Origin of the sequence: Kribbella sp. NPDC058245 (assembly GCF_042882005.1) — a bacterium.
In the GTDB taxonomy this organism is placed as follows: Bacteria; Actinomycetota; Actinomycetes; order Propionibacteriales; family Kribbellaceae; genus Kribbella.
The window spans coordinates 1-113,292 of the sequence record NZ_JBHVWY010000016.1 but is presented as its reverse complement, the minus strand read 5'-3'; the positions used below and the strand labels follow the sequence as shown (position 1 = coordinate 113,292).

107 protein-coding genes and 1 riboswitch (1 of these 108 only partly in view) are annotated in these 113,292 nt (G+C 68.0%); of the genes, 75 read left to right on the top strand and 32 right to left on the bottom strand.

All coding sequences use genetic code 11. From position 1 onward, the window contains the following. The 3 genes in view from folP to ACFVWG_RS31940 are tightly spaced (at most 1 nt apart) and all read left to right on the top strand, a layout consistent with a single transcriptional unit that may run on beyond the window. A protein-coding gene (gene folP, locus ACFVWG_RS31950; protein WP_391547280.1) for a dihydropteroate synthase crosses the window boundary here: on the top strand, positions 1 to 121 show its end. 692 nt of this gene lie to the left of the window's left edge; 121 of the gene's 813 nt are visible here — the last part of the coding sequence; its start codon lies off the left edge, out of view; it ends in the stop codon at positions 119 to 121. Next, positions 121 to 846, top strand: coding sequence for a pyrimidine reductase family protein (locus ACFVWG_RS31945; RefSeq protein WP_391547174.1), 726 nt, complete (start codon positions 121 to 123; stop codon positions 844 to 846). Before folP ends, ACFVWG_RS31945 begins: the two co-directional genes overlap by 1 nt. A gap of 1 nt (position 847) precedes the next feature. Next, complete coding sequence (locus ACFVWG_RS31940) at positions 848 to 1,528, top strand: class III extradiol dioxygenase subunit B-like domain-containing protein (protein ID WP_391547173.1); 681 nt, start codon at positions 848 to 850, stop codon at positions 1,526 to 1,528. Here the strand turns inward: ACFVWG_RS31940 and ACFVWG_RS31935 are convergent. Continuing rightward, positions 1,521 to 2,147, bottom strand: a complete 627-nt coding sequence (locus ACFVWG_RS31935; RefSeq protein ID WP_391547172.1) for a hypothetical protein — start codon at positions 2,145 to 2,147, stop codon at positions 1,521 to 1,523. The genes ACFVWG_RS31940 and ACFVWG_RS31935 overlap by 8 nt on opposite strands. Before the next feature lie 9 nt (positions 2,148 to 2,156). After that, positions 2,157 to 3,134: an ABC transporter substrate-binding protein gene (locus ACFVWG_RS31930; protein WP_391547171.1), complete on the bottom strand. Its 978-nt coding sequence runs from the start codon at positions 3,132 to 3,134 to the stop codon at positions 2,157 to 2,159. 74 nt (positions 3,135 to 3,208) lie between these two features. Here ACFVWG_RS31930 and ACFVWG_RS31925 point away from each other — a divergent pair, with 74 nt between their 5' ends. From ACFVWG_RS31925 to egtD, 9 genes are all read left to right on the top strand, one after another. Then, a complete protein-coding gene (locus ACFVWG_RS31925; RefSeq protein ID WP_391547170.1) occupies positions 3,209 to 4,204 on the top strand; it encodes a FecCD family ABC transporter permease in 996 nt (331 codons plus the stop codon). Beyond that, positions 4,201 to 5,229 carry a FecCD family ABC transporter permease gene (locus tag ACFVWG_RS31920; protein WP_391547169.1) on the top strand — a complete coding sequence of 343 codons (1,029 nt, stop codon included), beginning with the start codon at positions 4,201 to 4,203 and terminating at the stop codon, positions 5,227 to 5,229. Before ACFVWG_RS31925 ends, ACFVWG_RS31920 begins: the two co-directional genes overlap by 4 nt. Positions 5,230 to 5,393: 164 nt before the next feature. Further along, positions 5,394 to 6,170 (top strand): ABC transporter ATP-binding protein, encoded by a 777-nt coding sequence (locus ACFVWG_RS31915; protein ID WP_391547168.1) that lies wholly within the window; start codon positions 5,394 to 5,396, stop codon positions 6,168 to 6,170. Next, positions 6,167 to 6,850, top strand: a complete 684-nt coding sequence (locus tag ACFVWG_RS31910) for a (2Fe-2S)-binding protein (RefSeq protein WP_391547167.1) — start codon at positions 6,167 to 6,169, stop codon at positions 6,848 to 6,850. Before ACFVWG_RS31915 ends, ACFVWG_RS31910 begins: the two co-directional genes overlap by 4 nt. A 40-nt stretch (positions 6,851 to 6,890) precedes the next feature. After that, the gene (locus tag ACFVWG_RS31905) at positions 6,891 to 10,541 is read left to right on the top strand and encodes a glycoside hydrolase domain-containing protein (protein WP_391547166.1); all 3,651 of its coding nucleotides are present in this window, start codon (positions 6,891 to 6,893) and stop codon (positions 10,539 to 10,541) included. A 159-nt stretch (positions 10,542 to 10,700) separates the two neighbouring features. Next, complete coding sequence (locus ACFVWG_RS31900) at positions 10,701 to 11,927, top strand: glutamate-cysteine ligase family protein (protein ID WP_391547165.1); 1,227 nt, start codon at positions 10,701 to 10,703, stop codon at positions 11,925 to 11,927. Then, the gene (egtB, locus tag ACFVWG_RS31895; protein ID WP_391547164.1) at positions 11,924 to 13,261 is read left to right on the top strand and encodes an ergothioneine biosynthesis protein EgtB; all 1,338 of its coding nucleotides are present in this window, start codon (positions 11,924 to 11,926) and stop codon (positions 13,259 to 13,261) included. Before ACFVWG_RS31900 ends, egtB begins: the two co-directional genes overlap by 4 nt. Further along, a complete protein-coding gene (gene egtC, locus ACFVWG_RS31890; protein WP_391547163.1) occupies positions 13,261 to 14,004 on the top strand; it encodes an ergothioneine biosynthesis protein EgtC in 744 nt (247 codons plus the stop codon). Before egtB ends, egtC begins: the two co-directional genes overlap by 1 nt. Beyond that, positions 14,001 to 14,966 carry an L-histidine N(alpha)-methyltransferase gene (gene egtD, locus ACFVWG_RS31885; RefSeq protein WP_391547162.1) on the top strand — a complete coding sequence of 322 codons (966 nt, stop codon included), beginning with the start codon at positions 14,001 to 14,003 and terminating at the stop codon, positions 14,964 to 14,966. Before egtC ends, egtD begins: the two co-directional genes overlap by 4 nt. 166 nt (positions 14,967 to 15,132) lie before the next feature. On the opposite strand, the gene ACFVWG_RS31880 is transcribed toward egtD, so the two are convergent. From ACFVWG_RS31880 to ACFVWG_RS31870, 3 genes are read right to left on the bottom strand one after another with little or no spacing between them, the layout of a single operon-like run. Next, positions 15,133 to 16,425 carry an ABC transporter substrate-binding protein gene (locus ACFVWG_RS31880; protein ID WP_391547161.1) on the bottom strand — a complete coding sequence of 431 codons (1,293 nt, stop codon included), beginning with the start codon at positions 16,423 to 16,425 and terminating at the stop codon, positions 15,133 to 15,135. 10 nt (positions 16,426 to 16,435) lie between these two features. Continuing rightward, positions 16,436 to 17,320, bottom strand: a complete 885-nt coding sequence (locus ACFVWG_RS31875) for a carbohydrate ABC transporter permease (protein ID WP_391547160.1) — start codon at positions 17,318 to 17,320, stop codon at positions 16,436 to 16,438. Continuing rightward, complete coding sequence (locus ACFVWG_RS31870; protein WP_391547159.1) at positions 17,301 to 18,236, bottom strand: carbohydrate ABC transporter permease; 936 nt, start codon at positions 18,234 to 18,236, stop codon at positions 17,301 to 17,303. Before ACFVWG_RS31870 ends, ACFVWG_RS31875 begins: the two co-directional genes overlap by 20 nt. Before the next feature lie 77 nt (positions 18,237 to 18,313). Here ACFVWG_RS31870 and ACFVWG_RS31865 point away from each other — a divergent pair, with 77 nt between their 5' ends. Both ACFVWG_RS31865 and ACFVWG_RS31860 read left to right on the top strand, forming a co-directional pair. After that, positions 18,314 to 19,363 (top strand): LacI family DNA-binding transcriptional regulator, encoded by a 1,050-nt coding sequence (locus ACFVWG_RS31865; RefSeq protein ID WP_391547158.1) that lies wholly within the window; start codon positions 18,314 to 18,316, stop codon positions 19,361 to 19,363. Positions 19,364 to 19,392: 29 nt separating this feature from the next. Continuing rightward, positions 19,393 to 20,124: an alpha/beta fold hydrolase gene (locus ACFVWG_RS31860; protein WP_391547157.1), complete on the top strand. Its 732-nt coding sequence runs from the start codon at positions 19,393 to 19,395 to the stop codon at positions 20,122 to 20,124. Positions 20,125 to 20,209: 85 nt separating this feature from the next. Here the strand turns inward: ACFVWG_RS31860 and ACFVWG_RS31855 are convergent, their stop codons facing one another. Beyond that, entirely contained in the window at positions 20,210 to 20,902 is a 693-nt protein-coding gene (locus ACFVWG_RS31855) for a CHAP domain-containing protein (RefSeq protein WP_391547156.1), read from the bottom strand. Positions 20,903 to 21,021: 119 nt separating this feature from the next. Continuing rightward, entirely contained in the window at positions 21,022 to 21,501 is a 480-nt protein-coding gene (locus tag ACFVWG_RS31850; protein WP_391547155.1) for a CHAP domain-containing protein, read from the bottom strand. 165 nt (positions 21,502 to 21,666) lie between these two features. On the opposite strand from ACFVWG_RS31850, the gene ACFVWG_RS31845 reads away from it, so the two are divergent. Next, positions 21,667 to 22,350, top strand: coding sequence for an NBR1-Ig-like domain-containing protein (locus ACFVWG_RS31845; RefSeq protein ID WP_391547154.1), 684 nt, complete (start codon positions 21,667 to 21,669; stop codon positions 22,348 to 22,350). 99 nt (positions 22,351 to 22,449) lie between these two features. Beyond that, on the top strand, positions 22,450 to 24,318 hold the full coding sequence (locus ACFVWG_RS31840; protein ID WP_391547153.1) for an alpha/beta fold hydrolase: 1,869 nt from the start codon (positions 22,450 to 22,452) through the stop codon (positions 24,316 to 24,318). A gap of 6 nt (positions 24,319 to 24,324) precedes the next feature. Here ACFVWG_RS31840 and ACFVWG_RS31835 read toward each other — a convergent pair whose 3' ends face one another. Next, a complete protein-coding gene (locus ACFVWG_RS31835) occupies positions 24,325 to 25,302 on the bottom strand; it encodes a type IV toxin-antitoxin system AbiEi family antitoxin domain-containing protein (RefSeq protein ID WP_391547152.1) in 978 nt (325 codons plus the stop codon). Between the two features lie 143 nt (positions 25,303 to 25,445). Further along, positions 25,446 to 25,949, bottom strand: coding sequence for a GbsR/MarR family transcriptional regulator (locus ACFVWG_RS31830; protein WP_391547151.1), 504 nt, complete (start codon positions 25,947 to 25,949; stop codon positions 25,446 to 25,448). A gap of 74 nt (positions 25,950 to 26,023) precedes the next feature. Here ACFVWG_RS31830 and ACFVWG_RS31825 point away from each other — a divergent pair, with 74 nt between their 5' ends. The 9 genes from ACFVWG_RS31825 (at position 26,024) to ACFVWG_RS31785 (ending at position 35,114) form a co-directional block, all read left to right on the top strand. Further along, positions 26,024 to 26,923, top strand: a complete 900-nt coding sequence (locus ACFVWG_RS31825; RefSeq protein WP_391547150.1) for an ATP-binding cassette domain-containing protein — start codon at positions 26,024 to 26,026, stop codon at positions 26,921 to 26,923. After that, positions 26,920 to 28,518 (top strand): ABC transporter permease, encoded by a 1,599-nt coding sequence (locus ACFVWG_RS31820; RefSeq protein ID WP_391547149.1) that lies wholly within the window; start codon positions 26,920 to 26,922, stop codon positions 28,516 to 28,518. The genes ACFVWG_RS31825 and ACFVWG_RS31820 overlap by 4 nt, the downstream gene beginning before the upstream one ends. 76 nt (positions 28,519 to 28,594) lie before the next feature. After that, the gene (locus ACFVWG_RS31815) at positions 28,595 to 28,978 is read left to right on the top strand and encodes a TIGR03618 family F420-dependent PPOX class oxidoreductase (RefSeq protein WP_391547148.1); all 384 of its coding nucleotides are present in this window, start codon (positions 28,595 to 28,597) and stop codon (positions 28,976 to 28,978) included. After that, positions 28,968 to 30,158 carry a precorrin-6y C5,15-methyltransferase (decarboxylating) subunit CbiE gene (gene cbiE, locus ACFVWG_RS31810; protein WP_391547147.1) on the top strand — a complete coding sequence of 397 codons (1,191 nt, stop codon included), beginning with the start codon at positions 28,968 to 28,970 and terminating at the stop codon, positions 30,156 to 30,158. The genes ACFVWG_RS31815 and cbiE overlap by 11 nt, the downstream gene beginning before the upstream one ends. After that, positions 30,155 to 30,895, top strand: a complete 741-nt coding sequence (cobM, locus tag ACFVWG_RS31805; RefSeq protein WP_391547146.1) for a precorrin-4 C(11)-methyltransferase — start codon at positions 30,155 to 30,157, stop codon at positions 30,893 to 30,895. Before cbiE ends, cobM begins: the two co-directional genes overlap by 4 nt. Then, entirely contained in the window at positions 30,892 to 31,611 is a 720-nt protein-coding gene (locus tag ACFVWG_RS31800) for a cobalt-precorrin-6A reductase (protein WP_391547145.1), read from the top strand. The genes cobM and ACFVWG_RS31800 overlap by 4 nt, the downstream gene beginning before the upstream one ends. A gap of 9 nt (positions 31,612 to 31,620) precedes the next feature. Next, the gene (gene rpe / locus ACFVWG_RS31795) at positions 31,621 to 32,301 is read left to right on the top strand and encodes a ribulose-phosphate 3-epimerase (protein ID WP_391547144.1); all 681 of its coding nucleotides are present in this window, start codon (positions 31,621 to 31,623) and stop codon (positions 32,299 to 32,301) included. After that, positions 32,298 to 33,089: an HAD-IIA family hydrolase gene (locus ACFVWG_RS31790; RefSeq protein ID WP_391547143.1), complete on the top strand. Its 792-nt coding sequence runs from the start codon at positions 32,298 to 32,300 to the stop codon at positions 33,087 to 33,089. The genes rpe and ACFVWG_RS31790 overlap by 4 nt, the downstream gene beginning before the upstream one ends. A gap of 60 nt (positions 33,090 to 33,149) precedes the next feature. Beyond that, positions 33,150 to 35,114 (top strand): prolyl oligopeptidase family protein, encoded by a 1,965-nt coding sequence (locus ACFVWG_RS31785; RefSeq protein WP_391547142.1) that lies wholly within the window; start codon positions 33,150 to 33,152, stop codon positions 35,112 to 35,114. Positions 35,115 to 35,118: 4 nt separating this feature from the next. Here the strand turns inward: ACFVWG_RS31785 and ACFVWG_RS31780 are convergent, their stop codons facing one another. The 5 genes from ACFVWG_RS31780 to pepN all read right to left on the bottom strand — a co-directional run bounded on the left by ACFVWG_RS31780 (position 35,119) and on the right by pepN (position 40,985). Then, the gene (locus ACFVWG_RS31780) at positions 35,119 to 35,847 is read right to left on the bottom strand and encodes a polysaccharide deacetylase family protein (RefSeq protein ID WP_391547141.1); all 729 of its coding nucleotides are present in this window, start codon (positions 35,845 to 35,847) and stop codon (positions 35,119 to 35,121) included. 227 nt (positions 35,848 to 36,074) lie between these two features. Then, positions 36,075 to 36,812, bottom strand: coding sequence for an amino acid ABC transporter ATP-binding protein (locus ACFVWG_RS31775; protein WP_391547140.1), 738 nt, complete (start codon positions 36,810 to 36,812; stop codon positions 36,075 to 36,077). Next, complete coding sequence (locus tag ACFVWG_RS31770; RefSeq protein WP_391547139.1) at positions 36,802 to 37,548, bottom strand: amino acid ABC transporter permease; 747 nt, start codon at positions 37,546 to 37,548, stop codon at positions 36,802 to 36,804. Before ACFVWG_RS31770 ends, ACFVWG_RS31775 begins: the two co-directional genes overlap by 11 nt. Then, entirely contained in the window at positions 37,548 to 38,402 is an 855-nt protein-coding gene (locus tag ACFVWG_RS31765; protein ID WP_391547138.1) for a substrate-binding periplasmic protein, read from the bottom strand. The genes ACFVWG_RS31770 and ACFVWG_RS31765 overlap by 1 nt, the downstream gene beginning before the upstream one ends. A gap of 153 nt (positions 38,403 to 38,555) precedes the next feature. Next, positions 38,556 to 40,985, bottom strand: coding sequence for an aminopeptidase N (gene pepN / locus ACFVWG_RS31760; RefSeq protein ID WP_391547137.1), 2,430 nt, complete (start codon positions 40,983 to 40,985; stop codon positions 38,556 to 38,558). A gap of 125 nt (positions 40,986 to 41,110) precedes the next feature. Between pepN and ACFVWG_RS31755 the strand changes: the two genes are divergently transcribed. The 7 genes from ACFVWG_RS31755 (at position 41,111) to ribH (ending at position 46,121) form a co-directional block, all read left to right on the top strand. Next, complete coding sequence (locus tag ACFVWG_RS31755; RefSeq protein WP_391547136.1) at positions 41,111 to 41,416, top strand: hypothetical protein; 306 nt, start codon at positions 41,111 to 41,113, stop codon at positions 41,414 to 41,416. After that, entirely contained in the window at positions 41,413 to 41,736 is a 324-nt protein-coding gene (locus ACFVWG_RS31750; protein ID WP_391547135.1) for a type II toxin-antitoxin system PemK/MazF family toxin, read from the top strand. Before ACFVWG_RS31755 ends, ACFVWG_RS31750 begins: the two co-directional genes overlap by 4 nt. Before the next feature lie 84 nt (positions 41,737 to 41,820). Beyond that, a riboswitch (FMN riboswitch) is annotated at positions 41,821 to 41,954 on the top strand. A 165-nt stretch (positions 41,955 to 42,119) separates the two neighbouring features. Continuing rightward, positions 42,120 to 43,130 (top strand): bifunctional diaminohydroxyphosphoribosylaminopyrimidine deaminase/5-amino-6-(5-phosphoribosylamino)uracil reductase RibD, encoded by a 1,011-nt coding sequence (gene ribD / locus ACFVWG_RS31745; protein ID WP_391547279.1) that lies wholly within the window; start codon positions 42,120 to 42,122, stop codon positions 43,128 to 43,130. Then, positions 43,131 to 43,751: a riboflavin synthase gene (locus ACFVWG_RS31740; RefSeq protein ID WP_391547134.1), complete on the top strand. Its 621-nt coding sequence runs from the start codon at positions 43,131 to 43,133 to the stop codon at positions 43,749 to 43,751. Beyond that, positions 43,748 to 44,422 (top strand): nicotinamide riboside transporter PnuC, encoded by a 675-nt coding sequence (pnuC, locus tag ACFVWG_RS31735; protein ID WP_391547133.1) that lies wholly within the window; start codon positions 43,748 to 43,750, stop codon positions 44,420 to 44,422. The genes ACFVWG_RS31740 and pnuC overlap by 4 nt, the downstream gene beginning before the upstream one ends. 2 nt (positions 44,423 to 44,424) lie before the next feature. Then, complete coding sequence (locus tag ACFVWG_RS31730; RefSeq protein WP_391547132.1) at positions 44,425 to 45,651, top strand: bifunctional 3,4-dihydroxy-2-butanone-4-phosphate synthase/GTP cyclohydrolase II; 1,227 nt, start codon at positions 44,425 to 44,427, stop codon at positions 45,649 to 45,651. Then, positions 45,651 to 46,121, top strand: a complete 471-nt coding sequence (gene ribH / locus ACFVWG_RS31725) for a 6,7-dimethyl-8-ribityllumazine synthase (protein WP_391547131.1) — start codon at positions 45,651 to 45,653, stop codon at positions 46,119 to 46,121. Before ACFVWG_RS31730 ends, ribH begins: the two co-directional genes overlap by 1 nt. A gap of 175 nt (positions 46,122 to 46,296) precedes the next feature. Here the strand turns inward: ribH and ACFVWG_RS31720 are convergent, their stop codons facing one another. After that, on the bottom strand, positions 46,297 to 47,259 hold the full coding sequence (locus ACFVWG_RS31720; RefSeq protein WP_391547130.1) for a hypothetical protein: 963 nt from the start codon (positions 47,257 to 47,259) through the stop codon (positions 46,297 to 46,299). 62 nt (positions 47,260 to 47,321) lie between these two features. Here ACFVWG_RS31720 and ACFVWG_RS31715 point away from each other — a divergent pair, with 62 nt between their 5' ends. The 4 genes from ACFVWG_RS31715 to ACFVWG_RS31700 are packed head-to-tail and all read left to right on the top strand — an operon-like array spanning position 47,322 to position 49,987. Then, entirely contained in the window at positions 47,322 to 48,332 is a 1,011-nt protein-coding gene (locus tag ACFVWG_RS31715) for a helix-turn-helix transcriptional regulator (RefSeq protein ID WP_391547129.1), read from the top strand. A 13-nt stretch (positions 48,333 to 48,345) separates the two neighbouring features. Then, positions 48,346 to 48,609: a phosphoribosyl-ATP diphosphatase gene (locus ACFVWG_RS31710; protein ID WP_391547128.1), complete on the top strand. Its 264-nt coding sequence runs from the start codon at positions 48,346 to 48,348 to the stop codon at positions 48,607 to 48,609. A gap of 60 nt (positions 48,610 to 48,669) precedes the next feature. Beyond that, entirely contained in the window at positions 48,670 to 49,518 is an 849-nt protein-coding gene (gene hisG / locus ACFVWG_RS31705) for an ATP phosphoribosyltransferase (protein WP_391547127.1), read from the top strand. Position 49,519: 1 nt separating this feature from the next. Beyond that, on the top strand, positions 49,520 to 49,987 hold the full coding sequence (locus ACFVWG_RS31700) for a PH domain-containing protein (RefSeq protein ID WP_391547126.1): 468 nt from the start codon (positions 49,520 to 49,522) through the stop codon (positions 49,985 to 49,987). Here ACFVWG_RS31700 and ACFVWG_RS31695 read toward each other — a convergent pair. Beyond that, entirely contained in the window at positions 49,962 to 50,849 is an 888-nt protein-coding gene (locus ACFVWG_RS31695) for an aldose 1-epimerase family protein (RefSeq protein ID WP_391547125.1), read from the bottom strand. The two genes, ACFVWG_RS31700 and ACFVWG_RS31695, sit on opposite strands and share 26 nt — an antisense overlap. A 90-nt stretch (positions 50,850 to 50,939) precedes the next feature. Between ACFVWG_RS31695 and ACFVWG_RS31690 the strand changes: the two genes are divergently transcribed. Genes ACFVWG_RS31690 through ACFVWG_RS31680 form a run of 3 tightly spaced genes read left to right on the top strand, consistent with a single transcriptional unit; the run spans position 50,940 to position 52,970 of the window. Continuing rightward, entirely contained in the window at positions 50,940 to 51,284 is a 345-nt protein-coding gene (locus ACFVWG_RS31690; RefSeq protein ID WP_391547124.1) for a YciI family protein, read from the top strand. A gap of 2 nt (positions 51,285 to 51,286) precedes the next feature. Then, complete coding sequence (locus ACFVWG_RS31685) at positions 51,287 to 52,510, top strand: RNA polymerase sigma factor (RefSeq protein ID WP_391547123.1); 1,224 nt, start codon at positions 51,287 to 51,289, stop codon at positions 52,508 to 52,510. A 13-nt stretch (positions 52,511 to 52,523) separates the two neighbouring features. After that, the gene (locus ACFVWG_RS31680; protein WP_391547122.1) at positions 52,524 to 52,970 is read left to right on the top strand and encodes an oxidoreductase; all 447 of its coding nucleotides are present in this window, start codon (positions 52,524 to 52,526) and stop codon (positions 52,968 to 52,970) included. Here the strand turns inward: ACFVWG_RS31680 and ACFVWG_RS31675 are convergent. Both ACFVWG_RS31675 and ACFVWG_RS31670 read right to left on the bottom strand, forming a co-directional pair. Then, positions 52,949 to 53,599 carry a uridine kinase gene (locus ACFVWG_RS31675; RefSeq protein WP_391547121.1) on the bottom strand — a complete coding sequence of 217 codons (651 nt, stop codon included), beginning with the start codon at positions 53,597 to 53,599 and terminating at the stop codon, positions 52,949 to 52,951. The genes ACFVWG_RS31680 and ACFVWG_RS31675 overlap by 22 nt on opposite strands. Next, positions 53,586 to 54,077, bottom strand: a complete 492-nt coding sequence (locus tag ACFVWG_RS31670) for a hypothetical protein (RefSeq protein ID WP_391547120.1) — start codon at positions 54,075 to 54,077, stop codon at positions 53,586 to 53,588. Before ACFVWG_RS31670 ends, ACFVWG_RS31675 begins: the two co-directional genes overlap by 14 nt. Positions 54,078 to 54,165: 88 nt before the next feature. On the opposite strand from ACFVWG_RS31670, the gene ACFVWG_RS31665 reads away from it, so the two are divergent. Continuing rightward, on the top strand, positions 54,166 to 54,666 hold the full coding sequence (locus tag ACFVWG_RS31665; protein WP_391547119.1) for an SseB family protein: 501 nt from the start codon (positions 54,166 to 54,168) through the stop codon (positions 54,664 to 54,666). A 96-nt stretch (positions 54,667 to 54,762) separates the two neighbouring features. Here ACFVWG_RS31665 and ACFVWG_RS31660 read toward each other — a convergent pair whose 3' ends face one another. Genes ACFVWG_RS31660 through ACFVWG_RS31650 form a run of 3 tightly spaced genes read right to left on the bottom strand, consistent with a single transcriptional unit; the run spans position 54,763 to position 58,358 of the window. Next, complete coding sequence (locus ACFVWG_RS31660; RefSeq protein WP_391547118.1) at positions 54,763 to 57,192, bottom strand: FtsX-like permease family protein; 2,430 nt, start codon at positions 57,190 to 57,192, stop codon at positions 54,763 to 54,765. 18 nt (positions 57,193 to 57,210) lie between these two features. After that, positions 57,211 to 57,951 (bottom strand): ABC transporter ATP-binding protein, encoded by a 741-nt coding sequence (locus tag ACFVWG_RS31655; protein ID WP_391547117.1) that lies wholly within the window; start codon positions 57,949 to 57,951, stop codon positions 57,211 to 57,213. After that, complete coding sequence (locus ACFVWG_RS31650) at positions 57,948 to 58,358, bottom strand: DUF1707 domain-containing protein (protein ID WP_391547116.1); 411 nt, start codon at positions 58,356 to 58,358, stop codon at positions 57,948 to 57,950. Before ACFVWG_RS31650 ends, ACFVWG_RS31655 begins: the two co-directional genes overlap by 4 nt. Positions 58,359 to 58,506: 148 nt before the next feature. Between ACFVWG_RS31650 and ACFVWG_RS31645 the strand changes: the two genes are divergently transcribed. Continuing rightward, the gene (locus ACFVWG_RS31645; protein ID WP_391547115.1) at positions 58,507 to 59,208 is read left to right on the top strand and encodes a TetR/AcrR family transcriptional regulator; all 702 of its coding nucleotides are present in this window, start codon (positions 58,507 to 58,509) and stop codon (positions 59,206 to 59,208) included. 110 nt (positions 59,209 to 59,318) lie between these two features. Here ACFVWG_RS31645 and ACFVWG_RS31640 read toward each other — a convergent pair whose 3' ends face one another. Continuing rightward, positions 59,319 to 60,479 (bottom strand): glycosyl hydrolase, encoded by a 1,161-nt coding sequence (locus ACFVWG_RS31640; protein ID WP_391547114.1) that lies wholly within the window; start codon positions 60,477 to 60,479, stop codon positions 59,319 to 59,321. 186 nt (positions 60,480 to 60,665) lie between these two features. After that, complete coding sequence (locus tag ACFVWG_RS31635; protein WP_391547113.1) at positions 60,666 to 61,682, bottom strand: LacI family DNA-binding transcriptional regulator; 1,017 nt, start codon at positions 61,680 to 61,682, stop codon at positions 60,666 to 60,668. Between the two features lie 90 nt (positions 61,683 to 61,772). On the opposite strand from ACFVWG_RS31635, the gene ACFVWG_RS31630 reads away from it, so the two are divergent. Genes ACFVWG_RS31630 through ACFVWG_RS31620 form a run of 3 tightly spaced genes read left to right on the top strand, consistent with a single transcriptional unit; the run spans position 61,773 to position 64,863 of the window. Beyond that, on the top strand, positions 61,773 to 63,068 hold the full coding sequence (locus ACFVWG_RS31630) for an ABC transporter substrate-binding protein (RefSeq protein WP_391547112.1): 1,296 nt from the start codon (positions 61,773 to 61,775) through the stop codon (positions 63,066 to 63,068). Next, positions 63,068 to 63,946 carry a carbohydrate ABC transporter permease gene (locus tag ACFVWG_RS31625; RefSeq protein ID WP_391547111.1) on the top strand — a complete coding sequence of 293 codons (879 nt, stop codon included), beginning with the start codon at positions 63,068 to 63,070 and terminating at the stop codon, positions 63,944 to 63,946. The genes ACFVWG_RS31630 and ACFVWG_RS31625 overlap by 1 nt, the downstream gene beginning before the upstream one ends. Then, entirely contained in the window at positions 63,943 to 64,863 is a 921-nt protein-coding gene (locus tag ACFVWG_RS31620; protein ID WP_391547110.1) for a carbohydrate ABC transporter permease, read from the top strand. Before ACFVWG_RS31625 ends, ACFVWG_RS31620 begins: the two co-directional genes overlap by 4 nt. Positions 64,864 to 65,095: 232 nt before the next feature. Here ACFVWG_RS31620 and ACFVWG_RS31615 read toward each other — a convergent pair whose 3' ends face one another. Next, a complete protein-coding gene (locus ACFVWG_RS31615) occupies positions 65,096 to 65,836 on the bottom strand; it encodes a hypothetical protein (RefSeq protein WP_391547109.1) in 741 nt (246 codons plus the stop codon). Positions 65,837 to 65,918: 82 nt separating this feature from the next. Beyond that, the gene (locus ACFVWG_RS31610; RefSeq protein WP_391547108.1) at positions 65,919 to 66,791 is read right to left on the bottom strand and encodes a LysR family transcriptional regulator; all 873 of its coding nucleotides are present in this window, start codon (positions 66,789 to 66,791) and stop codon (positions 65,919 to 65,921) included. A gap of 74 nt (positions 66,792 to 66,865) precedes the next feature. Between ACFVWG_RS31610 and gabT the strand changes: the two genes are divergently transcribed. From gabT to ACFVWG_RS31580, 6 genes are all read left to right on the top strand, one after another. Beyond that, positions 66,866 to 68,188, top strand: coding sequence for a 4-aminobutyrate--2-oxoglutarate transaminase (gene gabT, locus ACFVWG_RS31605; protein WP_391547107.1), 1,323 nt, complete (start codon positions 66,866 to 66,868; stop codon positions 68,186 to 68,188). Next, complete coding sequence (locus tag ACFVWG_RS31600; protein WP_391547106.1) at positions 68,185 to 69,558, top strand: NAD-dependent succinate-semialdehyde dehydrogenase; 1,374 nt, start codon at positions 68,185 to 68,187, stop codon at positions 69,556 to 69,558. Before gabT ends, ACFVWG_RS31600 begins: the two co-directional genes overlap by 4 nt. A 353-nt stretch (positions 69,559 to 69,911) precedes the next feature. Then, a complete protein-coding gene (lanKC, locus tag ACFVWG_RS31595) occupies positions 69,912 to 72,488 on the top strand; it encodes a class III lanthionine synthetase LanKC (RefSeq protein WP_391547105.1) in 2,577 nt (858 codons plus the stop codon). Continuing rightward, positions 72,478 to 73,029, top strand: coding sequence for a flavoprotein (locus ACFVWG_RS31590; RefSeq protein ID WP_391547104.1), 552 nt, complete (start codon positions 72,478 to 72,480; stop codon positions 73,027 to 73,029). Before lanKC ends, ACFVWG_RS31590 begins: the two co-directional genes overlap by 11 nt. Then, positions 73,026 to 74,258 (top strand): MFS transporter, encoded by a 1,233-nt coding sequence (locus ACFVWG_RS31585; RefSeq protein ID WP_391547103.1) that lies wholly within the window; start codon positions 73,026 to 73,028, stop codon positions 74,256 to 74,258. The genes ACFVWG_RS31590 and ACFVWG_RS31585 overlap by 4 nt, the downstream gene beginning before the upstream one ends. Before the next feature lie 11 nt (positions 74,259 to 74,269). Continuing rightward, on the top strand, positions 74,270 to 75,472 hold the full coding sequence (locus tag ACFVWG_RS31580; RefSeq protein ID WP_391547102.1) for a JmjC domain-containing protein: 1,203 nt from the start codon (positions 74,270 to 74,272) through the stop codon (positions 75,470 to 75,472). A 135-nt stretch (positions 75,473 to 75,607) separates the two neighbouring features. On the opposite strand, the gene ACFVWG_RS31575 is transcribed toward ACFVWG_RS31580, so the two are convergent. Next, on the bottom strand, positions 75,608 to 75,976 hold the full coding sequence (locus ACFVWG_RS31575; protein WP_391547101.1) for a DUF1844 domain-containing protein: 369 nt from the start codon (positions 75,974 to 75,976) through the stop codon (positions 75,608 to 75,610). 358 nt (positions 75,977 to 76,334) lie between these two features. Here ACFVWG_RS31575 and infC point away from each other — a divergent pair, with 358 nt between their 5' ends. The 6 genes from infC to ACFVWG_RS31545 all read left to right on the top strand — a co-directional run bounded on the left by infC (position 76,335) and on the right by ACFVWG_RS31545 (position 80,495). Continuing rightward, positions 76,335 to 76,979, top strand: coding sequence for a translation initiation factor IF-3 (infC, locus tag ACFVWG_RS31570; protein WP_391547100.1), 645 nt, complete (start codon positions 76,335 to 76,337; stop codon positions 76,977 to 76,979). 85 nt (positions 76,980 to 77,064) lie between these two features. Then, the gene (rpmI, locus tag ACFVWG_RS31565; protein WP_132169842.1) at positions 77,065 to 77,259 is read left to right on the top strand and encodes a 50S ribosomal protein L35; all 195 of its coding nucleotides are present in this window, start codon (positions 77,065 to 77,067) and stop codon (positions 77,257 to 77,259) included. A 94-nt stretch (positions 77,260 to 77,353) separates the two neighbouring features. Further along, positions 77,354 to 77,740 carry a 50S ribosomal protein L20 gene (gene rplT, locus ACFVWG_RS31560; protein ID WP_391547099.1) on the top strand — a complete coding sequence of 129 codons (387 nt, stop codon included), beginning with the start codon at positions 77,354 to 77,356 and terminating at the stop codon, positions 77,738 to 77,740. 29 nt (positions 77,741 to 77,769) lie between these two features. Next, positions 77,770 to 78,582, top strand: a complete 813-nt coding sequence (locus ACFVWG_RS31555) for a TrmH family RNA methyltransferase (RefSeq protein WP_391547098.1) — start codon at positions 77,770 to 77,772, stop codon at positions 78,580 to 78,582. Continuing rightward, positions 78,579 to 79,520, top strand: a complete 942-nt coding sequence (locus ACFVWG_RS31550; protein WP_391547097.1) for a CehA/McbA family metallohydrolase — start codon at positions 78,579 to 78,581, stop codon at positions 79,518 to 79,520. Before ACFVWG_RS31555 ends, ACFVWG_RS31550 begins: the two co-directional genes overlap by 4 nt. A gap of 273 nt (positions 79,521 to 79,793) precedes the next feature. Further along, a complete protein-coding gene (locus ACFVWG_RS31545) occupies positions 79,794 to 80,495 on the top strand; it encodes a hypothetical protein (protein WP_391547096.1) in 702 nt (233 codons plus the stop codon). A gap of 42 nt (positions 80,496 to 80,537) precedes the next feature. On the opposite strand, the gene ACFVWG_RS31540 is transcribed toward ACFVWG_RS31545, so the two are convergent. Further along, positions 80,538 to 80,912, bottom strand: a complete 375-nt coding sequence (locus ACFVWG_RS31540) for a hypothetical protein (RefSeq protein ID WP_391547095.1) — start codon at positions 80,910 to 80,912, stop codon at positions 80,538 to 80,540. A 99-nt stretch (positions 80,913 to 81,011) separates the two neighbouring features. After that, positions 81,012 to 81,716 carry a TetR/AcrR family transcriptional regulator gene (locus ACFVWG_RS31535; protein ID WP_391547094.1) on the bottom strand — a complete coding sequence of 235 codons (705 nt, stop codon included), beginning with the start codon at positions 81,714 to 81,716 and terminating at the stop codon, positions 81,012 to 81,014. A 50-nt stretch (positions 81,717 to 81,766) separates the two neighbouring features. Between ACFVWG_RS31535 and ACFVWG_RS31530 the strand changes: the two genes are divergently transcribed. From ACFVWG_RS31530 to ACFVWG_RS31500, 7 genes are all read left to right on the top strand, one after another. Next, the gene (locus tag ACFVWG_RS31530) at positions 81,767 to 83,296 is read left to right on the top strand and encodes an MFS transporter (protein ID WP_391547093.1); all 1,530 of its coding nucleotides are present in this window, start codon (positions 81,767 to 81,769) and stop codon (positions 83,294 to 83,296) included. 939 nt (positions 83,297 to 84,235) lie between these two features. Further along, positions 84,236 to 85,345: a phenylalanine--tRNA ligase subunit alpha gene (gene pheS / locus ACFVWG_RS31525; protein WP_391547092.1), complete on the top strand. Its 1,110-nt coding sequence runs from the start codon at positions 84,236 to 84,238 to the stop codon at positions 85,343 to 85,345. Continuing rightward, positions 85,345 to 87,930, top strand: coding sequence for a phenylalanine--tRNA ligase subunit beta (gene pheT, locus ACFVWG_RS31520; protein ID WP_391547091.1), 2,586 nt, complete (start codon positions 85,345 to 85,347; stop codon positions 87,928 to 87,930). The genes pheS and pheT overlap by 1 nt, the downstream gene beginning before the upstream one ends. Positions 87,931 to 87,963: 33 nt before the next feature. Then, a complete protein-coding gene (locus ACFVWG_RS31515; RefSeq protein WP_391547090.1) occupies positions 87,964 to 89,481 on the top strand; it encodes a gamma-glutamyltransferase in 1,518 nt (505 codons plus the stop codon). 29 nt (positions 89,482 to 89,510) lie between these two features. Further along, the gene (locus ACFVWG_RS31510; protein WP_391547089.1) at positions 89,511 to 90,479 is read left to right on the top strand and encodes a glycosyltransferase family 2 protein; all 969 of its coding nucleotides are present in this window, start codon (positions 89,511 to 89,513) and stop codon (positions 90,477 to 90,479) included. Continuing rightward, positions 90,476 to 92,449 (top strand): hypothetical protein, encoded by a 1,974-nt coding sequence (locus tag ACFVWG_RS31505; RefSeq protein ID WP_391547088.1) that lies wholly within the window; start codon positions 90,476 to 90,478, stop codon positions 92,447 to 92,449. The genes ACFVWG_RS31510 and ACFVWG_RS31505 overlap by 4 nt, the downstream gene beginning before the upstream one ends. A 100-nt stretch (positions 92,450 to 92,549) precedes the next feature. Then, positions 92,550 to 98,330, top strand: coding sequence for an Ig-like domain-containing protein (locus ACFVWG_RS31500; protein ID WP_391547087.1), 5,781 nt, complete (start codon positions 92,550 to 92,552; stop codon positions 98,328 to 98,330). A 118-nt stretch (positions 98,331 to 98,448) separates the two neighbouring features. On the opposite strand, the gene ACFVWG_RS31495 is transcribed toward ACFVWG_RS31500, so the two are convergent. The 3 genes from ACFVWG_RS31495 to ACFVWG_RS31485 all read right to left on the bottom strand — a co-directional run bounded on the left by ACFVWG_RS31495 (position 98,449) and on the right by ACFVWG_RS31485 (position 100,241). After that, a complete protein-coding gene (locus ACFVWG_RS31495) occupies positions 98,449 to 98,967 on the bottom strand; it encodes a GNAT family N-acetyltransferase (protein ID WP_391547086.1) in 519 nt (172 codons plus the stop codon). A 28-nt stretch (positions 98,968 to 98,995) separates the two neighbouring features. Then, positions 98,996 to 99,880: an RNA polymerase sigma-70 factor gene (locus tag ACFVWG_RS31490; protein WP_391547085.1), complete on the bottom strand. Its 885-nt coding sequence runs from the start codon at positions 99,878 to 99,880 to the stop codon at positions 98,996 to 98,998. Between the two features lie 70 nt (positions 99,881 to 99,950). Next, a complete protein-coding gene (locus ACFVWG_RS31485; protein ID WP_391547084.1) occupies positions 99,951 to 100,241 on the bottom strand; it encodes a hypothetical protein in 291 nt (96 codons plus the stop codon). A 105-nt stretch (positions 100,242 to 100,346) separates the two neighbouring features. On the opposite strand from ACFVWG_RS31485, the gene argC reads away from it, so the two are divergent. From argC to ACFVWG_RS31435, 10 genes are all read left to right on the top strand, one after another. Next, the gene (gene argC, locus ACFVWG_RS31480; protein WP_391547083.1) at positions 100,347 to 101,378 is read left to right on the top strand and encodes an N-acetyl-gamma-glutamyl-phosphate reductase; all 1,032 of its coding nucleotides are present in this window, start codon (positions 100,347 to 100,349) and stop codon (positions 101,376 to 101,378) included. Further along, a complete protein-coding gene (gene argJ, locus ACFVWG_RS31475; RefSeq protein ID WP_391547082.1) occupies positions 101,375 to 102,577 on the top strand; it encodes a bifunctional glutamate N-acetyltransferase/amino-acid acetyltransferase ArgJ in 1,203 nt (400 codons plus the stop codon). Before argC ends, argJ begins: the two co-directional genes overlap by 4 nt. Next, a complete protein-coding gene (gene argB / locus ACFVWG_RS31470) occupies positions 102,574 to 103,455 on the top strand; it encodes an acetylglutamate kinase (RefSeq protein WP_391547081.1) in 882 nt (293 codons plus the stop codon). Before argJ ends, argB begins: the two co-directional genes overlap by 4 nt. Next, positions 103,452 to 104,654, top strand: a complete 1,203-nt coding sequence (locus ACFVWG_RS31465) for an acetylornithine transaminase (RefSeq protein ID WP_391547080.1) — start codon at positions 103,452 to 103,454, stop codon at positions 104,652 to 104,654. The genes argB and ACFVWG_RS31465 overlap by 4 nt, the downstream gene beginning before the upstream one ends. Further along, the gene (gene argF, locus ACFVWG_RS31460; protein WP_391547079.1) at positions 104,654 to 105,586 is read left to right on the top strand and encodes an ornithine carbamoyltransferase; all 933 of its coding nucleotides are present in this window, start codon (positions 104,654 to 104,656) and stop codon (positions 105,584 to 105,586) included. Before ACFVWG_RS31465 ends, argF begins: the two co-directional genes overlap by 1 nt. Then, positions 105,583 to 106,092: an arginine repressor gene (locus ACFVWG_RS31455; protein WP_391547078.1), complete on the top strand. Its 510-nt coding sequence runs from the start codon at positions 105,583 to 105,585 to the stop codon at positions 106,090 to 106,092. Before argF ends, ACFVWG_RS31455 begins: the two co-directional genes overlap by 4 nt. 66 nt (positions 106,093 to 106,158) lie before the next feature. Next, positions 106,159 to 106,698 carry an RNA polymerase sigma factor gene (locus ACFVWG_RS31450; RefSeq protein ID WP_391547077.1) on the top strand — a complete coding sequence of 180 codons (540 nt, stop codon included), beginning with the start codon at positions 106,159 to 106,161 and terminating at the stop codon, positions 106,696 to 106,698. Next, entirely contained in the window at positions 106,695 to 107,402 is a 708-nt protein-coding gene (locus ACFVWG_RS31445; RefSeq protein WP_391547076.1) for a hypothetical protein, read from the top strand. Before ACFVWG_RS31450 ends, ACFVWG_RS31445 begins: the two co-directional genes overlap by 4 nt. Positions 107,403 to 107,418: 16 nt before the next feature. After that, entirely contained in the window at positions 107,419 to 108,834 is a 1,416-nt protein-coding gene (argH, locus tag ACFVWG_RS31440) for an argininosuccinate lyase (RefSeq protein ID WP_391547075.1), read from the top strand. Next, positions 108,834 to 109,439, top strand: coding sequence for a DNA-3-methyladenine glycosylase (locus ACFVWG_RS31435; RefSeq protein ID WP_391547074.1), 606 nt, complete (start codon positions 108,834 to 108,836; stop codon positions 109,437 to 109,439). The genes argH and ACFVWG_RS31435 overlap by 1 nt, the downstream gene beginning before the upstream one ends. Here ACFVWG_RS31435 and ACFVWG_RS31430 read toward each other — a convergent pair. Next, the gene (locus tag ACFVWG_RS31430; RefSeq protein ID WP_391547073.1) at positions 109,429 to 110,388 is read right to left on the bottom strand and encodes an LLM class flavin-dependent oxidoreductase; all 960 of its coding nucleotides are present in this window, start codon (positions 110,386 to 110,388) and stop codon (positions 109,429 to 109,431) included. The genes ACFVWG_RS31435 and ACFVWG_RS31430 overlap by 11 nt on opposite strands. Before the next feature lie 99 nt (positions 110,389 to 110,487). Here ACFVWG_RS31430 and ACFVWG_RS31425 point away from each other — a divergent pair, with 99 nt between their 5' ends. Then, positions 110,488 to 111,525 carry an App1 family protein gene (locus ACFVWG_RS31425; protein WP_391547072.1) on the top strand — a complete coding sequence of 346 codons (1,038 nt, stop codon included), beginning with the start codon at positions 110,488 to 110,490 and terminating at the stop codon, positions 111,523 to 111,525. Positions 111,526 to 111,583: 58 nt separating this feature from the next. After that, complete coding sequence (gene tyrS / locus ACFVWG_RS31420) at positions 111,584 to 112,915, top strand: tyrosine--tRNA ligase (RefSeq protein WP_391547071.1); 1,332 nt, start codon at positions 111,584 to 111,586, stop codon at positions 112,913 to 112,915. Positions 112,916 to 113,292 lie beyond the last annotated feature (377 nt).

Below are 113,292 nucleotides of genomic sequence, written 5' to 3'. Positions count from 1 at the left end.
CTGGCTTGGTGCCCGCGTGTTCCGGGTACACGACGTACCGGCGGCGCGCCAAGCGCTCGACCTGATCGCCGTACTGCGGGGAACTGCCCAGCCCGCCGGAACCCGAAGGAGCCTGGCCTGATGCGCCAACTCGACGAACTGTCCGACGACGAACTGATCGAGGTCTACCGCGTCGAGGACCGCACGGTCCCGCACCTGCGGGCCAACTTCGTCAGCAGCCTGGACGGCGCGGTCGAGATCGACGGCCAGTCCAAGGCGTTGTCGAGCGACTCCGACAGCCGGATTTTCAGCATGATCCGCCGGCTGGCCGACGTCGTACTGGTCGGTGCCGGCACCATCCGCGACGAGGGCTACACGCCGCTGCGATTGTCGGCGGCGAGCCGCAAGTGGCGGAAGGCCAACGGCCTGGCGGAGAACCCGACTCTCGCGGTTGTGTCCTCGCGGCTGGAGCTGAGCCCGGTGAACCCGATCTTCAAGTCGGCCGAGCGGCCGATCGTGATCACCCACGAAGCTTCCCCGCCGGATCGCCGCGAGGCCCTGGCCGAGGTCGCCGACCTGGTCGTGCTCGGTGATTCTGAGGTCGATCTCCAGGCGGTGGTCGAGGAGTTCGCTGCTCGCGGGATGCCGCAGATCCTCTGCGAGGGCGGTCCGCACCTGCTGGGCGCCCTGACGGCCGCTGACCTCGTCGACGAATTCTGCCTGGCGTTGGCGCCCCTTCTGGCCGGCCCCGGCTCGGGCCGCGTCACCGCCGGCCCGCCCACCACGCTCACCCGCCAACTCACGTTGGCCACGAGCCTGGGCGCCTCCGACGACTACCTCTTCTTCCGCTACCTCCGGGAGTCCTGACGTGCCCGTAGTCGCCGCAGCCGTCTGCCCCCACCCACCCCTCCTCGTCCCCGAGGTAGCCTCCGGCGCAGCATCCGAGCTGGACGAGCTACGCGCTGCCTGCCTCACAGCGATCGACGGACTGGCCACCGCCGACCGCGTACTGGTGGTCGGCTCGGCGACGACCGACGCGACGTACGACGGGCGCACCGGCGGTTCCTTCGGCCCGTACGGCGCTCCGACCGTCCGCATCGGCTCTGGAGATCCGGTCCTGCCGCTCTCGTTGGCGATGGGCGGCTGGCTCCTCGATCAGTCCAAGGCTGCCCACGTGTCCCGCGCCTATCGCGCCGTACCGGTTGATGCGCCGCCGGCCGACTGCCTACAGCTCGGCAAGGAGCTTGCTGGAGGCAACGATCGGCTCGCGCTGCTGGTGATGGGGGATGGGGCGCCGCGACGCAGTGAGCACTCGCCGGTCCACCTGCATCCCCGGGCAGAGATCTTCGACAGCACCGTCGCACAAGCCTTCGCGGCCGCGGATGTCGACGTACTGGCTGCGCTCGACCCAGAGCTGGCGACCCAGCTGCAGGCGGCTGGCCGTGCACCCTGGCAGGTGCTTGCGGGTGCGTTGGGTGAGCTGAGAGGTGAGCTCCTGTACGACGCCGCGCCGTACGGGGCCGGCTACTTCGTAGCGTCGTTCAGCTGACCGGGACGTCCGGCCAGCGCGGTGCGGTGTCGGCCAGGTCGCCGCGGCCTGCAGCGCGCAGTTGCTCGACCAGCGCACCACGTGCAGCCTGTACGACGGCTACCGCGGCCGCCTCGGTCTCGTGCGGACCCGACCAGTTGCAGACGGCATCCCCGGCGTACCAGCCAGAGCCTGTACGACGTACGTGGGCCGCAGCGAGTCGCGCAGCGGGCAGTGTGGTGGCGGCGAGCTCGATGACCGCATCGACGGCGACGACTGGTGTTGTCAGGTCCAGCACTGGACGTAGCTCGACAGCGTCGGTGCGGACGAACTCATAGCCCGCAGGAGCTCGCTCTGCCAACCAGGCAAGGGCTTCTGCGGCAGTCTGCTCCAGCAGCTCCGGTTCGGCCAGCGTATGGACGCCGCACTGCCGGGTGTGCGTGGGACGCAGCTCGTTCTGCCACAACCGCACCTGGAGCTCATCCCGACCGGACAGCCGCCGGCCGAGGATGCGGGCCAGCCCGACGACGTCGAAGTTCAACTCGTCCGGAGTGCGTTTCCGCCCTGGCTCGAGTGGCATGCCCGGCAGTGTCCCCCGAGTGGTCCACGGCCCGACATGCCACCGAGTCAGAACAGTCACACCTAGACCCTATGCCTTGGCGGGGGCGTCCACGCCGAAGGTCTTGGCCAGGTCGGTCAGGATCGCCCAGGCGCCCTGCAGACCGACGGCGGTCATCCAGGTCAGGTCGGGGACCTCGTGCACCTTGGGAGCCAGCGGCTTCCACAGCGGGTTGGCCTTGAACTCGGCCGCGGTCTTGGCGCCCAGGCCCTTGTCGTCCGCGAACTGGGTGACGAAGATCGCGTCCGCGTCGGCGTCCTTGATCCGCTCGGCGCTGATCTCCAGGGCGAAGCCCTCGACGTCCTGCGACTTCGGCCGGGCCAGGCCGGCGTCCTTCAGCACGATGCCGGAGTAGGTCGCCTTCTGATAGAGCCGGGTCGGGCCGTCCAGGAACCGGACCACCGAGATGGTCGGGTTCTTCGCCTTCGCGTTGATCGCGTCGCCGACCGACTTGGCCGCCTTCTCGTACGACGTGATCTCCTGCTCGGCGAGGGTCTCCTGCCCGAGCGCCTTCGCCTCGAGCCGGATGTTGTCCTTCCAGGTCGGCCCGGTGGTCTCCGACATGATCGTCGGCGCGATCTTGGACAGCTGGTCGTAGAGCTTCTCGTGCCGGACCTTGGCGGTGATGATCAGGTCCGGGGCGAGGTCGGCGATCTTCTCCAGGTTCGGCTCGGCCAGCGTGCCGACCGGCTGGGCGTCCTTGCCGAGCGTGTCGCGGTCGGCGCCGAGGTACTCCGGCAGCTTGTCCTTGATGCTGCGGTAGTCGGTGTAGCCGACGACCGGGGTGTCCAGGATCAGCGTCGCGTCGACGAAGCTGGCGTCCAGCGCGACGACCCGCTTCGGCTTGGCCGGGATCTCGGTCTTGCCCATCGCGTGCTCGATCGTCCGGGGGAAGCCGGTGCCGGCCGAGCCGGCCGCGTCGGGGGTCTTCCCGTCGTCCGACGAGCCACAGCCGGTGAGGGCCAGTGCGGTGACGGCGAACAGGGCGGTGATGCGGTGCAGACGCACGGGTCTCTCCAGGTAGGGCAAGGGTCGCAGGTAAGGTGTCTGACGACCTCTGACTAGTAAGGTAACCCTAACCTATGTCGCCCCCTGTTCGGCGCACGGTATCGCTGGTGGTGCTGGCCGTCGTTCTCGTGCTGGTCTTCGTGGCCAGCCTGGCTTTCGGCTCCCGCTGGCTCGGCCCTGACGCGCTCTGGCACGCCATGACGGCCAACAACGGTTCGGACGCGGACGTCATCGTGCGTAGCCTCCGGGCGCCGCGCACGATCGTTGCCGTCCTCATCGGTCTCTGTCTCGGTGTAGCCGGCGCTCTGATGCAAGGCCACACCCGCAATGCACTCGCGGAGCCGGGCATCTTCGGAGTGAGCTCCGGCGCTGCGTTCGCCGTAGTGCTCGGGCTGCGGCTCGGAGTGGTCGAGTCAGTCGGGTCCACAGTCTGGGTCGCGCTCGCGGGCGCGTTGATAGCGACGTACGGCGTGCAGTGGCTGGCGTCGCGGGGCAGCGGTGCCACTCCGGTCGGGCTGGCGCTCACAGGTGCCGCGGTCGCCGCGCTGCTCGGTGCGATGACGTCGGCCGTTGTGTTACTGGACAGCACCACCTTGGACAGTTATCGCTTCTGGGCGGTCGGATCGGTCGCCGGGCGCGGTCTGGACGTTGCCGGGCAGGTGCTGCCGTTCGCGGTGCTCGGTCTGGTGCTTGCGGCCGTCAACGCTCGTGATCTCGACCTGTTGGCTCTCGGTGACGACGTGGCGGCGGGGCTCGGGCTGTCGATCCCCAGAGCTCGGCTGATCGGACTGGGTGCGATCGGCTTGCTCACAGCGGCCGGAGTGGCTGCGTGCGGCCCGATCGGCTTCCTGGGCTTGCTGTCCGGGCATGTGGCGCGGCAGCTCTTCGGTTCCCGCAACACCTGGCTGATCCCGGGCGCCGGACTGGTCGGTGCGAGCGCCATGGTGCTGGCAGACCTCGTCGGCCGGTTGATCGGCGGTGCGGGTGAGGTGCAGGCCGGTGTGGTGCTGGGCATCGTCGGTGCGCCGCTGTTCGTGCTGGTCGTTCGTCGCCGGGCGGTGGTGCTGTGAAATCCCGCACCGTCGTGCTGAGCCTCGTCTTTGCTGCACTGGCGATCGCCGTCGCCCTGCTGTCCTTGAGCATCGGTACGTCGAAGGTACCGATCGCCGATGTGATCGACGTCCTCCTCGGTGGTGGACGCCGTGGGCAACGGCTGATCGTGTTGGACCTGCGATTGCCGCGCGTTGCGACCGGACTGCTGGTCGGGATCGCGTTCGCGGTGTCCGGCGCACTCCTGCAAACCCTGTCCCGTAACGCGTTGGCCAGCCCGGACATCGTCGGGGTGAACTCCGGTGCCTCAGCTGGAGCAGTCGCAGTGATCGTGCTGGCTGGAAGCGGTGGTGGAAACATCTCGGGGTTCGCAGGCCGGGTGGGGATCCCACTGGCTGCCGTCCTCGGTGGACTGCTCGCCACTGTGGTTGTGGGCGCACTGTCTGTTCAGCGCGGTCAGGTCGACGGTGGTCGCGTCGTGCTGATCGGTGTGGGCATTGCGGCGGCCGCGAACTCCTTGGTCGCCTGGATGTTGGTGATCGGCGATGTGAACGACGCTGGTCGAGCTGCTGCCTGGCTGGCCGGTTCACTCAACTCACGCGAGTGGAGCGACGCCGTACCGGTGTTGATTGCCGTTGTGGTGCTGTTGCCGGTAGCAATCATGTTCAACCGCGACTTGTCCGCCATGGTGCTCGGTGACGACGTGGCGTCCTCACTGGGTGTGCGGGTGGCTCGCGTCCGGCTGCTCCTGCTGATCGTTGCGACCGTACTGGCCGCCATGGCAACGGCGGGCGCCGGTCCGATTGCCTTTGTCGCGCTGGTGGCTCCGCAGGTCGCACTGCGGCTCACTCGGATGGAGCGGCCGCCGCTGGTGACGTCCGCGATGCTGGGCGCAGTGTTCGTCGTACTGGCTGATCTGCTTGCGCGGAACGGCCTGGGCTGGCTTCACCTCGGACCGTATGAGCTGCCAGTCGGTGTGATCACCGCCGCGGCCGGAGCGCCGTACCTGCTTCATCTGATCGGCCGCCAGCAGAAGGGGCGTTAAGTGGCCGCCATTCGATCTCCGCACGCCGTCTCCGGCGCCCAGGCGGGCGCCTCGCTGCGTTGTCGGAAGCGCACGATGAACCCCGCATCGAGCGCTCCCTCCGCCTTGCGATCCACCCACCTGAACACCGGAGCCGACGCACCGAGATCAAACGGAGGCCACTAGTGCACGTCGAGAACCTCACTCTTGGGTACGGCGCGGATGCGCCCGTGGTGACCGGGCTGACGCTGGAAGTGCCGGCTGGGCAGTTGACGGCGATCGTCGGGCCGAATGGCTCCGGCAAGTCGACGCTGTTGCGCGGCATGAGCCGACTGCTGCCTCCGCAGAGCGGACAGGTGTTGCTGGACGGCGAGGACATCCACAAGCTGCCGGCGCGGGAGCTCGCGCGGCGACTCGGTGTACTGCCGCAGGGACCGGTCACGCCGGAGGGGATTACTGCGGCCGAGCTGGTGTCGCGTGGTCGGCACCCGCACCGTGGGCTGTTCGGGCGGCTGACCTCTGAGGACGATGCGGCGATCGAGCAGGCGCTGGCTGCGGTGGAGTTGACCGAGCTACGCGACCGTCCGGTCGATCAGCTGTCCGGTGGGCAGCGGCAGCGGGTCTGGATCGCCATGGTGCTGGCGCAGGGGACCGCGCACCTGCTGCTCGATGAGCCCACGACATACCTGGACCTGGCGCACGCGGTTGACGTAATGAACGTCGTACATGCTGCTGCGCACCTCTCCGGCCGGACCGTCGTGGTGGTGCTGCACGATCTGACGCTCGCCGCGCAGTACGCCGATCACCTGGTGGTGATGGGAGACGGTGCGATCGCGGCCGAGGGGCGTCCGGTCGACGTACTGACCGCGGAGCTGCTGGACGACGTGTTCGGGCTGCAGGCAACGGTGGTGGAGGTCGGTGGCGCGCCAGTAGTGGTGCCGGATCGTAGGCTTGCTGGGTGACCCACTCCGTTCGTTCCCTCGTGGACACCCTGGCCGACTCGGTCGAGTGGTTGTCCGTGCGGACCGCGGACGCCGTACCGGGGCCTGAGTGGGTGTCGTGCGCACAGGTCATTGCTGAGCAGCAGGGCGGCGGTGATCCGACGGCTGCATGGCGTGCTCGGGTCGCGGCGGACTATGCGCGTGACTACACGATCGATCCGCCTACTCAGGTCGCGGCCATGTTCACGCTCATGTGGTACGTCCAGGTGCCTGCGCTGGTCGCCGGAGTGCTCGGTGCGGCTAAGGGGGTGTCGCCCGAGGTTTCCCCGGAGGCACTGGCCTTTCGGGTGCACCCGACCGCGCACTACCCGGTTGAGGTCGCGCTGCTCTCGGAGCGCGTCGTACCGGTGCAGACAGCAGCTGTGCAGCTCAAGGAGCACACCAAAGCGTTTCTGGACTCGTACCGGCCCGGGGTGAAGCTCAGCTCACTGCAGCGGTTCGGTGCGGTCGACGACGAGGTGCGGTCCGCGCTCCGGCTGCCGGAGAGTGCGCCGTACGCCGATGAAGCGGCTGCCGCGTTCGGAGTCTCACTGGAGCAGAAGCTGCGGACGTCGTGCTGCTACTTCTACGTGTTGCCGAAAGTTAACGCCTGCACCACTTGCCCCAGGTTCCGCCGAATGGTCTATACCAACAGGATCTAAAGGATTGCCCAGTCCCTGATCCGCGTTGAGGCTGTTCCGCATGCGGTGGACACGTGCAGTGGTGGCAGGCGTACTTCTAGTGACCTCGGTAGCCCCGATGCCGATGGCGCACGCACGGGAGGCGGCCGGGGCGATACCGGGAATGTGGACCGAGACGGCGTACAGCTCGGTCTTCAAGGACAGCGGGCGCTCAGCCGACGCCGGCGACAGCATCCGGCTCGACACGGCGAAGAACGACTACGAGGGCGCGCAGATCGTGGTGCGTGGCTCGGCCGCGTTCACCGTGAACAGCGTCGACTTCACGCCGCTGAGCGGACCGTCGGACGCCATCCCGGCCGCCGAGATCACCTACAACCCGGTCGGCTACGAGTACCTGAACCACAACTCGGTCAACGGCTGGGAGCCCGACAACTTCGTCGTACCGACGATCCGTAAGGGCGCTGGTGACTACCCGGACCGGTTGCTGAACGCAAAGACCGTGGCGGTGCCGGCCAACCAGACGCAGTCGATCTGGGTCCGCGTGCACGTGCCCGCCACGGCGGCCGGTGGTGTCTACACCGGGCGCGCCACGGTCAAGACGACGAACGGCGACCTGTCGGTGCCGATCACGGTGAACGCCCGCAACGTCGTGATCCCGCCGGCGAACCAGAGCGAGTTCACCAACGTGATGTGGACGAACTTCCTCGGTCTGACGTCGTGGGACCCGGGTGCTGGTGACACCGTCGAGCTGGTCTACGGGTACAAGCGCTACTCGGCGGACTGGTGGCAGCTGATCGACAACTGGGCCGACTACATGAAGCGGTACCGGCAGAACAGCCTGCAGCTGCCGCTACTCAGTCTGCTCCGGGACGGCGGCAGCACGGTCGATGCCAATGGCAAGTACACGTTCAACTGGAGCCGGTTCGACGAGGTGGCGCAGCGCTTCCTGGACAAGGACGTCGTGCACACGCTCGAGCTCTTCACCGGCTCCGGCCCGAAGGACCCGCCGCACAACCCGCAGTACCCCCGGTACATGACCGAGGTGATTCCGAAGAACCCGAACCAGGCGGTGCCGGACTACCCGTACTGGAACACGCCGGAGGCCGACAACTGGTACGCGCAGTTCTACCCGGCAGTGCGCCAGCACATGATCGACAAGGGCTGGCAGAACAAGTCCTGGATCCACGTCGGTGACGAGCCGAACCCGGGCGTCGAGGGCTGGGACGGCATCTACCAGAAGCTGAAGCAGTACTGGCCGGAGGCGAAGGTCGGCGACGCCGTGGTGAACGCCCAGGCGGCGCACGTCGCGGACGAGACCGACATCGTGATCCCGAACCTGCACACCTACACCGCGACCGTCGACCCGGCGACCGGTCAGACGCCGTTCGACCTCGATCGGCAGGGCGGGAAACCACTCTGGTTCTACAACTGCAACATCCCGGCCGGTAACCACCTGAACAGGTTCATCGACCAGCCGCAGTGGAACCAGCGCCAGACCATGTGGCTGGCCTACAACAAGGGCGCCACCGGCTACCTGCACTGGGCCTACGGCAACTGGCAATTCAACATGAACGACCAAGAGGTCAAGGGCGACGGCTACATCGTGCGGCCCGACAAGGCCAATCACACCATCGAGTCGTCGACGCGCTACGAGTCGCTGCGGGACGGCATGGAGGACTGGGAGGTCCTCAACAAGCTCGGCAAGACCAATCCGGGTCTGGCGCACGACCTGGCGAACAGCGTGGTGCAGGCGAGCGACACCTACACGCCGGACGTCAACTACATGCAGCGGGTACGGCGGATCGCGCTGGACGCCGCAGCGGGTCTACCGGTGACCGCAAAGGACCTGGCGCGGGCCAAGACCGCCACTGCGTCGAGTGGTGATGCCAGCAAGGCTGTCGACGGCGACAGCTCGACCGCCTGGCAGCCCACGTCGGGCAACGGCACCAACTGGACGCAGGTCGACCTCGGCCGGCAGGCGCAGGTGGACGGCGTCCGGCTGAAGTGGGGTGCGACCTGGGCAAGCAAGTACCGGGTGCTGACCTCGTTCGACGGCACCAAGTGGGCCGAGGCGGGCACGCGGGTCGACAACTCGCACGACGTGCTGGCCAAGCCCGGTGGAGACGACTTCGTCGGTCTCAACGTCAAGGCGCGCTACATCCGGGTTGAGGCAACCACGTCCAGTGCGGGTGCGACGCCGTACCAGCTGCTTGACCTCGAGGTGTCCGGCAACCTGCTGCTGCAGCAGAACATCGCAGGTGGCAAGGGATACGAGCGCACCAACCCGTCCGGCCGGTTCACCGACGACTTCAAGACCGAGGCGACCGATGGTGTGCTCAGCAACAACTGGGGCGACAACAGGAGCTTCGGCTACGAGCTGTCGAGTACGGTCCCCAGCGTCTCGCCGTCCGTCACGATCGACCTGGGCTACGCACAGGAGGTCGGCACGGTCCGCTTCCATGCCTACGAGGAGTATCCGGACTACAACCCGGACATGCTCACGGTCTCGAGCAGCAATGACAACGTGAACTTCACCGAGCGTGGGCGGCTCAGTTTCATCAACGGCGCCTCGAACCTCTGGTACGACCTCGGCTTCGCGCCGGCGAAGGCACGCTGGATCCGGGTGACGGTCAACAAGAAGATGAACAACAAGTACCAGACCGGGTTGTTCGTCGACGAGATCGAGGCGTACGGCGCCGGCCAGCCGGGAGACGTGACGCCGGGGTCGACGGCGTACCGGTGGGACGGGTCGGACGGCGGCCACCAGGTGATCTTCGCGCCGACGGCGACCGGGTCGATGGGCCGGTTCGACTGGAATGCGACACCTGGTCTGAAGCGGGACGACCTGGGTGGTGGTCCGATCGCTGGGAAGACCAGCGGCTACGCCTGGTACAACCAGCAGCACGCAGTGGCTCGCAGTACGACGGGCAAGCTGTTGCACTGGTGGTGGATCGAGGGTGAGTCGGCGTCACACACTGCGGACTGGGGCGGTGACGCGGCCAGTGATCCGACTGCAGTGGTGTGGTCCGGGCAGCAGCACATCTTCGCGCGCTCCTCGACCGGTGATCTGACGCACTGGTGGTGGGACCCGGCGGACAGCCAGCTCCGCATCGACAAGTGGGGTGGCGCACCGGGGCCGATCGTTGGCACACCGTCGACCTACGTGTGGGGTAACCAGCTGCACGTGGTGGCACGGGGCGCCGACAACCACCTGTACCACTGGTGGTGGGTGACCGGTGAGTTCGAGCCGCACTTCGCCGACTGGGGCGGTGAGGCGTACTCCGACCCGACCACGTTCGTCTGGAACGGTCAGCAGCACGTGTTCACCCAGGCTGCCGACGGACAGCTCTTCCACTGGTTCTGGGACGCCGGTAGCGGTCTGAACCTGGTCAAGTGGGCCGGGGCGCCCGGCAAGTTCGTGGGCGCACCCTCGTCCTTCAAGACCGCCACCCAGCAGCACGTGGTGGCCCGTGGCCCGAACAACACGCTCTACCACTGGTGGTGGGACCAGGGCCTGGGAGTCGTCCAGTGGGAGGACCGGGGTGGTGAGGTCTACTCCGACCCGGTCGCCTTCGCCTACGACAACCAGCACCAGTACTTCGCGCAGAGCAAGACGAACACCCTGGCGCACTGGTGGTGGGTCCCCGGCGACCCGAACAACGGCTGGCACTACAACGACTGGGGCGGCAGTGTGAAGTACCCGCCGGCATGATGCTCTTTGAAGCGCTTCCACCAGGAAGTTCTTGTCTGTAACGAAAAATGTCGGTGGCTGCCTGCAGGATGCGGGACATGAGAGTCGTGCTGCAGGCGTCATCGATGAGTAATCCGGTCTTGGTTGTCCGGGCCCGGCGCGAGAGCTACGGTCGCTGACGTGACCTCGTCCGGTGGTGCTCCGGCGACGACCCCGATCGGCTCCCGGGCCGATGCGGAGGGCTACGTCGCGATGGTCTGTTTCAAGCATGGTCCTCCACAGCTGCACGGCGTCGAACTGGAGTGGACCGTGCATCACGCGGAGGATCCGCGCCGGCCGCTCGACGCCGACCGGCTGAGGAAGGCACTGGGCGTGCACGCGCCCCCCACCCTGGTCCCCGGCAGCGCGCAGCTGCCCTTGGGCCGGGGTGCTCTGGTCACCGTGGAGCCGGGTGGCCAGGTGGAGATCTCCGGCCCGGCCATGGCGTCGATCCAGCAGCTGGTCGACGACACCGCCTCCGATGCGGCCGAGCTGGCCGCGCTGTTGCAGTCCGAGGGTCTGGTCCTGGGCGAGCACGGGCTGGACGCGTTCCGCGCGCCCCGGCGCATCCTCACCGTCCCGCGCTATGCGGCGATGGAGGGTGCCTTCCGGCGGCTGGGTCCGCACGGCCCGCGGATGATGTGCAGTACGGCGGGACTCCAGGTCTGCCTTGATGCCGGTGAAGTGGACCAGACCGCGTTGCGCTGGCGCGCTCTGCACGACCTGGGGCCGACTCTGGTCGCTCTGTTCGCCAACTCCCGGCGCCGGGCCGACGCTGACACCGGCTGGGCGTCTGCCCGGACAGAGGCGACCTTCGGCACCTGTGTGCCGTTCACCGAGCCACCGCCGCTGGACGGCGACCCGGCTGAGGGGTGGGCGCGGACTGCGATGGAGGCACCGGTGCTGTGCCTGCGGCGCGGTGACAGCTGGGACGCGCCGGTCGGGCTGACGTTCGGTGACTGGGCCGACGGCCGGCTGCCCGGTGACAGACCGACGTACGACGACCTTGAGTACCACCTGTCCACGCTGTTCCCGCCGGTGCGGCCGCGTGGCTATCTGGAGGTTCGCTACCTCGACACGCAGCCGGGAGACGGGTGGATCGCCCCGACCCTGCTGATCACTGCGTTGATGTCCGATCCGGCGCGACTGGACGACGTACTGGCTGCTGCCGAGCCGGGGGCCGGGCGCTGGTTCCCGGCGGCCCGTGACGGGCTCGACGACAAGCCGGTCGCGCAGGCGGCCCGTGAGCTCGTCGATCTGGGCATCGGCCTGCTGGACCGGATCGGCGTCACCCCTGAGCTTCGTGCTGCGGTCGCAACCCGGCTGCAGGACATCGTCGACGACACCCGAAGAAGGCGAGCCTCATGAGTCACCAATTGTCGGATCTGACCGAGGAGGGACTGCGGTCCTTCGTTGCCGAGCAGTTGGACCGGTCCCGGCGGCGGACGGCTCAGCTGGCGGATGCGGTCGACGTCGACGACCTGGTCAAGCAGCACTCGAAGCTGATGTCGCCGCTGATCTGGGACTACGCGCACATCGGTAACCAGGAGGAGCTCTGGCTGGTCCGCGACGTGGGCGGTCGCGAACCGCTGCGGCAGGACATCGACGAGCTGTACGACGCGTTCATGCACCCGCGCGCGGACCGGCCGGCGCTGCCGTTGCTCGGGCCGGTGGAGACGCGGGCGTATGTCGAAGAGGTCCGGGACAAGGTGCTCGACGTCCTCGACCACGTGAAGTTCGACGGTGGCCGGGAGCTGGTCGACAACGGGTTCGCGTTCGGGATGATCGTGCAGCACGAGCAGCAGCACGACGAGACGATGCTGGCGACCCACCAGTTGCGTCGCGGCGTACCGGTGCTGGATGCACCCGCACCTCCGCCCGGTCGGCGGCTGCCGGCGGCTGAGGTGCTGGTGCCCGGCGGGGTCTTCGAGATGGGGACGTCGGTTGAGCCGTGGGCGCTGGACAACGAGCGGCCGGCCCACGCCGTACGGGTGGCGCCTTATGTGATCGACACGGTGCCGGTGAGCAATGGGGACTACCTGCAGTTCGTGACTGGCGGTGGGTATCAGGACCCGCAGTGGTGGTCGGAGGCCGGCTGGGCACACGTCCAGAAGGGCTCACTGACCGGACCGCGGTTCTGGGAGGTCGAGGACGGTTCCTACTGGCAGCTGCGGTTCGGCAAGCGGGAGGCGCTGCCGCTGGACGAGCCGGTGATGCACGTCTGCTTCTACGAGGCCGAGGCCTATGCGAAGTGGGCAGGCAAGCGTCTGCCGACGGAGGAGGAGTGGGAGTTCGCAGCGCGGTTCGACCCGGCGACCGGGCGGACGCGGCGGTTCCCATGGGGTGACGAGAGCCCGGGTCCGCAGCACGCGAACCTCGGCCAGCGCCACCTCGGCCCGGCTCCGGTCGGTGCTTACCCGGCCGGGGCCTCGCCGCTGGGCGTCGAGCAGCTCATCGGTGACCTCTGGGAGTGGACGTCGAGCGACTTGACGCCGTACCCGGGCTTCCGCGCTTTCCCGTACGACGAGTACTCGCTGGTCTTCTTCGGACCGGACTACAAGATCCTTCGCGGCGGTTCGTTCGCCACCGACGAGGTGGTCGCCCGCACCACGTTCCGCAACTGGGACTACCCGATCCGCCGCCAGATCTTCGCCGGCTTCCGTTGCGCCCGCGACCCACGCCCAGAGGAACTGCGCTCCTGATGTGCCGCCACCTCGCCTACCTAGGCCCACCCACCACGCTCGCCACCCTGGTGCTGGAACCGGATCACTCCCTGTTCGAGCAGTCCTGGGCTCCGCACGACATGCGCGGGGGCGGGACGGTCAACGCCGACGGCTTCGGCCTGGGCTGGTACGCCGATGGCCAGCCCGCACGGTACCGGCGGAACGTGCCGATCTGGACGGATGACAACCTGCGGGACCTCTCGCACGTGATCACTTCGGACGCGATCATCGCCGCCGTACGGAACGGGACGGAGCGGATGCCTCATGTGGAGTCGGCGGTCGCGCCGTTCCGCAGTGGGCGTTGGTTGTTCAGCCACAACGGCCGGATCCCGGGCTGGCCGGAGTCGACGGTGAAGCTGGCGGGAGCGTTGCCGGTCGCCGACCTGGTGACGATCGACGCCCCGGTCGATTCCGCTCTGCTGTTCGCGCTGATCTCGCATCGCCTGACCAACGGGTACGACGCCGCTGAGGCGGTCGCATCCGTCGTCCATGAAGTGGAGGAGGCGGCACCAGGTTCGCGACTGAACGTGTTGCTGACCGACGGCGAGCTGCTCGTCGCCACCTCGTGGACGCATTCTCTGCACGTCCGACGGACCGCCGAATCGACCACCGTCAGTTCGGAACCGTTCGGCGCCGGGCACTGGGACGAAGTCCCGGACCGCTCGTTGCTCGTGGCCACCGCCACCACCGTGAGCATCACCCCGATGGAAGGACCGCAGTGACCCAGATCGACGTACACCTCACGCCGGACTATGCCGCTCGAACCCTCCGCGATGACGTCCGCGCCGGACTCACGGCCGACGCGAAATGGCTGCCGCCGAAATGGTTCTACGATGCGCGCGGCAGCGAACTGTTCGAGCAGATCACCCGGCTGCCCGAGTACTACCCGACCCGTGCCGAGCGCGAGATCCTGCAGGCGCGCAGCGGCGAGATCGCCAAGCTGACGAAGGCCCGCACCCTGGTCGAGCTCGGTTCCGGCTCGTCGGAGAAGACCCGCCTGCTGCTCGACGGGCTGCGCGATCACGGCACGCTGACCACGTTCGTCCCGCTCGACGTCTCCGAGTCCGCGCTGCGCGAGGCATCGGACGCGATCAACGCCGACTACCCGACCATCGACGTACATGGTGTTGTCGGTGACTTCACCGCCCACCTCGACAAGCTGCCCGGCGACTCGCCCCGACTGGTCGCCTTCCTCGGCGGCACGATCGGCAACCTGCTGCCCGCCGAACGCGCCACCTTCTACCGCTCGATCCGCGATGTCCTCGAGCCCGGCGAGTGGCTGCTGCTCGGCACCGACCTGGTCAAGGACCCGGCCACCCTGGTCGCGGCGTACGACGATGCCCAGGGCGTGACCGCCGAGTTCAACCGCAACGTCCTCCGCGTGATCAACCGCCAGCTCGGCGCCGACTTCGACGTCGACGCCTTCGAACACGTCGCCCGCTGGGACGCCGACAACGAATGGATCGAGATGCGCCTGCGCGCGACCAGCCCGCAACGCGTCCTGATCCCCGAGGTCCACCTCGAGATCGACTTCGCCGAAGGCGAGGAACTCCACACCGAGATCTCGGCCAAGTTCCGCCCCGAGGGCGTCACCGCCGAACTGGCCACCGGCGGCTTCACCCAAGCGGCCTGGTGGACCGACACCCAAGCCCGCTTCGCCCTCTCCCTCTGGCAAGCCGCCTAACCCCTCGCCACCCCCATTTGATGGGTGGGCCCACCGCGTTGTGGGTGAGCCCACTGCATGCGATGAGCCCACCCACAACCTGATGGGCTGGCCCACCAAAGGGTGCGATGAGCCCGCCCACAACCTGATGGGCTGGCCCACCAAATGGGAGGAGGGCGGGAGGGGATCAGCCGCCGGATTTGATGAGGGCGTTGATCTTTTCGACGTAGGCGGAGAGGTTGGAGACGGGTTTCTTGCCGCTGATGATCGGGGTGTACTCGGCGGTGGTGAGGTCGCCGACCTGCTGGGCCCATTGGGTGGTGAAGCGGACTCCGACCGTCTTCTCGGCGGCCAGGTCGGCCTTGACGGTGTCGACGACGGTGGTCTGCTGGGCCTTGGTCAGGGCGTCGAAGTAGCTGGCCTGCGCGGGGGTGTAGGCCGGGGGAGCGACCGGGGACTCCGGCAGTACGGCGTCCCACACCTTCGTGTTGACGTACTGCAACACCTTGAAGGTCGAGTCCTGGTTCTTCGTGTACTGCGGGGTGCAGATGCCGACCGAGTCGTACAGAGTGGCCGGGGTGGTGACCTGCGGGAACGGTACGAACCCGTATTTCACCTTCGGCTTGTCGACCTGGAACCCCGCGGCCAGCCACTGCCCGCCGAACATCATCGGGATCTTGCCGGCCGCGAACAGCGACTGCGCGTTCGAGGCGTCGTACCCGGGTGGGGCGACCGAGCCGTTCTTGACCGCGTCGGCGAGCTTCTGCACGCCCTCGGTGTACTTGCCGTCCGCCTCGGCCTTGGTCGGGTGGTTCACGTCGTCGGTGAACGGCGCGCCACCCGCGGAGACGGCGTACATGCTCATCGTGAACGGGCCGTCCGGTCCGGTGAGCTGATCGGCGACCAGCCCGTACTTCGCTCCGTTCTTGCCGGTCAGTTTGGCCGCGGCGGAGTACATCTCGTCCCAGGTCCAGCCGCCCTTGGGGATGGTGACACCGGCCGCGGTGAACGCATCGGCGTTGTACCAGACGCCGTACGTGTTCATCAGCGACGGGAGCCCGCCCATCTGGCCGTCGGCGGTGGTCCAGTTGGCGATCGCGGACGGGACGAACTTGTCCGCGCCGAAGTCTCCGTCCTTCAGCTTCGAACTCCAGTCCACCAGCAGGCCTTGCTGGGTGTACTGCTGCTCGGTGTCGTTACCGCACCAGAACAGGTCCGGCAGCTTCTTCGCCTGGGTCAGCGACGACAGCTTGTCGCCGTACTGGCCGCTCGGGGTGTCGAGCAGCTCGACCTTGATGTTGTCGTCCTTGAACTCGGCCAGCGCCTTCTTGATCACGGCGTTGGTCTGGGTCGACTCCCACGTCATCACGGTGACGGTGACCGGGCCGTCGCTGGAGCCGGAGTCCGAACCGCCGCAGGCCGCGGTCGTCAGCAGCCCGGCGCAGGCCAGCGCGGCCACGCCGATGAGCTTGGTCTTCACAGGATGTCCCTCATTTCTGGGTGGTGCTGCCGAGCGAGCCGAGGCCCTGGATGAAGTAGCGCTGCGCGACGAAGAAGAGGATCAGCGGTGGCAGCATGTAGAGCAGGTTGGTGGCCATGTAGTAGCTCCAGTCCGGCGTCTTGCCGGCGAACGGTGAGATGAACGCGGCCATCCCGACCGACAGCGGCCACTTGCCGGAGGAGTAGAGGTAGACCAGCGGGTTCAGGTAGTCGTTCCACGAGGCCTGGAAGGCGAGGATCGCCATCGTGATCCAGGCCGGCCGGGTCAGCGGCAGCATCACCTGGGTGAAGATCCGCAGGTGCCCGGCGCCGTCGATCTTGGCCGCCTCGTCGATCGAGTACGGGATGGCCAGGAAATACTGGCGGGCCAGGAAGATGAAGAGCGGGTTCCCGCCCAGGAACGCCGGGACGATCAGCGGCAGCCAGGTGTCGTACCAGCCGATGGTCTTGTACATCTGGAAGAGCGGGATCAGCCCGACCACGCCGGGCAGCAGCATGCTGCCGACGAACAGGTAGAACCACACCTTCCGGCCGGGGAAGCGCAACCGGGCCAGCGCGTAACCGGCCATCATCGCGGTCATCACCCCGCCGAGCACGCTGAGCGCGGTGATGATGGTCGAGTTCAGTAGCAGCCTCGGGAAGTGGATCGCGTTCGGGCCGTCGATGAAGTTGCGCCAGGTCCATTCGCGCGGTAGCAACCGCGGCGGGATCTCGAAGACCGCCGACCCGCTCTTCAGGCCGATGGTGATCATCCACAACAGCGGCACGATCATCACTGCTGTGACGAACAAGGCGGTCACGTACCAGGCCGTCGTACCGGCGAGCCGGCTCGGCCTCTTGGTCCTGGCGAGGCGGCTAGTCGGGAGTGTTGTCACTGTAGGTCCAAAGGGAGGTGAACTTCGCGGCCAGGGCGATGACGACGATGATGATCACGAACAGCACCCATACCTGGGCCGAGGCGTAGCCGAGCTGGGGGATCCGGCCGAGGTTGGGGAAGCCGTTGTTGTAGATCGACAGCATCAGCACGCTGGTGCTGAAGCCGGGGCCGCCGTTCGTCAGGATCTTGGGCTGGTTGAACGTCTGCAGCGCCGCGGTGGTCTGCAGGATCACCTGCAGCAGGATGATCGGGCTGATCGTCGGCACCGTGATCCGGAAGAACGCTGACCACGGACCGGCGCCGTCCACCTTGGCTGCCTCGTACAGCTCGGTCGGGACGGCCTGGAGCGCGGCCAGGAAGATGATCATCGTGCCGCCGACGCCCCACAACATCATCAGTACGACGGACGGCATCGCCATCGTCGGACTCTGCAACCAGAGACTGGTGGGCAGGCCGAGCCGGTCCAGGACGGTGTTCAGCAGACCGACCTGGGGGTTCAGGATGAACTTCCAGAGCGTGATGGTGGCGACCGCGGGCAGGACCACCGGCAGGTAGGCGAGCGTCCGGACGATCCGGACCCCGCGGAAGCGTTGATTGCAGAACATCGCCAGCGCGAGGCCGAGGATGAGCGAGAGCGGCACATACAGGACCACCAGGTACCCGGTCGCGCGCAGGGCCGGCCAGAAGGCCGGGTCGGCGGTGAAGAGCCGGCGGAAGTTGCCGAGGCCGACGAAGACCGGATCGGACAGGCCGTTGTACTTCGTCAGCGCGAGATAGAACGAGCGGATCAGCGGATATCCGACGAACACCGTGAACCCGATGATCGCCGGGGCGATGAACAGGTACGCCGCCATTGTGTCGGACCCGGCACTGCGGCTGCGGCCGCCCCGGGCGCGACGGCGGGATTCATTCATCCGGCCTCCTGGACGGTAACGTTTCCAAGTTTTACTGTGGTGTGACGATGCCGTGTCGGGAAAAGGAAGTCAACCCTGTGTCCGAAACGTTTCCAACGCATTCCGGGACCGCCCGGCAGCCGACGATGATCGACGTGGCCCGGCGGGCCGGCGTCGGGCTCGGCACGGTCTCCCGGGTGGTGAACGGCGGGCACGGAGTCCGGGACGAGACGGCCGAGCGGGTCCGGACCGCGATCGACGAGCTCGGTTTCCAGCGCAACGAGGTCGCCCGCGCGCTGCGGCCGGGGAAGAAGTCCTCGAGCCTGGCGCTGGTGCTCGGTGACCTGACCAACCCGTTCTACGCGACGATCGCGAAGGCCTCGCTGGAGGTCGCCGGCCAGTCCGGGTTCGCCGTCGTACTGGGCAGTGTGGACGAGGATCCGGAGGGGGAGAAGCGGGCGATCCAGGAGCTGGTCAGCCGCCAGGTCGCCGGGCTGATGATCGTGCCGGACCAGGGCGATCACGCGTTCCTGGCGAGCGCCGGCGTACCGGTCGTGTTCGTGGACCGGCCCGCGACCGGGATCGAGGCCGACATCGTGATGGTCGACAACGAAGGCGGCGGGCGACTGGCCACCGAGCACCTGCTGGCGCAGGGTCATGAGCGGATCGCGATCCTGCTGGCGCCGTCGTACTACACGACCGGGCGGCGGCTTCGTGGTTTCCGGCGCGCGCACCGGGCCGCGGGGCTGGAGGTGGACGAGTCGCTCGTGGTGCAGTTGCCCGAGGGGAACGCCGAGTCCGCCGAGAAGGCGACGCGGGAGCTGATGCTGCGGCCCGATCCGCCGACGGCGATCTTCGCGTCCACCAACTTCCTGACCGAAGGTGTGTTGCGGGCGCTGGGCGAGCTGAGGCTCGAGCCTGCGGTGGTCGGGTTCGACGACTTCCGGCTGGCGGACATGCTGCCGACGCCGGTCACGGTCGTGGCGTCGGACATCGCCGAGCTCGGCCGGAGCGCGGCGCGGTTGTTGCTGGATCGCGCGTCCGGGGCTGATCGCCGGCCGCCGCAACGGATCGTGCTGCCGTGTGCGCTGATCCAGCGCGGATCGGGGGAGCGCCCGCCGTCTGCTCCGAAGAGAAAGCCTCGCTGACTGCGCCGGTTGCTGGTTAGGGTCGGCAGATGTTCTACGAATCCATCGGCGCCGGCCGCCCGATCGTGTTCCTGCCGGGGTGGGGCGGCAACAACGGCGAGACCCAGGCCGCCCACGAACCGGTCTTCGTCGGCCGGTCCGGGTGGCGCCGCATCTACATCGACCCACCCGGCACCAACCACCGCCCAGGCGACCCGTCGATCACCGATCAGGACGGGATGCTGGACGCCATCGCTGACACCATCACGGAAGCTGTTGGCAGTGATCAGTACGCCGTTGCCGGCACCTCCGCCGGCGGTTTGCACGCGCGCGGGTTGATCAAGCGCGACCCGGCGCGAGTGCTGGGCTTGTTGCTCCGAGTCCCCGGCGTCATTGCGGACCGCACCGCCCGGACCCTGCCGACGGACGACTACCTTCGCCGGACGCCGTCGTACTCTGCCGCGTCGCAGACCAAGCAGGACCTGTACTACGACCCGGCCGAGCAGTCCGCCGATCTCGATTTCCTCGCGCGGATCCAAGGCGACCCGAAGACCTATGCGTTGACAGAGGATCCCGCCGTACTGTTCGAGCGGCCGACGCTGATCGTGACCGGCCGCCAGGACACGATGACTGGGTACGCCGATGCGTGGGGGTTGATCGACGACTACCCGACCGCGACGTACGCCGTACTGGATCAGGAAGACCACGACCTGCCAGTGCGGCGACCAGCGCTCTACCACGCACTGGTCGCCGACTGGCTGGATCGGATGGAGGCTAGCTAGCCGGCCCGATGGTCGTCTTGCGCAAGGGAAGGCTCCTGGACGCGCGCGGGGCGGTGCGCGCGTCCAGGAGCCTGGGGTGCGGGGATCAGAAGTTCGGGTAGGCCCAACCGAGGTAGCTGTTGAAGTAGGGGAGCTTGGCCAGGCCGATCTTGCTGTTGACGCTGGTGGCCCAGAAGTAGCCGTCGCCGCGGGCGACGCCGACGTGGCCGTAGGGGGCGGCGAGGTCCCAGAAGACCAGTGCACCCTTCGGCGGGTTCAGGTCGGTGTGGGCGGCGCCGCGGGCGACAGCGTCGTTCCAGTCCGCCTTGGCCGAGGCCCAGATGCCGGTCTTGCCGTAGGAGTTCTCCGCGGCCATCTCGCAGTACCCCTGGAACGCGGTCGAGCCGTTGCGAGCGGCGTACCAGGCTATGGCTTTGTCAGCGCGCGGGTTCTCGGTGCACAGCGGTGCGACCAGGCCAGTGCTGCCGGTGTTGACGTAGGAGTCGGAGATGTAGCCCTTGCCGGGGACGTGGTCCCAGACGAGGCTGCGGCCGAACTTGCCGGTCACCGGCTCGCCGTAGATCTGGCAGTCGATCTCGACCGCGCCGTTCGGCTGGGTGCCGACGGAGCCGAAGGTGGTGGCGTTACCGGACCGGATGGTCACTCCGGAGCCGCTGTCGGTGACGACCGTGCCGGTGGCGGCGTGGGCGGGTAGGACGACGGCGCCGGTGACGGCGAGGCCGCCGAGGAGGGCGCTGGTGGCGATGCGGGAGACGGTACGGATGAGGGCGGTCCGCATGAGGGTGTTCCCTTCTGGGAGAGTGCTTCACTCGCAGGGAATCAGAGCGTGATGCCGTTGTCGCAGTGGGCAACGGGCCGCCCGGCTCGACGGGGATGCCGGACGGCCCGCCGGGAGGCTCAGAAGTTCGGCTGTGCCCAGCCCAGGTAGTTGGAGAAGTACGGCAGGCGTGCCTTGCCGATCCGGCTGTTCACGCTGGTGGCCCAGAAGTTGCCGTCACCGGTCGCCAGGCCGACGTGACCGTAGCTACTGATGTTCCAGAAGACGAGCGCACCCTTCGGCGGGTTCAGGTCGCCGCGGTGTGCCACGCCCCGCCGTACGGCGTCGTTCCAGTTGGCGATCGCCGAAGCGTAGATGCCGGTCCGGCCGTAGGAGTTCTCGACAGCCTTCTCGCAGTAGCCCTGGTAGGCCGTCGAGCCGTTGCGCGACGAGAACCAGTTGATCGCGTCGTCGGCTCGCGCCTGCGGTGCGGCGGAGATGCCGGCCGGTGCGAGCGCGGGAGCGGGTGCCGGTGCGGCGGTGGCCGGCAGGCCGGCGCCGAGCAGGGTGGCGCCACCGAGGAGGGCGGACAGAGTGGCGCGGACAAGGAAAGATCTCATGATGAGTGCCTTTCGCTGCGATGGGAGGGGCAGTGTGGCTGGCGAATTCGCTCCTACCCGAAGAGAATCAGGGCGTGACCGCGTTGTCGCAGTAGGCAACCGTAAAATGAAAACCATCATCTTAGAATGTATGTAGGTTACTAACCTCAAGGGCAGGATGGCGTCGTGAGGCCAGCACAGGCTCGCTTTGTGATCGGCAGCCGGATGCGAGAGCTCCGGGAGGCTGCCGGTGTGCCGTTGACCCGGGCCGCCGTGATGTCCGGCTGGGACAAGGGGCATCTGTCCCGGGTGGAGCGTGGGCACACCAAACCGAGCCGCGAGCTGACCGAGTGGTACGACGCCTCGTTCGGCGCCGGTCAGGCTCTGGTCAACCAGCTGATGGAGCTGGACGCCGCCGTACGGGCTGATCGGGACATGTCGCAACGGGACCTGCGGCGGCACGTGCAGCCGGTCTCACTCGGTGGGTCCGTACCGGCTGACCACCATCCGGAGGACCGGGCCGAGCTGGTGGGGGAGACGGTGCCGGACGGGACTCAGGTGTGCCGGGACGAGTCCTTCGAGAAGACCTGGCAGATCCGCAACAGCGGTGAGCGGCCGTGGCGGGACCGGTGGCTGACCCGGCAGGGCGCTGCCGGCGCTCCGGGCTGGCTGCGGTCCCCGGCGCGCGAGCGGGTGCCAGACGCCGAGCCGGGCGAGGTAGTGGTGGTGAAGATGCAGTTGCAGGCGCCGTCTCAGGTCGGGGCGTCGACGGCGTACTTCAAAATTACTGATGATGCCGGGCGTTTGTACTACCCCGGTCTGGAGTCCCCGCCGGTCTACTGCACGATCTTCACCGTCCACGACGTCTAGGGAATGCCCTTGTACTGCCTTTAGTACCTGGTCACTGGAGGTGTGTCCGGCATACGTTGCTGCTTTCCTGCAACCCCGCCCGGACAACAGGAGCTAGCAGTGATCCGTCCTCGCAAGATCGCAATGGCCTTGGCAGTGGCGCTTGTGGTGCCACAGCTGGCCGTCAGTTCGGCTACGGCGGCGCGGCCGGCCAGAGGTCCCGTGGACCCGCCGGTGCCGTCCATTCCGCAGCGGTACCTCGACCAGCCGATCACCTGGTCGGTCTGCTCGTTCGATGCCAACGTCAAGCGGGTCTACCCGCAGGCGCCGACCACCAACTGCGCCAAGGTGAACGTCCCGATGGACTGGAACCACCCGGACGCGCACCCCGACGTACAGGTCGCCATCGCCTACAGCAAGGCCACCGGTAAGTCGAAGGGCCTGATGACCACCAACCCCGGTGGACCCGGTGGTGCTGGCCTCAGCCTGTCGGCCGCACTGGCCGCGGAGAAGACCCAGCTGTTCACCGACTTCGACCAGCTCGGCTTCGACCCGCGGGGGTTCGGAGCGAGTACGCCCTTGCAGTGCATCACCACGACCGAGAAGCTGGCCGCGCTGCCGACCACTCCGGACTACAAGGAGCGCACCCGGCAGACGCACAAGGTCGAGGTGGCCGAGGCCGCACTGCAGGCTGAGGCGTGTGCAGCAACGGAGTTCGGCCAGTTCGTGAGCAGCCAGCAGACCGTGTACGACATGGACTTCCTGCGTGCGCTGTTCAAGGCCCGCCAGCTGAACTTCATCGGCTACAGCTACGGCACCTGGCTCGGTGGCTGGTACGCCGACACCTACCCGCAGCGTGTCGGCCGGTTCGTGATCGACTCGAACATGGACTGGACCCACACCCAGTGGGACAACGTGAACTTCGACCCGTTCTCCGGCCAGCGCCGCCGCGACACGCAGCTCTTCCCGTGGATCGCCCGGCACGCCGATCAGATCCAGGGGCTCGGATCGACCACCAAGCAGGTCACCGCGTCGTACAACAAGATCCGTGCCGACCTGGTGAAGCTGGTCAAGGCCGGCACGTCGTCCGTGCGTGGTGACGACCTGGACGGCACGATCTACAGCGCCATCTACGGCAACGTCCGCTTCATCCGCGCGACCGTCGACATCCTGGTGCACGACGAGTACACCAAGGACCCGTCTGCCTCCGGTGCGATCGAACTGCGGCACGTGGACAAGGCGTGGGCCCGGCTCTCGCCTGAGCTGCAGGCGTTCGACACCCTCGCCGCCATGCGCGCCCGGTACGGCGTGACTCCGGCAGCCTCGGCCGCCGCAGCCGCAGCGGTCAGCACCGACTCGGTCCACTCCATCCTGGCCGACGCCCGTGCGGCAGCCGTGAAGTCCCCGGCCAGTGACGAGCCCTACAACCTCGGCGCCATCGGTACGACGGTCCGCTGCAACGACACCGCGTGGAACAAGGACCCGAAGTTCTACCTGGCCGAGGCCGACAAGATGGCCAAGAAGTACAACTTCTTCGGCTACATGAACGGCGTACCGATGTGCGCCTTCTGGAAGTACAAGCCGCAGGACCGCAAGCTGGACCTCACCGGCTCTCCGCGGATCCTGATGATTCAGGGCGAGCTCGACCCGGCAACGGCGTACGAGGGCTCCCTGCGCACCCACCAGGACACCGCCAAGACCACCCGCTTCGTCGCCATCGACGACGAAGGCCAGCACGGCCAGTACGTCGGCTCCGCGTCCGCCTGCGCCGAATCCATCGGCGACATCTTCGTCTTCACCGGCGAACTCCCCGCCCGCGACCAGGTCTGCGGCACCACCCCACTCCCGGCCGAACTCTCCGTCTACCCCGTCAAGGGCCCGGTCAACGGCAACGCCGTCCACCTACCCCGCTCCAAGTCCACCCCCCAAAAGGTGAACCCCCTACTCCAGCAAGCCCTAGACACCATCGCCGCCGGCACCCTGCGGTAACTGCGTTCACCAACTGGGGACCTCGGACATCTGATCAGGTGTCCGAGGTCCCCAGTTGGTGTCCCCGGACAGGGCCGCCGCCTTCAGACGTGCAGCAGTCTTCGCCGGCTGGTCAAGGTCGTCCCAGCTGACCCTGGCCACCCGGTAACCGCGGGCCCTAAGACGATCCTCGCGTCGCTTCTCGGCGATGACCGCATCCGCGTTGTCGCCATACTTGAGTGCGCCGTCGAACTCGACGATCAGCACCCCGAACAGCAGGAAGTCGACCCGCCCGATCAGCTGACCGTCTTCGTCGTAGATGTTGACCTGCAGTTCCGGCTCCGGCAGGCCGTGGTTGTCCATCAGACAACGCAGCCGTGATTCGCCGACCGACTCGCTCAGTCCGTTGGCGAACCTGACGGCGGCCCGAGCGGCCGGTGAGCCGGACCAATGACGATGCCGGTCGGCCATCGCCACCAGCCGGCCGGGAGTGGACAGCCCGCAACGCAGCGCCGCATCGGCAAGGACCACGCCCGCTTCGTACGACGTTCCGCAGGTCGTCTCGACGATCGCGCGCTCCACGCACGTGGCCTGCACCCCGTCCACTTCTGTCACGTCTTCCGGCATGGTCAGCGAACGGTGCACGATCAGGGCAGGCCCCGATCGGACGCGTCCGGCCGAGCGAGTCACGTGCACCCTGCGCAGATCCAGACCCCAGATCGGCAATCCGTGCAGCACCGCCGCCGACTGATGACTGATGGCGGCCGCGCCCAGGCGCTCGGTCACGGCGCGGATCGTCAACGTGTGCACACGCCGGGCGCGCTCCCACGGCGGCTCAGCCGGCCACTCACCGGCCTCGACGAACGCGTCCCGTGCCAGTCGCGCCCATTGCCCTCGTCGAAGGCGCGCCCGCAGCTCACTGTCGCTGTAGCCCGCCGCCAGTACGTCACCCCGGCTGAACCAACCCCGCCGCTGCACCGCGGTCGCCCTCAATTTCTCGTTCATACCAACAAGATGCACCGATCCCCCTCCCACCCGACCGCCGTCTTCCCGCCTGTGCATAACGCGCTCAGACCGAGGACAGGAAACGGGGACCTCGGACATCTGATCAGGTGTCCGAGGTCCCCAGTTGGTGTCCGCAGTTCCGTCTACGGCTTGTGCTCGGCGTCTATTTCGGCGTCGAGTTTGGCTTTGTGGGCTACCCAGCGTTCGCTGAGGCCTTTGACCTCGCCGCTGATGAAGTCGATGAAGGCGAGGGAGATCCGCACCCGGTAGTGGGCTGGGGTGCCTTCGCCGGAGGCGTCGAGGACCTTGCGCAGGGAGGCGGACCAGCGGAGCAGGGACTGGTCCTCGGTCATCATGGTCTGGTACCAGGCGTCGTCCTGGACGACGTACACGTCGCGGCGGCTGCCGGGCTCGCGTTCGCGGCTGGCCAGGCGGAGTTGGAGCAGGTAGTTGACCGCTCCGGAGACGGCCGCGGGGCTGGCTTGGAGCTGCTCGGCCAGCTCGGCCGCGGTCAGGCGGCCGCCCTCGCTGGCCAGGATGGCGGAGAAGACCCGGCCGGCCATCCGGGGCCAGCCCGTGTCGGCCAGCAGGTTCCCGAACTGCTCGGCGTACCGCCGGACGGCCTCGTCGTCGCGTTGTGCACTCACCAGCCCATCATCCCTTCCCGGCCCCGCTGTTCGGAAGATTCACAAACTTCTGAATGAAGTGTACGTTATGAATCATGACATCAGCCATCGTGGTCTCCGGACTACACAAGTCGTACGGCGCGACGCACGCCCTCGACGGTCTCGACCTTGAGGTCGCCACCGGCGAGGTGCACGGGTTCCTGGGCCCGAACGGGGCCGGGAAGTCCACCACCATCCGGGTGCTGCTCGGACTGCTCCGCGGTGACGAGGGCGACGTGTCGCTGCTCGGCGGCGACCCGTGGCGCGACGCGGCCCAGCTGCACCGCCGGTTGGCCTATGTCCCCGGTGACGTGAACCTCTGGCCGAACCTGACCGGCGGCGAAGTGATCGACCTGCTCGGCCGGCTCCGGGGCGGACTGGACCCGAAGAAGCGCGACGACCTGCTGCGCCGCTTCGACCTGGACCCGACCAAGAAGGGCCGCACCTACTCGAAGGGCAACCGGCAGAAGGTCGCACTGGTCGCGGCACTCGCCTCCGACGTCGAACTGCTCATCCTGGACGAGCCGACCTCCGGACTGGACCCGCTGATGGAGGAGGTGTTCCGGCAGTGCATCGAGGAGGAGCGGCAGCGCGACCGTACCGTCCTGCTCTCCAGCCACATCCTCTCCGAGGTCGAGGCGCTCTGTGACCGGATCAGCATCATCCGCCGCGGCAAGGTCGTCGAGACCGGCACGCTGGCCGACCTGCGCCACCTGACCCGTACGTCGATCCAGGCGGAGCTGGCTACCTCCCCCAACGGACTGGCATCGCTGCCCGGCGTGCACTCCCTGGACGTCGAGGGCAACCGCGTCCACTGTGAGGTCGACACTGCCCAGCTCGACGCAGTGATGCGGCAGTTGGCCGCCAGCGGCATCAAGAGCCTGGTGGCACAGCCGCCGACGCTGGAAGAGCTGTTCCTGCGCCACTACGAGGATGACTCGGTGGCTGTCTCATGAGGGACTTCGTAGGCACTGGAAGCCTGGTCCGGCTCGCCCTGCGGCGTGACCGGGTTCTGATCCCGACCTGGATCGCAGTGTTCGTGGTGATGGCCGCAGGCTCGGCCAAGGCCACCATGGGCCTCTATACCGACGTCGCATCCCGCGTAGAAGCCGCCCGTACGACGAACGCGTCGCCGGCGCTGGTATCGCTCTACGGTCGCATCTTCGACGAGACCTCGCTCGGGGAGCTCTCGCTGTTCAAGCTGACCGCGTTCGGCGCCGTACTGGTTGGCCTGCTCGCCTCAATCCTCGTAGTCCGCCACACGCGCTCTGAAGAGGAGTCCGGTCGGCTGGAGCTTCTCAGCGCCGGAGTCCTCGGCCGGTACGCCGCTCTGGCCGCAGCACTGATCGTGTCCATCGGAACCGTTGTAGTGCTGGGTTTGCTGACCGCACTGGTCCTCATCGGCGTCGGTCTCCCAGCCGGCGGCTCATTCGCCTTCGGTCTCGTCTGGGTCTCAGCTGGGTTGTCCTTCGCAGGTGTCGGCGCACTGGTTGCTCAACTCACCGAAGGCGCTCGAACCGCCAACGGCTTCACCGCCATCGTTCTGGGCGTCTCCTACGTCCTGCGCGCGATCGGCGACTCCTCTGCCGACGGCAAGTCCGAATGGGTCTCCTGGCTGTCGCCCATCGGCTGGTCCCAGCAGATCCGCGCGTACGCCGGCGACCGGTACGTCGTCGTGCTGCTGCCGCTCATGTTCCTCGCAGCCCTGGTTGCCGGCGCGCTGGCACTGATCCGCCGCCGCGACGTCGGTGCCGGCCTCGTCCGCCTACGCCCCGGCCCCGCAGTCGCTGCACCATCACTCCGCTCTCCGCTGGCCCTGGCCTGGCGGCTGCACCGAGGCTCCTTGTACGGCTGGGGTTTCGCGTTCCTCCTCCTCGGCCTCCTGGTCGGCAACATCGCCAGCAACGTCGACGGCTTCGTCACCAGCGACAGCGCCCGCGAAATGGTCCAGAAGCTCGGCGGCGTCCAGGCGATCACCGACGCCTTCCTCTCCACCGAGATGGGCATGGTCGGCCTCCTGGCCTCGGCGTACGGCATCCAAGCCGCCCTCCGCCTCCGCTCCGAAGAAACAGCCCTCCGCGCCGAACCCCTCCTGGCCACCGGCGTCACCCGAACCCGCTGGCTCGCCAGCCACGTCCTGATGGCCCTCCTAGGCACCGCAGCCCTCATCCTGATTGCCGGCCTCGGCTCCGGCCTCACCAGCGGCGCCTCCCTGGGCAACGTAGGCCGTCAAGTCCCCCGCATGCTCGCCGCCGCCGCAGTCCAGCTCCCCGCCATCTGGCTGGTCACAGCCCTGGTAGTGACCCTTTTCGGCCTGGCTCCCAAACTCATCACCGCAGCGTGGGCCCTCTACGGCCTTTTCCTGCTCCTAGGCCAGTTCGGCGCCCTCTTCAACCTCCCCCAATCCGTCATCAACCTAAGCCCCTACGGCCACACCCCCCGCCTCCCCGGCGGCTCCTTCACCACCACTCCAGTCCTGGCCCTCACAGCCCTAGCCGCCGCCCTCCTAGCCCTAGGCCTAACCACCTTCCGCCGCCGCGACATCGGCTGATCCGTTTGTACGGTCCGAGGACCGCAGGTGAGGCCCGCCCGGTTGTTGGGCGGGCCTTGCTGTTTACGATCGCTGGGTGCTGTGGACTGAGCGGTTGGTGGAGTTCTGGAGTGAGCGGCATCTGGGGGTGCTGAGCACGGTCCGGGGGGATGGGTCGGTCCATGCGACGCCGGTGGGGGTGACGGTGGACGCTGAGGCGGGGGTGGCTCGAGTGATCTGCTCGGGGACTTCCTACAAGGCTAGGGTGATCCGGCGGCTGGGGAGTGCGGCGGTTGCGGTCACTCAGGTGGACGGGCGGCGGTGGAGCACGCTGGAGGGGCGTGCGGTCGTGGTGGACGAGCCGGAGCGGGTGCGGGACGCGGAGCGGCGGTATACGCGGCGGTACAAGGAGCCGCGGGTGAATCCGCAGCGTGTGGTCCTTGAGATCACTGTGACGAAGGTGCTCGGCAATGGTGGCTGAGGTCGTCGTTGTCGGCGTTGGGGCGGACGGATGGGCTGGGCTCTCACCTGCTGCTCAGGAGGCGATCGCCAAAGCTGACGTGCTGATGGGGAGCGCGCGGCAGTTGGGGCTGGTTCCGGACGGTACGGCGGAACGCCGGGCGTGGCCGTCTCCGTTGTCGGAGGCGTTGCCGGGGCTGCTGGCGGAGTACCGCGGCCGGCGGGTGTGTGTGCTGGCCAGTGGGGATCCGACGTTCCACGGGATCGGTACGACGCTCGTGCGGTTGCTGGGGGCAAACGCCGTACGGGTGATTCCGCATCCGTCGAGTGTTTCGCTGGCGTGTGCGCGGCTGGGGTGGGCGCAGGAGCAGGTGCAGGTGGTCAGCCTGGTGGGGCATCCGACTGAGCTGGTGCACCCACAGGTGCAGCCGGGGCGGCGGTTGGTGATTCTGAGCTGGGGTGCGCGGACTCCGGGTGAGGTGGCCGCGCTGCTGGTTGCTCGCGGCTACGGGGCGAGTGAGTTCACAGTGCTGGAGCAGTTGGGCGGTCCGGGAGAGCGAGTGACCGGTACGACGGCTGCCGACTGGGCTGGTGACGTGGACCCGCTCAACGTCATCGGGGTCTTGTGTGCGGACGGACCGGTGTTGTCGACGACCCCCGGGCTGCCGGACTCGGCGTACGAGAGCGACGGGCAGTTGACGAAGCGTGAGGTGCGCGCGGTGACGCTGTCCCGCCTCGCGCCCGTGCCGGGGCAGCTGTTGTGGGACGTGGGTGGGGGAGCGGGGAGCATCGCGATCGAGTGGTCGCGGCATCACCCGACCTGCCGTGCGATCGCCATTGAGCGTGACGAGGAGCGGGTACGGCGGTTGGAGCGGAACGTCGCCGCACTCGGGGCCAAGGCGGCAGTGGTGCACGGTGCCGCGCCGGCAGTGCTCGACGGGCTTGAGCAACCGGATGCGATCTTCATCGGCGGTGGCGCGACGGCCGAGGGGATGGTCGAGGCCTGCTGGGCGGCGCTGCGGCCGGGTGGACGCTTGGTGGTGAACGGCGTGACGCTGGAGACCGAGAGCCTCATAGCCCAGTGGTACAAGGAGTTGGGTGGTGACCTGGTGCGACTTGACGTGCAGCGCGCGTCCAAGGTCGGTGGGATGACCGGGTGGCGCCCAGCGATGCCAGTGACGATCTGGAGCGTGACGAAGTGACTGTGCACTTCATCGGCGCCGGACCCGGCGCAGCGGACCTCATCACCCTCAGAGGGCGCGACCTGATCGCTAAGTCGCCGGTCTGCCTGTACGCCGGTGCGCTGGTACCGGTTGAGCTCCTGGAGCACTGCCCGGTCGGTGCGCGCAAGGTCGACACCGCCAACCTCGATCTCGACCAGATCGTCGCCGAACTCGCCGCCGCGCACGCTGCCGGGCTCGACGTGGCGAGGCTGCACTCCGGGGACCCGTCGGTGTTCAGTGCGATGGCTGAGCAGATGCGTCGGCTCGACGCTCTCAGCATCCCGTACGACGTCACACCCGGCGTACCGGCCTACGCCGCAGCGGCAGCGAGTCTCAACCGGGAGCTGACCGTGCCGGAGGTCGGTCAGACCGTGATCCTCACTCGGATCACTGGACGCGCTTCGAAGATGCCAGCGGGTGAGGACCTCGCGACCCTCGGTGCGAGCCGGGCGACGCTAGTACTGCACCTGGCCGTCCAGCAGATCGACCGCGTCGTCGAGGAGCTCCTGCCGAGCTATGGCGCCGACTGTCCGGTCGCCGTAGTGGCTCGCGCGTCCAGGGACGACGAAGCGGTGCTGCGGGGGACGCTGGCCGACATTGCGGAGCAGGTGCAGGCGGCGGGCATTCGCCGTACGGCGGTCATCGTGGTGGGGAAGGTGCTGGCGGCAACGGAGTTCCGGGACAGCCACCTGTACTCGACCACGCGTGAGCGATGAAAGTCCTGCTGCTCGGCGGTACCGGTGAGGCCCGCGAGCTGGCCGCACAGCTGGTCGACTTCGAGGTGGTGTCGTCGCTGGCCGGTCGGACGAAGGACCTGAGACTACCGGCTGGTGAGGTCCGGGTCGGCGGCTTCGGCGGAGTAGCCGGGCTGACCGAGTGGCTGCGCGACCACCCGGTCGATGCGGTTGTCGATGCGACCCATCCCTTCGCCGCAACCATGACCGAGCACGCGGTCGCGGCCGCGGCACAGGTCGGCGTACCGATGCTTGTACTGCGGCGGCCTGGCTGGTCGGAGTCTTCGGACGACAACTGGCATTGGGTGGAGTCCGCGTCGGCCGCGGCTGACGTGCTGCCGACACTCGGGTCCCGGGTGTTCCTCACGATCGGCCGTCAGGGGCTCGAGGCGTTCGCTCGGACCGGCCTGTGGACGCTGGCGCGCTGTGTGGACCCGCCCGAGCCGCTGCCGACCTGGTGCACCCTCCTTCTCGACCGAGGCCCGTACGACGTGGGCGCTGAACTCGAGCTCCTGCGTGCGCACGCCATCGACGTCCTCGTCACCAAGGACAGTGGTGGCCCCCAGACCGAAGCCAAGCTCACCGCCGCCCGTGAACTCCGACTCCCAGTGGCTCTGATCCAGCGCCCGCCCGCACCCGCCGGGGTGCCAGTGGTGGAGACAGTCCCCGCAGCAATCGGCTGGCTCCGGCGTCTGTAGATTGGCGGTATGGGGATTCAGATCGCGCCGAGCATCCTGTCCGCGGACTTCGCCCGGCTGGCGGACGAGGCGGCGGCCGTGTCGAACGCGGACTGGTTGCACGTCGATGTGATGGACAACCACTTCGTGCCGAACCTGACGCTGGGGTTGCCGATCGTGGAGTCGCTCGCGAAGGCGACCGACACCCCGCTCGACCTGCATCTGATGATCGAGGACCCCGACCGCTGGGCCCCGGGGTACGTCGAGGCGGGCGCGTCGAGCGTGACCTTCCACGTGGAGGCGTGCCGGGCGCCGATCCGGACGGCGCGGGAGATCCGGGCCAAGGGGGCGCGGGCGGCGATGGCGCTGAAGCCGGCGACGCCGATCGAGCCGTACGAGGACATGCTGTCCGAGCTGGACATGATCCTGATCATGACCGTGGAGCCCGGGTTCGGCGGGCAGAAGTTCCTGGACGTGTGCGTGCCGAAGATCCGCCGGACCAAGGAGTTGCTGGTCAAGCACGGCCTGGACCTCTGGATCGAGATCGACGGTGGCGTGTCGGTCGAGACGATCGAGCGGTGCGCCGAGGCCGGTGCCGATGTGTTCGTGGCGGGTTCGGCCGTGTACGCCGCCGACGACCCGAACGCGATGGTCGAGAAACTCCGTGGTCTCGCCGAAGGGGCAGCCGAATCCGAAGGGGCAGCCGAATGAGTGAGCACAAGCCGGTCGAGAGCTGGCTGACCGACATGGACGGCGTGCTGGTGCACGAGGAGCGTGCGATCCCCGGCGCGGCCGAGTTCATCGCGACCTTGCAGAAGTCGGGCAAGAAGTTCCTGGTGCTGACCAACAACTCGATCTTCACCCCGCGCGACCTGCGGGCCCGATTGCTTGCCGCAGGCATCGATATCCCCGAGGACGCGATCTGGACCAGCGCGCTGGCCACGGCACAGTTCCTCGACGACCAGCGCCCCGGCGGTACGGCGTACGTGATCGGCGAGGCGGGGCTGACCACGGCGCTGCACGAGATCGGGTACGTGCTGACCGAGCGTGCGCCGGACTACGTCGTACTGGGGGAGACGCGGACGTATTCGTTCGAGGCGATCACCAGGGCGATCCGGCTGATCGCTGATGGCGCGCGGTTCCTGGCGACCAACCCGGATCCGACCGGTCCGTCGCAGGAGGGTCCGCTGCCGGCCACCGGTTCGGTGGCGGCGCTGATCACCCGCGCGACCGGCGTCGCGCCGTACTTCGTCGGCAAGCCGAACCCGCTGATGATGCGCAGCGCGCTCAACCGGATCGAGGCGCACTCCGAGACGGCGGTGATGATCGGCGACCGGATGGACACCGACATCATCAGCGGTCTCGAGGCCGGGCTGCGCAGTGTGCTCGTGCTGTCCGGATCGACCGGTGAGCACGAGGTCGACCGCTTCCCGTACCGCCCGACCCGGATCGTCGAGTCCATCGCCGACGTCGTACCGCTGATCGGCTCCCTGGGCTGATCGTCTGCTGACAGACAAATCGGCGCCGGTCTGCATCACGAGCGGCTACCGTCGGTCGCCATGAGGGATGTGCCGCAGAGCCGGCGAGACGACGTCGTCGAGGTGCTGCACGGTCAGGCGATCGCCGACCCGTATCGCTGGCTCGAAGACGCATCCGATGACTGGATCGACCAACAGAACACGGCGACCGAGCAGTATCTGTCGGGCCTTCCGGAGCGGGACTACTTCGCGGGTCGGCTGCGCGAGATTCTGGCCCGGCCGTGGACCGGCGTTCCGGTCTTTCGCAGTGGCCGGTACGTCTTCGAGTACAACGACGGTACCCGGCCGCAGAACGTCCTGTGCGTGGCAGTCAGCCTTGACGCCGAACCGCAGGTCCTTGTCGAGTTCGCCGATGACACGACCGCGATCGACAGTTTCAGTGTCAGCCCCGACGGCCGGTACGTCGCTTATGCCACCCGCTCCGAGGGCAATCCGCGACTCGGATTCGGGGTCGTGGATCTCGACACCGGACTGCCGTTGGACGATCTCCTCACCGATGGCAAGTACTGCCGGGCCACCTGGCTGCCCGACTCGCGTTCGTTCGTCTATGTCCATGCCCCGGCGGGCAGCAGCGAGATCGGTGGACAGCTCAAGGTGCACGAGCTCGGTGACGTGCAGTCGTTCGACCACGTGGTGCTCGATCTCCCGCCGGGCAGCGTGACCGAGACCATGGTGTCGTCCGGGTATCTGGCGGTCCAGCTGAACGAGGGGACCGATCAGCGGACCAGGCTCTGGCTGTATCCACTGCCGGGGCTGACCAATCCGATCAAGCTGATCGACGAGCCCGTGGCCGCGACCCGCTTGGTCCGGCTGGCCGGAGAACGGTTTGTGCTCTGGACGGATGTCGACGCGCCCCGCGGGCGGGTGGTGACCTGCACGGTCGCCGACCCCACCTTCGTCGACGTCCTACCCGAGACAGCCGACACCCTGACCGCGGTCCACGCCGCGGGCCGCGGGCTTCTCGCCGTCACGCTGACGGACGCGCAACCACGGTTCCAGCTCGTCGGCCTCGACGGCAGCACAACTCCCGTCGACCTCCAGGGCGGCGCTGTCGTGGGCATCACCGCTCACGAAGGCGACGACGAGGTCTTCATCGGTCTCTCCTCGACCTGGACGCCGAACCAGCTGAGCCACCTCAGCGCCGCGACCGCCCAGGCAACCCTGCTCAAGGGCGGCGACACTCCACCCCATCGGGTACTACGCCGGACCGAATCGGACCGCGGCGTTCCGTACTTCCTGATCAGTCGCGTCGACCTGGATCACTCGCGGCCGAGACCGACCATGCTCTACGGGTACGGCGGTTTCCGGTCGCCGCAACTGGCCGACCACCGCCCGGGCCGGGAAGCCTGGCTGGAGGCGGGTGGAGTGCTGGTGATCGCCAACCTTCGCGGTGGCGGTGAGTTCGGGGCCGAGTGGCACGATGCCGGCAGGTTGAGCCGCAAGCAGAACACCTACGACGACTTCATCGCCGTCGCCGAGCACCTGCAGCTGACCGGCATCACCACTCGCGAGCAGTTGGTGATCCACGGGCACAGCGGTGGCGGCATGCTCGTCGGCGCCGTCCTCACGCAGCGGCCGGACCTGTTCGCCGCGGCGGTACCGACCGCCGGAGTGATGGACATGCTGCGCTTCCATCTCTTCACGATCGGGCGGGCCTGGGCTCCGGAGATCGGTCTGCCCGAGGACCCCGCCCAGTTCGCCGACCTGCTTGCCTGGTCGCCACTGCACAACGTCAAGTCCGGCACGACCTACCCGGCGGTGCTGGTGATGACCAGCGACCACGACGAGGTCGTCGTACCACTGCACAGCTACAAGTTCGCCGCGGCGTTGCAACATGCTCAGGCCGGAGACGAGGCGATCCTCCTGCGGGTCGAGACCAGGACCGGTCACGGGCCTGGGCGGCCCGCCGCGGCGATCGCCGCCGAGTGGACCGATCTTCTCGCCTTCGCTGCCGACCGTACCGGCCTGCGTCCAGCGCGGGGCTGAGCGCTCAGCAGGACAGGGTGCGGAAACCGAAGCCCTGCGCCTTGAGCTTCTCCAAGATGTTGGGCAGCGCCGCCAGCGTCTGACTACGGTTCCCGCCGCCGTCGTGCATCAGGATCACCGACCCGTTCTTCACCCCGCCCAGCACGCGCTTCTCGATCACCGAGACACCCGGCTTCGACCAGTCCCGTGAATCGATCGTCCACAGCACGAGTTCCTTGTCGAGCGCCTTCGCCCGCTGCCGGACGGTCGCACTCACTCCGCCGTACGGCGGCCGCAGACAACTCGGCGTGGTCCCGGACGCGGACCGGATCGCCGCGTCGGTGTCGCCGACCTGCGTCCGGAACCCGGCGGCGGTCTGGTGCCGCAGGTCGGCATGCGCCCACGTGTGGTTCTGCACGCTGTGCCCGGCCGCGTGGATCGCCTTGGTCAGCTCGGGATGTTTCGCGACGTTCTTCCCGACCTCGAAGAATGTCGCCTTCGCGTCGTACTTCGCCAGGATCTCGAGCACCTTCGGCGTATACGCCGGATCAGGCCCGTCATCGAACGTCAGTACGACGTACTTCGCGGGCAGCGGCGGCGTGACCGGCGCAACCGCGGCTGGGGCAGGGGGTGGTGTCGGCTGCGTGTGCGGACGCGCCGCAGCCACCACGATCGTCCCGATCACCGCACTGACCGCAACGATCATCGCCAGCCCGGTCAACCGCTGACCGGTGCGCGTCAGTCGAGTCTCCATGCATCCCCCAGGGCGGGTGGGCCTCACTCCACCCGCCCACCCTCACCCGCCGCGCCCCGAATCCCCGCTCCCACGCCGCTTCCGCGTCAACAACCACGCATATCGGACACCGCGGCCCGGCGGACCGCCACCACCCACCAACTGCCCCGATCGACGGCCGGCGGGCGCAGTCTGAGCGTGCGATGTGCTGGTCGCTCCGAGTTAGACGGTGATGGCGGTCCGGGTAGTCACAGCACTTGCGACAAGAACTGCTGCAGGCGTGGGGATTCTGCGGCGGTGAAGATCTGGTCGGGGGCGCCGGACTCGACCACGACGCCCCGGTCCATGAAGGCGACCTGGTCGGCGACCTCGCGGGCGAAGCCCATCTCGTGGGTGACGACGACCATCGTCATCCCCGACTGGGCGAGGTCGGCCATCAGGCCGAGGACACCCTTGACGAGCTCCGGGTCCAGGGCGGAGGTGGCCTCGTCGAAGAGCATCACCTCGGGCTTCATCGCCAGCGCGCGGGCGATCGCGACCCGCTGCTGCTGTCCGCCGGAGAGGTTGCCAGGGCGAGCCTCGGCCTTCTCCGACAGCCCGACCAGCTCCAGTTGCTCGAGCGCAGCGGCTCGGGCGGCGGTCAGGTCCAGCTTCTGGAGCTTCCGCAGGGGCAGCGTGATGTTGTCGATCACGCTCTTGTGCGGGAACAGGTTGAAGTGCTGGAACACCATCCCGATCCGCCGCCGCAGCACGTCCGGGTTCCCCGGCAGCACGGACTCCCCGCCGAGCAGGACGTCACCCGCGTCGGGCTCGATCAGCCGGTTGATCGTCCGCAGCAGGGTCGACTTGCCGGAGCCCGAGGGTCCGATCACGCAGGCCGTGCGGCCGGCCGGTACGGCGAGGTCGACCCCGCGCAGCACCTTGTTCGTACCGAAGGCGAGCTCGACGCCGCGGACCTCGAGGCTCGCTGCCACCTCAACGGGCATATTCCGGCTCCTCAACGAGAGGCGTGTCGGTCGCTCGGCCCTCACGCAGGCGCTTGTCGATGTAGTTGACCAGGTGGGTGAGCGGGACCGTGATCACCAGGTAGAAGATGCCGGCCAGCAGCAACGGCGACAGGTTGCCGTCGGTGGAGGCCGAGTCCTGACCGATCCGGAACAGCTCCCGCTGACTCGCGAGCAGGCCGAGGAAGTACACCAGGCTGGATTCCTTGATCAGCGCGATGAACTGGTTCACCAGCGCCGGCAGGACCCGCCGTACACCCTGGGGGATGACGATGAGCCGCATCCCGTCGGTGTAGCTGAAGCCGAGCGCTCGCGCGGCCTCCAGTTGGCCCTTCTCGACGCTCTGGATCCCGGACCGGAAGATCTCACCGATGTACGCCGACGCGATCAGCGACAGCGCCAGGATCCCCAGCGGATACGGGTTCGGGCCCCACCAGTGCCGCGTGATCGGGGACAGGCCCTGACCGATCAGCAGGATGGTCAGGATCGCCGGCAGTCCGCGGAAGATGTCGGTGTAGATCTTCGCCGGCCACCGCAGCCAGCGCTTTCGGGACAGGGCGAAGACCGCCACGATCATGCCGAGCACAGTGCCCAGCACGACCGAGGCGGCCGCCAGAATCAGAGTATTGACCAGTCCCACCTTGAGCATCTCGGGCAGGACTGCCTTCATCGACCCCCAGTCGAGGAAGGTTTCGCTCAGAGTGGACCAGATGTCCATCAGGCTTTGGGAGCCGTGAACTTGACCGTGCCGCTACCCGGCTTGAAGGACTCCGGTACGGCGCGGCCCGGGTAGTACTGCTCGACCAGCTTCGTCCAGGTGCCGTCGGCAATGACCTCGTCGAGCGCCTTGTTCACGGCCTCGCGCAGCTTGTCGTTGCTCTTGGCCACCGCGTACGCCGTCGGTGCGGAGCTCAGCTCCTTTGCCGCCAGGATGACGGTGCCGCCGCCCTGCTCCTTCGCCATCTTCTCGCCGATCTCGGCCGGTGAGATCCAGGCATCCGCCGTACCGGCCTTGAGCTGGCCGACGGCGGCGTTGTAGTTCGGCACCCGGACCGGGTCGAGGTTCTTCGAGGTCGCGTAGTCGTCCTGGACGGTGCCCTGGACAACCACCACGCGCTTGCCGGTCAACTGGTCGAACTTCGTGATCCCGGAGGTCTTGGTGGTGTTCAGGCCGAGGTAGCCGAAGTCGTAGCCATTGCTGAAGGCAACCGTCTTCTTACGGGCCTCGGTGATCGTGATCGACGAGCTGCCGAGGTCGAACTGGCCGGTGTTCACCTGCGAGAGCAGGGCGGAGAAGTCGGTCCCGACGAACTCCGGCTTCAGGTTCAGCTTGGCCGCGACCGCGGTGATCAGGTCGTTGTCGAACCCGGTGAACTTGCCGTCCTTGACGTACACGTTCGGCGGCGCGTCGGTGAGCGTCCCGATCCGCAGCGTGCCGGCCTTGATCAGGCCGAGGTCCGGTCCGCTCGCGGCCTTGTCGTCATCGCTGCCGCAGGCAACCATCGACAAAGCCAGTGTGACAACGGCTCCGGCAGCGGCGATACGACGGATAGGAGCGCTGAAGGCGCGCACGGGTGTCTCCTTAGAGCAAAAGTGAACTGGACATGCGGGGGTGACCCACCGGATGACGCTAACGCGGCGACGAGGCAACCAATTCCCCGGCAGCACCGGTGAGACAGCTCCGCAATGTCTACTCGGCCTGTGGTATATCGGTGCCGAAGGTGATCAGCCGCGGGAGCGGAGCATCCGTTTCACCCGATCGGCGCGGTCCAGCACGCTCGTGCGGACGACAGGCGCGGTGCCGGCCGCGGCGGCTTCGGCGTGCTCGATGGTGGGCAGGTCGATCCCGAACAGCGGGAACAGACTCCTGACGAAGGTTGTCGCGACTGCGCCACCACTGTTTAGGAGGGTCGGCAACAGGTCGATGTAGGCCTGCGTGTACGGCGTCAGCAGGTCGTCCTGGCCCGCGGACCAGAACAGCGCCCCGACCGCAGGGACCGAAGCGATCGGCACCGCACGTTCGGTCACCAGTGATTGCCAGACGGCCTTCTTCTCGGCCGCGTCCGGGGTCGCTGCGCGGACCTGTAGCTTGCTGATCCAGGCGTCGGGATCGGGGTCACGATCGAGCAGAGCCTGTACGTCGGCCGTCGTCGGGCTCCCGAGCTGCGCCTTCCGGACGAGCGCCCGCCATTGCAGGTCGAGGTCGTCGCCGCCCGCCTCCTGCAGCCACGCCACTTGGTCGAGGTCGGACGCCGTACGGGCGAAGGTCCGCAGCGCAGCCTTGCGGTAGGCGTCGATGCCGGCGAGTCGGCGGCCCGCCGCCGCAACCGACCGCATCAGCTCGTCCCGCTCTGATTCCGGGCTCCAGAGGACGGCGGCTTCGACCGCCAGATTGAGGTACGGCTCGACCACTGACGCGGACGTCTCCACCTCCAGGACCCCGGTCAGGCAGCGCACGACCTCGGCCGCGGTCGCCTCACCGTTGATCACCATGTCCCAGGCCGTGGCGACGGCGACTGCGCGCGAGATCGCGGTCGGCAGCCGCGCGGCGTTGGCGAAGGAGGAATCCCTGGTCGCGGCGTCCGGTCGTGTCGAAGCGAAGGTGAGGTCCTCGTCGTTCACCAGGTAGAGATCCGCGCCGGCCGGGAGATCGAGCCGGGTCCGATCGCCGGCCACCTCGACCTCGACCAGCGCCGTGCGCTCGAGCCGGCCGGACCCGGCGTACGCGCCGACGGCCAGCACCTGCGGTCGCGGCGGCCCGTTCGGCCCCTTGGCGACCACTACGAACCCGTCCTGATCGTGCTCCAGGGTCAGCCGGTCGGTGCCCGCGGTCTCCAGCCAGCCGGTACGCCACTCGCCCAGGTCACGCCCGCTCGCCTTGGCGACCGCGTCGATCAGGTCCTGCAGCGTGGTGTTGCCCCAGGCATGTTCGGCGAAATAGGTGGTCAACGCAGCGGCGAAGGTCGCCTCCCCGACGTAGGTCATCAGCTGCTGCAGCACCGACGCGCCCTTGGGGTACGTGATCGCGTCGAACGTCGCTTCGGCCGCGGCCACGTCCGGCACCGGCTGCCGGATCGGATGGGTGGTCGGTCCCTGGTCGACGAAGTAGGCCTTGAGCTTCTCGCCGGCCAGGTGAGTCGTCCAGGCATCGGTGTACGACGTCACGCTGACCGCGGCCCAGTTGCTCGCGAATTCGGCGAAGGCCTCGTTCAGCCACAGGTCGTCCCACCAGCGCATCGTGACGATGTTGCCGAACCACATGTGGGCGAGTTCGTGCAACAGGTACCGCGAGAAGATGTCCCACTCCGCGCGGGTCGGCGTGGTTCGGCGCAGGAACCAGTCCATCCAGGTGATGCAGCCGAAGTTCTCCATCGCGCCGGGGTACTCGGGTGTGAAGACCTGGTCGTACTTGTGCTGCGGGAACGGCATGCCGAACTTGCCGGCGAAGAACTCGAGCCCCTGCGTGGTCAGGGTGAAGAGCTCGTCGGCGTCCCGATCCAGGAACCGCGCCAGCGACGGACGGGCGAAAAGACCGAGGTCATGGCCGGCGCCCGGGCGCCGCAGTTCGTAGTACGGGCCTGCGTTGAGCACTGTGTTGTACGTCGACAGTGGTGGGGTCGCTGGGAACGTCCAGCGCCGCGTGGAGCCGAGGTCTTCGACCTTCGGGTCGCCGCTGTGGCTCAGGACCAGCCAGCTGGCCGGCGCTGTCACGGTGAAGGCGTGTGGGGCTTTCAGGTCCGGCTGATCGAAGCAGGCCCAGGCGTAGCGGGCATTGTCCGGGGCGAAGTCGGTGTAGGCGTACACGGTGCCGTCGGCGGGATCGACTGCCCGGTGGAACCCCTGGGCGGTGGTCGAGCACTCCGAGACAGTCGCCACGGTGAGGATGTTGCGCTCGGCAAGGTCGGTCAAAGCGATCCGGCCACCGATCGGTGCCGGTAGCGGAGCACCGTTGAGCGTCGCACTCCGTACCTCCGCCGCACAGTCGACGAATGTCTCGGCTCCCGGCCGGTGACACGTGAAGGTGATCGCCGACTCACTGCGGACCTGGTGCCCGGTCAGCAGATCGGACAGGTCGACGGCAACGTCGTACCGCTCGACTGTCAGCAGGCTTGCCCGCTGTTGTGCTTCGGCCTGGATCAATCGCGGGGAGTCCACCCGCCGAACTTATCCACGACGTGACCTGGGCCGTAACGGGTTTTCGGGCAGAGTTGTCCGCGCTTCGAGGGCGCTGCACTTCGTGCGACTTGAAGTGCTGCAGATTATGAGGCAAAATATGGGGCATGGAAACTGTCGACCGATCGCCGGTGACGCGAAAGTCGCTGCCGCTGTCCGGGCGTGACCTGCGGGATCTGGCCGTGCTGCGTGGCTCTGAGGCCCATCGAGCCGCGCTGGCCGAGTTGACGCACGTGCAGATCAGCGAGACAACCAGTGAGGCGGTTCTGTTGCAGACTGTTCTTGAGGCCGGCCTGAAGGCTGTCGCGGATCTTGTCGAGGCGGACGGATATGCACGGATCGCGCTCGAGATCGTCCCGGAGAATCGGCAGGCCGTGGCGCGCCGGCGACGGCCCTCCTGGGCGGACGAGTGAGCTGGCCCCTGCTGCGGGGCCAGGTGGTCCGGGCCGACCTCGGTCTCGATGAGCCGAAGTTGTTCGTGGTCGTCTCCAACAACCGCCGCAATCAGCATCTCCAGCAGGTGCTGGCAGTCCGTCTGACGACGACGGCCAAGCCGCCGATTCCCAGCATCGTCGAGCTGGTGCACCCGGAGGCTTTCGTCGGCCGTGCGGTCTGTGACGACATCGTGGAGATCTATGCGAACGAGGTCGTCGGCGTCGTCGGTGGCCTGTCGCCGGCAGCGATGCGCGCGATCAACTCCGGCCTGGTCGCAGCGCTGGGGATGGCCGACTGATGGTCGACGACGGAGATCAGCATGTGACCTACGTCGTGGCCGCCTTCGCCGACCGGTGCATACTGGAGTCACGAGTGAACCCACTCGCGTGCTCCGGGGTCGGTGAAATTCCGAGCCGGCGGTGATAGTCCGCGACCCGGCTGCTGAGGTTGGCAGCCGGTTGACCTGGTGGAATTCCGGGACCGACGGTGAAAGTCCGGATGGGAGGCAGCACGCGATCGGCGGGAGAGCTCCGGCGTTCGCGATGGGCGGTGCGTAGGCAGAGGCCTGCGTCACACCCGAGCGGTCGCCCGGAGGTCTGTACGTCGGTCGTCATGGCCCCGGTGTGCGTCCGTGACGACGAGGGACCGTGAGTGAAAAACGCAGGGCCTACTCCCACGCCGATCGACGTCGCCTGGATGCGGCGAGCGATCGAGCTGGCCGCCCGTGGCGTCGGCAGGACGCACCCGAACCCCGTGGTGGGCTGTGTGATCACCGCTGCCGACGGCAACCCGGCCGGTGAAGGCTTCCACGCCGTGGCCGGTGGACCGCATGCCGAGGTCGAGGCGTTGCGGATGGCGGGACGACGAGCCCGCGGCGGTACGGCGTACGTCACGCTGGAGCCGTGTAACCACACCGGCCGGACCGGTCCGTGTGCTGATGCGCTGATCGAGGCCGGAGTCGCCCGCGTGGTGTACGCCGTACCGGATCCGAACCGGCAGGCGTCCGGCGGTGGCGAGAAGCTGCGCGCCAAGGACATCCAGGTCGAGCAGGGTTTGCTGCAGGACGAGGCTGAGGCCGGCAACCACATCTGGCTGCACAGCGTGCGGATGGGGAGACCGTTCGTGACGTGGAAGTTCGCGACCACGTTGGACGGCCGTTCGGCCGCGCCGGATCGCAGCAGCAAGTGGATCACCGGGCCGGCCGCGCGGGCCGACGTACACAGCAAACGTGCCGAGTGTGACGCGATCGCTGTTGGGACGCAGACCGTGCTCTCCGACGATCCTGAGCTCACAGTTCGGGACGCCGACGACGTACCGGCGCCGCGGCAGCCGCTGCGTGTGGTCGTCGGCGACCGGGAGATCCCGGCCACGGCGAAGGTTCGCAACGACCGGGCGCAGACGCTGCTGCTGCCCACCCACGACCCGGCCGAGGTACTGCGGCAGCTGGACGACCGCCAGATCCGGCACCTCTGGCTCGAAGGCGGCCCGACGCTGGCCGCCGCCTTCGTCCGCGCCGGTCTGGTCGATCAGATCGTCGCGTACGTCGCCCCGGCCGTCCTCGGCTCCGGGTTCGCCGCGATCGGTGACCTCGGCGCGGAATCGATCGACCACCTACGGCGGTTCAACCTGACGGACGTGACGCGTATCGGCGACGACGTCCGCCTCACCCTGGCACCTCTGGGAGGGAACTAGATGTTCACCGGAATCATCGAGGAACTCGGCACCGTCGAGGCGCTCGACCTGCTCGACGGCGACGCGGCGCGATTGACCATCCGCGGCCCGAAGGTGACCGAGGACGCCGGCCACGGCGACTCGATCGCGGTCAACGGCTGCTGCCTGACGGTCGTCGAGTACGGCGATGGTCTGTTCACGGCCGACGTGATGAGCGAGACCCTCAAACGGACCAGCCTCGGCGGCGTCGGCAAGGGCTCGAAGGTCAACCTGGAGCGCGCGGTCACGGCGCACGCGCGGCTCGGCGGCCACATCGTGCAGGGGCACGTGGACGGCGTCGGCACGATCGCGAGCCGGACCCCGTCCGAGCATTGGGAAGAGGTCCGGATCGCAGCTGCGCCGGAGATCCTCAAGTACGTCGCTGAGAAGGGTTCGATCGCGGTCGACGGGGTCTCGTTGACCGTCACCGATGTGGACGACGCGACCGGGACGTTCGGGGTCAGCCTGATCCCGACCACGCTCGAGCTGACTGTGCTCGGGTCCAACCAGATCGGCGACACCGTGAACCTCGAGGTCGACGTGATCGCCAAATATGTCGAGCGGCTGTTGGTCGCCGGAGTTGTTGCTGGAGGCACCAAATGAGTCCGGTGGATTGGCTGTTGCACGCGCAGGTGACGATCGCCGGCTCGCCGGTGCTGGTGCGCGAGATCGTCGGCAACGTGTTCGGCCTGGCGAGTGCCCTGTTCGGGATGCGTCGGCTGGTGGCCGCGTGGCCGGTCGGGATCATCGGGAACGTGTTGCTGTTCACGGTGTTCGTGGGTGGCATCTTCGACACGCCGCAGGACAAGGACCTCTGGGGTCAGGCCGGGCGGCAGGTCTTCTTCTTCATCCTCAGCGTCTACGGGTGGTACCAGTGGTATCAGACCCGCCACCGGGGTGCCGCGGTCGCGGTGCGGCCGCGCTGGGCGACTGGGCGGGAGCGGCTCGAGCTGCTCGGCATCGGCGTGGTGCTCTACGCGATCGGCTTCTTCGTCCTGCGTGCACTGGGCTCCTGGGGTCCGCAGTGGGACGCGTGGATCCTCACCGGGTCGATCCTGGCGACGTACGGGATGGCTCGGGGCTTCGTGGAGTTCTGGGTGATCTGGGTGGCGGTCGATGTGGTCGGCGTACCGCTGCTGGTGCAGGCGAAGTTCTATCCGTCGGCGGCGATGTACGTGATCTACGGCCTGTTCTGCGTGATCGGGTTCGCGTCGTGGTGGAAGATTCAGAACAATGAGCGGGTCAGCCCGCCGGAAGCTGTGGTGGTGGGTTAGACATGGGTGACGTGCTGAAGCTCGACACGATCGAGCATGCGCTGGACGAGATCCGGGCCGGGCGCCCGATCGTCGTCGTCGACGACGAGGACCGCGAGAACGAGGGCGACCTGGTCTTCGCCGCGTCCAAGGCGACGCCGGAGCTGCTGGCGTTCCTGATCCGGTACAGCTCGGGCGTGGTCTGCGTGCCGATGGAGGGCGCTGAGCTCGACCGGCTCGGCATCCCGCTGATGACACCGCACAACCGCGAGCGGATGCGGACGGCGTACACGATCTCGGTCGATGCGCGGGACGGAATCTCGACCGGCATCTCGGCCGCGGACCGGGCCCGGACGATTCGCGTGCTGTCCGATTCGGCGTCCGAGTCCTACGACCTGGTCCAGCCGGGGCACATCTTCCCGCTGCGGGCGCGGGAGGGCGGCGTACTGGTTCGGCCCGGGCACACCGAGGCCTCGGTCGATCTGGCGCGGCTCGCGGGGCTGAACTCGACGGCTGTGATCTCCGAGCTGGTGAACGACGACGGCACCATGAAGCGCGGTCAGGACCTGCGTACGTTCGCCGACGAGCACGGGCTGGTGCTGATCTCGATCGAGGACCTGATCCGGTACCGGCGTCGTACCGAGATCCAGATCGAGCGGGTCGCGACCACCACGCTGCCGACCCGGTACGGCGATTTTGTTGCCCACGGCTACCGAAACACGGTCGACGGGTCGGAGCAGCTGGCGTTGGTCCGAGGTGACCTGACCGACGGTCCGGTGCTGGCGCGGCTGCACTCGGAGTGCTTGACGGGTGACGTGTTCGGCTCGCTGCGTTGCGACTGCGGACCGCAACTCGACGAGGCGCTGCGACAGGTCGCGGCCGAGGGTGGTGTGGTGGTCTACCTCCGCGGTCACGAGGGTCGTGGGATCGGCCTGCTGCACAAGCTCCAGGCGTACGAACTGCAGGACGCGGGGCGCGACACGATCGAGGCGAACCTGGATCTCGGATTGCCTGCTGACGCTCGTGATTACGCCGCTGGTGCGCAGATTCTCGCCGACCTGGGCGTGAGCGCCGTCCGGCTGCTGACGAACAACCCGGACAAGGTCGATGGCGTCCAGGGCTACGGCATCGACGTGGTCGAACGGCGGAGCATCTCCATCGACCCCACCGAACACAACCTGCGCTACCTGCGCACCAAACGAGACCGCATGGGTCACCACCTTCCCACCGACGAGCAGGGAGCCGGCTGATGTCAGGCAGTGGAGCACCAACCATCGAAGCCCCCCGCGCCGAAGGCGCCCGCGTAGCCGTCGTCGCCGCGCTCTGGCACCCCAAGGTCACCGACTCCCTCGTCGCCGGCGCACTCCGCGCTCTGGAGGACTCCGGGGTCACGGACTTCAAGGTCGTCCGCGTCCCCGGTTCCTTCGAGCTCCCCGTCGCGGCGCTGCACGCTGCCAAGTCCGGGTACGACGCCGTGATCGCCCTGGGCGTGGTCATTCGCGGCGACACCCCGCACTTCGAGTACGTCTGCCAGGCCACCACCGACGGCTTGATGCAGGTCGGCGTGAGCACCGGCGTACCGATCGGCTTCGGCGTCCTCACCTGCGATAACGACCCCCAGGCGCTGGACCGAGCGGGCCTCCCCGACAGCCGCGAAGACAAAGGCTACGAAGCCACCCAAGCCGCCCTCTCGACCCTGGTAGCGGTGCGGGCGTTGTAGGTCCCCCCGCTCCGGGACACGCGCCTCGGTGTCCTCCTATCGATGGAGTGCGCGACGGTCCGGCTGGTGCTGCGCTAAGTGGTAACTTTTGGGCGCTATGTGACCATTTCTTACCACTTAGCGTGCGGGCGAGAGCGCGCGATGGGGAGCGGGCCTGCCCGGAGCGAGGGGTACTTCAACCGATCCGGGTGTGTTGCATGGACCAGTTGGGGATCCACGTCGTACCGGCGTCTTCGGAGAATTCTTGTTGCCAGGTGGCCTTGTCGGTGCCCGGCGTCCAGGTGAAGCGGACGTCGACGGGGCGGCCTTCCCACTCGTCGGGGCCTTCGAAGTGACCTAGGCCGTCGTCTCCGAAGGATCCGATGACCGGGGTCTCCAGCCGGCCGCGGAGGCTGTTGATCCAATGGATCGACCAGGTCTTCGTGGTGGGGTCGAAAACGCGGAAGGTGGCGCCGCGGAAGCCCTCGGTCGGGTACCAGCCCTCGTCGAAGCTGATGGCGCCGTCGAAGTACGTCGTCACCTTCATCTCGGACTCGACGTCGTACCACTCGTGCGGATCGCCGAGCATGGGGCGCCGGCGGTGGTTGGTGGTGTGCCAGTCGCCGATGAGGAAGTCGAAGTCGCCGGTGACCTTCGGGATGTCCAGGGGCGGGGCGGGCGTCGTACGGCGGGTGAAGTCCATTGTCCAGTTGACTTCCCAGGTCTCGCCGTTGTCGTCGGAGTAGGCCTGTTCCCAGTGGGCGGTCTGGTCGGTGATGTCGCACCACTTGTAGCTGCACAGCACTGTGCGCCCGTCGAAGGCCTCCTCGCCGACCAGGTAGCAACTGGTGCCGTCGGCGGACCAGCCGCCGCGGACCGGTGGGAAGAGCTCCATGGTGGAGCTGCTGATCCAGTAGATGCTCCATTCCTCAGCGGTCGGGTCGAACAGGCGGATGGACATCCCGTACCGGCCTTGGGAGGGGAAGCGCGTCTCGTCGATGCTGATCGCGCCGTCGAAGTAGGTGTGGGCGGTCGTGGTGCCTTCGAACTCGGTCCACTCGTCGCTCCCGGCGAGGATCTGGTTGAGCCTGCGGTGGCGGACGTCGAAGTCGCCCTGGAAGAAGTCGAAGTCCCCGGTCACTTTGGTCCATGTCGTCATGTGAGTCAGCCTGACGGCAAAACCTGACAATCGATGGCAGTCTTTCCGGCTACTCTCGAACCATGCGTTCGAGCCGGCTCTTGTCGATCCTGCTGTTGCTGCAGACCCGCAGGCAGCTGACGGCGCGCGAGCTTGCCGATGAGCTGGAGGTGTCGCTCCGGACCATCTACCGCGACGTCGAGGCGCTCGCCGCCGCGGGGGTTCCGGTGTACGCCGACCAGGGCCGGGCCGGCGGTTATCGGCTCGTCGAGGGCTACCGCACCCGGCTGACCGGTCTGACCGAGCAGGAGGCCGCTGCGCTCTTCCTGGTCGGCATGCCCGGCCCAGCGGCCGCGCTGGGGCTCACAGCGCAGACGAACGCGGCTGAGCTCAAGCTGCTCGCCGCACTGGCACCAGACCAGCGTGACCGGGCTGGGCGGCTCAAGAACCGGTTCCACCTGGACATGCCGGCCTGGTACGCCGATGCCGAGTCCTCACCACACCTGTCGGCTGTGGCTGACGCCGTACTGCACGACCGTCGGATCAAGGTCCGCTACCGCCGCTGGGAAGCCCCACGCGAGGTGGACCGCACCCTGGAGCCGTACGGGCTCGTTCTGAAGAGCGGCAGCTGGTACGTCGTCGCTGCCACCGAGACCGGGCTGCGCACGTACCGCATCTCCAACATCCTCGCCCTCACTCCGACCGACGAGCCGTTCACTCGCGCGAGCGACTTCGACCTGCCGCAGTTCTGGCAGGACCACCTGGAGTACTTCGACCGATCCCGCTTCACCGCTCAGGCGGTAGTCAAAGTCTCAAAGAGCCTGGCCAAGCGCATGTACGACGTCTCGTTCCCACAGCTCGTCGCTGCCGTCGCCCAGACGCCGCCGGACGCAGATGGCTCCGTCACAGTCATCCTGGAGATCGAGTCGATCGGCAACGCAGCCGCCGCGCTCTGCCGCTTCGGAGCCGGTCTGGAGGTACTGGAACCGCCAGAGCTCCGCGCCGAGCTGGCCACCCTCGGCCGCACTCTCACCACCCTGTACGACGTCCGCCCAGCGGACCTGGGGGCGGATGATCCACACGCGGTCCCGTAGTCTGGGGCCCGCCATGAAGAGTTTCGAGGAGCTGTTCGCCGAGCTGGGCGACAAGGCACGCACGCGTCCGGAGGGATCCGGCACGGTGGCGGAGCTGGATGCCGGCGTGCACACGATCGGCAAGAAGCTGGTCGAGGAGGCCGCCGAGTCCTGGATGGCCGCCGAGCACGAAGGCACCGAGCGGGCCGCCGAAGAGCTGTCCCAGCTGCTGTACCACGCGCAGGTCATGATGATCGCGCTCGATCTGAAGCTCGAGGACGTCTACCGACATCTGTAGGAGTCCCCTCCTGAGAGTCCACAGACCCACCGGTTCAGTTTCGACAGATTGGGCAGTGCCATGCTGCGCGTCGCAGTACCGAACAAGGGCTCGCTGAGCGAGTCCGCGATCGAGATCCTCACCGAAGCCGGCTACAAACAGCGCCGGACCACCAAAGACCTGAGCCTGACCGACGTCGCGAACGAGGTCGAGTTCTATTACCTCCGCCCGCGCGACATCGCCGTGTACGTCGGCGAAGGCACCCTGGACGTCGGTATCTCCGGCCGTGACCTGGTGCTCGACTCACACGCCGATGCGGACGTGCTCATGGGGCTCGGCTTCGGCAGCTCCACCTTCCGGTTCGCCGGACCGCCCGGGGTCGCGTCCTCGGTGAAGGACCTGTCCGGCAAGCGGATCGCCACGTCGTACGCGGGAGTCCTGTCCGACCACCTGGCCGAGTACGGCGTCGACGCCTCCGTCGTCCGCCTGGACGGCGCGGTCGAGTCGGCCGTCGCCCTAGGCGTCGCGGATGTGATCGCCGATGTCGTCGAGACCGGTACGACGCTCCGCCAGGCGGGGCTCGAGATCTTCGGCGAACCGATCCTGCAGTCCGAAGCGGTCCTGATCAAGCGCCACGGGGTCGACAACCCGGCCCCCGGCCTGCACCAGCTGGTACGGCGGCTCGAGGGCGTCCTGATCGCGCGGAACTACGTGATGATGGACTACGACATCCCGGCCGAGCAGATCGACGCAGCCACTGAGGTCGCGGCCGGTCTGGAGTCGCCGACGGTCTCTCCGCTGCACCGCGCGGGCTGGGTCGCCGTCCGGGTGATGGTCCAGCGCGCCGAGGCGCAGCGGATCATGGACCAGCTGTGGGAGGTGGGAGCTCGTGCCATCCTCACCACCGACATCCACGCCTGCCGGATCTGAGATGACCGCCGAGGATCGCCTGTTCACGTTCCATCCGCGGAGCGTGGCGATCATGGCGGCGGTGATGGGCTTCTCGCTGATCGCCCTCTTCGGGGTGATCTGGACCCAGTTCGACGCCGGTACCAAGGAGTCGTTCACCTGGTTCCAACGGCTCACGCTGCTGGCGTTCTTCGGCGCGATCCTGTGGATCCTGTACCGGATGGCGACGGTCCGGGTCACGGCGTACGCCGATCGGCTCCGGGTCCGCAACGTGTTCAAGTCCTACACGCTGCCCTGGTCGGACATCAGCGCGCTGCGGTTCCGTTCAGGCGATGCCTGGCTGCAGCTGTTCGATGCCGACGGCAACCGGATTGGGATCCTCGCGGTTCAGGCTGCCGAGGGGCGGCGGGCCAGCACGGCCGCCAAGGAGCTGGCGGCCGTGGCCCGTGCACATGGCGCCGGACCTAGCCAGCTGACACCCGAAAACTAGTCTCGTGTGACTGACCGGGCTCCAGGACCACCAGGTCCTGCCCGCTCACGAACGCGTCCGGCGGACACGTCATCGGTTCCACGGCGAGCGCCGTACGGCCGATGGCGCTGCCGGTGTAGAGCTGCATCCAGGCGGAGTCCCCGCTGAGTGTTGCCCGCGCGCCGGAATCCGGATCCGACAGCGTGACCGACCAGGCGCCGCCCAGGTCGGTGAACGCGTTGTCGATGTCCAGGTCGCCGATCACGCGAGCGGTGCTGAAGTCGTACGGCGATCCGTCGACCGGCGCGAGTCCGATCGGCGACAAGCGGTCCGGCGAGACCTCAAGCCACTGCGCGGCGCTGAACTCCAGCACGCACTCGTCGATCGGCCGGCCGACGCTCAGATACGGATGCGCCCCATACCCGTACGGCGCTGCCGTGGTGCCGACATTGACCGCCGACGCCGTGATGGTCAGCCCGTCGTCGAGTCGATAGGTCAGTCGCAGATCGAGCTGATGCGGGTATCCGGGCTGACCGTGCAGCCGGTAGCCGGCCTCCACGTACGACGGGTCCGAGCCGTCGTCGAGCCGGACCCAGTTCGCCCAGCGGGTCAGCCCGTGGATCGCGTTCTGCCGGGCCGGCTCGGTCAGATACAGCTGCTGGTCGACACCGCCGAAGCTGTACTTCCCGTCGGTAATCCGGTTCGGCCACGGGAACAGGTGCTGCCCGATCCCCGCATGCGCCGCCTCGTCAACGCCGTACCCGAGCAGGACGTCACGGCCCTCATACGTGAGCCCGCGCAGTCCACCGCCCACGCTCACCACAGTCCCGGCGTACCCGCCGCCCGAAATCGTCCACTGGTCACCGCTCGGCAGCACGCTCATGCCTCCATCCTCACAAACTTCTGTGGATCGCTGTCCATTTGGGTCTGACCCGTTCGTGGTGTGCTGTAGACACGCCAACAGGAGGTAACCGTGAAGTATTTGCTGCTGATCAATGCCGGCGAACTCGACCTGTCCGGAGGAGCGGTCGGGTGTGAGCCCGAGGACTGGATGCGGTTCGACAAGGAGATCACCGACTCCGGAGTGGTCGTTGCGTCGGAGTCGCTGGCGGACCTGGTCACCCAGACCCGGGTGCAGGTGGACAACGACGGCAAGCGGACCGTGACCGACGGGCCGTTCGCCGAGACCCGTGAGGTGCTCGGCGGGTTCTACGTGATCGACGTACCGGACCTGGATGTCGCGCTCGACTGGGCGGCCAAGTGCCCGGGTTCCCGCGCCGGAGGCTCGGTTGTCGTTCGTCCGGTAGCGACCTTCTGATGATGGACCAGGTCGAGGCGGTCTTCCGGGAGGAGCGCGGCCGGTTGCTGGCCGCGCTGGCCCGGCGGTTCGGCGACCTCGACCTGGCCGAGGAGGTCACGGCCGAGGCGATCGAGACGGCACTCGTCCGCTGGCCGATCGACGGCGTACCGGCGAACCCCGGCGGCTGGCTGATGACGACGGCCCGGCGCAAGGCGGTCGACCGGCTGCGCCGGGACCAGGTGTACGCCGCCAAACTCGCGATCCTGCAGGTGGACGCGGACCGGGCCGAACCGCCGCGGCCCGGCGGTGAGTTCCCGGATGACCGGCTGGAACTGTTCTTCACCTGCGCGCACCCGGCGCTGGCCCCCGAGGACCGCGGCGCGCTCACCCTGCGCTGCCTGGCCGGGCTGTCAACGCCTGAGGTCGCCAGAGCGTTTCTGGTCCCGGCCGCGACGATGGCGAAACGGATCGTCCGGGCCAAAGCGAAGATCCGGGACGCCCGCATCCCCTTCCGGGTTCCGTCAAATGACGAGCTGCCGGAGCGACTGCCCGCCGTACTGCAGGTGATCTACTCCGTCTTCACCGAGGGCTATGCGGCCAGCTCGGGGCCTTATCTGCAGCGGCTCGACCTCGCTGAGGAAGCGATCCGCCTCGCCCGCATCCTGCACAAACTGCTCCCCGCCCAGCGTGAAGTCGCCGGTCTGCTCGCACTCATGCTCCTCGTGCACGCCCGCCGCGACGCCCGCACCGGACCCGACGGTCAGGTCGTCCTCCTCGAGGACCAGGACCGCACCCGCTGGGACCACGACCAGATCACTGAGGGCCGCGCGCTGGTCGTCTCCGCCCTGACCGGCGGCCCGGCCGGACCGTACGCCGTCCAGGCCGCGATCGCCGCCGTCCACGACGAGGCCACCACCTTCGCCACCACTGACTGGCCGCAGATCGTCGCCCTGTACGACGTCCTGTCCGCCCTCGACCCGTCTCCCGTGATCGCGCTCAACCGGGCCGCCGCGATCGCCTTCCGCGACGGCCCCGAAGCCGCTCTCACCCTGCTCGACTCGCTCGCCGACGAGCCCCGCCTCCGCAACTACCACCCCTACGCGCTGGCGCGAGCCGACCTCCTGCACCGCCTCAACCGCCGTACCGAGGCCAGCGCCGCCTATGAACAAGCCCTGAAATTCGCCGGCTCCGACCCCGAACGCCTCCACATCCGCGCGCGTCTGGCCGACCTCTCGAACCCCTGACATTCTGAGGTTCATGCAGACCTTGTACGACGCGGCGGGTGGAATGGATGGGATGGTTCGGCTCGCGCATGCATGGCATGAGCGGGTGCTGGCGGATGAGGTGGTGAGCCACGCGTTCAGCCACGGCTTCCATCCGGACCACACTCAGCGGCTGGCGGCGTACTGGGCTGAGGCGCTCGGTGGCCCCGCATGGGCGGGTGGGGACGAAACCACCGTCGTCTGGATGCACAGTGGGAACGGTGAGCACCTCGAGATGGACCGGCGCGCGATCGTGTGTTTCGACGAGGCGCTGGACGATGTGGGGCTCACCGGTGAGCTGAAGAGCGTGTTGCACGACTACTTCGCGTGGGCGACGAACGTGTCCATGGCGAAGTACCACGGGGCCAAGGACGAAGTGCCCAAGGGGATGAGCATTCCGCGGTGGTCGTGGGACGGGCTTCAGGAAGCCGCGGAGTCGTGAGGTAGCGCTACCGACTTGGCGACCAGCTCGAGAGCCGGGTCGTGCGGTACGGCGGGGTTGCCGTCGACAACCACCTGGGCACGGTCGCGCGTGCCTTGAACGGCGAAGTGGTCGCGCTCCCAGCGCATCCACTCGAGCCAGTGATCACGGAGCGCTTCGCCGTCGCGGTCGATGCCGCGGTCGAGACGGACCTCGTTGGTGGTCTCGATCCACACGCGCAGGGACTGCCAGCCATCGGCGTCGCGGTCACAAGAGGTGACGCCTTCGACGATCAGGAGGTCGACGGTGACCGGGACGAGGTGCAGTTCGGCGTACGCGCCGGTGTGCCAGTCGTAGCGGCGGTAGCGACCCTCGCGGCCATCCGCGAGACGCTGCAGGACGTGGTCGCGGAGGAGGGCGAAGCCGCGCTCGGCGCCGGCCCAACCGTCGTACAGGTCGTCCATGTGGATGAGGCCGGTGTTCAGGCCGCGGGCCTTGGCGCGGGCCTCGAAGCGTTCGGCGAGGGTGGACTTGCCGGAGCCGGCCGGGCCGTCGATGGAGATCAGCCGGGTCCGGCCCAGCCGCGGGGGCGCGGCCTGGACGTGGTCGAGCAGGGAGTCCAGGGTCAGGGGGTTCTCAGTTGATTCCATGGCGCTTCAGGATGTCCTCGATCTCGTCGAAGTCCGACGAATCCTGCTGCCCACCCTTGGTCTTGGCGTTGGGTTTGGCAGCTTTGGCAGGGGCAGCCGACGCGGGCGCCGGTCCGGTGGTGGTCAGTTCACCGGCGGTCTTCGCGGGCTTCGGCTCCTTGGGTGCCTTCGGGGTCCGGGAGCGCGCCACGCCGGAGACGACGTACAGCACCACCGAGACACCGAAGAGCGCGACACCGGCCCAGACGGTCGGCGAGAAGATCAGGTGCGTGACCCAGCTCACCGCCGACCGGACGACGTCCCAGACCAGCTCGAGCAGCCCGGTCAGGTAGAGGGAGACCGGCAGCAGCGACCAGGCGACTCCGCGCACGCCGGCCGCGGCACCGCGCCGCCGCCAGGCAGCCCAGGAGCCGATCAGGCCGAGCAGCGTGAGGCCCACGCAGAACGGCAGCAGCGTCAAATCGTTGAAGTCAGGCACATACCCAGGCTCGCACAGTCAGCCCGCGATCCAAGGGGGGAACAGCCCTGACGCCACCCTGAAACCCGGCTCCGGGGACAATGGGCCGGTGCAACCAGGAGAGCGGCGTTTGGCATTCACCGGGTTCGACGACGATGACGGTACGGCGGACGCCGGGCTGGCGGCTGCTCTCGCGGCCGGAGACCAGGGAGCGATGCTGGCCGCGTTGACCCGGGCGCGGCTGCTGGTACCGGTGGTCGCGATGCTCGGCGAGGTGGAGTACGACGAGAACGGGCTGGCGCACGACAAGACGTCAGACATGGCGGTCGCGCTCCTGCAGGGCCAGGACGGCCGGAACGCACTGCTGGCGTTCACCGGCACTGAAAGCCTCGCCCGCTGGAGCGCCGACGCACGTCCGATGCCGTCGCTGACCCAACTGGTGGCAACCGCCGCGATCCAGGAGGGGGCGGCCGCGATCGTCCTCGACATCGCTGGACCCGCCGCCGGCGTGATCGAGGAGGACGACGTACGCCGACTGGCCGCCGGCCTCCAGGTGGTTCGCCTGGAAGACGGCGGCTACGGCTGGATCGAACCCGCCCCCACCGACTGACCCTATTTCGCTGGCTAGGCACCCGCGTTGGGGGTTCCGCACCCTGGTTATGGGTACCGAACCCCCCATTTGCCTGGCTAGCCAGGCAAATGGGGTTCAGCTGGCCAGCGCGTCCATCGGCTTGGTGCGCATGGCGATTCGGCCGGTGATTGCGGTGGTGGGGAGGACGAGCAGGAGGACGACGCCAACCCAGGCGAGGAGGATCCAGGCCGGCCCGGAGGGGAGCGGCCAGCCTCGGCTCGCCACCGCGATCGGCAGCACGGTGAACGCCGCCGCGATCAGGCCGATCACGAGCCCGAGCGCCGCGATCACCAGGCTCTCCAGCGTGAGCATCCGAGACACCTGCTTCCGGGTCGCCCCGGTCAGCCGCTGCAGCCCGAACTCCCGCCGCCGATCCAGTACGGCGACCGCGATCGTGTTCACCGACGCAATCGCGGTGTAGGCGACCGCGATCCCGGCCAGCAGGTAGGCGATATACGCATCCACCCCGAGCCCAGCGTCGTACCCCTCACTGAGTAGCTCCCGCCCACCCGCTGAGGTGCCCGGCCACCTGGAGAGGTCGACGTGCTTCTCCGAGGTCTTGAGCAGCAGGAGATTCGGCAGGCCGGTTGTGGTGTGCGCGGCGAGTAGGGCGGCGGGGAGCAGCAGCGGCTCGTAGCCGGACGGGCCCTCGACCAGTGCGACCACCTTCACCTTGACCAGCGAGTTGTCACCCAGTCGCACACCGAGCTCCGAACCCACGTCCACCTTGAGCTTCTTCGCCGTACCGGGCGGCAGCGCGATCGTCGAACCCTGCAGCTGATCCAGCGAACCCTTCGTCACCTTTCCCTCGTACACCGGCCCGCTCAAGCCGAGCAGCGGCCAGGCGTCGCTCGTGTGCGAGGAGTCGTACGGCGCCTCGATCCACCCCTTGCTCCGTACCAGCTCGGACACCGCCGTCACGCCCGGCAGCGAGCGAACGCTCTCGGTCAGGCTGGTCGGGATTCCTCCAGTGGTGCTGGTGATCACGACGTCCGCGGCCAGGTCGCCGGTCGCCGCCTCGAGAGCGCCTTTCTGCTGGGTGCTCTGGGAGTAGATGTTGCCGAGGGCAATCGTCGTGGCGATCGTGATCGGGATCAGGATCGCCGCGAACTGCACCGCCCGCACCCGCAGGTTGATCACCGCGAGCACCCCGCTCGTCCCGCGCTTCTCGACCAGCGCGGTCAGCCGCGGGATCAACGCCCGCTGGATCACAAGAGGCGCTAGGATCGCGACCGCGATCGACCCGGTCAGCCCCGCCGGCCCACCGATCGCCGCTGCGTTCGTCGGGCTCATGAAGAGTGTCGAGCCCGCGATCGCGACGGTCACGCCGGCGAAGATCAGGCCGATCAGAATCCGCACGCGGCCCAGGGCAACAGCCGGTACGGCGGCCTCCGCGAGCGCCTGGATCGGCTGGATCTGCGCGGCCCGATTGGCGGCGATCCCCACGGTCACCCGCAGTACGAGGTATGTCAGCAGCGCGGCTCCGGCGAACGGCAACGGTCCCTGGTCGAACCGCAGTTGCGCCGGAACGATTCCACCGCTGGTCAGCAACCCGAAGATCCAGTTCCCGGCGAAACGTCCGCACAGCAGGCCGAGCACGAGTCCGAGAACCCCGACCACCATTGTCTCGGCGATCACCATCTTCGCTACCTGCCGCGGCGTCGCCCCACTCGCTCGCAGCAACGCGAGCTCCCGCCGCCGCTGCCGTACCGACAATCCGATGGTCGCCGACACCACCAGCGCCATCACCACAGCCACCATCCCACCGAAGACGCCGGACATGATGATCAACGGGAGACTCGTCGCGATCCCGCGGTACTCAGCCACCCCACGCTCGTCGCCGGTGTAAGCCTTCACACCCGCCGGCAGCTCAAGCCCCCGCACCGCCGGCCACACCCCAATCGCATCAGGTGCCGGCGACAGGTGTTCAGCCTCCGAGTCCACGAAGAAGATCGACGGTACGTCGACAGTCCGCGCCGGTACCGCGATCCCGGCCACCGTGTACTGCCGGGGCTCACCGCGAACAGTCACCGTCACGTGGTCACCAGGCTTGGCGCTCCCGGCCAGTCGCGCGTCAAGCACGACCTGTCCGGTCTGAGGCGCGTGGCCCGCTCTCAGCGCGTACGGCGTGAGCGCAGCAGACGCCCACCCATGTCCCAGGAGCACCTCGCTACCCGAGCCGTTGACCACGGCGGGGAACGAGTGGTCCGCGATCACCTTGGTGACTCCCGGCGTACTGGCGAGCTTTGCCACCAGCGACGCGTCGACGCGGTGGCGTTCCGGGAAGGCGGCTGAGCCGGAGCCGTTCGGCGGGTGGTAGGCGGGGTCGCCGGTGACGACCAGGGGTGCTGCGGCCAGGCGTTGTGGCGGAGCGTTCAGACGTAGGCCGGTCTCGAGCAGGCCGCCCGCGGCGGCGAGCAGGGCGCTACCGAGGAAGACGGCAACGAAGATCGCCAGGAACGCGGCGGTCCGGTGGCGCAAGGTGGTGAGCGCAAGGCGAAACATGATCGGTTCTCCGAGGGGTCAGGGCGTAGCGCGGGAGAGGCTGAGGTGGGCGAGTTCGGCGGCGACGGACTCCGCGGTGGGGCGGTCGGACTCGGAGACGATGTGGCCGTCGACCAGGAAGACGACGCGGTCGGCGTACGACGCGGCGACCGGGTCGTGGGTGACCATGACGATGGTTTGGCCGAGTGCTCGTGACTGGTCCCGCAGGAGCGCCAGGACCTCCACTGCGGTCACGGTGTCCAGCGCACCGGTTGGTTCGTCGGCGAAGGTGATGGCCGCACGCCCAGCCAGCGCCCGGGCGATGGCCACCCGCTGCTGCTGACCGCCCGACAGCTCACTCGGGCGGTGGCCGACTCGTTCGGCCAGACCGACGCGGGAGATCACCGAGCTCACCCACGCCTCGTCCGGGGACTTCCCGGCCAGAGTGAGGGGCAGTACGACGTTCTGGCGCACGGTCAGCGCAGGCATCAGGTTGAAGGACTGGAACACGAAGGCGACATGCTCACGTCGCAGCTCGGTTAGCCGGGTCTCATCGAGCCCAGCCAGCGGCCGTCCGGCCAGGTGGACCGAACCGGACGACGGCGAGTCCAGACCGGCCGCACAGTGCAGCAGCGTGCTCTTGCCGGACCCGGACGGCCCCATCACCGCAGTGAAGGAGCCCTCCGCGAATCCGTAGGTGACACCACCCAGCGCGGTCACCGCGCCGGGGCCGGTGCCGTAGACCTTGCGGACGTCGGTGAGCTGAACCGGCGCGTTCACCGGCTGACCCGGTGGTAGGACTCGTGCGTCCACCAGAGGATGCCGACGACCATGCCGAGTCCGAGGTCGGACCAGAGCCACCAGGGCCCGTCGAAGTGGCCGAACACGGCCAGGGCCGCCCAGACCACGAACTGCACGACGCAGGCGACCAGCCAGATTCCGGTGAAGGCCCGCAGCGCCACAGTCAGCCCTCGCGGCGGAGTCGCATCCGCCACTCCAGCCAGGACCTGCCGGAGGTCACCGCGGTTCTGGGCGTACAGGAGCAGCGACTGACGGTCAGTGGCCTCGGGCGGGGTCAGGGCGCCACGCCGTACGGCGTTGTCCAATTTGGTGGTGGCAGAGCGGCGGTCGGCCTCGGTGAGGGCGACCTGGTCGGGGAGCAACAGCGGATCGAGAACGGTGGTCATCAGGGGTACCCACGCTTTCCAGGAGGAGGAGTTCGTCTGTGAAACAGCGTAGGGATTGAACAGTTCTCCGTCCCAGGGGGCGAGGTTGTCTCTCGGAGGTGGACATAGGCCCCCTCTGCCGGTGGAGGAAGTGCGCGAAGATGGGGGCATGAGTGCAGAGCTGCCACCCGGTCTGGCGCTGGCGTGGGGCGTCCAGCCCGTGCAGCGGCGCGGGCCGAAACCGGGGCTGTCGATCGAGCAGATCGTCGCGACCGGGATCGAGTTCGGCGACACGGCCGGGTTCGAGGCGGTCTCGCTGCAGAAGATCGCGGCGCAGCTCGGCGTCACCACGAACGCGATGTACCGCTACGTGCGCTCCAAGGACGAGCTGATCGTGCTCGTCCACGACAAGGCGCTCGGCGCCCCGCCGGAGCTACCCACCGGCTGGCGCAACGCCGCGACCGCCTGGGTGTACGCGCTGGTCGCCCGGTACGCCGACCGCCCGTGGCTGCTCGACGTGCCGATCCGTGGCGCGCCCATCACGCCGAACGTGCTGCGCTGGGTCGAGGTGATGCTGCAGGCGTTCGCCGAGACGAAGCTGAGTCAGCATGACGCGCTCGGCTGCCTGATGCTGCTCGACGGCTTCGCCCGCAACTACGCCAACCTGGCTCGCCAGCTCGGCGCGAACGACGACGTACCGGTCCAGGCCGAACAGGTGGGCGCCTTCCTGGTCCCCAGACTCATCGAAGGCAACTACCCGATGCTGGTCGCCCTCTATACCAACCAGGAGTATGAAGACGGCCTGGACGACGACCTCGAATTCGGCCTAGCCCGCACCCTGGACGGCATCGAAGCCCTGATAAATCGCTAACGTCCGAACGATCGGAGGGCGGGTCTCCGGTTCTTCGGACGTTACGTCCGCCGCCCCGGTAACGTCCGAACGATCGGAGGGCGGGTCTCCGCTTTTTCGGACGCTACGGGTCAGGGGAGGGTGATGCGGACGGGGCCCTGTGCGCGGGCGGCGACCCATTGGAGGTGGAAGTCGCTGCCGGGGGCAACTTCTGGGCGGTGCTCAGGTGACGTGCGCAGGTTGACCGGAGCGGTCAGCGTGGTGACAGCAGGCCGAGCCGGTACGCCGTTGGTCCGCACCGACGCGATGACGTCGGCCAGCGCCTGAGCGGCCGGCTTGCGCTCGTGGTCGACAGTGAACAGGCCCAGGTCGTATTCGCGGTCCGGGAAGTCCAGCAGCCGCCGGTCGATGTCATGCGACGACCACCACGTCACGCCGTACAGGGCTGGGTTCGGCAGCACGTGCTCAACCGTCCGCCGCGTGAACTCGGCCTGCAGGTCGACGGGGATATCCGGTCCCGGTACGCCGACCTCCTGCAACCACACCGGCCGAGACGGATCCAGCGACGTCGCAGCCGCGAGCTCGACCAGGTAGTCGGCATGGCTGAGCGTCGCCGGACCCATCGGCCCGTCCACTCGGGAGACCCCGTTGAACACCCAGGAGTGGACCGTACTGAGATCGCCGAGATCCGCGGCGTCGGTCGGCAGGAACGGATGATCAGTCTTGTACCAAGCGTCGTCGAACACCGAATGCAGCGCCAGTACGTCGGGCGCCGCCTTTCGCACGGTGTCGAGTAGCTCGGAGGCCCAAGCGGTCGACGCCCCGGGCGTGGTCGGGCTGTCCGGCCAGAGGTTGTTGACCTCGTTCCCGAGCGTGATCGCGAACAGGTTCGGCTTCTCCGCGACCGCCCGCGCCACAGTGTCGACGTACGCCGTCAGTCCGTCCCGGATCGTGGTGTCCTCGAACAGGCTCGTCTTGTGCCAGGTCAGGACCCACGACGGCAGGAAGTCGAAGCTGGACAGGTGACCCTGGATCAGGTCGACGGCGACCGACAGCCCATGCTCCGCGGCGGCATCCACTGTGTCCAGCAGATCCTCGATCGCCCGCTCACGCAGAATGGCCCGGTTCGGCTGGATCCACGGCCAGACCGGGAAGACCCGGACGTGGTCGAGGCCCAGTCCGGCCAGATCCGCGAAGTCCCGCCGGACGGCGTCACCGTCGTAATCGAGCCAGCTGTAGAACCAGCCGCTCGAAGGAACGTAGTTCGCGCCGAAGCGGAGATCCGAGGCCATGCCGAGATGCTAAAACGGTTTAGGCCTCACCGGCAACCGCGCCTCGCTTTGGCTGGCTGGCCACTCTCGTTGGGGGTTCCGCACCGTGGTTGAGAGTGCAGAACCCCCCATTTGGGTGCCTAGCCACTCAAATGGGCGTGGATCGGGAGGGCGGGAGCGACGGGGGAGGGAGGGGAAGGCGGCGGGTCACGCGGGCGGGGCGGTGGACTCGCGGACGGTGAGGACGGGGTCGGCGGTGCGGCGGTTGATCATCGTGCCGGGGTCGGCGATGACCGAGAGCAGGACCTCGGCGGCCTGGCGGCCGAAGTCGAAGGTGTCGCGGGACATCGCGGTCAGTGCCGGGTGCATCAGTTGGGTCAGGATCGAGTCGTCGAAGGCCACGATCGACAGGTCACCGGGGACCGAGACGCCCATCTCCATCGCGACCCCGAGCCCGGCGACCGCCATCACGTCGCTGTCGTAGACGATCGCGGTCGGGCGATCCGCCTGGGCGAGCAGCCGGCGGGTGGTCGCGGCGCCCTCGGCGTCACTGAAGTCGGTGGTCAGGGACGGCGCGTCGATCAGCCCGAGTCGCGGTGCGGCATCACGCACCGCTCGGATTCGTCGCTGCGTGTGCTGGAAGATCGGCGTACCGGCGACGTGGGCGATCCGGCGGTGGCCGAGCGCGGCGAGGTACTCGACGATGGTCAGCATCGCGTCCCGGTCGTCGGCCCAGACGGAGGCGAGCGCGCCCTTGCCGCCGCGACCGCCGATCACCACGGCCGGCAGTTCGAGCGCCTTCAAGGCGTCGATCCGGGGGTCGCGCACGGTCAGGTCGACCAGGATCACGCCGTCCACGCGGTGTTCGGACGACCAGCGTTTGTACACCTCGACCTCGGCCTCGGTGTCCTCGACGATCAGCAGTTGCAACGAGATCGACTCAGCGGACAGCCCCGACTGCACTCCGGACAGCAGGTGCGCGAAGAACGGCTCGACCCCGAGCGTGCGCGCCGGGCGGGCGATCACCATCCCGACCGAGTCGACCCGCGAGGCACCCAGCGCCCGCGCGGCGCTGTGCGGCCGCCACGCCATCTGCTCGGCGATCCGCAGGATCCGCTCCCGCGTCGCCTCGCTGACCCCCGGCCGCCCGTTCAGCGCGAACGACACCGCACCCTTGGACACGCCCGCTCGCTGCGCGATGTCCGCAATCGTCGGTCTGGCCATCCGGCACCTCCCCTCACACTCTTGACAGCGGATTCTACGATGTGAATAGTTCGGGAGCTATACCGGTTTATCAAACCCTGGAGAATCCCCATGCGTAGACGCCGCTCGGCGCTGGTGGCGCTGGTCGCCGCCTCGGCACTCACCCTGGCCGGCTGCGGCCTCGGCTCGTCCGGCGATTCCGGCGACGGCGGCGCCAAGCCGACCGTCGGCGCGGATGCCCAGGTGACCGGCGCGGTCTCCCTGCAGACCTGGGCCCTGAAGCCGAAGTTCACGTCGTACGTCGAAGGTGTGATCAAGGCCTTCGAGGCGAAGTACCCGGGCACCAAGGTGACCTGGCTGGACCAGCCTGGTGATGGTTACGACAAGAAGGTGCTGAGCCAGGCCTCGGCCGGCGACCTGCCCGACGTGGTCAACCTGCCGCCGGACTTCGCGCTGCCGCTGGCCAAGCAGAACCTGCTGCTCGACGTCGCCGCGGCCGACCCGAAGATCAAGGACGAGTACGTCGAGGGCGGCGTCCAGGCGTATCAGTACCAGGGCCTGAACGGCACGTTCGGTTACCCGTGGTACCTGAACACCGACATCGACTACTGGAACGCGGACAAGTTCGCCGCGGCCGGTCTGGACGCCAAGAACCCGCCGAAGACCTTCGACGAGCTGCTCGCGGCCGCCAAGGTCATGCACGACAAGACCGGTGGCAAGGAATACCTGATGAGCCGGCTGCCCGGCATCGGTGACCTGACCAACGCGGGCGTCAAGATCATCTCCGACGACGGCAAGAAGTTCACCTTCAACACCCCTGAGGCCGCCGCGCTGCTGGACAAGTACCGCGACGCCTACAGGGCCGGCTACCTGCCGCGCGACATCCTGACCCAGGAGTACCTGGGCAACTCCAAGCTCTTCACCCAGGGCAAGGTCGCCTGGACCACCGGTGGCGGCAACGCGATCGCGGACTTCACCAAGGACAACCCGTCGCTGAAGGGCAAGGTCGTCCCGTCGCCCGCGCTCGACACCCCGCCGCTGTACGTGCAGGGGCTGTCGGTCTCGGCCAAGACCAAGAACCAGGCGGCCGCGATCGCGCTGGCCCGCTTCGTCACCAACGCCGAGAACCAGGCCGCGTTCGCGAAGATCGTGAACATCTTCCCGTCCACCAAGGCCTCGGCCTCCGACCCGTACTTCTCCAAGAGCGACGGTACGCCGGAGTCCGACGCGAAGGTGCTCGCGTTCGAGTCGCTGGCCAAGGCGAAGTCGCTGACGCCGGCGATCATCAGCGGTGCCACCAACGACTTCATCGGCCAGCAGATCTCGCTCGCGATCTCCGGCAAGATCTCCTCACAGCAGGCCCTCGACGCCGCCGTCGCCAAGGCCGACCAGCTGCTCACCCAGTAATGCGCTATCAGCGTTGGTTCACCCCGTGGGTGCTGGTGATTCCAGCACTCACGTGGTTGCTGGTCTTCAACCTCTGGCCGTCGATCAACACGGTGATCCTGTCGTTCACCAACGCCAAGCCGCTCGGCGGTGGCACGTTCGTCGGCCTGAAGAACTTCGAGACCCTGCTGCACGACGAGCAGCTGCGCTGGGCGTTGCTGAACAGCGTCATCTACATGGTGGTCTGCCTGCCGTTCCTGACCATCTTCCCGCTGCTGCTCGCCGTACTGGTGGAGAAGAAGCTGCCCGGGATCACGTTCTTCCGGACCGCGTTCTACACGCCTGTCGTCGCGTCGGCGGTCGTCGTCGCGCTGATCTGGCAGTGGATCCTGGACGACCGCGGTCTGGTCAACGGGCTGGCCGAGAAGCTCGGCGTGATCTCCGGACCGCTGCCGTTCCTGTCCGACCAGTGGCTGTTGTTGCTCAGTGCAATCAGTCTGACGATCTGGAAGGGGCTCGGGTACTACATGATCATCTACCTGGCCGCCCTCGGGAACGTCGGCCGTGAGCTGCACGAGGCCGCGGCGGTCGACGGCGCCAGCCCGATCCGGCGGTTCATCCACATCACGATCCCCGGCGTGCGGGGCACGATGATCCTGATCTCGATCCTGATCTCGGTGTCGGCGTTGCGGGTGTTCTCCGAGCTGTTCATCCTCAGCGGCGGCAAGGGTGGTCCCGGTGGCCGCGACAACTCGGTCGTGATGCTGATCCAGCAGTACAGCCAGGGTTTCGAGGGCAACCTCGGCTACGCCTCGGCCCTGTCGATCGTGCTGTTCTTCGTCACTGTCGTACCGATGCTGGTCCTGGCCCGTCTCAACCGCCAAGGAGCTGAGGCATGAGTACAGTGACCGACCCGGCGCGGCCCATTGCGCTTCCTGACCAGCCCGGTACGGCGAAGAAGCGCGGGCGGAGCGGGGCTTTCGGGTTCAACACCGTGTCGCCGCGGGAGAAGGTGGCCAGGTACATCCTGCTCGTCTTCGTGCTGCTGATCACGATCGGGCCGTTCCTCTGGCAGTTGTCGACGTCGCTGAAGGGTTCCGGCGAAGACATCTACACCCGGATCCCGCGGCTGCTGCCGTCCCAACCCACATTCGATCACTACAAGGCCGTGGCCGACACGATCCCGGTCTGGGACTACGCGCGGAACTCACTCGTGGTCGCCGTACTGGTTGTCGGCGGCAACATCATCGGCGCGTCCCTGGCCGGGTTCGCGATCTCGCGGTTGCAGTTCAAGGGCCGCAAGCTGGTGCTCGGCCTGTTCCTGGCGACGCTGGTGCTGCCGGGTGAGGTCACGATCATTTCGCAGTACGTGACAGTGCGGGAGTTCGGCCTGGCGAACACGCTCTTCGGTGTCGCCCTGCCCGGCATGATCGGCGCGCTGAACGTCCTGCTGATGTACAACGCGTTCCGTTCCCTGCCGATCGAGGTCGACCAAGCCGCGATCGTGGACGGTGCCAACGCCTGGCAGCGGTTCATCTTCATCGGCCTGCCGTCAGTGCGCGGCACCATCAGCGTGGTCGCGATCTTCGCGTTCATCGGCGCCTGGGACGACTTCCTCTGGCCGCTGATCGTGCTCACCGACCCCGACAAGTACACCCTGACCGTCGGCCTGCAGTACCTCTCGGGCACCTTCAGCAACAACCCCCGCCTGATCGCAGCCGGCACCATGATCGCCTTCATCCCGATCGTGATCGTCTTCGCCGTCTGCCAGCGCTTCTTCTTCAAGGGAGTCGAAGAGGGCGCGGTCAAGGGCTAGCCCCAATGCCGGCTGGTGAGGGCGTGAGGCTGATGTCAACCGCTAACGTCCGAAGGAACTGAGGGCGTGGTCGGCGTGTTTTCGGACGTTGTGCTTTGTACGGCGGGTCGGGGCGCGATGGCTGGCGCCGTACCGAAGAGCTGGTAGTGGTCGCTCTCCGAGTCTTCCTGCCGCTTGTCGCACGCGGGCGGGGTGGCTGGAGAGATGACCTATTACCAGCCCGTCGGTACGCCTAGCTGGTTGAGCTGGCGCCTCCGAGCGTCGGGTAGAGCTCGCAGGACTTCGCGGCGGCGCCGGAGACCGGTACCTCAACCGCGGTGGAGCCGCCGCCCTTGACGTTGTAGTAGTCCTCGCCGCCCGCGACGATCCGGCCCTTCGCGTCCCGGCAGACCGCCGCCACGTAGGCGTCCTTGACGTCCTGGGTGTAGTGGCTGGCGATCTTCCCGGTCACCGAGGAGTTGGAGTCCCCCGGCCGGTAGCGGATGCCGGAGGCAATGAACGCCGACGACGGGTGCTCGTCCTTCTGCTTGTCCAGGATGGTCACCTCGGCGGTCACCTTGGCGACCGTGCCCGACTTGATCTCGATCGGCACAGTGGTTGCGACAGTCGCGTTGGACCGGGCTATCGGTGCGGAGGTCTCTTGCTGGCCGAGCACTTCCCCGGCCGCGTCGTACGCCGCGAAGCTGACCTGCAGCGACGAGATCTGGTCGGTGCCGTTGTGGATCACCGCGACCGCGGTCACGAACTCACCGGACTTCCCGAAGCCGACCTCCGTCACGGCGACCCCACCCGTCGGCTTGGCCGACGTGGTCGCCGTAGGGGTCGCCGTCGGGCTTGATGGCTGCGAGCTGGGCGCGACTGTCGCTGTTCCCTGCCCGGCCTGGACATCTCCGCCCGGCGCATCGTTGCCACCCCCGCAGGCCGTCACCAACAGCCCAGCAGTGACCACTGCCGCAACGAATCTTCCCGTCATTTTCCACCCCTTCGTACTGCCCGACTGGTTGTTCCTTGCCGACCTTAGAGGTGCAGGAGGGCAAGGCGGGGCGCTCGCGTGGCTAGCCGTACCGCGTGGTGACGAACTGGCTGAGGCGGTCGGCTATGGCTGCTAGGGCGGCTCGGGCGGGGTGGCGGGAGTCCCAAGCGGTGATGAGACGGACGGACAGGTCGCCGTCGGTGGTGCGGATGGGTAGGGGGCGCAGGTCGAATTGGGGGTCGTCGGAGACGACGGCGACCCCGCGGCCGGCGGCTGCGAGTGCTTGGGCCACTGTGCCATCGGCGGCTTCCACGGCGGCGCCGTACGAGAGACCGTCTCGCCGGAGCGCGGCCTCTAGAGAGATGCGTGAGGTGAAGGCCGGCGGCGGGAGGATCAGCGGTACGTCGGTCAGTTCGGTCAGCTGGATGCGTTTGCGATGGGCCCATCGGTGGTTGCTGGGCACGCAGGCCCACACGGGGAGCACAGCGAGCGTCTTTGTCTCGTACGGCGCTCTGGCCGGTGTACTGGTCATGGCCAGGTCGGCGCCGCGTCCCAGCACCTCGGCGGCGGTCTGACCGTCGGCCTGGAATACCTCGGGCGTCGGGTCGTCAGCGTCGAGCGTTGCGATGAACGGTGCGACCACGTCCCGCAGCGTTGTCAGGGGTGCGCCGATGGTGATCCGGTCGAGGCGGCCCTGCGCCTGGTAGGTCGCGGCGACCCGGAGTGCGTCGGCCCGCTCGAGCACCTCCTGCGCGAGGGGGAGCAGCGCCTGGCCGGCTCGGGTGGGCGTCAGGCGGCCGCCGGTGCGGTGGAAGAGCTCGACGCCCAGCTCCTGTTCAAGCTGGCGAAGCTGTCGGGACAGGCCGGGCTGGGTGATGTGTAAACGGTCGGCCGCCGCGGTGACCGTGCCGGCGTCGACGGTCTGCACGAAGTACCGCAGCGTACGCAGCTCCATGTAGAACTCCCAGGCATGCAGATCGTGCAGAACAAGTATTGGACAGCATAGGGCCGCCGCCGAAGACTGGAAGGATGACGATCGAACAGCGACGCATTCTGAAGACAGCGATTCCAGGGCCGATCTCGGCCGAGCTGATGGCGCGCAAACAAGCCGCGGTGGCGGCCGGGGTAGGCACCACGCTGCCGGTGTTCGCGGTCGCCGCCGATGGCGGGGTCGTGGTCGATGCCGACGGCAACCAGCTGATCGATCTCGGGTCCGGGATCGCGGTCACCACGGTCGGGGCGCGGGCGCCGCGCGTGGTCGAGGCGGTCAAGGCGCAGGTGGACGCGTTCACCCATACCTGCTTCATGATCACGCCGTACGAGGGCTATGTCGCTGTCGCCGAGGCGCTCAACCGGCTCACCCCGGGCGACCACGAGAAGCGCACCGCGCTGTTCAACTCCGGCGCCGAAGCGGTCGAGAACGCGGTCAAGATCGCCCGCGCCTACACCGGTCGGCAGGCCGTCGTCGTCTTCGACCACGCCTACCACGGCCGGACCAACCTGACCCTGGCGATGACCGCCAAGAACCAGCCGTACAAGCGCGGTTTCGGTCCGTTCGCGGCTGAGGTCTACCGCGCGCCGGTCTCGTACCCGTACCGCGACGGTGGGCTCGACGGCGCAACCGCCGCGGCCCGCGCGCTCGACATCATCGAGAAGCAGGTCGGTGGGACCGAAGTCGCGGCCGTGGTGATCGAGCCGATCCAGGGTGAGGGCGGCTTTGTCGAGCCGGCTCCCGGGTTCCTCCCGGCACTGGCCGAGTGGTGCAAGGCCAACGGCGCTGTCTTCGTGGCCGATGAGGTACAGAGCGGGTTCGCGCGGACCGGCGACTTCTTCGCCAGCAACCACGAGGGCGTCGTACCGGACCTGGTCGCGACCGCGAAGGGGATCGCGGGCGGTCTGCCGCTGTCGGCGGTGACCGGCCGGGCCGAGATCATGGACGCGCCGCAGGTCGGCGGCCTCGGCGGCACGTACGGCGGCAACCCGCTGGCGTGTGCGGCCGCGCTGGCGGCGATCGAGACGATCGAGGCAGACGGGCTCGTCGAGCGTGCGCGGCAGATCGAGCAGGTGATCAAGCCGCGGCTCGAGCTGGCCCAGAAGGAGGACGACCGGATCGGAGACATCCGCGGCCGGGGCGCGATGATCGCCGTCGAGCTGGTTCAGGCCGGTACGACGGAACCGGCGCCGGAGCTGGCGAAAGCGGTCGCGACTGCTTGCCATCAGCAAGGAATCATCGTGCTGACGTGCGGCACCTACGGCAACGTGCTGCGCTTCCTGCCGCCGTTGACGATCAGCGACGAGCTGCTGGTCGAGGCCCTCGAGATCGTCGTCGCGTCGCTGCGGGAGGTCTCGTGATCAAGGTTCTCAACCCGGCCGACCTGACCGTCGTCGGCGAGGTCCCCGACGGTACGCCGGTTGACGCGGCCGCCGCTGTTGATGCGGCCGCAAACGCCTTCTCCGGCTGGCGAAAGACGCCGCCTCGCAAGCGGTCCGAGATCCTGCACAAGACCTTCGAACTGATGCTGCGTGACCGCTCCAGGCTGGCCGAACTCATCAGCCTGGAGAACGGCAAATCCGAGGCGGACGCTTTGGCTGAGGTCGGCTACGCGGCCGAGTTCTTCCGTTGGTACGCCGAGGAGGCGGTCCGCCCGGGTGGTGACTACGGCTCGGCTCCGGCCGGTGGCGTCCGGACGATCGTCACCGCCAAACCGATCGGTGTCGCGGCCCTCGTGACCCCGTGGAACTTCCCGGCCGCGATGGCCACCCGCAAGATCGCCCCGGCACTGGCCGCAGGCTGTACGGCGGTGCTCAAGCCCGCGGCCGAGACGCCCTTGACCGCGCTGGCGATCGCTGAGCTGCTCACGGAAGCCGGCGCACCGTCTGGCGTGCTGAATGTCGTCACGACCACCGACGCTGCCGGTGTTGTGTCCACCTGGCTGGCGGATTCTCGAGTGCGGGTGATCTCGTTCACCGGGTCGACCGCGGTCGGCAAGACGCTGCTGCGGCAGGCGGCCGACCGGGTCGTGGTGACCGCGATGGAGCTCGGCGGCAACGCGCCGTTCGTGGTCACCGAGGACGCTGACCTGGAACAGGCGGTCGCGGGCGCGATGATCGCGAAGTTCCGCAACGGCGGCCAGGCCTGTACGGCGGCCAACCGGTTCTACGTTCATGCGGCCGTGGCCGATCGGTTCACCGAGCTGTTCGGGCGGGAGGTGGAGAAGCTTGCTGTTGGCCCCTCTTCGCAGGGTGCGCAGATCGGGCCGCTGATCTCGGCCGCCGCGGTCCAGCGGGTCACCTCGGTCGTCGACGAAGCGGTCGCGGCCGGCGCCCGCGTTACGCACCAGGCCGCCGTACCGGCTGCTGCTGGTCACTTCTATCCGCCGACGGTCCTGCGGGACGTGCCCGACGATTCGACGTTGTTCACCGAGGAGATCTTCGGGCCGGTGGCCTCGATCGCCACCTGGTCCGACGACGACGAACTCGTTGCCCGGGTCAACGAATCGGAGTACGGACTGGCCGGTTACGTGTACGCCGGTGAGCTCGGCCGGGCGATCCGGATCAGCGAAGCGCTTGATGTCGGCATGGTCGGCGTGAACCGCGGTCTGGTCAGCGATCCGTCCGCGCCGTTCGGCGGCGTCAAGCAGAGCGGGCTGGGCCGCGAAGGCGCTCGCGACGGCCTCCGCGAGTACCAGGAGACGCAGTACCTGAGCATCGATTGGCCGTAAATAGGTTCGCGTTACCCATATTCCACAGCCGGTGGGGGCGTACCCAGGGGGCTCGGGAATATGGGTGGTCGCGACCCATGTGGGGGCCGGCGAGAAGCGGTTGACTTCTGGCTATCGGGAAGGCCGACCGGCCTACCGCCCCCAAGGAGCCGGAGACGGTTCCTGACCGAAGGAGAAAATCATGGCTGAGGTTCTCGACCTGCAGATCCTGTCCGAGGAGAACACCACCAGCCCGGTGCTGCACACCGACGGCTCGGGCGTCAGCTACAACTGCTGACCTTCGCGATCCAGGGGGCCTGTGCCGAGTCGGCCCAGGCCCCCCTTCGTCTGTCTACCGAAGGGGAGCAGTGCCGATGATCGACTCGTTCCGGGCCTACACGATCAGTGACCCGCAGTACTACGACCGCGTCGAGCGGTCTTCCGAACCGGGCGCGTTCCTGGAGCTCCTGCGCGAGCGGGTCGGCGAGAAGGCCGCCGTGCTCGACGGCGTCGGCATCTGGGCCCGTTGCCTGGACCGGCCGCTCACCGAGCTGCCGGAGTACGGCTGGAAGCTGCACCTCTCGGCACGGCCGGACGACCTGGCCACGCTCATGCACGCCGTGATCGACGAGTACCTGGTCGACTCGTTCAGCTTCAAGGTCATCCGCTCCCCGGAGCTCGGACTGGCCCAGGTGGCGCGCTGGTGGTCGCGTGGCGGCGCTGGCAAGGCGGTGACTGTCTACCCGCTGTCCGAGGAGCACGCCCGTGAGCTGGCCGACCGCCTCAGCGCCCGGCTCGGCGACCTGCAGGGCTCACACATTCTGACCGACCGCCGGTACCCGGGCAGCGACGTGGTGCAGTACCGCTACGGCACCTTCCGCAAGCCCCCGGGCGTCGACGACGACGGCTACCCGATCAGCGTGGTCACCGGCCCGGACGGTAAGCCGTGGAACGACTCACGCACGCCCACCTTCACCCTGCCGTCCTGGGTCGCGGACGACCCGTTCGCCGTACCGGCTGAGGCAGAAGACGCTGACCCGACCGGTCTGCTCAAGCGTTACAAGATCAAGTCGGTACTGCGGCACTCACCGGCTGGCGGGGTCTATCTGGCGACTGGACCGGACGGGGCGGAGTACGTGCTGAAGGAGGCGCGTCCGCACACCGCATTCGCGCCGGACGGGTCAGACGCGCCGGACCGGTTGTGGCGGGAGTACGACTACCTCAAGCAACTCGACGGCACCGGCATCGCGCCAGACGGCGTAGAGCTGGTGACGGTGTGGGAGCACACGTTCCTGGTGCAGTCCAAGGTGCCCGGTATCACCATGCAGGTCTGGCTGTCCCGCAATCACCCGTTTGCTGTCGGCAAGCCGGACCCGACATACCCAGCGCGTGCACAGGCGATTCTGGAGCAGATCCGGACCGCACTGTCCACCTGTCTGGAGCGCGGCATCGTCTACTCCGACGTGTCGCTCACGAACATCATGATCGACGATGACGACGTCGTACGGCTGGTCGACTTCGAGGCCTGCCGACCGGTCGGATCGGACCCTGCGCAGTACCCACGCACCAGTGGTTTCGCCCCCGAGCCGGGAACGGCCGCCTGGGGGAGTGACGCGGCGTACGTCGCGTACGGCGTCGACGCGATCGAAGCTGCCACGGTGATGCCCCGCAACGCCCTGCTCGCCTTCCGCCCTGAGGTGTTCAGCCGGGCCCTTGCGGTCACCGCCCGTCAGCTCGACGTCCCGCTCAACGGCCTGCAGGAGCGCCTCGACCTCCCCGTAGCGTCCGAAAACACGCCGACGACGCCCTCCGGTTCTTCGGACGTTGGCGTTTTGGCGGAGGTGGTTCGGGGTTTGCGGAACGCGGCGACTCCGGAGCGGCGGGACAGGTTGTTCCCCGGCCATCCGGAGCAGTTCCAGAGCAACACGCTCTCGCTCGCGTACGGCGCGGCCGGCGTACTGCGTGCACTGCACCTACTGGATGGACCAGTAGACGCAGAGTGCACGGACTGGCTGTTGGCGCGGCTCGACGAGAACCGCCCACTACCGATGGGCCTGTACGTCGGTCGGGCGGGTATTGGGCTCGCACTGCTGGAGCTTGGTCTGGACGACCGCGGTCTGCTCGCCGGTGCGACAACCGAGGCGCTGAGTGGTGACAAGCGCGGCGGTCTGGCGACTGGGCTCGCAGGTGTCGGCGTGGCGCAGCTTTACGCGCACCGGCTGACCGGCTCGTCGGAGCATCTCGACCACGCCCGGGCGATCGCGGACCGGCTGATTGACCGTGCATCTGATGACGGCACCGGCTTGTGGTGGCAGCAGGCGGATCCGCATCCGCTCGGACTGCTCCACGGTTCGGCGGGTGTGGCGACGTACCTGACTGAGCTGGGCGTCGCTACGGACGACTCGTTCCTGGTGAAGATGGGACGGCGTGCGCTTGGCTTCGACCTCGCGCAGGGACGGCCGCGGTTCAACGGTGGCATCGGCTTCGGCGCCTACACCGGCAGCTCACCCTTCGAGCCGTACGTCGTTCGTGGGGGCTCGGGCGTTGGTCTGGCAGTAGCGCATCACCTGCGACTGACTGGGGACGAGACGCTGGTCGATCCGCTCTGGTCGATCGTGCGGGGTGTGGGGATGCCGTTCACCGTCAACCCGGGGTACTTCGCCGGCATGAGCGGACTGATCGAGTTCCTGCTCGAAGCCAAGGCGGCGTTGCCGGATGATGCGGCCGCTCTGGACGTGACGATCGGCCGACTGGTCGAGCAGATCACCGCACTCCGTTGTGTGGACGAGTCCGGGACTGGCTTCCCTGGTGACGGCCTGATGCGGCAGAGCTGCGACGTTGCCTCCGGTAGTGCCGGTGTCGCAATGACGCTGCACCGGTTGCAGAACGGTGGGGACACGCTCGACGTACGGTTTGCGCGGCCGGCGGGGGTGTTGAGCCATGCCGGGTGATCGCTTGGCCGTCGTGTGCACCGGTGCGAGTGCTGCACTGGATCTGCCGTCACACCTGGCGCACTGGCGTCGTGAGGTGAGCGGACCGCTGTCCGTGATGCTCACGCACTCGTCACTGACCTTCGTGCAGCCGTCGGCGGTCGCATTGATCGCCGACGAGGTGATCGAGCCGCACGGACCTGTGGTCAACCCGGTCGCTTTCGCTAACCGGGCAAGGCTTTTCGTGGTGGCTCCGTGCTCTGCGAACTTCCTCGTCTCGGCTGCGCTCGGACTGGCGTCGTCGCCCGCACTGACCGCGATGCTGGCCACTCCGGCACCACGCATCGTGTTCCCGCACATGAACCCGCGGATGTGGCAGGCGCGCACCACGCAGCAGGCAGTCCGCTCACTCCGCGAGCAGGACGTCGTCGTGGTGTCGCCGGAAGACACCGAAGTACTGACGCTGTGGAGTGGTGAGTTCGAGCCCAGCAAGGCGATGCCGGCTCCGGTGCGAACCGCCGCTGTGATCGCTGCGCAGTGGCGGAACTTGGTTGCGGCATGAATGGGCGGACCGCGTTGTTGCGTGACAACCGGGACTTCAGCCGGTTCTGGTGGGGACAGGCGCTGACGGCGCTGGGTGCGCGCGTCAGTGACGTGTGCATCCCGCTGCTGGTGCTCGACCTGACCGGGTCGGCCTTGTGGGCCGGTGCGTTGCTCACGGTCCGACTGATCGTGCTGAACGTGGCGCGGCTCCCAGCCGGTGCCTTAGCCGACCGCTGGGACCGGCGGCGGGTCATGATCCTGGTCGACCTCATCCGCGCAGTCCTGTGGGCAGTGTTGGCAGTAGCGGTGTTCGGAGGCGTTACGTCGGTCTGGCCGCTCGTGATCGTCGGAGTGGTCGACGGACTGGTCAGTTCGATCTACAACCCGTCGCTGGCCGCCGCACTGCGCCATCTGGTCCGACCGGACGACATCACCAAAGCCGTGTCCCTCAACGAATCTCGCTCGTACGCCGCCAGTCTGCTAGGTCCCGCGGTCGGGGGCGGGCTGTACGCCGTCGCGCACTGGATCCCGTTCGCGATCAACGCGGTCACGTTCGTGCTCTGCACCTATCTGGTGTTCAAGATCTCCGCTGGTCTGGGTGGTCGCCATGCGTCCCAGGAACGGCTCACCACAGACATGTGGTCCGGTCTGCGCTACGTGTTCACCCAGCCCTTCCTGCGCACTCTCACGATCTGGTCCGCCGTACTGAACTTCGCCACCGCCGCAGCGTTCTTCGGCATGGTGCCGATGCTGGTCAGCCTCAAGACACCGGCCGAGGTGATCGGTGCGATGTCCGCGGTCGTCGCTGCGGGCGCATTGCTCGGATCACTCGTCGCACCAAAGCTCGTGGCGACAGGTGCGTTCCGGGCTGTAGTGGTTGGCGGTCTGGTGGTGGCCGGGGCAGTCACGGCAGTGGCCGTCGTACCGTCGATGCCTGTCGTGGTTGGCGCGCTGGCGCTGCTGGGCGCGACCGCACCGGTGCTGATCATCGCGATGACTGCCCAGGTCTACGACGTCATCGACGACTCGATGATGGCGCGGGCCCAGAGCACCATGACGCTCGTCGGCTCGCTGTTCTACCCGGTCAGCACCCTCGTCATGGGCTGGCTCATGCAGTACCACGGCCCAGGACCGGCGTACGGCGTGATGGCCGCACTGCTGGCAGGTGCCGTCCTGTTCACTCTGGCCCGGCCGGTCCGGGTCCAACTGTCACCTGAACCGGTGGCATCCCGTCCGCTCGTGGTGTGAGGAGACCCGTCATGCGTACTGAAGCTCTGTCCAGTCTGATTCCTGATGCTTCCGACTTTCTGGACCACCCGCCGACCGAGGCGGTCGCCTGGCGCGGTACCTCGACGTTGGACTTCGGTCTCGACGCAGTCGGTGAGCTGATCGACCACGGCTCGTTGCAGCGCCAGATGGTGAGCATGGTCAAGGACGGTCAGCGGGTCGCACCTGCGGCGTACACGTGGGCAGGCCAGCCGATCCAGCCCGGCTTTGCGGATGTGGTGCGGACGACGAAGGTGTCGGCGTACATCGGTGCCGGTGCGACCACGGTGCTCGAGTCACTGCACCGCACGTGGAAGCCGATCGGCGATCTGTGCCGTCGGCTCAGCCACGAGACCGGACTGCCGATCAGTGCGAACGCGTACCTCACTCCGTCCGGTAGCCAGGGCTTCGCGCACCACTACGACACCCACTCCGTGCTGATCGTCCAGACGGTCGGCAGCAAGACCTGGCAGCTGCATGCGCCGGTCTACAACGACCCGCTGGAGCACCAGCCTTGGGACGGCTCCAAGGTGACCGAGGCCGAGTGGGACCGCCTCCGCACCGGTACGCCGTTCCTTGAGGTCACTCTGCAGCCCGGTGACAGCTTGTGGATTCCACGCGGCTGGATCCACAACGGGTTCGCCACTGACGACCACTCGCTGCATGTCAGCTTCTCGTTTCCCACGCTGACGCCGTACTGGCTTGCTGGTGAACTGATCCGGGCGCTCGGCTCGGAGCGTGCCTTCCGGGCGGAGCTCCCGTGGGGCTTCGGTCGCTCTGCCGAGCTGCGTGCCGAGGCGCTGGCCACGACCACCAAGCTGCTGACCGAGCACTTCAGTGCGCTCTCAGAGCAGCCGGCCGACAATTCCGAGCTGGCTGACACCTATCGGCGGTTCTCACTGGAGTCCGCCCGGCACCCGATGGACAACTTCCTGCCTGCGCCGACCCTGGACACGCAGGTCCGTACGGTCGCCGAATCGGCCGCCGGTGTGGACTGGACGGCCGCCGGCGGGCTCCGTGTCCACCTCGGCGACTCCATGGTCGAGTTCGAGGACGCCCCCGCCCGAGTAGTCGCCGATCTCCTCGCCGCCGACTCCTCAAACCCCTGGACGGCCCGATCCCTCGACCTCCCTGAGGCCGGTGCGTTGGAGTTGGTCACTCTCCTCCTGCGCACCGGTCTCGCCACCCGCGCCTAACCCCACTGGCCCCACGCCATCAGTTGTGGCGTGAGACAGGAATTGATGGCCGGAGACCTCATGCCACAGGTCTCCGGCCATCGTTTGATGTCTCCTGCCACCAGTGATGGCTGGGGCGGCGGGGGATGGGATGGGTCAGCGGGCGGCGGGGGAGGGGTAGACGGCGCCGGTGTACTTCTCACCGGGGCCGGCCCCGGGCTCGTCCGGGATGCTGGAGGCTTCCTTGAAGGCGAGCTGCAGGGAACGCAGGCCGTCGCGGAGCGGAGCGGCGTGGTGGTGACCCAGCGACGGAGCGGCGGCGTCGAGCAGGCCGGCCAGGGCGTCGATCAGCGAACGGGCCTCGTCGAGGTCCTTGTGCTCGGGCAGGTCCTCGGCCAGGCCGAGGTTGACGGCGGCGGCGCTCAGCAGGTGCAGGGCGGCCGTCGAAATGATCTCCACGCTAGGGACCTCCGCGATGTCGCGGGAGGCTGTTGCAGGTTGCGGAGTGGAGATGTCGTCGGTCATGGTGTTACTGTTACATAGCGACCGATCCGGTCCGGCGGTGCCCCATGGGTGGAATACTCACGGAGCTCCGGTGGTTGGATCCAAGCGGAGGGCCACCTCCCACCCAGTCGATGAACAGTCGGCGGGTCCCGGTCACGCCGAAACCCCGGTTTCGGCGATCGTACGGCGTACCAGCAGGTGTTTGCGGTTGGTGAGCGGTTGATCAGGGAATTGGGCCTTCGTGTGTTAGTCGCACGGAGGCCTTCGTCGTTTCTCGAGGAGACCTCGAGCGGCGAAGAGGTGGTACCGGAATCAGAACAACCCAGGAGGACCCATCACCATTGAACTGCGCGTCAACGAGCGCATCCGCGTTCCCGAGGTGCGACTGGTCGGACCGAACGGTGAGCAGGTAGGCATCGTCCGGATCGAAGACGCACTGCGGTTGGCACAGGAAGCCGATCTCGACCTGGTCGAGGTTGCGGCCACGGCACGCCCGCCGGTCTGCAAGCTGATGGATTTCGGCAAGTACAAGTACGAGACCGCGCAGAAGGCGCGCGAGTCCCGCCGGAACCAGACCAACACCGTCATCAAAGAGATGAAGCTGCGGCCGAAGATCGACCCGCACGACTACGAGACCAAGAAGGGTCACGTCGTCCGGTTCCTGCGTGCCGGTGACAAGGTGAAGATCACCATCATGTTCCGTGGTCGCGAGCAGTCGCGCCCGGAGCTCGGCTTCCGGCTCCTGCAGCGGCTGGCCGAGGACGTCAGCGAGCTCGGCTTCGTGGAGTCGAACGCCCGCCAGGACGGCCGGAACATGATCATGGTTCTCGGGCCTCACAAGAAGAAGTCCGAAGCGCGCGTGGACGTGGATGCCGAGAAGGCGAAGAAGGTGGCCGAGCGTGAGGCCGAGCTGGAGGCGGAGCGCGTCGAGCGCGCCGAGCAGGTTCGGGCACACGAGGCCGAGGTAGCCGCCGGCGCCACGAAGAAGCCGAAGGGTCCGGCAGACAACCTCGACCCGGAGTGACGGAGCGCTCCGGCCGCGGTGCGCTGCCGGAGCACCACACACCGAGTTCGAGTCAACGAAAGAACAATTCAGGAGTTCATTAGCCATGCCGAAGATGAAGACCCACTCGGGGATGAAGAAGCGCGTCCGCGTCACGGGCTCGGGCAAGCTGCGCCGCGAGCAGACCGGTGTCCGCCACCTCGCCGAGGCGAAGTCGTCGAAGCGCAAGCGCCGGCTGAGCGGCACGGTCGAGGTCGCGCCGTCGTTCGCCAAGAAGGCCAAGAAGCTTCTCGGCATCTGAGGCTCCCGCCTCGCGGGGCCTCGTGGCCCTTCCCCCGAACATCCGCCGTACCGGCCCAGCCCGGTCGCGGCGCAGAACCAAGGAGTAACACCTCATGGCACGCGTGAAGCGGGCAGTCAACGCCCACAAGAAGCGCCGGGTCGTACTCGAGCAGGCCAGCGGCTACCGCGGCCAGCGCTCGCGGCTGTACCGCAAGGCCAAGGAGCAGGTCACCCACTCGCTCGTCTACGCCTACCGTGACCGCAAGGCGCGCAAGGGCGACTTCCGCAAGCTGTGGATCCAGCGCATCAACGCTGCGGTCCGCGCCGAGGACCTGACGTACAACCGTTTCATCCAGGGTCTGCACCTGGCCGAGATCGACGTGGACCGCAAGATCCTCGCCGACCTCGCCGTCAACGACCCGGCCGCGTTCTCCGCGATCGTGCAGCTGGCCAAGGCCGCCCTGCCGGCCGACGTCAACGCGCCCGCCGCCTCGGCCTGAGTATTACCGTCTCCAGCCGTAGCAATCGAGTGGCGACCCCTGGTCTGCTGACCGCACAGTCCGTGCGGATCAAGCAGGCCCGGCGGCTCGCCACTCGTGCGTTCCGCCGCAAAACCGGCCGCTTCCTGGCCGAAGGCCCGCAGGCCGTTCGCGAAGCCCTCGAGCATCGCGAACTCGTCCTCGAGGTGTACGCCGAACCCACCGTCGCCGCTCGCCATCGCGATCTCCGCGACCTCGCCGCCGCGGCCGACGTGCCCTGGTACGACGTCGACCGGGCCGGCGTCGAAGCACTCAGTGAGACCGTCACCTCCCAAGGTGTCGTCGCGGTCTGCTCACTCGTCGACGTCTCGCTGGAGCAAGCGGTCCTCCCGACGGCCCGCCTGGTGGCTGCGGGCTTCCAGGTAAGGGATCCCGGCAACGTCGGCACCCTCATCCGTACGGCGGACGCCGCCGGCGCGGATGCCGTCGTACTGTCGACAGAGTCCGTCGACCCGCACAACCCGAAGGCCGTCCGGGCCAGCGTCGGCAGCATCTTCCACCTGCCGATCACCATCGACGCCGACCTCCCCGCCGCCGCCACCGCCTGGCGCGCCCAAGGCCTCCAGGTCCTCGCCGCCGACGGCTACGGCACCACCGACCTCGACACCTGCATCGACGACGGCACCCTCGCCAAGCCCACCGTCTGGCTCTTCGGCAACGAGGCCCACGGTCTCCCCGACGGCTTCGACGCCTTCGTCGACCACTCCGTCAAGGTCCCCATCTACGGCCGCGCCGAGTCCCTCAACCTCGCCACCGCCGCCGCCATCTGCCTCTACGCCTCAGCCCGCGCCCAGCGTCGATGACGCCGTTCGACCTGCCTGGACAGTTCTGGCGGGGCAACCTGCACACGCATTCGAACCGCTCCGACGGAGCCTTCTCCCCGGCCGAGACCGCGCGCATCTACCGCGACGCCGGCTACGACTTCGTCGCGATCACCGACCACTTCCGCCCGGAGTACGACTACCCGATCACGGACACCCGCGACCTCCGGTCCGACGGTTTCACGACGCTGATCGGCGCCGAGCTGCACGCACCCCGCACGGAAGCCGGGCAGCGGTGGCACATCATCGCCACGGGTCTACCCCTCGACTTCCCACCACCCAGCGCCACCGAAACCGGCCCCGAGCTGGCCCGCCGAGCCCGCGCCACCGGGGCCTTCATCGGCATGGCCCACCCAGCAGCCTCACTCCTGACCGCCGTCGACGCCGAGAGTCTGGACGCGGCCCACTCGGTGGAGGTCTACAACGCCCTCGCCGACCGCGAGAACCGCGGCGACAGCTGGCACCTGACCGACGTCTTGCTGAACCGCGGCCACCGTCTCACGACGTACGCGGCCGACGACGCCCACCTCCAACCCCAAGACCCGCCACCCTGCGCCGCCTGGGTCCACGTGCGCAGCGAGTCCCTCGATCCGGACGCACTACTGGCTGCACTGATCGCCGGCCACTTCTACTCCACCACTGGCCCCGAGCTGTACGACGTACAGGTCGAAGGCGACGCCATCACCGTCCGCTGCTCACCCGCGACGAAGATCCTCCTGAGCGGCGGCCACCCCGGCGCCGAGGTCCGCCAAGGCACCGACCTCACCGAGTGCACGCTCCCCCTCGCCCTGTTCGCCGGCACCCACTGCCGCATCACCATCGAAGACGCCACCAGCGCCCGAGCCTGGACCAACCCCATCCACCTGCCTCGCGCCCTGCGTGCAGTAGTGGGGGGTGTGGACAGGCAATGGGGGCTGTGAACAAGGAATAACTTGTTCAAGGCCCCCCGCGGAGGGTGCGCACCCCCGGGATGTGTGGGGCGGATCATCTGTGGCGGCCGTCAGGGGATCGGGCGCGGTTGACGGTGCTGCCGGGTGCGTGTCACGGTTGGCGCAGCGCGCGCCAGGGCGCCTCTTCTTCGCGGCAAGCACTGAGTGCACCTGGGAGTACGGCGAACTTGTGATGGCCGGTGCACCCTTCGGGACGGCCTGAGTCAGCGGAGCGGGTTGTCCTGGAGGATTTTCATGTCGACCATGTCGCTGCCTGCGAAGGCGAGTTTGAGTCAGTTGCGTGCGCGGGCGAAGGACCTGCGGAAGGCCGTGAGCAAGGGCCGGCCGGATGCGGTTGAGCGTGCTCGGACGCACCATCCGGCGTACGTCGATTCAGTGAGCTTCACGTTGCGGGATGCACAGCTGACGGTGGCTAGGGAGTACGGCGCTCCCAGTTGGGGTGAGCTGATGGAGAAGGTCGCCACCGAGTTGGTCGAGGGTCGTGAGTTGCACCGGTACTTCGGGGTGGAGCTCAACAACGAGACGTGGGACCTGCTCGACCAGATCGACGAAACCAGTCCGCTGCTCGACCAGGAACGCCTCCTGTACGGCGCTTATGCCGCCTGCCTGCATTGGCTCGAAGCCGGCAACGAGGCGAACCATGCACGCGGTGAGCACCTGATCGCGCGGGTCGCCGTACGGATCGGTCGTGCCGAGCTGGCCCTGGGACACGCGCGCCGTTGCCTGCAACTGATCCAGAGCCATCCCGAGCAGATGTCCGACTGGGATGAGCCCTTCGCGCGCGAAGCTCTCGCGCGGGCACTCGCCGGTACTGGAGCGCTTGCGGAGGCTCGGGTGGAACTTGCGCGTGCTCAGCAGCTCACCGCGCTGGTCGCGGCGGATGGCGATCGCGAGGTGCTGCAGATGGAGTTGGCCAAGGAGCCCTGGTTCGGGCTCACGCGCTAGCCGAGCCCGGCGCCGGCAACCACCGGCGCCGGGCTCCGCAGATCAGGCGATCACGGTGCAGGTGTTACCGACATCGCTCCACTGGCCGCCGCCGTTGTTCTTCCAGGCAATGCCCTGGACGCAGCTGCCGCGGGGGAGTACGCGATTGAAGTACACCCGCTGGGTCTGAATCGGGTTGGTATCCGCCCCGTTGACACCGGCCGTCTGGAAGTGCCCCGCGAACGCGCCGCAGATGTTGCGTGACTCGGCCCAGGACACGTACTTGCTGCCGTCGCCCTGCGTCACGTACTCCACGAACACCGAGATACAGCGGTTGCTGCTCGAGTTGCTGGCCCAGGCCTGGGTGGCAGCAAGCCCGGCCCCGGTGACTCCCAGTGCGAGTGCGGCGGCGATGCTTCCCCAGCGTTTGATCGTCATGGTCGCTCCTTCGCGTCGGTTCAAGTCCGGACAGGATGCCGACCACAACGGGTCACCAGGGGTGACTTTGTGTTGTCGTTGAAGAGGTTGACGAAGTGACTACTCCGTGTGATGGGTGCGGGCCGCGATGCCTTCGAGGACGAGCTCCAGGCCGTAGGTGAAGGAGTCGTAGAACATGCCGTCGATGTTGCCGGTGGCGCGGCGGCGGGCGGACTCGCGCATGGTGGGGTCGGCGATGGATTGGGTGCGTTCGAGGACGTCGGCGGCGAGAGCGTCGACGGACTGGCCGCCCCGGCGGGCCATCTCGCGGGTGGCGACCTCGCCACCGGAGCTACCGAGGACGAACGACATCACGGTGCCGAGGGCGAAGTCGGCGTTGCGGCCGGTGATGCCGGCGGCGGCGATCAGGGCCAGGCCGCGGGTGCCCATCTGCATCGCGTTCGGGCCCATGCTCGGGCGGGTGTACATCACCTCGGGCAGCCAGGGGTGCCGCACGATCGTCGAGCGCATGCTGTGCGCGAAGAGCAGGAGGCCGGAGCGCCAGCCGGCCAGGCCGGGTTCGGGGATGTCGATCTCGCCCCAGGCCTGGTCGATGAGCAGGTCGATCAGATCGACCTTGGTCGGGACGTGCCAGTAGAGGCTGGTCGCGCCGGCGTCGAGCTTGGCCGCCAGCTTGCGCATGCTCAGACCGGCGAGCCCCTCGGTGTCGAGCGTCTCCATCGCCGTCCGGACGATCTGCTCCCGGGTGAGCGTCTCGCGTGCCGGGCTGGCCTTCTGCTGCCGCGTCCAGATCGATTCCTTCACGAGAAACATCCTACTGGAACACTGTGCGAGTCTTGTCGTACAGTGTGCGAGTGACTAGTACACCGTTCGAGTCAACCGCTGCAGAGACCGCCGGGCATCCCCGCCGCTGGTGGATCCTGCTGATCCTGTGCCTGAGCCTGATGGTGCTTGTCGTCGACAACACCGTGCTCAACCTGGCCATCCCGTCGCTGATGCGCGATCTGGGGGCCACGCCCGCCGACATCCAATGGGTGATCGACGCCTACATCCTGGCCTTCGCAGGCCTCCTGCTGACCGCGGGCAGCCTGTCCGACCGCTTCGGCCGCCGGAAGATGCTGCTGCTCGGCCTGGTCCTGTTCGGTGCCGCGTCGCTGCTGGCCACGCTCGCTGAGACGCCGTGGCAGCTGATCCTGTGCCGCGGGCTGATGGGCGTCGGCGGCTCGCTGCTGATGCCGAGCACGCTGTCGCTGCTCTTCACGGTCTTCCCGCCGGAGGAGCAGCGCAAGGCGATGGCCGGCTGGTCGATGGTCGCGATGGTCGGCGTGATCGCCGGCCCGACCGTGGGCGGCGTCCTGCTGAACCACTTCTGGTGGGGCTCGATCTTCCTGCTCAACGTCCCGATCGCCGTCGTCGCGATCATCGGTGCGCTCGCCCTGATCCCGGAATCCCGCGGCCCGGCCCGAAACGTCGACCCGATCGGCGCCGTACTGACTGTCATCGGGATGGGCTCGGTCGTCTGGGCGATCATCGCCATCCCCACCAACGGATTCGGCTCGCCAGAGGTGCTCGGCGGGCTGGCGGTCGGTGTGGTCGCGTTGACGGCCTTCGCCTTGTGGGAAAGGCGTAGCGCGCACCCGATGGTTCCGCTCGCGCTGTTCAAGGACAGGCGGTTCAGCGGGACCAGCTTCTCGATCGTGCTGCTGTCCTTCACCGCAGGCGGTCTGATGCTCGCGCTGACGCAGTACCTGCAGTTCGTCCTCGGCTACAGCCCACTGAAGGCCGGCCTGGCCCTGATCCCGTACGCCGTTGCCGCGACCGTCTTCAACGTGCTCGGCGCGACATTGGGGAAGAAGCTGGCAGACCGCACCCTGATCGCCATCGGCCTCGCCGTCATCGCCGGCGCGTTCGCGATCCTGTCCCAGGTCTCCAGTACGACGGGCTACGGCCTACTGATCGCCGGCCTGATGGTGATGGGCATCGGCGGCGGCCTGGCCGGACCGGCGGCGTACACGCTCCTGATGCAAGCCGTCCCGGCCGAGCACCGCGGTGTCGGCTCCGCGATGAACGACACCGTCCAGCAAACCGGCGGCGCGCTATCGGTCGCCGTACTGGGCAGTGTCCTGGCCGCCGCCTACTCCGCCAACCTCCCGGACGCGATCCCCGAGGCTGCCCGCGACTCCATCGCCAGCACGCTCGCGCTGGGCCCGGAGTTCGCAGCAGCAGCCCGTACGGCGTTCACCGACGCCATGACCATCGCCATGACCGTAGGCCTCATCGGCGCCCTAGCCGGAGCCATCGTCGCCCTAGCCGTCCTACCCGGCCGATCGCCCTCCACTGACCAGCCGACCCCCTCTCCCGCGGACACCCCCCTCGACGCCTAACCCACCCCACCCGCCTCCGCGCTCACCCCTCCGCTCTCACCCCCTCCGCTCTCACCCCCTCCGCCCCCACTCGCCTCCGCCCCCACTCGCCTCCGCCCCCACTCGCCTCCGCCCCCACTCGCCTCCGCCCCCACTCGCCTCCGCCCCCACTCGCCTCCGCCCGCCTCCGAGTCCACTCCCGACCCCTGATCCCAGCCCGCTCCGCTCCCCGGCCATTTGAACGGATAACCCCGCAAGTGGCCCTTCTCCCCTGAAAATTTGAGGGGAGAAGGGTCCATTTCAATGGATATCCGTTCAAATGCTCCGTACCTGCCTGGCGACCCGAACCGCCGTTTGATGGGTCAGCCCACGAGGTTGTGGGTGGGCCAGCCGCATGCGGTGGGTGCACCCACAACGGGATGGGTCAGCCCACCAAATGCGGCTCTTCTGACCCATTCGTGGGTGGTGCGGCCATTTGAACGGATGACCCCGCAAGTGGACCCTTCTCCCCTGGAAATTTGAGGGGAGAAGGGTCCACTTCGATGGATATCCGTTCAAATGCTCCGCACTGGCCTGGCGACCCGAACCGCCGTTCGATGGGTCAGCCCACGAGGTTGTGGGTGGGTCAGCCGCATGCGGTGGGTGCACCCACAACGGGATGGGTCAGCCCACCAAATGCGCGTCGGTACGGCGGCGTGGGACGGGCGGGTGAAGACCCGGGCGGGTGGGGGCGGATTGGAACGGCGGGTGGGGGCGGATTGGAACGGCGGGTGGGGGCGGGTTGGAACGGCGGGTGGGGTGCGACGAGTGATGGGACGAGTGGTGGGGATGGGGTGATGGGACGAGTGGTGGGGGCGGGGTGGTGGGGCGGGGCGTCAGGTTGTGGACGGCCGATTCACGGTCTGGGGGTTCGGGTTCCTAGACTGCAATCCGCAGAAAGTTCCGAACCGAGAGCGAGCCATGTCCGGTCCCAACACGCAGTACGACCCGGTCGAAGTGACGCCGTTGCATGCCGAGGCGCTGGAGCGGAGCCGTGACGAGGCGCTGACGGCGTTCAGCGAGGCGGCCGATCTGGCTGCCCTGCAGGAGGCGAAGGCGGCGCATCTGGGCGAGAAGTCGCCGATCGCGCTGGCGAACCGGGAGATCGGCGCGTTGCCGCCGCAGGGGCGCAAGGAGGCGGGGCAGCGGATCGGTTCGGCGCGCAAGGCGATCACCGAGGCGTTCGCCGCCCGGCTCGCGGTGCTGGAGGCCGAGCACGAGGAGCGGATGCTCGCCACCGAGCGGGTCGACGTGACGCTGCCCTGGCACACGCCGGAGCTGGGTGCGCGGCACCCGCTGTCGCTGATCTCCGAGCAGGTCGCGGACGTGTTCACCGCACTCGGCTGGGATGTTGCCGAGGGGCCGGAGATCGAGGCCGAGTGGCTGAACTTCGACGCGCTGAACTTCCAGCCCGACCACCCGGCACGGCAGATGCAGGACACCTTCTTCGTCGAGCCGGCCGGCTCCGGCAAGGTTCTGCGCACGCACACGTCGCCAGTGCAGGCGCGCTCGATGCTGACCCGCAAGCCCCCGATCTACGTGATCTGCCCGGGCCGCGTGTTCCGTACCGACGAGCTGGATGCGACCCACACGCCGGTCTTCTACCAGGTCGAAGGCCTGGTCGTGGACGAGGGCATCACGCTCGCGCACCTCAAGGGCACGCTCGACCACTTCGTCGTGTCGATGTTCGGTGAGGGGCTCGAGGCACGGCTCCGGCCGAACTTCTTCCCGTTCACCGAGCCGTCGGCCGAGGTCGACCTGAAGTGCTTCGTCTGCCGCGGCGCCTCCGTCGGCAACCCGGACCGTCCCTGCCGCACCTGTGGCAGCGAAGGCTGGATCGAGTGGGGCGGCTGTGGCGTGGTCAACCCGCGCGTCCTGCGGGCCTGTGGCATCGACACCGACCGGTACTCCGGTTTCGCCTTCGGAATGGGTCTGGAGCGGACGCTGATGTTCCGCAACGGCGTCGAGGACATGCGGGACATGGTCGAGGGTGATGTGCGGTTCAGCCGCCAGTTCGGGATGGAGATCTGATGCGGGTCCCACTGTCGTGGCTTCGTGAGTACGTCGAGCTTCCGGCCGGGGTGACCGGTCGGCAGCTCGGGGAGCAGCTGGTCCGGGCCGGTCTCGAGGTGGAGACCGTCGAGGAGTCCGAGCTGACCGGCCCGCTGGTGGTCGGCAAGGTGCTGACGTACGAGAACGAGCCGCAGAAGAACGGCAAGACCATCCGCTGGTGCTCGCTCGACATCGGCAAGGACGAGCCGCAGTGGGTCGTCTGCGGTGCGCACAACTTCGAGGTCGGCGACCTGGTCGTGGTCGTGCTCCCGGGCGCGGTGCTGCCGGGCGGGTTCGCGATCTCCGCGCGCAAGACCTATGGGCACGTCTCCAACGGCATGATCTGTTCCAGCACGGAGCTCGGCCTGGGCGACGACGGTACCGACGGCATCGTCGTACTGGAGCCTGGTGAGGGCACGCCTGGTGATGACGCGATCGAGCTGCTGTCGCTGACCGATGACGTCCTCGACATCGCCGTCACCCCGGACCGCGGCTACTGCCTGTCCATCCGTGGTGTCGCCCGCGAGGCGGCCACGGCGTACGGGCTTCCCCTGAAGGACCCGGCCGACCTGACGCTGACCGGTTCTGGCGACGGTGGTTACCCGGTCCGCGTCGACGACAACCAAGCCTGTACGGCGTTTGTCACCCGCACCGTGACCGGGATCGACGCGAAGGCGTTGTCCCCGCGGTGGCTGCAGAAGCGGCTGCTCGCGGCCGGGATGCGGCCGATCTCGATCGGTGTCGACGTCACGAACTACGTGATGCTCGAGCTCGGTCAGCCGATCCACGGGTACGACAAGAACCGGCTGAGCGGCGAGATCGTCGTCCGGCGGGCGACCTCCGGCGAGAAGCTGGTCACGCTCGACGACCAGACCCGTGAGCTCGACGCCGAAGACCTGTTGATCACCGACGACTCCGGCCCGATCGGTATCGCCGGTGTGATGGGCGGCGCGTCCACCGAGATCTCCGACGCCACCACCGACGTGGTGATCGAGGCCGCGCACTTCGACCCGATCGTGATCGCGCGGGCGTCGCGCCGGCACAAGCTGTCGTCGGAGGCGTCGCGCCGGTTCGAGCGCGAGGTCGACCCGCAGTTGCCGCGGTACGCCGCTCAGCGGGTCGCCGATCTGCTGGCCGAGCTGGCCGGCGGCACGATCCTCGCCGAGGAGACTGTCGTCGACACGCACCCGCTGCCGCAGCCGGTCGTCATCCGTGGCGATCACCCGGCCCGCGTCTCGGGTGCCCCGATCGCCGTCGAGGACGCGCTCCAGTTCCTGAAAGCGGTCGGATGCACGGCCGAGATGGTGACTGACGGTGCGGTGGCTTCGCCGCTCGCGGTCGGGGTCCACGAGCCCGCACTCAATTTCCTGCTCGCGGGCGAGGACGAGGAGAACGCGAGCTGTCTGCGGTACAACGGCGACAACCTGTTCAGTGTCGTGGCGCCGTCGTGGCGGCCCGACCTGCGAGACCCCAACGACTTCGCCGAAGAGGTCATCCGGCTGTTCGGGTTCGACAACGTGCCGTCGGTGCTGCCGTCGGCGCCGGGTGGTCAGGGTCTGACGGTGTCGCAGCGACGCCGCCGCCGGGTCGCGACCGCGCTGGTTGGCGCCGGTCTGACCGAGGTCGTCTCGTACCCGTTCACCGGGGACGCCGACTTCGACGCGATGGGCCTGCCGGCCGACGACACTCGCCGTACGACGGTGAAACTGGTCAACCCGATCTCCGACGAAGAGCCGTCGATGCAGACGACTCTGCTCGCGACCCTGCTCCGGGTGGCCGAGCGCAACGCCGGCCGCGGTCAGACCGACCTGGCGATCTTCCAGACCGGTCTGGTCTTCAAGCCCAAGGCCGAGACGAAGGCCGCGCCGCTGCTGTCCGTCGAGGCCCGGCCGAGCGACGCCGAGGTCCAGTCCCTGTACGACGCACTCCCCGAGCAGCCGCTGCATGTGGGTGTAGTGCTGACCGGCGCGCTGACCCCGACCGGCTGGTGGGGCAAGGGCCGTCCGGCCGGCTGGGCCGACGCCGTACAGATTGCTCGGCTGATCGCGTCTGCCGTCGGTGTGGAGCCGACCGTGAAGAACGTCGAGCTCGCGCCCTGGCACCCGGGTCGCTGCGCGGAGTTCTCGGTCGACGGCAAGGTGGTCGGTCACGCTGGTGAGCTGCACCCGAAGGTGTGTCAGGCGTTCGGCCTGCCGACCCGGTCGAGTGCGGTCGAGCTGGACCTGGAGGCGTTGATCGCGGCCGGTCCGGAGTCCGTGACCGCGGTGCCGTTCTCGTCGTACCCGGTGGCCAAGGAGGACGTGGCGCTGATCGTCGCGGCCGACGTGGCCGCGGCCGACGTACAGGCCGCGCTGACCGAGGGGGCGGGAGAGCTGCTGGAGTCCGTGCGGCTGTTCGACCTGTACACCGGTGAGCAGATCGGCGAAGGCAAGAAGTCGTTCGCGTTCGCGCTCCGGTTCCGCGCCGCGGACCGGACGCTGAAGGACACCGAGGTGGCGGAAGCTCGCCAAGCTGCCGTCCAGGTAGCCGTCGAGCGCTTCGGCGCCGTTCAGCGAGTCGGCTGAGCTCCGATGAGCGGGGGACACCCTCGGGTGGCGGTGGCAGCTCCGAACGCTGCCGCCGCGGAGGCCGGCGTACGGGTGGCTGCTGAGGGCGGCAACGCGGTCGATGCCGCGATCGCCGCCACGCTCGTCACGATGGTGAACGAGATCGGCGTCGTCTCACCGGCCTCGGGCGGTTTCGTCACCCTGCAGGTCGCGGGGTCCGAGGCGGTCACGATCGATGGCTGGGTGGAGATGCCCGGCCGCGGTCTGCCGCCGGAGTCGTTCGGTCGTGGCGTCTGGGACATCACGACCGACTACGGCGGCGGTACGACGACCACCGTGGGACACGGCTCCGTCGCCACCCCAGGTGGTCTGAAGGCGCTCGACCTGGCGCACCGGCGCTCCGGCAAGGCGCCCTGGCGTGAGGTGGTGCAGCCCGCGATCGAGGTGGCCCGCGACGGCTTCCCGCTCAGCCGCACCTCCGGGTACTACCTGGGCTTCACCCACGAGATCATCTTCGGCTGGCACCAGCCGAGCCACCGGGTCGTGCACGACGAAGACGGCTCGGTGATCAAGGCCGGCAGCACGGTGATCATCCCGGAGCTGGCCGAGGCGCTGCAGCTGATCGCTCGAGACGGTGCCGAGACGCTCTACACCGGTGAGCTGGCGCAGCTACTGATCCGCGACATGGCCGAGAACGAAGGCATCCTCAACGCCGACGACCTGGCTGCCTACGAGGCGATCATTCGCCCGGCGCTGATGGTTCGGCAGAACGGGTGGCGGCTCGCCACCAACCCGCCGCCGGCTGTCGGGGGAGTCGCAGTTGCCGCGATGCTCGCGCTGCTGGACGGCGTACCGGCCAACGGCAGCTGGAACCCGGCCGAGCTCGAGCGACTGGTCGACGTACAGCATGCGGTGCTTGGACGACGTCTCGCCGAGCTGGATGCGGAAGACGTTCGGCAGCTCGAAGGGCAGAAGCTGCTCGAGCTGGCGTCGGCCGGCGACCTGCGCGCGCTGACCTCGCCCAGTACGGCGACAGTGTCGGTGGTGGACGACGAGGGCGACGCGTGCGCGATCACGGTCTCGTCTGGCTACGGCTCCGGCGTACTGACTCCAGGGACCGGCATCTGGCTGAACAACGCGCTCGGAGAGCAGGAGCTGCTGCACGGCGGTCCGCACAGCCTGGAGCCCGGGACGCGTCTGACGTCGAACATGGCGCCGAGCGTGGCGCGCCGGGACAGCGACGGCGCGGTGCTGGCCATCAGCTCACCTGGTTCGGACCGGATCCCGACCGCACTGGCACAGGTCTACGCGCTCTACACGCACGGCGGGCTGCCGCTGGCGGAGGCGGTCGAGCACCCGCGGCTGCATGTGCGGGTCCGCGACGACATCGTGGTCGACTACGAGGACGACCTGCCCCTGGCGGGTGCGACCAACCTCCCGTCCCGGCCGATGCCGCCGCACTCGATGTACTTCGGTGGAGTCGCAGCCGCGTTCTGGGACCCGGCGGAAGGCCTCATCGCGGTCGGCGACCCACGCCGTACCGGGGCCGTCGCCATCTCGCCGCACTAACAGATAGCCGTCCCGTTCGTTAAAAGGACGTGGACATCGCCCCCGAGCTCTCCGTCGTGGTGCCGATGTACGACGAAGAGGCCGTGCTGCCGATGTTCTTCGCGCGGATGCATCCGCTGCTGGACAGCATCGGCCTGCCGTACGAGCTGCTCGTCGTCGACGACGGCAGCCGGGACAACACGGCCACTCTGCTCCTCGAGGCGGCCAAGGACTGGCCGCAGCTCCGGGTCATCCGGCTGCTGCGCAACAGCGGTCACCAGGCCGCGCAGTCGGCCGGCTTCCGCAGCGCCCGCGGTCAGTACGTCGTCACGATTGACGCCGACCTGCAGGACCCGCCGGAGACGATCGCCGAGTTCCTGCACGTCATGCGCGAGCGCGACCTCGACGTCGTGTACGGCGTTCGCTGCGACCGCTCGAGTGACTCGTGGCCGAAGCGGACCACCGCGCGGCTGTACTACCGGCTGATGTGCCGCCTGGTCGGCAAGCAGATCCCGTTCGACGCGGGTGACTTCCGGATGGTGTCGCGCCGGGTGGTGGACGCGGTGAACGCACTGCCCGAGGACGGCCGGGTGTTCCGCCTGGTCATCCCGTGGCTGGGCTTCCCGAGCGCCGAGGTGACCTACGTCCGCTCCGAGCGCGCGGCCGGGTCGACGAAGTACAACCTGACCAAGATGACGCGGCTGGCCTTCGACAGCGTGACCGCGTTCTCGGCCGCGCCGCTGCGGTTGGCGACCTGGCTCGGTCTGCTCGGTGGCGTCATGTCCGCGCTGTTCGTGGTCGGTGCGCTGGTCATCAAGCTGACCGGTCGCGGCGTGCCCGGTTGGACGTCGACTGTGCTCGCGATCAGCGTGATCGGTGCGATCCAGTTGCTGTGCTTGGGGCTGCTCGGTGAGTACGTGGCGCGGCTGTTCCAGTCGAGTCAGCGCCGGCCGCAGTTCCTGGTCGGCTACGACAGTCTCGAAGACCAGAAGCGTGTGGAACCGGTCCACCACCGGTGAAACGGGCGCTGCCCTGGCTTGTCCCGTTCCTGACCGTCGTCATCGGTCTGCACCCGCTGGACGTCCTCCGGTACGCCGCTTACTTCGCGCTGGCGATCGCCTTACCAGGAACCCTGCTGCTGCGGGCTGTCTGGCGCAGCCTCGGAAACTGGGCTGAGGACCTCGGCCTCGGCTCGATCGTCGGCGCCAGTTGGATGCTGGTCGGGTGGGCGCTGGTCACTGCGGTCGGCTGGCAGCGCTGGCTGATCGTCTGGCCGTTGCTGACGCTCGCTGCGTTCGCGCTGCCGCGGCTGCGCTCTTGCTGGCGCATTGCTCAGCCTTCGCTACTGCCACTGCGTTGGACGTGGGGGCTGGCGATTGCCTCGGCTCTGATGCTGGCGGCCACCATCCGCGGCGTCATGGGGTACCACGTGCTGCCGCCGGACGGTACGTCGTACTACCAGGACCTGCTGTACCACCTGTCGATGGTGAGTGAGCTGACCCGCGCTGTGCCGCCGGAACTGCCACAGGTCGTGGGGGAGCGGCTGGAGTACCACTGGTTCGCGAACGCGGACATGGCCTCAGCCGTCGACATCACTCGGCTCAGCCCGATCCTGGTGCTGTTTCGGCTGTGGGTGTTGCCATGGCTCGTGGTTGCGCTGCTGGTGTGTGCCACGCTCGCACGGGTCGTCAGCCGGACGTGGTGGACCGGAGTGCTCGCGGCCGCAGCTCTGACCGCGCCACAGCTCTACCTGCTCGTGGACACCAGCCTGAACCTCAATCCGCCGGTGAGCTTCCTCAGCCCGTCACAGACCTTCGGCCTGATCGCCTGTGCCGCAGTGGGGATCTTCCTGATCGAACTGCTCTTCCGCGACGGCTCTCGCTCGCTGTGGGTGCTCGTAGTCGCATTGGCGGTGGTCGGTGGTGGTTCGAAGCCGACCGTGATCCCGGTGCTCGTCGGGGCGGTCGGCTTGGCGGCTCTCCACAAGCGCCTACAGCTAAAACTGGTCGTGGCTGGTGTGCTGCTGGTTGCTGTCGGCGCCCTCACGCTGCTCACGGTTGCTGGGAGCACCAGTGGCTCGCAGATCCAGTTCCTGGCGATTCTGAAGACCAGCCCCGGCTATGAACACCTCACCGGCGACCACACTCCTGCTGGCGTTGGTGGCCTCGTTGTCCCGTCGCTGGTGCACGGTGCGGTCCTCGGCACACTGGCGATGGTCCTGAGCATGCTGCTTGTCCAAGCCGCCTCGCTGGGGGGCTTCTTGGTCGTACGGCGTGATCCGGTCGCGTGGTTCCTGATCGGCGCCATGGTGGTCGGTTGGCTCGGCTACCTGTTCATCGACCACCCTTCGGTGAGTGAGTCCTACTTCCTCTACACCGCTACCCCGTTCAGCGTCGCTGCGGCCGGTTGGGTGGCAGCCACTGCGCGCAGAGGCCTGGCCGTCGTCGTACTGGTCCTCGTGTTCGTTTCACCGATCGAGGGCTTCGTTCAGAACGCCATAGTTGGTGACACCGAAGCGGGACCGGTCTTCCGGTCCGCGTCGCAGTGGGTTTATCCAGACGAGCAATCGACGATCGCCTGGTTGGCCGCCAACAGTGCGCCGACTGACGTCGTTGCCACCAACACCTGGTGCCGGCCGGTGGATGCGAAGGCGCCCGGTTGCGACGCCCGCGGCTACCTGGTGAGCGGATTGGCCGGCCGCCGTACGGCGATCGAAGGCTGGGCCTACACGAACGAGGCCATGGCCGCCCAAGGCGTCGGCGGCCATCGCTACACCGAACAACCGTCGCCGTGGCCCGACCGCGTCGCCCTCGTCACGCAGACGTTCGCCAACCCCACACCGGCCCTGCTGAAACGCCTCCACGACCAGTACGGCGTCCGCTGGCTGTACGCCGACGCCCGCGCCGGCACTGTCTCGCCGAAACTCGCCAACCTGGTGCCATTGCGACACAGCAACGGCAAGGTCGCGATCTACGACCTCGGACAGTGATTGACCCGTAACATGGAGTCCGCGTGGGCCGTTAGGTCTGCGCAGGCCCGCCCGCCCCGGCGCCGATGCATGCGGAAACGTGATTGCTCGGGAGGGCACCATGCGGGCGACACGACCGGCGGCGGTGGGTTTGCTGACGGCGGGACTGCTGGCGATGACAGGTGTGGAGACGTCCGCCTATCAGGTGCCAGTGGAGCCGTTCAGCCAAGGTGACTCGGCTACCGCGACCATGCCGGGCTCAGGACTGCGGCAGACGATCACCGTGACCGGCAAGACCGAGCTGCTCGACGAGAGCACGGCGGGGATCCGGGGGACCGGCCCGACGACGTACAGCCCGCAGATCGCGCGGACCACGCCCGCGCAGGACCTGCTCGTCAACACTGGCGACTGCGCGGCGATCGGGAGTTGTGGCGACCGCGGCACGGTGACGATCACCTTTAGCCGGCCGGTACGCAATCCGGTGCTCCACCTGGCCGGACTCGGCGGTGCGGTCACCGAGACCGTGAGCGGCAAGCCGACTGCGCAGTCCGAACTGCACTCCGTGCTCCGACTGACCACTCCGGGCGTCAGCCTGAGCAAGGCGGGTCAGGGCAACAACCTGACGGTCACCAGCGACACCGTCACTGCCACGAACCACGACGCCGGTCCGAACTGCATCAACAGCAAGACCGGCACTGGTCCGGACGCCGGTGCGACCGCGGCCTGCGGCTCGGTGCGCGTGAACGGTGTCGTGACCACCATCCGTTTCGGCGTGACGGCGTACTTCACCAAGCACGCCACGCTGCGCGCGTTCAACACCACCTCCTCGGGGGACGCGTTCTCGGTGCTGGCCTCGGCAGGTGAGGACTTCGGCGACGCACCGGCGACGTATGGGGCGGCCTGGTCGGTGCTGAGCGACGTACGGCTCGGGAAGGACGCGACCGAGGACAACAGCACTGTTGCGAACGCGACGACCGGTCCGACGACACCTGATGCGGCTGACGACGGCGTGATGTTCCCGCCGCTGCGGACGAGCGCCACGTCGTACAGCATCGACGCCAAGCTCACCGGTGCGTCCAAGCCGGGCAAGGTGTGCGCGTGGATCGATCTGGACCGCGACGGTGCGTTCGGCGCGGCAGAGCGAGCGTGTGGGGACTTCGCTGCCGGACAGGCGAGTGTGAAGCTCACCTGGCCCAAGGTCACCAAGCCGTCGGCTGGGACTACGTACGCGCGTCTGCGGATCGGGTACGACGAGGTTAGGCCGACTGGTGCTTCCGATGCCGGTGAGGTCGAGGACTACGCGCTGCAGATCACTCCGCCGCCGCCGCCGGTCCTGCTGGATGACACTGCGACCACTGCGTTCAACACCGATGCGACCATCAAGGTGCTCAGCAACGACCAGGCCGGTGATCCGGCCGCACCGCTTGAGCCGAGCTCACTGTGTCTGCTGGACGGCGACAAGTGCGGCGTACTGCTCAGTGTGGTCGGACAGGCCAAGTACATCGCCAAGTCCGATGGCACTGTCGCGGTCGAGCCGGTGCCCGGTTTCGTCGGAGTTGGTAAGTCCGTGAGCTACCGCGTGGCCGATAGCAACGGCATCACCGCCACTGCGAAGCTCACACTCACCGTTGCTCTCCCGGACGCACCAGTCGCGACTCCCGACACCGCAAAGACCCCGCAGAACGTCAGCCTCGCGCTCCGGCCGCTGGCCAACGACAAGGCGGCCGACGGCGTGACGCTGGTACCGGGGTCGGTCGTGCTGCGCGACCCAGCCGACGCTGCGTTCAAGAAGGCAGTGGTGATCCCGGGCGAGGGGCAGTACAGCGCGAAACCGACCGGTGCAGTGGACTTCGTACCGGTCCGGCAATTCACCGGGGTTGGCACCTCACTCGGGTACCGCGTCACCGATACGACCGCTCAGACCGCTGAGTCGACTCTCACCGTCACGGTGACTGCGGTGCAGCCGGTGGCCAACGGGGACTCGGTGTCCACCGCGTTCGACACCGACATCGTCGTACCGGTGCTGGACAACGACCTGCCTGGTTCACCGGATGCACCGCTGGACCCGGAGAGCCTGAAGCTGGTCGATCCGGTCAAGCACACCCTCGTCGACACGGTGAAGATCGCGAGCCAGGGCACGTACCTGGTGGCCGGCGGCAATGTCGCGTTCCAGCCGGTGCACGGCTTCCACGGGGTCGGTACGGCGCTCACCTACCAGGTGCTCGACAAGAACGGCACTGCGGCGCGAGCCGAGCTCACGGTGGCAGTCGACGCACCAGGGCCGCCAGTGGCGAACCCCGACACGATCACTTCGCTCCAAGGGAGTTCGGTGATCGTCGCGGTCCTCGACAACGACAAGCCGGGTCCCACTGGTGCCGTACTGCGGCCGGACACGGTCCGGCTGGTCCCACCGACCCGCGCTGAGCCGGGGACCACACTGGTTGTGCCCGGGCAGGGGAAGTACACCGCGCGGTCAGACGGCAAGGTGCTCTTCGAACCGGTCCCGTCCTTCAGCGGTACGGCGACCCCGGTCAGCTACCAGGTTGCCGATGCCAACGGTGCGATCGGCCGCGCGGCTCTGACCATGCGGGTGACCAAGGTGCAGCCCGACGCATCGGATGACACCGCAGCAACGCCGTACGACACGATCGCCACGGTCCGCGTGCTGTCGAACGACGCAGCCGGTGACCCGGCGGTCCCGCTGGTACCCAGCAGCGTGCGGGTGCTCGACCCGAAGACGCAGGAGCCGAAGACCACAGTGGTCGTCGACGGCGAGGCGACGTACACGGTGACGCCAGCCGGCGAGATCACGGTCGATCCGCTGCCGTCGTACGTCGGAGTGACCGCCGCACTCAGCTATCGCGTCGCAGACGTCAACGGTACGACGGCCACCGCGCAGCTGACCGTGACTGTCGCGAAGCCGCCCGTGCCGACAGCGAAGCCGGACACCGCGACGGGCAAGCAGAACGTCCCGTTCGTGGTGGACCCGCTCGCGAATGACACGGCGGGGCAGGGGACCGGGCTCGATCCGCTCAGTCTCGCGGTGCTCGATCCGGCGGACGGGTCGATGAAGAAGCTGGTCAAGGTGCCGGGGCAGGCGTCGTACCAGGTGAATCCGGACGGCACCGTCACGGTCGATCCGCTGCCGGGCTTCACTGGCGAGGCAACCGCGCTCACCTATCGGGTGATGGACTGGTTCGACCAGGTGACGCGGTCGACGATCGCGGTGACCGTCACGCCGATCACGCCGGTCGCGGCCGATGACACCGCGCGGACGCCCTTCGACAAGCCCGTCACGGTGAAGGTGCTCGCCAACGACAAGCCTGGCGATCCGAGCGCGCCGTTGCTGCCGACGAGTCTGCTGCTCACCGACCCGGCCGATGGGTTGCTCAAGGCAACGGTCAGCATCGGGAACGAGGGCGTGTACACGGCTGCCGGGGGAGCGGTTCGGTTCGATCCGGGCGCGACGTTCCGCGGGCCGGGGACGCCGCTGATCTACCAGGTCGGCGACAACAACGGCACGCTGACGACGGCCAAGCTGACGATCACGGTCGGCCTTCCGCCGGTTGCCGTGGCCGACCGCGCCTCGACGCTGCAGAACGTCACGGTCACCGTGAACGTGCTGTCCAACGACAGCCCGGGCACGGATGCGAAGCTCGATCCGTCGACCGTTGAGCTGCTCGGGCCGGACTCCCGAGTGAAGGGTCTTTCCGATTATGGGAAGACGGTCGTTGTTGCCAAGCAGGGCACTTACACCGTGCAGCCGACCGGGTTCGTGGTCTTCGATCCGCTCCCGACCTTCCACGGTCCGGCCACGGCGATCACCTATCGCGTTGCCGACTCCAACGGCACGTTCGGTACGTCGACGCTGACGATGACGGTCACGCCGATCTGGCCGGTCGTGCTGGACGATTCCGCGATCACTCCGTTCAACCAGCCGGTCACGGTCGACGTACTGGCCAATGACAAGCCAGGTGATCCGACTGCTCCGCTCGTGCCCGCATCGCTGCTGTTGAAGACGGCGGACGGGTTCGGGAAGACGTTCACGCAGGCAGGCGAAGGCACATACGCGGTGACTGCCGACGGGTCGATCACGTTCACACCGGTGAAGAACTTCCAGGGGCTGACGACGCCAGCGACGTACCGGATCGCTGACGACAACGGGACCACAGTCGAAGGCCTGCTGTTCCTGACGGTTGGCAAGGGGCCGGAGGCGGTCGCGGATGTGGCGACGACGAAGCAGAACGTCACGCTTGCCGTGGAGCCGCTCGACAACGACAAGCCGGGGACCGGCGCCGAGCTCGAGAAGGGCTCGGTCGAGGTGTACTCGGTGACGACGCGCAGCTGGGTCCGGATCGCGGCGCTGACCGGTCAGGGCATCGTGACGGTGAACCAGACGACCGGTCGGGTTGTCGTGGATCCGGTCCCGGCGTTCCGCGGGGTGCTGTCGATCGCGTATCGGGTCAAGGACTCGAGTGGGAACCTCGCGACCTCGACGATGACCGTCACGGTGACCCCGGTCGTGCCGGTCGTGGCCGATGACGAGGCGACGACGCCGTACGACACTGTGCTGACCGTGCCCGTCCTGGCGAACGACAAGCCAGGTGACCCGTCGGCGCCGCTAGGTGCGGTGCACCTGATCGATCCTGCTTCTGGTGAGGTGGTTCCGGGGCTTGAGGTTGAGGGGCAGGGCCTGTTCACAGTGCAGCCGTCGGGCGGAGTGCGGTTCGCTCCGGATGCTGGATTCGTCGGTACGACGGTCCCGGTCGGCTATCAGGTGGCCGATGGCAACGGCACTCTCGGTACGGCGACACTGATCGTCTCGGTCCAGGCCCGTCCGGTGGCGAACCCGGATCAGGCTCGCACGAAACAGCACCTACCCGTGGTGATCGATCCGATCGCGAACGACGTACCGGGGCCGGGCGCGACCCTCGACCCGGACACGTTGCTGCTGGTCGGTCCGGACGCCGCGCTGGTCAAACAGGTCACCGTGGACGGGCAGGGCGAGTATGTCGTTGCTGACGGCAAGGTGACCTTCACTCCGGAGCCGCAGTTCACCGGAAGCACGCGGCCGGTCGCCTACGAGGTGAAGGACAGCAACCAGAACCGGGCCCGCGCCACGCTGGCCGTGACGGTGACGCCGGTCCTGCCGGTGGTGCGTGACGACAGCGCCCGGACAGCGTTCGGTACGGCGGTCCGCGTCGACGTATTGAGCAACGACCGTCCTGGTGACCCGTCCGCGCCGCTGGACCCGGCGAGCGTCGTACTGCGGGATCCGGGCGATGGGAAGGACAAGAAGACCGTCACCGTGGCGGACGAGGGTGTGTTCGCGGTCGGTGCGGACGGTGTCATCACGTTCACCTCGGTGAAGGACTTCATCGGCTCAACCAGGTCACTGGCTTACCGCGTCACCGATGCGAACGGTACGACGGGTAGTGCGCTGCTGGACGTCACCGTCGACGCACCCCGCCCAGCCCAAGCCACTGCGGACAGCGCAACCGGCACGCCCGGCGGAGTGGTCGCGGTCAACCCGTCCCTGAACGACAGCGGAGGCGCAGCGCCCATCTGTCTCCGCGTAGACGCCGCCACCTGCACCCGTACGGCGACCACCTCCGCCGGCACCTGGACCGTCACCCCCAACGGCACCATCCGCCTCACCCCAGCCCACGGCTTCACTGGCACGGCCAAACTCACCTACGAACGCCCAGCCGGCGCCGGTGCACCGCCAGTCGCAGCCCCCGTCCGCTTCACCATCGCCGCCGCCACAACCCCCACCGCTCGCCCGGCCGACACCACCCAACTCCCCGAAACCGGCGGCCCGCCCCCCATCGTCCTGACCCTCGGCTCACTCCTGACCGCCCTAGGCGCCACCCTCGTAGCCCTAGCCCGCTCCCGCCGCTGACCAGGCGTACCGACGAACGGGTAGTACTCCCCGGCCCGACCACCCACCCCGCCTGCCACCCACGCCCAACCCCGAATCCGGGCACCCACTACCCGTCCATAGGTACGCCGTTCACACCTCAGAGGTCGCGGATGAGCATGACTTCGTCGCGGTAGTCGGTGGGGGTCAGGCGGATGGCGCGGGGGTGGCGGCCGACGATGCGGTAGCCGAGGGGTTCGTAGAAGCGTTCCAGGCCCTGGCCGTCGCGGATGGTGAGTTGGAGCTGCTCCAGACCCAGGTCAGTGGCTGAGCCGCGCAGGCCCTCCATGAGGATGCGGCCAGCACCTGTGCCCTGGTGACTCGGGTGGACGATCACCCGCATGACGGTGCGCCAGTGCTGGTGCAGTGCGCCGCCGTTGTCCACGAGCAGCCCCATTCCGACGTACCGGTCACCGTCGTGCAGTACGCCGAGCAGGTCGGTACCGGCGGCGACCCGGCCGAGCGCTGCGTCGAGCGTCTGCGCGACCTGCTCGACCGGAGCCGGCGCGGTGAACCCGACCGCGCCACCCGCATCGGTCGCCGCGACCCACGTGTCCAGCAGATCCGCCCGCAACCCCGGCTCGAGCGTCTCGTCCGGCTCCACCACCACGTACTTCACAGCACCTCCAAGTGCGACACAGTTGCACTTAGTCTAAGGCGTGCCGCGCCGGGACCGTGGTGAGCTTGTCGGGGTTCCGGATCAGGTACAGCTCGGTGATCAGGTCGCCGGAGGTCTGGATGAAGGCGACCGTGTCCGGTTCGTCGCCGAAGTACGCGACGAACGCGATCTCGCCGTTCAACGCGGCCGGCTGCAACTCGAAGCCCGGGTTGGAGCTCATCACCCCGAACAGCCAGCGAGCGATCTTCTCGGGACCGTGGATCGGCCGCAGCGCCGCCGTCTTCTTCCCGCCGCCATCACTGATCAGTACGGCGTCCGGTGCCAGCAGCGCGACCACCTGAGCGAAGTCACCAGTACCCGCCGCCTCCATGAACTGCATGGTCAGCTCGGTGTGCCGCGCCCTGTCGACCCGGTGCCGCGGCTGTCGCGCGTGCACGTGCTCACGCGCTCGGTGCGCGAGCTGCCGAACCGCCGCCTCCGACCGTCCAAGCGTTTCGGCGATCTCGTCGTACGGCAGGTCGAAGACCTCACGCAGTACGAACGTCGCGCGCTCAAGCGGCGAGAGCGTCTCCAGTACGACGAGCATCGCCATACTGACCGAATCCGCCAGCTCCACCGCGGCCGCCGGGTCGTCGGTCGTCAGCGGCACGATCGGCTCCGGCAACCACGGTCCGACGTACTGCTCCCGCCGCGCCTTCTGCTGCCGCAACCGGTTCAGCGCGAGCCGCGTGGTGATCCGAATCAGGTAAGCGCGCACATCCCGCACCTCCTCGTGGTCCACCCCCGCCCACCGGATCCACGCCTCCTGTACGACGTCCTCCGCGTCGCTGACGCTCCCCACCACCCGGTACGCCGCCCCCACCAGCACCGCCCGGTGCTCATCGAACTCCCGCGCCAGCCGCTCGTCAGTCATTCCACCCACCTCGCACAGTCCGTCGTACCCACTCCGACACGACAGCTCCGCGAATTGTGACAAAGCGGTGTTAGAAGATTTGCAGCTCCAGCACGGCCAGCCCTGCGGTCGCGATGACGGCACCGCCGTAGGCGAGGCTGCCGGCGAGGGCTGGATGGAGGTGATGGAAGAGGGCGACCAGACCCAGTCCGGCGAGCCAGCCGAGCAGGATGGCGGGGAAGAAGATGAAGGCTGTGAACACCACCGGGTTGCCGAAGTTGTCGTCGGAGTCCGGCCATCGCTGCTTGGCGAGTCCGAGGGCAGTCGCGCCCAGAACGCCGAGCGCGGTCCAGCCGAGGTACACCAGATAGCTGTTCTTCATGGCACTCAGCCTCCGCTCCGCGACCCCTGTCGCGCCTGAGTGCTTCTACCCGAAGCTGGTGAGTAATCCTTGGATATTTTTCCAGCCCATGGCATACTCATTCACATGAGCGTGAAGGTGGCGGTGGCCGGAGCCAGTGGCTACGCGGGGGGCGAGCTGCTTCGGCTGCTCAGTACCCACCCCGCGGTGGAGATCGGCGCACTCACCGCCGGCGGGAACGCCGGTACGGCGCTCGGCGCGCACCACCCGCACCTCGTGCCGCTGGCCGGGCGCATCCTGGTCGAGACCACGGCGGAGCAGCTCGCCGGTCACGACGTGGTGTTCCTGGCGTTGCCGCATGGACAGTCCGCCGGACTCGCCGAGCAGCTCGGCGAGGACGTCACCGTGATCGACTGCGGCGCGGACTTCCGGCTGACCGAGGCCGAGGCGTGGGTCGAGTTCTACGGCGGTGAGTATGCAGGCTCGTGGCCGTACGGGCTCCCGGAGCTGCCCGGTCAGCGGGACAAGCTCCGCGGTTCGCACCGAGTCGCCGTACCGGGTTGCTACCCCACCGTCTCCAGCCTCGCGCTGCTGCCCGCCGTCCAGCGTGGACTCGTCGACTCGACGCAGCTCAACGTGGTCGCCGTCAGCGGCACGTCCGGCGCCGGCAAGGCACCGAAGGCGCACCTGCTCGGTGCAGAGGTCATGGGCTCGGCTTCCGCGTACGGCGTCGGCGGCACGCACCGCCACACCCCGGAGATCGAGCAGAACCTCAGCCGGTACGCCGATGGCCCGGTGAACGTCTCGTTCACCCCGGTGCTGGTGCCGATGTCGCGTGGGATCCTCGCGACCTGCAGTGCACCCGTTGCCGAAGGCACTGACCTGGCCACGCTCCGGCAGGCCTACGAGGACGCGTACGGCGACGAGCCGTTCGTGCACCTGCTCCCCGAAGGGCAGTGGCCGCAGACCCAGGCCACGCTCGGAGCGAACACCGTGCAGTTGCAGGTCACTCTCGACCAGCGTGTCGGCCGCGTCGTTGTGGTGGCTGCCATGGACAACCTCACCAAGGGCACTGCCGGCGGCGCCGTGCAGTGCATGAACCTGGCCCTCGGTCTCGACGAGACCACGGCCCTGCCTCTCGTAGGAGTAGCACCGTGACCCTAGCCGTCACCCCGAGCACCCAAGTCGATCGGAGCGCCGGAGTGACCGCGCCGGCCGGCTTCCGCGCGGCCGGGGTGATCGCCGGGATCAAGCCAGCAGGAAAGCCTGACCTGACTGTCGTCGTCAATGAAGGACCGCACGACGTCGCCGCCGGTGTCTTCACCACCAACAAGGTGAAGGCCGCACCGGTGCTCTGGTCGCAGCAGGTGCTCAGCGCAGGCAAGCTCAAGGCAGTAGTGCTCAACTCCGGCGGTGCGAACGCCTGCACCGGCCCAGAGGGGTTCCAGGACACGCACAAGACCGCAGAGAAGCTGGCTGAGGTTCTCAGCGTCGGTGCGGCCGAGATCGGCGTCTGCTCGACCGGTCTGATCGGTGAGCGGCTTCCGATGGAGAAGGTGCTCTCCGGTATCGACCAGGCAGTCGCTGCGCTGGCCTACGGCCCGGACGCCGGCCTAGACGCTGCCACGGCCGTCATGACGACCGACAACGTGCCGAAGCAGGCCGCGCTGACTCACCCGGGTGGGTGGAGCATCGGCGGGTTCGCCAAGGGCGCTGGGATGTGTGCGCCCAACATGGCCACCATGCTCAGCGTGATCACGACAGACGCCGTACTGGATCAGCCGCACCTCGACCATGCGCTGCGGAACGCGGTCGGCAAGACCTTCAACCGGCTCGACGTGGACGGCGGTACGTCGACCAACGACACCGTGCTGCTGCTCAGCTCGGGTGCCTCCGGCGTGACGGTCAGCCCGGACGAGTTCGAGGCCGCCCTGACCGCGCTGGCGGCAGACCTGGTCAAGCAGTTGCAGGCCGACGCCGAGGGCGTCACCAAGCACGTCAGCATCACCGTGCAGAACGCAGCCACCGAGGCCGAAGCGCTCGCCGCCGCCAAGATCGTGGCCGAGGACAACCTCTGCAAGACCGCCTTCTTCGCCTCCGACCCGAACTGGGGCCGGATCGCGATGGCGGTCGGCAACGCACCGACCGCCTTCGACCCGGCGCTGCTCGACATCACCCTGAACGGCGCCGCGATCTGTATCGCTGGCGGCAAGGGCGTCGACCGCTCCGAGGCCGACATCAGCGGCCTCGAGATCGACGTGGTGATCGACCTGCACGCCGGCCCCGCCTCCGCGACGGTCCTCACCACCGACCTCTCGCACGCCTACGTCGAAGAGAATTCGGCGTACAGCTCGTGACGACAACTCATGCGGCTGCGGTCGAGAAGGCCGCCGTACTGACCGAGGCGTTGCCGTGGCTGAAGGAGTTCCACGGCAAGACGATCGTCGTGAAGTACGGCGGGAACGCGATGGTCGACGACGAGCTGAAGCAGGCGTTCGCCTCCGACATCGTGTTCTTGCGGCACTGCGGTGTCCGGGTGGTCGTGGTCCACGGCGGTGGACCGCAGATCAGCGACATGCTGAAGCGGCTCGGTATCGACAGCGAGTTCCGCGGCGGCCTGCGGGTGACCACACCCGAGACGATGGACGTGGTCGGCATGGTCCTGGTGGGCAAGGTCGGTCGTGAACTCGTCGGCCTGCTGAACGCGCACGGCCCGTTCGCCGTCGGCATGTCGGGCGAGGACGCGGGCCTGTTCACCGCCGAACGGCGCGGCGCGATGATCGACGGTGAGTCGGTCGACATCGGCCTGGTCGGCGACGTCGTCGACGTTCGCCCGGAGGCCGTGATCGACCTGATCGACGCCGGCCGGATCCCGGTCGTCTCCACGATCGCGCCGGACGAGGACGGCCAGGCGCACAACGTGAATGCCGACACCGCCGCATCCGCTCTGGCGGTCGCACTCGGTGCCTCGAAGCTCGTCGTACTGACTGATGTGGCGGGCCTGTATCGCAACTGGCCGGAGAGCGAAGAGATCATCACCCAGATCGATGCGACCGAGCTCGCCGAGCTACTGCCGTCGCTCGCCTCCGGCATGGTCCCCAAGATGGAGGCTTGCCTGCGGGCGGTGCAGTCCGGGGTCTCCCGAGCGACCGTGATCGACGGCCGCGTCCCGCACTCGCTGCTGCTGGAAATCTTCACCGACGCCGGAAGTGGAACCCAGGTGATCCCGTCATGACCGAGTTATTGACTGTCGACGGCACGCAGGCCGCGCTGACCGAGCGCTATGCCGGTGCGTTGATGAACACCTTCGGTGCGCCGAAGCGGGTACTGATCCGCGGCGAGGGCGCCTACCTGTGGGATGCCGACGGCAACAAGTACCTCGACCTGCTCGGCGGTCTCGCGGTGAACTGCCTCGGGCACGCGCACCCGTTCGTGGTCTCCGCGGTGACGTCCCAGCTCGCCACCCTCGGCCACGTCTCGAACTTCTTCGCCTCCGCACCGCAGATCGCACTGGCCGAGAAACTGCTCAGTCTCTTCGATGCCCCGGGCAAGGTGTTCTTCACGAACTCCGGCACCGAGGCGAACGAGGCGGCGTTCAAGATCACCCGGCGGACCGGCCGGACCAAGATCGTCTCCACGATCGGCGCCTTCCACGGCCGGACGATGGGCGCCCTCGCCGTGACCTGGAAACCGGCGTACCGGGAGGCCTTCGCGCCGCTGCCGGGTGACGTCACCTTCGTCCCGTACGGCGACGCTGACGCGCTCGCGGCCGCCGTCGACGACGAGACCGCGGCGGTGGTGCTCGAACCCATCCAGGGCGAGAACGGCATCGTCGTACCGCCGGATGGTTATCTGCAGGCGGCGCGGCGGATCACGTCCGAGCATGGTGCACTGCTGTGGCTCGACGAGATCCAGACCGGCGTCGGCCGGACGGGCACGTGGTTCGCGTACCAGACCGAGGGCATCACGCCGGACATCGTCACGCTGGCCAAGGGGCTTGGCGCGGGGATCCCGATCGGCGCCTGTGTCGGAGTCGGCGCGGCCGCGGATCTGTTGCAGCCGGGCAACCACGGCAGCACCTTCGGCGGGAACCCGGTCGCGGCGATCGCCGGACTCGCCGTACTGACGGTGATCGAGCGGGACGGACTGCTCGCCCAGGTCAATGCCGTCGGCAACCATCTCGCGTCGTCGCTGATCGCCCTCGATCATCCGTTGATCGCGGGGGTCCGCGGTCGTGGGCTGCTGCTCGCGATCGAGCTGACCCAACCGGTGTCGGATCAGGTGGCGGCGCTGGCGCTGGACGCCGGCTTCGTGATCAACAACCCGATTCCGGACGCGCTGCGGCTGGCGCCGCCGTACATCCTGAGCAAGGCTGATGCCGACAGCTTCGTCGCCGCCCTACCGGGGCTGCTCGACCAGGTGGAGGTCTCCTAATGGTGCGGCACTTTCTCCGCGACGACGACCTTTCGCCGGTCGAGCAGGACGAGGTCCTGACGCTGGCTCAGCAGCTGACCAAGGACCGGTACGGGCACCAGCCGCTGGCCGGGCCGAAGACGGTCGCGGTGATCTTCGACAAGACCTCGACCCGGACGCGGATCTCGTTCGCGGTCGGGATCGCGGAGCTGGGTGGGGCGTCGCTGATCATTGACGCGCAGACCTCGCAGATGGGTCGCGGCGAGCCGATCGCGGACACCGCGCGGATCCTCGACCGGCAGGTCGCCGCGATTGTCTGGCGGACCGCCGGGCAGGAGCGGATCGACGAGATGGCCGGGGCCTCGCAGGTTCCGGTGGTCAACGCTTTGACCGACGAGTTCCACCCGTGCCAGATCCTCGCCGACCTGCTCACCATCCGGCAGCACAAGGGATCGACCGCCGGCTTGAAGCTTGTGTACTTCGGCGATGGCGCCAACAACATGGCGCACTCGTATCTGCTCGGCGGCGCGACCGCCGGCATGCACGTGGTCATCGCCTCACCCGCTGATTACCAGCCGGACGCGGCGATCCTGGCGCGCGCCGTTGAGATCGCGGGGGAGACCGGTGGCTCGGTCGCGTGGACCGACGACCCGTACGCCGCTATCGGCGGGGCCGATGTGATCGCCACCGACACCTGGGTGTCCATGGGGCAGGAGGCCGAGGCGGGGCTGCGCGAGGCGCCGTTCGTACCGTTCGCGGTGACCGAGCAGCTGGTGTCGAAGGCCAAGGACGACGCGATCGTGCTGCACTGCCTCCCGGCGTACCGGGGTAAGGAGATCGATGCCGCGGTCCTCGACGGGCCACAATCGGTCGTGTGGGACGAGGCAGAGAACCGGCTGCACGCGCAGAAGGCGCTGCTGTCGTGGCTGCTGGCTAGGAGCTTCAACGCATGACCATCGCCGTTCCGACCACCAAGGCCGCGCGTCAGCAGCGGATCGTCGACCTGCTCGGCCGGCAGCCGGTGCGCTCGCAGACCGAGCTGGCCGACCTGCTGTCCGCGTCCGGGCTGGTCGTCGGCCAGGCCACGCTGTCACGGGACCTGGTCGAGATCGGAGCGGTCAAGGTCCGCGACTCGTCCGGTCAGCAGGTGTACGCCGTACCGGGTGAAGGCGGTGATCGCACACCGCGCGCTGGTGAGGCGGCGGCGTTCGAGGCCCGGCTGGCGCGCGTCGCGTCCGAGCTACTGGTGTCGGCCGAGGGCAGCGCCAACCTGGTCATCCTGCGAACCCCGCCGGGAGCGGCTCAGTACCTCGCGTCGGCGATCGACCACGTGGGACTGGACGACGTTCTCGGCACCATCGCAGGCGACGACACCGTCATGATCGTCAGCCGCAACCCCACCGGCGGCCAGGCCCTGGCCGACCGCCTGCTCTCCCTCGCCGCCCGCGAGCCCAGGTAACGCGAACGCTCCCGCCGGTTCGCGCCAAGTAGGAGGCGACGGTAGACCGGCGAAGGGGGACACGGGATGGACGACTGGTTCGCAGCACAGGTGGAACGGCACGGACCGGACATCCACGCCTACCTGACCCGCCGTACGGCGGACGGGGTGGCGGACGACCTCCTGGGCGACGTGTGGGTCGCCGCGTACGGCGGCCGGTCCGGGTTCGACCCGGATCTCGGTACGCCGCGGGCGTGGCTGTTCGGCGTCGCCCGGCACGTGCTGCACGGCTACTACCGCAAGCACCGTCTCCGCAGCACCATGGCTCGCGTCATCGGTATCGACCGCCCGGTTGACGAGACAGCTGCCGTAGACGCCCGCCTGGACGCGGCAGCCCTCGCACCGCAGCTCCGCTCCGGGCTGCGCGCACTACCAGCAGCCGAACGCGAACTACTCCTCCTGGTCGCCTGGGAGAACCTGTCCCCGACCGAAGCCGCACAGGTGCTCGGCATCCCCGCCGGCACCGCCCGCTCGCGGTTACACCGCGCCAGACAACGCATGGACGAACGCCTCTCCGGTTCGCCCCAAGTACAGGACGAACCCACCCGACAGGAGGCCGACCGATGAACGACGACAACTGGACCACCCTGCAGTCCGCGGGCAAGGTCCCGCCGCCCTCACCCGAGGTGCTCGCCCACGCCGCCCAGCGTGTTCAGAAAACCGCGGTCCGCAGCACCCGCCGCAACACTGTGCGCCACCGCGTCCTGACGCCAGTCCTCGCTGCAACCGGCACGGCTGCCGTGATCGGTGTGGTCGCACTCCAGCAGTCCGGTACTCCGACGGCGAATCCCGCCGGCGGTGGCTCGACCTCCGCTGCGCCGGCCACGGCCACGCAGCCGACGCCTGCTCGCACCACCGGGAAGCCTCTCGGCCCTGCGGAGAACAGCGCCAATTCCTGCGCGTTTGCCTATGGCCCGGCCGAGCTGGCCAAGGCGGACTTCGCCTTCGACGGCACCGTCGTATCCGCCGTGCCCAACCCTTACCGTGAGGCGATGCCGCGCACCTGGACCGTGACCTTCACGGTGCACGAGTGGTTCCGCCCGTCCACCGGCGGCACACAGACGAAAGCACTGCTCTGGGCGGGACCGGGCGGTCGAGTGCAGGTGAGCGACCACGAGAGCTACGAGATCGGCGACCGGCTCCTGATCTCCGGCCGGACGGACACAGGAGTGACCGAGCCGTTGATACCACCCCACGCGTGGGGCTGCGGGTTCAGCCGGACCTACGACGAGGCGACTGCTGCTACCTGGCGGAAGGTCTTGAGCAGATGACTGAGAGGATGGCTTGGTGAGTTCAGGTGAGAGTGCGGCCCTGTGGGGCGGACGGTTCGCGGGTGGGCCGGCCGATGCGTTGGCGGCGTTGAGCAAGTCGACCCACTTCGACTGGCGGCTGGCGCCGTACGACATCGCTGGGTCCAAGGCCCACGCCAAGGTGCTGCACCGAGCGGGGCTGCTGACCGACGTGGACCTGGACGCGATGCTGGCCGGGCTGGACAGTCTGCTGGCTGATGTCCTCAGCGGCGCGTTCCTGCCGGCTGAGGACGACGAGGACGTGCACACCGCGCTGGAGCGTGGGCTGTTGGAGCGCCTCGGGGCTGAGCTGGGCGGACGGCTGCGTGCCGGCCGCTCCCGCAACGACCAGGTCGCCACGCTGTTCAAGAGCTACCTGCGCGAGCACGGCCGCATCATCGCCCGCCTGGTCCTGGACCAGGTGAACACGCTGGCAGACCAGGCCGAGAAGCACCTCGGCGTGGCAATGCCCGGGCGCACCCACCTGCAGCACGCACAGCCGGTCCTGCTCTCTCACCACCTGCTGGCGCACGCCTGGCCGCTCATCCGCGACCTGGACCGGCTGGCCGACTGGGACGCCCGCGTGGCGGCCGATTCGCCGTACGGGTCGGGTGCTCTGGCTGGAAGCTCACTCGGGCTCGACCCGCAGTACGTCGCGACCGAGCTCGGCTTCACCAACTCGTCGGCCAACTCGATCGACGGTACGGCGGCGCGTGACTTCGTCGCGGAGTTCGCATTCGTCACCGCCCAGATCGGGATCGACCTGTCCCGGCAGGCCGAGGAGGTGATCATCTGGGCGACGAAGGAGTTCGGCTTCGTCGAACTGGACGACGCGTTCTCGACCGGGTCGAGCATCATGCCGCAGAAGAAGAATCCGGACATCGCCGAGCTCGCCCGCGGCAAGGCCGGCCGACTGATCGGCAACCTGAGCGGTCTGCTCGCGACGCTGAAGGCGCAGCCGCTGGCGTACAACCGCGACCTGCAGGAGGACAAGGAGCCGGTCTTCGACTCCATCGACACCCTCGAGGTGCTGCTGCCCGCGTTCACCGGCATGATCCACACGCTGCGCTTCAACACCGAGCGTCTGGAGGAGCTGGCCCCGCAGGGCTTCTCGCTTGCCACTGACATCGCCGAGTGGCTGGTCCGGCAGCAGGTCCCGTTCCGGGTAGCGCACGAGCTGGCCGGCGCCTGCGTCCAGGCGTGCGAGAAGCGTGGCATCGAGCTGTGGGACCTCACCGACGAGGACCTGGCGGCCATCTCGCCGCTGCTCACTCCGGACGTCCGCACGGTGCTGACCGTGGAAGGCTCACTCGCCTCCCGCAACACCCGCGGCGGTACGTCGGTCGACCAGGTCACCCACCAGTTGGCCGAACTGCACGCCCGCGCTGCCCAGTACACCGCACGCCTCGCCTGATGCGCCGGCGGCAACTAGCGGGGCCGGTCCTCGACGTGGCCCCGCAGTTGCTCGGCGCAGTCTTCCGCCACACCACGGATGAAGGCACTGTCGCGGTCCGCATCACCGAGGTCGAGGCCTACGACGGACCCAACGACCCCGGCTCCCACGCGTACCGCGGCGAAACCGCCCGCAACGCCGTCATGTTCGGCCCACCCGGGTTCCTCTACGTCTACTTCACCTACGGCATGCATTTCTGCATGAACGTCGTCACCGGCCCACCCGGAACCCCATCAGCCGTTCTGCTGCGAGCAGGTGAGGTCATCGAGGGAGTGGACCTGGCTCGCGCCCGTCGAGGTGTCAGCAAGGACCGTGACCTCGCACGCGGACCTGCCCGCATGTGTGTTGCTCTCGGCATCAACCGGCAACAGAACGCCGTTGACCTGCTGGCCAAGGACTCCCCTGTCCGCCTGCTCGACGGCCCGGGCTTGGCCGGTACGCCGTCCACCGGGCCGCGCGTGGGTCTCCGCGAGGCACCCGATTGGCCGTGGCGGTTCTGGATCCCCGATGACCCCACAGTTTCGCCGTACCGGCCGCACGTGCCCAAACGCCGTACTAGCGCTTAGCCAGCTCCACCACATACTCCAGCTGCGGCAGCCCGTGCTCCACCTCCGGGTCCGGGAACAGGCCGATGTGGTGCACCCCGGCCGCCTCCAGCGTTTCGATGTGTGCGGCAGCGTCCTCGAGTGTCCCGATCGCGCCGATCGCCGTCCACCAGTCGGTCGGCATGCCGACCAGACCCGCCTCGCCCGATTCGTCGTACAGCTTCTGCAGGTCGTCGTAGAACGGCAGCGTGGTCAGCCCCGGGTTCTTGTCGTTGAGCTGCCATCCCAACCACGGCGCGGTCCACTCGTACGCCGTCTTGCGGTCCTCCCGGATGCACATGGCAGCGAAGGCAGCCACTACGAAGCCGTCGGGTGGTCCGGCGTACTCCAGCGATTGACGCACGTACGGCGCGGTCGCGGGCTCGGCGAGCACGACACCGCCACCGACCCGGCCGGCGAGGGCCATCGACTTCGGGCCGCGGACGCCGAGCAGGATCGGCGGCGGCGTCACCGGGGGAGCGTCGAGCTTCACGTCCTGCAGCTGCACGGTCTTGCCCGCGAAGGTGACGTTCTCCCCGGCCAGCAGCCGAGTGACACTCGTCGTCACCTCATCAAGGGCAGTCAGGGGCGACTTGGGGCGTACGCCCATCTGCCCCATCCACTCCTGCACGCCGTGCCCGATGCCCGGCAGAAAACGCCCCGGTGCCATCGCCTCCAGAGTGGCGAACTCCATCGCCGTCACGGCCGCGGTCCGCGCCACCGCCGGCACGATCCCGAGCCCGACAGTCAGGCGCTCGGTAGAGGCCAGCGCGGCAGCCACGAGCGACGGTCCGGAGGTGTAGAAGCAGTCTTCGATGATCCACAGCTCGTCGGCACCACCCGCCTCGAGCCGGCGGGCCACATCGGTCACGAGAGCAGCGGGGAAGGTCCGGGGGAAGCACATGCCGACAGCAGCAGCGGTCTGAGTCATGCATCGACGGTAGAGGCCTGCACCGACAGTTCGATAAAGGTCTGTCCAGAGGCCAGTTAGCGTGCGCATAGCGGCCCCGCCTGCGGGTAGGTTTCAGGTATGGCCCGTCCGCACTATGCGTCCCGTCTCGAGGACTGGTTCAACATCGGGGTGCAGGCGGTTCTCCGGCGCCGGGGCTGGCGCGAGCGGATCATCCCGCAGGTCGGTTACGGCACCACGGAGTTCGTCCGGGTGCTGGCCCGCGTCGTACTGGGCCGGGACCCGCGCAACCAGCCGCGGTTCGACGAGGACCAGATAGTCCGCGGCTGGCGCGTCTTCGTCACCGCACCGGCCGTCAAGGTGCCAGTGACCGTGACGGTCAACGGGGAGACGTTCGACGCCGTCACCGATCGCGGTGGCTTCGTCGACCTGACTGTGCCGGTGGTGCTCCCACCTGGCTGGCACGAGATCAATCTGGGCGTGCACGGCGAGCGGCAGGCCAGAGCGAGCATCTTCGTCCCCGATCCGGACGCGACCTTCGGACTGCTCAGCGATATCGACGACACCGTCATCCTGACGATGCTGCCGCGGCCGCTGATCGCCGCCTGGAACACCTTCGTCCGCGAGGAGCAGGCGCGGCGCGTGGTTCCCGGGATGGCCGAGATGTACCAGGAGCTCCTGGCCGACCACCCGGGCGCGCCGATCTTCTACCTCTCCACCGGCGCCTGGAACACAGCACCCACGCTGACCCGCTTCCTGGCCCGGCACGGCTATCCGGTCGGCCCACTCCTGATGACGGACTGGGGACCGACCAACACCGGGTGGTTCCGCAGCGGCCAGGAGCACAAGCGAACCGCCCTGCGCCGGCTGGCCCGCGAATTCCCGCATGTGCGCTGGGTGCTCGTCGGCGACGACGGACAGCACGACCCCCAGCTGTACGGCGATTTCGCGCAGACGCACCCGGACCACGTGCGAGCCATCGGGATCCGCCAGCTGACCCCGGCCGAGCAGGTCCTGTCCCACGGTCTGCCGGTGCCGAACCAGGACCCTGGTGCGCACGATCCGCAGCGTCCGACGGCGGCAACGGTGCAGGGACCCGACGGTCATGCGCTCCGGCCGCAACTGCGCGACATCCTCACCCGGCAAGAACCCAGTTAGCCCCGACTCCTCGTCGTACAGGACACTTGGGGTGTACCGACGTACTCGAGGAGATCAAGTGACGGACAGCGGGACCGCAAGTTCGGGGCGGCGGGGCGGGGAAGGTATCCAGCTGCGTACCCAGGTGCTGGATGACCTGGAGAGCCGCGGCCTGATCGCGCACTCCACCGATCCGGACGCGCTGCGCAGCGCCATGGCGGAGGGACCGATCACCTCCTATGTCGGCTTCGACCCCACGGCGCCCAGCCTGCACATGGGCAACCTGCTGCAGTTGCTGACACTGCGCCGGCTCCAGTTGGCCGGTCACAACCCGATCGGTCTGGTCGGCGGTGCCACCGGTCTGATCGGTGACCCCAAGGAGACCTCCGAGCGGGTGCTGAACCCGAAGGACATCGTGGCCCAGTGGGTCGAGAAGGTCCGCGGTCAGGTGGAGAAGTTCATCGACTTCGACGAGTCGCTGCCGAACCCGGCCCGGATGGTCAACAACTACGACTGGACCAAGGACCTCAACACCCTCGACTTCCTGCGCGACATCGGGAAGCACTTCCCGGTGAACCGGATGCTCGGCCGCGAGGTCGTGAAGGCGCGCCTGGAGCAGGGGATCAGCTACACGGAGTTCAGCTACGTGCTGCTGCAGTCGCTGGACTACCTGGAGCTGTACCGCCGCCACGGCTGCACTTTGCAGACCGGCGGCAGTGACCAGTGGGGCAACCTCACCGCCGGCGTGGAGCTGATCCGCCGGTCCGATGGCGGCAAGGCGCATGCACTGGCCACACCACTGGTGACCAAGGCCGACGGAACGAAGTTCGGCAAGACCGAGTCCGGCACGGTGTGGCTGGACCGAGAGCTGACTTCGCCGTACGCCTTCTACCAGTTCTGGTTCAACACCGACGACCGCGACGTCATGCAGCTCGTGCGGTACTACACCTTCCGTACGGCGGAGGAGATCGCGGAGCTCGAGTTGGCGACCGCCGAGCGACCGCATGCGCGAGAGGCGCAGCGTGTACTCGCAGAGGACGTCACAACGCTGGTGCACGGTGAGGGGGAGACCCGCGCCGTGCAGGAAGCGTCGAAGGCGCTCTTTGGCCAGGGGGAGCTGGCCGCGTTGGACGGCGAGACCCTGCGAGCCGCTCTGCGCGAAGCACCGCACGTCGAACTAGGCGCCGGCGAACCGATGCCGACGTACGGCGATCTGCTCGTGAAGTCAGGCCTGGTGGCCAGCAAGTCGGCTGCCCGACGGACCGTCGCCGAAGGTGGCGGGTACCTGAACAACGAGAAGGTGAAGGACGCCGAGTACGTGCCGGGAGCGGACGATCTGCTGCCTGGTGGCGTGCTGGTCCTGCGGCGTGGGAAGCGTTCGTTCGCTGGGGTCTTGCACTCCCACATCTAGGTTGCCCGAGGCAAATTACAGCCGTGTGATTCAGGGCACCGGAAACCGATTTGCATCCAGCGGGTGAACATCAGTATTGTTCTTCTTGTTGGGAGCGAGTGCAGGACGCTGAAGCGGCCGGACCTCCTAACCCCCCAAAGCTAGCGCAGCTGGAACGCGTCTTCGGACTCGGGTCAGCAGCCTCCACGCGGGGAGTGAGTCGGAAAAATCAAGTCTTGACTTGGTCGATCCACTCCGGTAAGGTACTGCAGGTTGCCCCGGAAGCCTGAACTGCAAGGTTCAGCTGCGGTGTGCGTCCGATTCTTGAGAACTCAACAGCGTGCCGAAAGTCAATGCCGAAATAAAGCATTAACCCCGTTCACTGGCATTGGACATTC

Coding starts and splice junctions, on each gene's coding strand:
- ACFVWG_RS31945 (WP_391547174.1), top strand. CDS start 121: ATGCGCCAACTCGACGAACTGTCCGACGACGAACTGATCGAGGTCTAC.
- ACFVWG_RS31925 (WP_391547170.1), top strand. CDS start 3,209: ATGTCGCCCCCTGTTCGGCGCACGGTATCGCTGGTGGTGCTGGCCGTC.
- ACFVWG_RS31905 (WP_391547166.1), top strand. CDS start 6,891: ATGCGGTGGACACGTGCAGTGGTGGCAGGCGTACTTCTAGTGACCTCG.
- egtB (WP_391547164.1), top strand. CDS start 11,924: ATGAGTCACCAATTGTCGGATCTGACCGAGGAGGGACTGCGGTCCTTC.
- egtC (WP_391547163.1), top strand. CDS start 13,261: ATGTGCCGCCACCTCGCCTACCTAGGCCCACCCACCACGCTCGCCACC.
- ACFVWG_RS31870 (WP_391547159.1), bottom strand. CDS start 18,236: ATGAATGAATCCCGCCGTCGCGCCCGGGGCGGCCGCAGCCGCAGTGCC.
- ACFVWG_RS31860 (WP_391547157.1), top strand. CDS start 19,393: ATGTTCTACGAATCCATCGGCGCCGGCCGCCCGATCGTGTTCCTGCCG.
- ACFVWG_RS31855 (WP_391547156.1), bottom strand. CDS start 20,902: ATGCGGACCGCCCTCATCCGTACCGTCTCCCGCATCGCCACCAGCGCC.
- ACFVWG_RS31850 (WP_391547155.1), bottom strand. CDS start 21,501: ATGAGATCTTTCCTTGTCCGCGCCACTCTGTCCGCCCTCCTCGGTGGC.
- ACFVWG_RS31835 (WP_391547152.1), bottom strand. CDS start 25,302: ATGAACGAGAAATTGAGGGCGACCGCGGTGCAGCGGCGGGGTTGGTTC.
- ACFVWG_RS31825 (WP_391547150.1), top strand. CDS start 26,024: ATGACATCAGCCATCGTGGTCTCCGGACTACACAAGTCGTACGGCGCG.
- ACFVWG_RS31820 (WP_391547149.1), top strand. CDS start 26,920: ATGAGGGACTTCGTAGGCACTGGAAGCCTGGTCCGGCTCGCCCTGCGG.
- cbiE (WP_391547147.1), top strand. CDS start 28,968: ATGGTGGCTGAGGTCGTCGTTGTCGGCGTTGGGGCGGACGGATGGGCT.
- ACFVWG_RS31800 (WP_391547145.1), top strand. CDS start 30,892: ATGAAAGTCCTGCTGCTCGGCGGTACCGGTGAGGCCCGCGAGCTGGCC.
- rpe (WP_391547144.1), top strand. CDS start 31,621: ATGGGGATTCAGATCGCGCCGAGCATCCTGTCCGCGGACTTCGCCCGG.
- ACFVWG_RS31790 (WP_391547143.1), top strand. CDS start 32,298: ATGAGTGAGCACAAGCCGGTCGAGAGCTGGCTGACCGACATGGACGGC.
- ACFVWG_RS31785 (WP_391547142.1), top strand. CDS start 33,150: ATGAGGGATGTGCCGCAGAGCCGGCGAGACGACGTCGTCGAGGTGCTG.
- ACFVWG_RS31780 (WP_391547141.1), bottom strand. CDS start 35,847: ATGGAGACTCGACTGACGCGCACCGGTCAGCGGTTGACCGGGCTGGCG.
- ACFVWG_RS31775 (WP_391547140.1), bottom strand. CDS start 36,812: ATGCCCGTTGAGGTGGCAGCGAGCCTCGAGGTCCGCGGCGTCGAGCTC.
- ACFVWG_RS31770 (WP_391547139.1), bottom strand. CDS start 37,548: ATGGACATCTGGTCCACTCTGAGCGAAACCTTCCTCGACTGGGGGTCG.
- ACFVWG_RS31755 (WP_391547136.1), top strand. CDS start 41,111: ATGGAAACTGTCGACCGATCGCCGGTGACGCGAAAGTCGCTGCCGCTG.
- ACFVWG_RS31740 (WP_391547134.1), top strand. CDS start 43,131: ATGTTCACCGGAATCATCGAGGAACTCGGCACCGTCGAGGCGCTCGAC.
- pnuC (WP_391547133.1), top strand. CDS start 43,748: ATGAGTCCGGTGGATTGGCTGTTGCACGCGCAGGTGACGATCGCCGGC.
- ACFVWG_RS31730 (WP_391547132.1), top strand. CDS start 44,425: ATGGGTGACGTGCTGAAGCTCGACACGATCGAGCATGCGCTGGACGAG.
- ribH (WP_391547131.1), top strand. CDS start 45,651: ATGTCAGGCAGTGGAGCACCAACCATCGAAGCCCCCCGCGCCGAAGGC.
- ACFVWG_RS31720 (WP_391547130.1), bottom strand. CDS start 47,259: ATGACGACATGGACCAAAGTGACCGGGGACTTCGACTTCTTCCAGGGC.
- ACFVWG_RS31715 (WP_391547129.1), top strand. CDS start 47,322: ATGCGTTCGAGCCGGCTCTTGTCGATCCTGCTGTTGCTGCAGACCCGC.
- ACFVWG_RS31710 (WP_391547128.1), top strand. CDS start 48,346: ATGAAGAGTTTCGAGGAGCTGTTCGCCGAGCTGGGCGACAAGGCACGC.
- hisG (WP_391547127.1), top strand. CDS start 48,670: ATGCTGCGCGTCGCAGTACCGAACAAGGGCTCGCTGAGCGAGTCCGCG.
- ACFVWG_RS31700 (WP_391547126.1), top strand. CDS start 49,520: ATGACCGCCGAGGATCGCCTGTTCACGTTCCATCCGCGGAGCGTGGCG.
- ACFVWG_RS31695 (WP_391547125.1), bottom strand. CDS start 50,849: ATGAGCGTGCTGCCGAGCGGTGACCAGTGGACGATTTCGGGCGGCGGG.
- ACFVWG_RS31685 (WP_391547123.1), top strand. CDS start 51,287: ATGGACCAGGTCGAGGCGGTCTTCCGGGAGGAGCGCGGCCGGTTGCTG.
- ACFVWG_RS31680 (WP_391547122.1), top strand. CDS start 52,524: ATGCAGACCTTGTACGACGCGGCGGGTGGAATGGATGGGATGGTTCGG.
- ACFVWG_RS31675 (WP_391547121.1), bottom strand. CDS start 53,599: ATGGAATCAACTGAGAACCCCCTGACCCTGGACTCCCTGCTCGACCAC.
- ACFVWG_RS31660 (WP_391547118.1), bottom strand. CDS start 57,192: ATGTTTCGCCTTGCGCTCACCACCTTGCGCCACCGGACCGCCGCGTTC.
- ACFVWG_RS31650 (WP_391547116.1), bottom strand. CDS start 58,358: ATGACCACCGTTCTCGATCCGCTGTTGCTCCCCGACCAGGTCGCCCTC.
- ACFVWG_RS31645 (WP_391547115.1), top strand. CDS start 58,507: ATGAGTGCAGAGCTGCCACCCGGTCTGGCGCTGGCGTGGGGCGTCCAG.
- ACFVWG_RS31640 (WP_391547114.1), bottom strand. CDS start 60,479: ATGGCCTCGGATCTCCGCTTCGGCGCGAACTACGTTCCTTCGAGCGGC.
- ACFVWG_RS31635 (WP_391547113.1), bottom strand. CDS start 61,682: ATGGCCAGACCGACGATTGCGGACATCGCGCAGCGAGCGGGCGTGTCC.
- ACFVWG_RS31630 (WP_391547112.1), top strand. CDS start 61,773: ATGCGTAGACGCCGCTCGGCGCTGGTGGCGCTGGTCGCCGCCTCGGCA.
- ACFVWG_RS31625 (WP_391547111.1), top strand. CDS start 63,068: ATGCGCTATCAGCGTTGGTTCACCCCGTGGGTGCTGGTGATTCCAGCA.
- ACFVWG_RS31620 (WP_391547110.1), top strand. CDS start 63,943: ATGAGTACAGTGACCGACCCGGCGCGGCCCATTGCGCTTCCTGACCAG.
- ACFVWG_RS31615 (WP_391547109.1), bottom strand. CDS start 65,836: ATGACGGGAAGATTCGTTGCGGCAGTGGTCACTGCTGGGCTGTTGGTG.
- ACFVWG_RS31610 (WP_391547108.1), bottom strand. CDS start 66,791: ATGGAGCTGCGTACGCTGCGGTACTTCGTGCAGACCGTCGACGCCGGC.
- gabT (WP_391547107.1), top strand. CDS start 66,866: ATGACGATCGAACAGCGACGCATTCTGAAGACAGCGATTCCAGGGCCG.
- lanKC (WP_391547105.1), top strand. CDS start 69,912: ATGATCGACTCGTTCCGGGCCTACACGATCAGTGACCCGCAGTACTAC.
- ACFVWG_RS31590 (WP_391547104.1), top strand. CDS start 72,478: ATGCCGGGTGATCGCTTGGCCGTCGTGTGCACCGGTGCGAGTGCTGCA.
- ACFVWG_RS31585 (WP_391547103.1), top strand. CDS start 73,026: ATGAATGGGCGGACCGCGTTGTTGCGTGACAACCGGGACTTCAGCCGG.
- ACFVWG_RS31580 (WP_391547102.1), top strand. CDS start 74,270: ATGCGTACTGAAGCTCTGTCCAGTCTGATTCCTGATGCTTCCGACTTT.
- ACFVWG_RS31575 (WP_391547101.1), bottom strand. CDS start 75,976: ATGACCGACGACATCTCCACTCCGCAACCTGCAACAGCCTCCCGCGAC.
- rpmI (WP_132169842.1), top strand. CDS start 77,065: ATGCCGAAGATGAAGACCCACTCGGGGATGAAGAAGCGCGTCCGCGTC.
- rplT (WP_391547099.1), top strand. CDS start 77,354: ATGGCACGCGTGAAGCGGGCAGTCAACGCCCACAAGAAGCGCCGGGTC.
- ACFVWG_RS31550 (WP_391547097.1), top strand. CDS start 78,579: ATGACGCCGTTCGACCTGCCTGGACAGTTCTGGCGGGGCAACCTGCAC.
- ACFVWG_RS31545 (WP_391547096.1), top strand. CDS start 79,794: ATGTCGCTGCCTGCGAAGGCGAGTTTGAGTCAGTTGCGTGCGCGGGCG.
- ACFVWG_RS31540 (WP_391547095.1), bottom strand. CDS start 80,912: ATGACGATCAAACGCTGGGGAAGCATCGCCGCCGCACTCGCACTGGGA.
- pheS (WP_391547092.1), top strand. CDS start 84,236: ATGTCCGGTCCCAACACGCAGTACGACCCGGTCGAAGTGACGCCGTTG.
- pheT (WP_391547091.1), top strand. CDS start 85,345: ATGCGGGTCCCACTGTCGTGGCTTCGTGAGTACGTCGAGCTTCCGGCC.
- ACFVWG_RS31500 (WP_391547087.1), top strand. CDS start 92,550: ATGCGGGCGACACGACCGGCGGCGGTGGGTTTGCTGACGGCGGGACTG.
- ACFVWG_RS31490 (WP_391547085.1), bottom strand. CDS start 99,880: ATGACTGACGAGCGGCTGGCGCGGGAGTTCGATGAGCACCGGGCGGTG.
- ACFVWG_RS31485 (WP_391547084.1), bottom strand. CDS start 100,241: ATGAAGAACAGCTATCTGGTGTACCTCGGCTGGACCGCGCTCGGCGTT.
- argC (WP_391547083.1), top strand. CDS start 100,347: ATGAGCGTGAAGGTGGCGGTGGCCGGAGCCAGTGGCTACGCGGGGGGC.
- ACFVWG_RS31465 (WP_391547080.1), top strand. CDS start 103,452: ATGACCGAGTTATTGACTGTCGACGGCACGCAGGCCGCGCTGACCGAG.
- argF (WP_391547079.1), top strand. CDS start 104,654: ATGGTGCGGCACTTTCTCCGCGACGACGACCTTTCGCCGGTCGAGCAG.
- ACFVWG_RS31455 (WP_391547078.1), top strand. CDS start 105,583: ATGACCATCGCCGTTCCGACCACCAAGGCCGCGCGTCAGCAGCGGATC.
- ACFVWG_RS31450 (WP_391547077.1), top strand. CDS start 106,159: ATGGACGACTGGTTCGCAGCACAGGTGGAACGGCACGGACCGGACATC.
- ACFVWG_RS31445 (WP_391547076.1), top strand. CDS start 106,695: ATGAACGACGACAACTGGACCACCCTGCAGTCCGCGGGCAAGGTCCCG.
- ACFVWG_RS31435 (WP_391547074.1), top strand. CDS start 108,834: ATGCGCCGGCGGCAACTAGCGGGGCCGGTCCTCGACGTGGCCCCGCAG.
- ACFVWG_RS31430 (WP_391547073.1), bottom strand. CDS start 110,388: ATGACTCAGACCGCTGCTGCTGTCGGCATGTGCTTCCCCCGGACCTTC.
- ACFVWG_RS31425 (WP_391547072.1), top strand. CDS start 110,488: ATGGCCCGTCCGCACTATGCGTCCCGTCTCGAGGACTGGTTCAACATC.